At 71.8% G+C, this 113,212-nt stretch carries 104 protein-coding genes, 3 tRNA genes, 1 other RNA gene and 1 pseudogene (2 of these 109 running past the window's edge); 63 read left to right on the forward strand and 46 right to left on the reverse strand.

Annotation, left to right across the window (positions count from 1 at the left end):
- Together H7827_RS15665 and H7827_RS15670 are read right to left on the reverse strand one after the other, a co-directional pair.
- Positions 1-973, reverse strand: partial view of a hypothetical protein gene (locus H7827_RS15665; protein ID WP_432745904.1) — the 5' portion only. Its footprint begins 152 nt before the window's first position; 973 of the gene's 1,125 nt are visible here — the first part of the coding sequence; the start codon lies at positions 971-973; the stop codon falls past the left edge of the window.
- Positions 974-1,080: 107 nt separating this feature from the next.
- The gene (locus tag H7827_RS15670; RefSeq protein ID WP_432745906.1) at positions 1,081-2,271 is read right to left on the reverse strand and encodes a TDT family transporter; all 1,191 of its coding nucleotides are present in this window, start codon (positions 2,269-2,271) and stop codon (positions 1,081-1,083) included.
- 71 nt (positions 2,272-2,342) lie between these two features.
- Here H7827_RS15670 and H7827_RS15675 point away from each other — a divergent pair, with 71 nt between their 5' ends.
- Together H7827_RS15675 and H7827_RS15680 are read left to right on the forward strand one after the other, a co-directional pair.
- The gene (locus H7827_RS15675) at positions 2,343-3,281 is read left to right on the forward strand and encodes a LysR substrate-binding domain-containing protein (protein WP_432745908.1); all 939 of its coding nucleotides are present in this window, start codon (positions 2,343-2,345) and stop codon (positions 3,279-3,281) included.
- 153 nt (positions 3,282-3,434) lie between these two features.
- Complete coding sequence (locus H7827_RS15680; RefSeq protein ID WP_386537081.1) at positions 3,435-4,562, forward strand: endonuclease NucS domain-containing protein; 1,128 nt, start codon at positions 3,435-3,437, stop codon at positions 4,560-4,562.
- Between the two features lie 15 nt (positions 4,563-4,577).
- On the opposite strand, the gene H7827_RS15685 is transcribed toward H7827_RS15680, so the two are convergent.
- Both H7827_RS15685 and H7827_RS15690 read right to left on the reverse strand, forming a co-directional pair.
- The gene (locus H7827_RS15685; protein WP_432745910.1) at positions 4,578-6,272 is read right to left on the reverse strand and encodes an ABC-ATPase domain-containing protein; all 1,695 of its coding nucleotides are present in this window, start codon (positions 6,270-6,272) and stop codon (positions 4,578-4,580) included.
- Positions 6,273-6,432: 160 nt separating this feature from the next.
- Positions 6,433-7,392, reverse strand: coding sequence for an excalibur calcium-binding domain-containing protein (locus H7827_RS15690; protein WP_432745912.1), 960 nt, complete (start codon positions 7,390-7,392; stop codon positions 6,433-6,435).
- Between the two features lie 479 nt (positions 7,393-7,871).
- On the opposite strand from H7827_RS15690, the gene uppS reads away from it, so the two are divergent.
- The gene (gene uppS / locus H7827_RS15695) at positions 7,872-8,561 is read left to right on the forward strand and encodes a polyprenyl diphosphate synthase (protein WP_386537168.1); all 690 of its coding nucleotides are present in this window, start codon (positions 7,872-7,874) and stop codon (positions 8,559-8,561) included.
- The gene (locus H7827_RS15700) at positions 8,558-10,000 is read left to right on the forward strand and encodes an oxygenase MpaB family protein (RefSeq protein ID WP_432745914.1); all 1,443 of its coding nucleotides are present in this window, start codon (positions 8,558-8,560) and stop codon (positions 9,998-10,000) included. Before uppS ends, H7827_RS15700 begins: the two co-directional genes overlap by 4 nt.
- A 2-nt stretch (positions 10,001-10,002) precedes the next feature.
- Here H7827_RS15700 and H7827_RS15705 read toward each other — a convergent pair whose 3' ends face one another.
- The 3 genes from H7827_RS15705 to H7827_RS15715 all read right to left on the reverse strand — a co-directional run bounded on the left by H7827_RS15705 (position 10,003) and on the right by H7827_RS15715 (position 11,664).
- A complete protein-coding gene (locus H7827_RS15705; RefSeq protein WP_432745916.1) occupies positions 10,003-10,596 on the reverse strand; it encodes a hypothetical protein in 594 nt (197 codons plus the stop codon).
- A gap of 69 nt (positions 10,597-10,665) precedes the next feature.
- Positions 10,666-11,223, reverse strand: a complete 558-nt coding sequence (locus tag H7827_RS15710; RefSeq protein ID WP_432745918.1) for a GIY-YIG nuclease family protein — start codon at positions 11,221-11,223, stop codon at positions 10,666-10,668.
- 165 nt (positions 11,224-11,388) lie between these two features.
- Positions 11,389-11,664 carry a CPCC family cysteine-rich protein gene (locus H7827_RS15715; protein ID WP_432745920.1) on the reverse strand — a complete coding sequence of 92 codons (276 nt, stop codon included), beginning with the start codon at positions 11,662-11,664 and terminating at the stop codon, positions 11,389-11,391.
- A gap of 316 nt (positions 11,665-11,980) precedes the next feature.
- On the opposite strand from H7827_RS15715, the gene H7827_RS15720 reads away from it, so the two are divergent.
- Both H7827_RS15720 and H7827_RS15725 read left to right on the forward strand, forming a co-directional pair.
- Positions 11,981-12,256 (forward strand): type II toxin-antitoxin system Phd/YefM family antitoxin, encoded by a 276-nt coding sequence (locus H7827_RS15720; RefSeq protein ID WP_432745922.1) that lies wholly within the window; start codon positions 11,981-11,983, stop codon positions 12,254-12,256.
- Positions 12,253-12,510, forward strand: a complete 258-nt coding sequence (locus H7827_RS15725) for a Txe/YoeB family addiction module toxin (RefSeq protein ID WP_030732147.1) — start codon at positions 12,253-12,255, stop codon at positions 12,508-12,510. Before H7827_RS15720 ends, H7827_RS15725 begins: the two co-directional genes overlap by 4 nt.
- 249 nt (positions 12,511-12,759) lie before the next feature.
- Here H7827_RS15725 and H7827_RS15730 read toward each other — a convergent pair.
- A tRNA-Ser gene (locus H7827_RS15730) sits at positions 12,760-12,844 on the reverse strand.
- A gap of 85 nt (positions 12,845-12,929) precedes the next feature.
- On the opposite strand from H7827_RS15730, the gene ffs reads away from it, so the two are divergent.
- The 5 genes from ffs (at position 12,930) to H7827_RS15755 (ending at position 16,980) form a co-directional block, all read left to right on the forward strand.
- Positions 12,930-13,024: signal recognition particle sRNA small type (gene ffs, locus H7827_RS15735), an RNA gene on the forward strand.
- Between the two features lie 26 nt (positions 13,025-13,050).
- A complete protein-coding gene (locus H7827_RS15740) occupies positions 13,051-15,114 on the forward strand; it encodes a DNA polymerase III subunit gamma and tau (protein WP_432745924.1) in 2,064 nt (687 codons plus the stop codon).
- Positions 15,115-15,194: 80 nt separating this feature from the next.
- Positions 15,195-15,539, forward strand: a complete 345-nt coding sequence (locus H7827_RS15745) for a YbaB/EbfC family nucleoid-associated protein (protein WP_078635678.1) — start codon at positions 15,195-15,197, stop codon at positions 15,537-15,539.
- An 88-nt stretch (positions 15,540-15,627) separates the two neighbouring features.
- Positions 15,628-16,227: a recombination mediator RecR gene (gene recR, locus H7827_RS15750; RefSeq protein WP_030735527.1), complete on the forward strand. Its 600-nt coding sequence runs from the start codon at positions 15,628-15,630 to the stop codon at positions 16,225-16,227.
- 33 nt (positions 16,228-16,260) lie between these two features.
- Positions 16,261-16,980 carry a DUF5063 domain-containing protein gene (locus H7827_RS15755; protein ID WP_432745927.1) on the forward strand — a complete coding sequence of 240 codons (720 nt, stop codon included), beginning with the start codon at positions 16,261-16,263 and terminating at the stop codon, positions 16,978-16,980.
- A gap of 120 nt (positions 16,981-17,100) precedes the next feature.
- On the opposite strand, the gene H7827_RS15760 is transcribed toward H7827_RS15755, so the two are convergent.
- The 3 genes from H7827_RS15760 to H7827_RS15770 form a co-directional block, all read right to left on the reverse strand.
- Positions 17,101-17,565, reverse strand: a complete 465-nt coding sequence (locus H7827_RS15760) for a hypothetical protein (RefSeq protein WP_432745929.1) — start codon at positions 17,563-17,565, stop codon at positions 17,101-17,103.
- A 100-nt stretch (positions 17,566-17,665) separates the two neighbouring features.
- Complete coding sequence (locus H7827_RS15765; RefSeq protein WP_386541273.1) at positions 17,666-17,884, reverse strand: hypothetical protein; 219 nt, start codon at positions 17,882-17,884, stop codon at positions 17,666-17,668.
- 33 nt (positions 17,885-17,917) lie between these two features.
- On the reverse strand, positions 17,918-18,379 hold the full coding sequence (locus tag H7827_RS15770; protein ID WP_432745931.1) for a GNAT family N-acetyltransferase: 462 nt from the start codon (positions 18,377-18,379) through the stop codon (positions 17,918-17,920).
- Positions 18,380-18,459: 80 nt separating this feature from the next.
- Here H7827_RS15770 and H7827_RS15775 point away from each other — a divergent pair, with 80 nt between their 5' ends.
- The 6 genes from H7827_RS15775 (at position 18,460) to H7827_RS15800 (ending at position 25,101) form a co-directional block, all read left to right on the forward strand.
- A complete protein-coding gene (locus tag H7827_RS15775) occupies positions 18,460-19,044 on the forward strand; it encodes a TetR family transcriptional regulator C-terminal domain-containing protein (protein WP_432745933.1) in 585 nt (194 codons plus the stop codon).
- Positions 19,045-19,150: 106 nt separating this feature from the next.
- Positions 19,151-20,230, forward strand: a complete 1,080-nt coding sequence (locus H7827_RS15780; protein ID WP_158708056.1) for a carboxylate-amine ligase — start codon at positions 19,151-19,153, stop codon at positions 20,228-20,230.
- A 249-nt stretch (positions 20,231-20,479) separates the two neighbouring features.
- The gene (locus H7827_RS15785; protein ID WP_030735506.1) at positions 20,480-21,781 is read left to right on the forward strand and encodes an aspartate kinase; all 1,302 of its coding nucleotides are present in this window, start codon (positions 20,480-20,482) and stop codon (positions 21,779-21,781) included.
- 402 nt (positions 21,782-22,183) lie between these two features.
- Positions 22,184-22,795, forward strand: a complete 612-nt coding sequence (locus H7827_RS15790) for a SigE family RNA polymerase sigma factor (RefSeq protein WP_432745936.1) — start codon at positions 22,184-22,186, stop codon at positions 22,793-22,795.
- Positions 22,792-24,192: a hypothetical protein gene (locus tag H7827_RS15795; protein WP_432745938.1), complete on the forward strand. Its 1,401-nt coding sequence runs from the start codon at positions 22,792-22,794 to the stop codon at positions 24,190-24,192. Before H7827_RS15790 ends, H7827_RS15795 begins: the two co-directional genes overlap by 4 nt.
- A 30-nt stretch (positions 24,193-24,222) precedes the next feature.
- Positions 24,223-25,101 (forward strand): SURF1 family protein, encoded by an 879-nt coding sequence (locus tag H7827_RS15800; protein WP_432745940.1) that lies wholly within the window; start codon positions 24,223-24,225, stop codon positions 25,099-25,101.
- On the opposite strand, the gene H7827_RS15805 is transcribed toward H7827_RS15800, so the two are convergent.
- From H7827_RS15805 to H7827_RS15820, 4 genes are all read right to left on the reverse strand, one after another.
- A complete protein-coding gene (locus tag H7827_RS15805) occupies positions 25,049-26,896 on the reverse strand; it encodes a prolyl oligopeptidase family serine peptidase (RefSeq protein WP_432745942.1) in 1,848 nt (615 codons plus the stop codon). The genes H7827_RS15800 and H7827_RS15805 overlap by 53 nt on opposite strands.
- Positions 26,889-27,392, reverse strand: coding sequence for a RidA family protein (locus H7827_RS15810; protein ID WP_234306931.1), 504 nt, complete (start codon positions 27,390-27,392; stop codon positions 26,889-26,891). Before H7827_RS15810 ends, H7827_RS15805 begins: the two co-directional genes overlap by 8 nt.
- Positions 27,389-27,550, reverse strand: coding sequence for a DUF4177 domain-containing protein (locus H7827_RS15815; RefSeq protein ID WP_106438433.1), 162 nt, complete (start codon positions 27,548-27,550; stop codon positions 27,389-27,391). The genes H7827_RS15810 and H7827_RS15815 overlap by 4 nt, the downstream gene beginning before the upstream one ends.
- Before the next feature lie 159 nt (positions 27,551-27,709).
- Complete coding sequence (locus H7827_RS15820) at positions 27,710-28,024, reverse strand: WhiB family transcriptional regulator (protein ID WP_030735489.1); 315 nt, start codon at positions 28,022-28,024, stop codon at positions 27,710-27,712.
- 362 nt (positions 28,025-28,386) lie between these two features.
- Here H7827_RS15820 and H7827_RS15825 point away from each other — a divergent pair, with 362 nt between their 5' ends.
- Complete coding sequence (locus H7827_RS15825; protein WP_432745944.1) at positions 28,387-30,666, forward strand: transglycosylase domain-containing protein; 2,280 nt, start codon at positions 28,387-28,389, stop codon at positions 30,664-30,666.
- Between the two features lie 70 nt (positions 30,667-30,736).
- On the opposite strand, the gene H7827_RS15830 is transcribed toward H7827_RS15825, so the two are convergent.
- Entirely contained in the window at positions 30,737-31,201 is a 465-nt protein-coding gene (locus tag H7827_RS15830; protein ID WP_432745946.1) for a GatB/YqeY domain-containing protein, read from the reverse strand.
- Positions 31,202-31,258: 57 nt separating this feature from the next.
- On the opposite strand from H7827_RS15830, the gene H7827_RS15835 reads away from it, so the two are divergent.
- From H7827_RS15835 to H7827_RS15850, 4 genes are all read left to right on the forward strand, one after another.
- Positions 31,259-32,188: a metallophosphoesterase gene (locus H7827_RS15835; protein WP_386538457.1), complete on the forward strand. Its 930-nt coding sequence runs from the start codon at positions 31,259-31,261 to the stop codon at positions 32,186-32,188.
- Between the two features lie 57 nt (positions 32,189-32,245).
- Positions 32,246-32,319: transfer RNA gene (locus H7827_RS15840), tRNA-Pro, on the forward strand.
- A 52-nt stretch (positions 32,320-32,371) separates the two neighbouring features.
- Positions 32,372-32,809, forward strand: a complete 438-nt coding sequence (locus tag H7827_RS15845) for a DUF1883 domain-containing protein (protein ID WP_432745948.1) — start codon at positions 32,372-32,374, stop codon at positions 32,807-32,809.
- Positions 32,713-33,129: a toll/interleukin-1 receptor domain-containing protein gene (locus H7827_RS15850; protein ID WP_386538517.1), complete on the forward strand. Its 417-nt coding sequence runs from the start codon at positions 32,713-32,715 to the stop codon at positions 33,127-33,129. Before H7827_RS15845 ends, H7827_RS15850 begins: the two co-directional genes overlap by 97 nt.
- Positions 33,130-33,579: 450 nt before the next feature.
- On the opposite strand, the gene H7827_RS15855 is transcribed toward H7827_RS15850, so the two are convergent.
- From H7827_RS15855 to H7827_RS15875, 5 genes are read right to left on the reverse strand one after another with little or no spacing between them, the layout of a single operon-like run.
- Positions 33,580-33,984: an NUDIX hydrolase gene (locus H7827_RS15855; RefSeq protein WP_432745950.1), complete on the reverse strand. Its 405-nt coding sequence runs from the start codon at positions 33,982-33,984 to the stop codon at positions 33,580-33,582.
- A 53-nt stretch (positions 33,985-34,037) separates the two neighbouring features.
- Entirely contained in the window at positions 34,038-34,952 is a 915-nt protein-coding gene (locus H7827_RS15860; protein WP_432745952.1) for an FAD-dependent oxidoreductase, read from the reverse strand.
- Positions 34,953-34,956: 4 nt separating this feature from the next.
- A complete protein-coding gene (locus H7827_RS15865) occupies positions 34,957-35,526 on the reverse strand; it encodes an isochorismatase family cysteine hydrolase (protein ID WP_432745954.1) in 570 nt (189 codons plus the stop codon).
- Between the two features lie 22 nt (positions 35,527-35,548).
- Positions 35,549-36,682 carry a helix-turn-helix domain-containing protein gene (locus H7827_RS15870; RefSeq protein WP_432745956.1) on the reverse strand — a complete coding sequence of 378 codons (1,134 nt, stop codon included), beginning with the start codon at positions 36,680-36,682 and terminating at the stop codon, positions 35,549-35,551.
- An 18-nt stretch (positions 36,683-36,700) separates the two neighbouring features.
- On the reverse strand, positions 36,701-36,892 hold the full coding sequence (locus H7827_RS15875; protein WP_432745958.1) for a hypothetical protein: 192 nt from the start codon (positions 36,890-36,892) through the stop codon (positions 36,701-36,703).
- Between H7827_RS15875 and H7827_RS15880 the strand changes: the two genes are divergently transcribed.
- The 8 genes from H7827_RS15880 to H7827_RS15915 are packed head-to-tail and all read left to right on the forward strand — an operon-like array spanning position 36,891 to position 44,049.
- Positions 36,891-37,358 carry an NUDIX hydrolase gene (locus H7827_RS15880; RefSeq protein ID WP_432745960.1) on the forward strand — a complete coding sequence of 156 codons (468 nt, stop codon included), beginning with the start codon at positions 36,891-36,893 and terminating at the stop codon, positions 37,356-37,358. The genes H7827_RS15875 and H7827_RS15880 overlap by 2 nt on opposite strands.
- Positions 37,359-37,361: 3 nt before the next feature.
- Positions 37,362-38,009: a hypothetical protein gene (locus H7827_RS15885; protein WP_432745962.1), complete on the forward strand. Its 648-nt coding sequence runs from the start codon at positions 37,362-37,364 to the stop codon at positions 38,007-38,009.
- Complete coding sequence (locus H7827_RS15890) at positions 38,006-39,805, forward strand: DUF4254 domain-containing protein (RefSeq protein WP_432745964.1); 1,800 nt, start codon at positions 38,006-38,008, stop codon at positions 39,803-39,805. The genes H7827_RS15885 and H7827_RS15890 overlap by 4 nt, the downstream gene beginning before the upstream one ends.
- A 46-nt stretch (positions 39,806-39,851) precedes the next feature.
- Positions 39,852-40,427, forward strand: coding sequence for a phosphoribosyltransferase (locus H7827_RS15895; RefSeq protein WP_386538472.1), 576 nt, complete (start codon positions 39,852-39,854; stop codon positions 40,425-40,427).
- The gene (locus H7827_RS15900; RefSeq protein ID WP_386538474.1) at positions 40,424-41,584 is read left to right on the forward strand and encodes a glycosyltransferase family 9 protein; all 1,161 of its coding nucleotides are present in this window, start codon (positions 40,424-40,426) and stop codon (positions 41,582-41,584) included. Before H7827_RS15895 ends, H7827_RS15900 begins: the two co-directional genes overlap by 4 nt.
- A complete protein-coding gene (locus tag H7827_RS15905; protein WP_432745967.1) occupies positions 41,581-42,717 on the forward strand; it encodes a hypothetical protein in 1,137 nt (378 codons plus the stop codon). Before H7827_RS15900 ends, H7827_RS15905 begins: the two co-directional genes overlap by 4 nt.
- Entirely contained in the window at positions 42,702-43,463 is a 762-nt protein-coding gene (locus H7827_RS15910) for an SDR family NAD(P)-dependent oxidoreductase (protein ID WP_432745969.1), read from the forward strand. The genes H7827_RS15905 and H7827_RS15910 overlap by 16 nt, the downstream gene beginning before the upstream one ends.
- A complete protein-coding gene (locus H7827_RS15915) occupies positions 43,456-44,049 on the forward strand; it encodes a histidine phosphatase family protein (protein ID WP_432745971.1) in 594 nt (197 codons plus the stop codon). The genes H7827_RS15910 and H7827_RS15915 overlap by 8 nt, the downstream gene beginning before the upstream one ends.
- A gap of 41 nt (positions 44,050-44,090) precedes the next feature.
- Here H7827_RS15915 and H7827_RS15920 read toward each other — a convergent pair whose 3' ends face one another.
- A complete protein-coding gene (locus H7827_RS15920; protein ID WP_237523379.1) occupies positions 44,091-44,516 on the reverse strand; it encodes a restriction endonuclease in 426 nt (141 codons plus the stop codon).
- Between the two features lie 564 nt (positions 44,517-45,080).
- On the opposite strand from H7827_RS15920, the gene H7827_RS15925 reads away from it, so the two are divergent.
- From H7827_RS15925 to H7827_RS15935, 3 genes are all read left to right on the forward strand, one after another.
- Positions 45,081-46,487 carry a hypothetical protein gene (locus H7827_RS15925; RefSeq protein ID WP_386538481.1) on the forward strand — a complete coding sequence of 469 codons (1,407 nt, stop codon included), beginning with the start codon at positions 45,081-45,083 and terminating at the stop codon, positions 46,485-46,487.
- A 205-nt stretch (positions 46,488-46,692) separates the two neighbouring features.
- Positions 46,693-47,109, forward strand: a complete 417-nt coding sequence (locus tag H7827_RS15930; protein ID WP_073800187.1) for a hypothetical protein — start codon at positions 46,693-46,695, stop codon at positions 47,107-47,109.
- Entirely contained in the window at positions 47,106-50,873 is a 3,768-nt protein-coding gene (locus H7827_RS15935; protein ID WP_432745974.1) for a caspase, EACC1-associated type, read from the forward strand. The genes H7827_RS15930 and H7827_RS15935 overlap by 4 nt, the downstream gene beginning before the upstream one ends.
- Positions 50,874-51,287: 414 nt before the next feature.
- On the opposite strand, the gene H7827_RS15940 is transcribed toward H7827_RS15935, so the two are convergent.
- Positions 51,288-52,409 carry a hypothetical protein gene (locus tag H7827_RS15940; RefSeq protein ID WP_432745976.1) on the reverse strand — a complete coding sequence of 374 codons (1,122 nt, stop codon included), beginning with the start codon at positions 52,407-52,409 and terminating at the stop codon, positions 51,288-51,290.
- Between the two features lie 874 nt (positions 52,410-53,283).
- On the opposite strand from H7827_RS15940, the gene H7827_RS15945 reads away from it, so the two are divergent.
- The 3 genes from H7827_RS15945 to trpC all read left to right on the forward strand — a co-directional run bounded on the left by H7827_RS15945 (position 53,284) and on the right by trpC (position 56,246).
- Positions 53,284-54,009: a YecA family protein gene (locus tag H7827_RS15945; RefSeq protein WP_432745978.1), complete on the forward strand. Its 726-nt coding sequence runs from the start codon at positions 53,284-53,286 to the stop codon at positions 54,007-54,009.
- 559 nt (positions 54,010-54,568) lie between these two features.
- The gene (locus tag H7827_RS15950; protein ID WP_432745980.1) at positions 54,569-55,195 is read left to right on the forward strand and encodes a hypothetical protein; all 627 of its coding nucleotides are present in this window, start codon (positions 54,569-54,571) and stop codon (positions 55,193-55,195) included.
- A gap of 241 nt (positions 55,196-55,436) precedes the next feature.
- Positions 55,437-56,246 (forward strand): indole-3-glycerol phosphate synthase TrpC, encoded by an 810-nt coding sequence (gene trpC / locus H7827_RS15955; protein ID WP_432745982.1) that lies wholly within the window; start codon positions 55,437-55,439, stop codon positions 56,244-56,246.
- A gap of 221 nt (positions 56,247-56,467) precedes the next feature.
- Here the strand turns inward: trpC and trpD are convergent, their stop codons facing one another.
- The gene (gene trpD / locus H7827_RS15960) at positions 56,468-57,550 is read right to left on the reverse strand and encodes an anthranilate phosphoribosyltransferase (RefSeq protein WP_432745984.1); all 1,083 of its coding nucleotides are present in this window, start codon (positions 57,548-57,550) and stop codon (positions 56,468-56,470) included.
- A gap of 135 nt (positions 57,551-57,685) precedes the next feature.
- Here trpD and H7827_RS15965 point away from each other — a divergent pair, with 135 nt between their 5' ends.
- The gene (locus H7827_RS15965) at positions 57,686-59,077 is read left to right on the forward strand and encodes a PLP-dependent aminotransferase family protein (protein ID WP_053116173.1); all 1,392 of its coding nucleotides are present in this window, start codon (positions 57,686-57,688) and stop codon (positions 59,075-59,077) included.
- Positions 59,078-59,123: 46 nt separating this feature from the next.
- On the opposite strand, the gene H7827_RS15970 is transcribed toward H7827_RS15965, so the two are convergent.
- On the reverse strand, positions 59,124-59,732 hold the full coding sequence (locus H7827_RS15970) for an anthranilate synthase component II (protein ID WP_432745986.1): 609 nt from the start codon (positions 59,730-59,732) through the stop codon (positions 59,124-59,126).
- Positions 59,729-61,246 (reverse strand): anthranilate synthase component I family protein, encoded by a 1,518-nt coding sequence (locus H7827_RS15975; protein ID WP_432745988.1) that lies wholly within the window; start codon positions 61,244-61,246, stop codon positions 59,729-59,731. The genes H7827_RS15970 and H7827_RS15975 overlap by 4 nt, the downstream gene beginning before the upstream one ends.
- 162 nt (positions 61,247-61,408) lie before the next feature.
- Here H7827_RS15975 and H7827_RS15980 point away from each other — a divergent pair, with 162 nt between their 5' ends.
- Positions 61,409-62,755: a class II 3-deoxy-7-phosphoheptulonate synthase gene (locus tag H7827_RS15980; RefSeq protein ID WP_432745990.1), complete on the forward strand. Its 1,347-nt coding sequence runs from the start codon at positions 61,409-61,411 to the stop codon at positions 62,753-62,755.
- Here the strand turns inward: H7827_RS15980 and H7827_RS15985 are convergent.
- Positions 62,748-63,194 carry a hypothetical protein gene (locus H7827_RS15985; RefSeq protein ID WP_432745992.1) on the reverse strand — a complete coding sequence of 149 codons (447 nt, stop codon included), beginning with the start codon at positions 63,192-63,194 and terminating at the stop codon, positions 62,748-62,750. The two genes, H7827_RS15980 and H7827_RS15985, sit on opposite strands and share 8 nt — an antisense overlap.
- 157 nt (positions 63,195-63,351) lie before the next feature.
- Positions 63,352-63,519, reverse strand: coding sequence for a hypothetical protein (locus H7827_RS15990; RefSeq protein WP_386538504.1), 168 nt, complete (start codon positions 63,517-63,519; stop codon positions 63,352-63,354).
- Positions 63,520-63,613: 94 nt separating this feature from the next.
- On the opposite strand from H7827_RS15990, the gene H7827_RS15995 reads away from it, so the two are divergent.
- Both H7827_RS15995 and H7827_RS16000 read left to right on the forward strand, forming a co-directional pair.
- Positions 63,614-64,453: an NUDIX hydrolase gene (locus H7827_RS15995; RefSeq protein WP_432745994.1), complete on the forward strand. Its 840-nt coding sequence runs from the start codon at positions 63,614-63,616 to the stop codon at positions 64,451-64,453.
- Positions 64,450-65,313, forward strand: coding sequence for an MBL fold metallo-hydrolase (locus H7827_RS16000; protein ID WP_432745996.1), 864 nt, complete (start codon positions 64,450-64,452; stop codon positions 65,311-65,313). The genes H7827_RS15995 and H7827_RS16000 overlap by 4 nt, the downstream gene beginning before the upstream one ends.
- A gap of 127 nt (positions 65,314-65,440) precedes the next feature.
- Here the strand turns inward: H7827_RS16000 and H7827_RS16005 are convergent, their stop codons facing one another.
- Entirely contained in the window at positions 65,441-66,115 is a 675-nt protein-coding gene (locus H7827_RS16005) for a Crp/Fnr family transcriptional regulator (protein WP_030735429.1), read from the reverse strand.
- Between the two features lie 255 nt (positions 66,116-66,370).
- Here H7827_RS16005 and nth point away from each other — a divergent pair, with 255 nt between their 5' ends.
- The 3 genes from nth (at position 66,371) to H7827_RS16020 (ending at position 69,344) form a co-directional block, all read left to right on the forward strand.
- On the forward strand, positions 66,371-67,309 hold the full coding sequence (gene nth, locus H7827_RS16010; RefSeq protein WP_432745998.1) for an endonuclease III: 939 nt from the start codon (positions 66,371-66,373) through the stop codon (positions 67,307-67,309).
- Between the two features lie 108 nt (positions 67,310-67,417).
- Positions 67,418-68,116, forward strand: coding sequence for an NUDIX hydrolase (locus tag H7827_RS16015; RefSeq protein WP_386538510.1), 699 nt, complete (start codon positions 67,418-67,420; stop codon positions 68,114-68,116).
- A gap of 28 nt (positions 68,117-68,144) precedes the next feature.
- Positions 68,145-69,344: a MarP family serine protease gene (locus H7827_RS16020; protein ID WP_386538512.1), complete on the forward strand. Its 1,200-nt coding sequence runs from the start codon at positions 68,145-68,147 to the stop codon at positions 69,342-69,344.
- Between the two features lie 153 nt (positions 69,345-69,497).
- Here the strand turns inward: H7827_RS16020 and H7827_RS16025 are convergent, their stop codons facing one another.
- The 5 genes from H7827_RS16025 to H7827_RS16045 form a co-directional block, all read right to left on the reverse strand.
- A complete protein-coding gene (locus H7827_RS16025; protein ID WP_078635671.1) occupies positions 69,498-69,689 on the reverse strand; it encodes a hypothetical protein in 192 nt (63 codons plus the stop codon).
- Positions 69,690-69,785: 96 nt separating this feature from the next.
- A complete protein-coding gene (locus H7827_RS16030; protein WP_375878281.1) occupies positions 69,786-70,724 on the reverse strand; it encodes an alpha/beta fold hydrolase in 939 nt (312 codons plus the stop codon).
- Positions 70,721-71,161 carry a phage holin family protein gene (locus tag H7827_RS16035; protein WP_030735420.1) on the reverse strand — a complete coding sequence of 147 codons (441 nt, stop codon included), beginning with the start codon at positions 71,159-71,161 and terminating at the stop codon, positions 70,721-70,723. The genes H7827_RS16030 and H7827_RS16035 overlap by 4 nt, the downstream gene beginning before the upstream one ends.
- 247 nt (positions 71,162-71,408) lie before the next feature.
- Positions 71,409-73,382 carry an acetate--CoA ligase gene (gene acs / locus H7827_RS16040; RefSeq protein WP_432746001.1) on the reverse strand — a complete coding sequence of 658 codons (1,974 nt, stop codon included), beginning with the start codon at positions 73,380-73,382 and terminating at the stop codon, positions 71,409-71,411.
- Between the two features lie 195 nt (positions 73,383-73,577).
- Positions 73,578-75,911, reverse strand: a complete 2,334-nt coding sequence (locus H7827_RS16045) for a SulP family inorganic anion transporter (protein ID WP_386540809.1) — start codon at positions 75,909-75,911, stop codon at positions 73,578-73,580.
- A gap of 268 nt (positions 75,912-76,179) precedes the next feature.
- Between H7827_RS16045 and H7827_RS16050 the strand changes: the two genes are divergently transcribed.
- Positions 76,180-77,517 (forward strand): hypothetical protein, encoded by a 1,338-nt coding sequence (locus tag H7827_RS16050; RefSeq protein ID WP_432746004.1) that lies wholly within the window; start codon positions 76,180-76,182, stop codon positions 77,515-77,517.
- Here the strand turns inward: H7827_RS16050 and H7827_RS16055 are convergent.
- Entirely contained in the window at positions 77,502-78,494 is a 993-nt protein-coding gene (locus H7827_RS16055) for an ATP-binding protein (RefSeq protein WP_375878285.1), read from the reverse strand. The two genes, H7827_RS16050 and H7827_RS16055, sit on opposite strands and share 16 nt — an antisense overlap.
- Positions 78,495-78,552: 58 nt before the next feature.
- Between H7827_RS16055 and H7827_RS16060 the strand changes: the two genes are divergently transcribed.
- Positions 78,553-79,401 (forward strand): oxidoreductase, encoded by an 849-nt coding sequence (locus H7827_RS16060; protein ID WP_432746006.1) that lies wholly within the window; start codon positions 78,553-78,555, stop codon positions 79,399-79,401.
- Positions 79,402-79,716: 315 nt separating this feature from the next.
- Here H7827_RS16060 and H7827_RS16065 read toward each other — a convergent pair whose 3' ends face one another.
- Positions 79,717-80,589, reverse strand: a complete 873-nt coding sequence (locus tag H7827_RS16065) for an HAD family hydrolase (protein ID WP_432746008.1) — start codon at positions 80,587-80,589, stop codon at positions 79,717-79,719.
- 431 nt (positions 80,590-81,020) lie between these two features.
- On the opposite strand from H7827_RS16065, the gene ssd reads away from it, so the two are divergent.
- The 7 genes and pseudogenes from ssd to H7827_RS16100 all read left to right on the forward strand — a co-directional run bounded on the left by ssd (position 81,021) and on the right by H7827_RS16100 (position 86,931).
- Positions 81,021-82,097 (forward strand): septum site-determining protein Ssd, encoded by a 1,077-nt coding sequence (ssd, locus tag H7827_RS16070; protein ID WP_386540803.1) that lies wholly within the window; start codon positions 81,021-81,023, stop codon positions 82,095-82,097.
- 5 nt (positions 82,098-82,102) lie between these two features.
- Complete coding sequence (locus H7827_RS16075) at positions 82,103-83,266, forward strand: TadA family conjugal transfer-associated ATPase (RefSeq protein WP_386540812.1); 1,164 nt, start codon at positions 82,103-82,105, stop codon at positions 83,264-83,266.
- 48 nt (positions 83,267-83,314) lie between these two features.
- Positions 83,315-84,193, forward strand: a complete 879-nt coding sequence (locus tag H7827_RS16080) for a type II secretion system F family protein (protein WP_432746010.1) — start codon at positions 83,315-83,317, stop codon at positions 84,191-84,193.
- Positions 84,194-85,215: 1,022 nt separating this feature from the next.
- Complete coding sequence (locus H7827_RS16085; protein ID WP_432746012.1) at positions 85,216-85,635, forward strand: type II secretion system F family protein; 420 nt, start codon at positions 85,216-85,218, stop codon at positions 85,633-85,635.
- A 55-nt stretch (positions 85,636-85,690) separates the two neighbouring features.
- Positions 85,691-85,828, forward strand: a complete 138-nt coding sequence (locus H7827_RS16090; protein WP_386540798.1) for a DUF4244 domain-containing protein — start codon at positions 85,691-85,693, stop codon at positions 85,826-85,828.
- A gap of 79 nt (positions 85,829-85,907) precedes the next feature.
- A pseudogene (locus H7827_RS16095) lies at positions 85,908-86,102 on the forward strand (TadE family type IV pilus minor pilin); the annotation flags it as partial.
- Positions 86,103-86,541: 439 nt separating this feature from the next.
- Complete coding sequence (locus H7827_RS16100) at positions 86,542-86,931, forward strand: Rv3654c family TadE-like protein (RefSeq protein WP_432746014.1); 390 nt, start codon at positions 86,542-86,544, stop codon at positions 86,929-86,931.
- Here the strand turns inward: H7827_RS16100 and H7827_RS16105 are convergent.
- Positions 86,885-89,332 carry a DEAD/DEAH box helicase gene (locus H7827_RS16105; RefSeq protein WP_432746016.1) on the reverse strand — a complete coding sequence of 816 codons (2,448 nt, stop codon included), beginning with the start codon at positions 89,330-89,332 and terminating at the stop codon, positions 86,885-86,887. The two genes, H7827_RS16100 and H7827_RS16105, sit on opposite strands and share 47 nt — an antisense overlap.
- A gap of 56 nt (positions 89,333-89,388) precedes the next feature.
- Between H7827_RS16105 and H7827_RS16110 the strand changes: the two genes are divergently transcribed.
- From H7827_RS16110 to H7827_RS16120, 3 genes are all read left to right on the forward strand, one after another.
- Positions 89,389-89,730 (forward strand): STAS domain-containing protein, encoded by a 342-nt coding sequence (locus H7827_RS16110; protein WP_432746018.1) that lies wholly within the window; start codon positions 89,389-89,391, stop codon positions 89,728-89,730.
- 95 nt (positions 89,731-89,825) lie between these two features.
- Positions 89,826-90,245 carry an ATP-binding protein gene (locus tag H7827_RS16115; RefSeq protein ID WP_386540794.1) on the forward strand — a complete coding sequence of 140 codons (420 nt, stop codon included), beginning with the start codon at positions 89,826-89,828 and terminating at the stop codon, positions 90,243-90,245.
- Between the two features lie 195 nt (positions 90,246-90,440).
- Positions 90,441-92,789, forward strand: coding sequence for a sodium-translocating pyrophosphatase (locus H7827_RS16120; protein ID WP_432746021.1), 2,349 nt, complete (start codon positions 90,441-90,443; stop codon positions 92,787-92,789).
- Between the two features lie 193 nt (positions 92,790-92,982).
- Here the strand turns inward: H7827_RS16120 and H7827_RS16125 are convergent, their stop codons facing one another.
- Positions 92,983-93,471 (reverse strand): methylated-DNA--[protein]-cysteine S-methyltransferase, encoded by a 489-nt coding sequence (locus H7827_RS16125; protein ID WP_432746023.1) that lies wholly within the window; start codon positions 93,469-93,471, stop codon positions 92,983-92,985.
- Positions 93,472-93,763: 292 nt separating this feature from the next.
- On the opposite strand from H7827_RS16125, the gene H7827_RS16130 reads away from it, so the two are divergent.
- Genes H7827_RS16130 through H7827_RS16140 form a run of 3 tightly spaced genes read left to right on the forward strand, consistent with a single transcriptional unit; the run spans position 93,764 to position 96,638 of the window.
- Complete coding sequence (locus H7827_RS16130; protein WP_386539719.1) at positions 93,764-94,384, forward strand: HAD family hydrolase; 621 nt, start codon at positions 93,764-93,766, stop codon at positions 94,382-94,384.
- Between the two features lie 38 nt (positions 94,385-94,422).
- On the forward strand, positions 94,423-95,100 hold the full coding sequence (locus tag H7827_RS16135; protein ID WP_386539720.1) for a small secreted protein: 678 nt from the start codon (positions 94,423-94,425) through the stop codon (positions 95,098-95,100).
- A 20-nt stretch (positions 95,101-95,120) separates the two neighbouring features.
- On the forward strand, positions 95,121-96,638 hold the full coding sequence (locus H7827_RS16140) for a DUF7059 domain-containing protein (RefSeq protein ID WP_432746026.1): 1,518 nt from the start codon (positions 95,121-95,123) through the stop codon (positions 96,636-96,638).
- Between the two features lie 87 nt (positions 96,639-96,725).
- On the opposite strand, the gene H7827_RS16145 is transcribed toward H7827_RS16140, so the two are convergent.
- The 3 genes from H7827_RS16145 to H7827_RS16155 all read right to left on the reverse strand — a co-directional run bounded on the left by H7827_RS16145 (position 96,726) and on the right by H7827_RS16155 (position 98,046).
- Positions 96,726-96,983 (reverse strand): TM2 domain-containing protein, encoded by a 258-nt coding sequence (locus H7827_RS16145; protein WP_386539722.1) that lies wholly within the window; start codon positions 96,981-96,983, stop codon positions 96,726-96,728.
- Positions 96,984-97,105: 122 nt separating this feature from the next.
- A complete protein-coding gene (locus H7827_RS16150; protein ID WP_432746028.1) occupies positions 97,106-97,516 on the reverse strand; it encodes a DUF2752 domain-containing protein in 411 nt (136 codons plus the stop codon).
- Positions 97,517-97,554: 38 nt separating this feature from the next.
- Positions 97,555-98,046, reverse strand: coding sequence for a TM2 domain-containing protein (locus tag H7827_RS16155; protein WP_432746030.1), 492 nt, complete (start codon positions 98,044-98,046; stop codon positions 97,555-97,557).
- Between the two features lie 268 nt (positions 98,047-98,314).
- On the opposite strand from H7827_RS16155, the gene topA reads away from it, so the two are divergent.
- Both topA and tmk read left to right on the forward strand, forming a co-directional pair.
- Positions 98,315-101,224 carry a type I DNA topoisomerase gene (gene topA, locus H7827_RS16160; protein ID WP_432746032.1) on the forward strand — a complete coding sequence of 970 codons (2,910 nt, stop codon included), beginning with the start codon at positions 98,315-98,317 and terminating at the stop codon, positions 101,222-101,224.
- A gap of 158 nt (positions 101,225-101,382) precedes the next feature.
- Entirely contained in the window at positions 101,383-104,319 is a 2,937-nt protein-coding gene (gene tmk / locus H7827_RS16165; protein WP_432746034.1) for a dTMP kinase, read from the forward strand.
- Positions 104,320-104,395: 76 nt separating this feature from the next.
- On the opposite strand, the gene H7827_RS16170 is transcribed toward tmk, so the two are convergent.
- On the reverse strand, positions 104,396-105,436 hold the full coding sequence (locus tag H7827_RS16170) for a choice-of-anchor P family protein (RefSeq protein WP_432746036.1): 1,041 nt from the start codon (positions 105,434-105,436) through the stop codon (positions 104,396-104,398).
- A gap of 186 nt (positions 105,437-105,622) precedes the next feature.
- On the opposite strand from H7827_RS16170, the gene H7827_RS16175 reads away from it, so the two are divergent.
- The 3 genes from H7827_RS16175 to H7827_RS16185 all read left to right on the forward strand — a co-directional run bounded on the left by H7827_RS16175 (position 105,623) and on the right by H7827_RS16185 (position 108,795).
- Positions 105,623-106,825 (forward strand): DNA polymerase III subunit delta', encoded by a 1,203-nt coding sequence (locus H7827_RS16175; protein WP_030735343.1) that lies wholly within the window; start codon positions 105,623-105,625, stop codon positions 106,823-106,825.
- Positions 106,826-106,880: 55 nt separating this feature from the next.
- Positions 106,881-108,497: an alpha/beta hydrolase gene (locus H7827_RS16180; RefSeq protein WP_432746039.1), complete on the forward strand. Its 1,617-nt coding sequence runs from the start codon at positions 106,881-106,883 to the stop codon at positions 108,495-108,497.
- Positions 108,498-108,721: 224 nt separating this feature from the next.
- Positions 108,722-108,795, forward strand: a tRNA-Thr gene (locus H7827_RS16185).
- Between the two features lie 184 nt (positions 108,796-108,979).
- On the opposite strand, the gene H7827_RS16190 is transcribed toward H7827_RS16185, so the two are convergent.
- The 4 genes from H7827_RS16190 to H7827_RS16205 form a co-directional block, all read right to left on the reverse strand.
- A complete protein-coding gene (locus H7827_RS16190; protein ID WP_432746041.1) occupies positions 108,980-109,468 on the reverse strand; it encodes a hypothetical protein in 489 nt (162 codons plus the stop codon).
- A 120-nt stretch (positions 109,469-109,588) separates the two neighbouring features.
- On the reverse strand, positions 109,589-110,437 hold the full coding sequence (locus H7827_RS16195) for a hypothetical protein (protein ID WP_432746043.1): 849 nt from the start codon (positions 110,435-110,437) through the stop codon (positions 109,589-109,591).
- On the reverse strand, positions 110,434-112,380 hold the full coding sequence (locus H7827_RS16200; protein WP_432746045.1) for a hypothetical protein: 1,947 nt from the start codon (positions 112,378-112,380) through the stop codon (positions 110,434-110,436). Before H7827_RS16200 ends, H7827_RS16195 begins: the two co-directional genes overlap by 4 nt.
- Positions 112,377-113,212, reverse strand: the 3' portion of a protein-coding gene (locus tag H7827_RS16205; RefSeq protein WP_432746047.1) for a hypothetical protein. It continues 16 nt past the right edge of the window; the window shows 836 of its 852 coding nt (coding positions 17-852); the start codon falls outside the window, past its right edge; it ends in the stop codon at positions 112,377-112,379. Before H7827_RS16205 ends, H7827_RS16200 begins: the two co-directional genes overlap by 4 nt.

Genomic DNA, 113,212 nt, shown 5'->3' on the forward strand with positions numbered 1-113,212 from the left:
GGACGTCCGCGCCGGTGGCCAGGGCACCGGCTTCCTTGGTCCAGGCGGTCCCGTCGTAGTGCCAGAACACCGGTTCCGCGAAGGCGGGCTCGGTCTGGTCCATGCCGGTGACCCACAGGCCCCCGTGGCCATCGGCGGTGATCGCGTTCAGGTAGAGGCTCGACAGGGAGCCGGTGATGTCCCGCCATGACGACCCGTCCCAGTGCACGACGGCCGGAACGGCCGGGCCCGCGTCCTCGCCTTCGGCGTATCCCGCGACGTACACGTCGTCGGGCCCGGCGACCGTGACCTGGTCGAGCTCCGTACCGGCGGGGACGGGAGGTGTGGGCAGCTGGGTCCAGCCGGTCCCGTCCCAGTGATGGACGACCGGATGGCCGGTGGTCACCGGGTACCGCATGCCGGTCGCGTAGGCGTCGTCCGGGCCCAGGGCGTCGATGTCCCTGATGACGACCTGCTCGGGAAGGGCGGTGGCCGACCACACGCCGTCCGTGTAGGTGTGCAGCGCCTCCCCGCCCGCGAAGAGCCGCCCGGGCACGGCCTTGATCGGTGCGTTCGGCCAGGAGTCCCCGACGAACGGGGGCGCGGGGGCGGTGTTCCAGCGGGTGCCGTCGTAGTGCGCCAGCACCGGGTCCCGCACGAGCGTGCCGAAGGCCCACACGTCGTCCTCGGCGACCGCGCTGACCGACGACCACTGCCACACCCGGGGCAGCCCGGGGGCGGTGTCCTCGCTCCACCTCGCCCCGTCCCAGCGCAGGACGACACCGCGCGTGTCCTTGCTCCCCGCGGCCCACGCGGTGTTCTCGCCGGCGGAGGTGACCGAGTACACGGACGCGATCGGGGAGTTCCCGGAGAAGGAGACCTCCCAACGCGTCTGGGCCGTCGATTCGTTGGCCACGGCGCCTCCGGTGGCCAGCAGGGTGGCGGCCAGAGTCAGCGAGGTGGCCGCAGTACGCAGCAACTGCCGTCTGTGCATGGGTGATGGAGCCCTTTCACGCAGGTGAACGCGGGTAACCCCGTGAACATGCCACGGCTCACCCCGTCCCGCCAGAGCGCCTCGCGCCCTGCGTCCGCCCGTTGCGCTCAGGGCCGGGGTGTCCCCTCCGGCGCCGGTGCCGGGCCCGGCGGTGGGAGGAAGATGCCGCCGCGCAGGGCGGCCCGCACGGTGCGGGCGCTCACCGTCAGCCAGGCCAGGACCAGGAAGGCGTACAACGCCAGCGCCGTACCCGTGAACAGGTCCGAGCCGAGCCGCTGCGCCAGCCCGGCGGAGGCCGTCACGCAGGTGCCCACCGGGAAGGTGAAGCCCCACCAGGCCAGGGAGAACGGCAGCCCCAACCGGGCCTGGCGCACGGTGAGCGCGGCGGCCAGCGCCAGCCACATCAGCGCGAACCCCCACACCGGCACCCCGTACAGCGGCACCGCGGCCCGCGCGGCGGCGGCGTACGGCTGCGGCAGCACCCCGGGCGCGGCGTCCGCGAGCAGATGGACGGCCGTCACCGACTGGCCCAGCGGCCCCAGCACCATCCACAGCGTGGGCACCAGGGCGGCCGGTCCGGTGCCGTGGTGCACCAGCCGCGACCACAGCTGCGGCAGCAGGATCAGCGAGGAGAACAGGCTGACGCCGAACAGCGCGCCGCACACCAGCAGCAGTGTCAGCCGGGGCTGTCCGGCCGGCAGGTGCGGGACGAGGGCGGCGCCGGTGGCGGCCGACACCATGGGCGGGACCACCGGCATCAGCCAGCCGCCGAAGGCCGCGTCCGCCGGGGCCGGGCCCCCGGTCATCGTGCGGTAGGGGACGGCCACGCAGGTCAGCAGCCCCAGCGCGGTGCCCGCCGCCCACAGCACGGCGCCGGCCCGCACCGCGACCGCGGTGCCCAGGACATCGGCGCCCAGCGCCACCGTGCCCGCTCCCACGGTCAGCAGCGCCATCGCCGGTGCGCCCCAGAAGTGGCCCATGACCGGGTGCCCGGCCAGGGCCCTGGCCCGTTCCGGATGCCGGACCGCGTGCGCGGTCCAGGCGCCGAGCAGCGTCAGGAGGAGCAGGCAGGCCAGCCCCCACACCACGGTGGCCGCCGGGCGCAGCGCCTGGCCGCCGACGGGCAGGGCGATCGCCGCGTTGCCGACGATGCCGGTGCCCATCACGGCGGCGAACCAGTTCGGGCCCAGGTTCCGGAGGGCGTCGGCGGGCCGGTCGAGTTCGGGGAGCAGCCGGCGCGGGGGCCGGTCCGCGGGCGCGGTCGGGGGGAGTGGACGGGTGGGGGAGTCGACGGCCATGGTCTCCAGCCTGTCGTCCGGGGGCGGACGACGGTAGGGATCATTCCGGTATGAGCCCATAAACTGCTCTTATGCCCCTGCCCCGTCGCGTCAGCGACCTCGCCCCCTTCGAGCTGCTGCTCTCCGTCGCCCGGCTGGGCAGTCTGGGCGCGGCCGCGCGCGAGCACGGCATCAGCCAGCCCGCCGCCAGCTCCCGCATCCGGCAGCTGGAGCGGCGCCTGGGGCTCGGCCTGCTGGAACGCTCGCCGCGCGGCTCCCGGCTCACCCCCGAGGGCGCCCTGGTCGCGGACTGGGCCCGTACCGCCACCGACGCGGCGGCGGTCCTGGAGGCGGGCATCGGCTCACTGGCCCGCGCCGAACGGGCCCGGCTGCCGGTCGCCGCCAGCCTCACCGTCGCCGAGTATCTGCTGCCGCACTGGCTCGCGCGCTTCCGCGCGGTGGCCCGCGACACCGCCGTCTCCCTCACCACCGGGAACTCCGACGACGTGGCGCGGGCGGTCCGCTCCGGCACCGCCCGCCTCGGCTTCGTCGAAGGGCCCGAGGACCCGGCCGGGCTGGTCAGCCTCACCGTGGCCCGCGACACACTGACCGTGATCGTCCCACCCGGTCACCCCTGGGTCCGGTACGGCGCGGACGGCGTCCCGGCGCGGGAGCTCGCCGCCACCGCGCTGATCACCCGGGAATCCGGCTCCGGAACGCGGCAGCACCTGGACCGCGCGCTGCACCGCCACACCGGCGCCGGGCCGGTCCCGCCGCTGCTCGAACTCTCCAGCACCACCGCCATCAAGACGGCGGTCGGCGAGGGCGTCGGCCCGGCCGTACTCAGCTCGCTGGCCACCGCCCGGGACGCGGCGGCCGGGGCCGTGGTGCCGCTGCCGGTACGCGGCCTGGACCTCACCCGCCGGCTGCGGGCCGTCCACCGCCCCGACCGGCCCCCGGGCGACACCGCCCGGACCCTGCTCGCCTGCGCCCGCCCGGTGCCCCGGCAGCGGGCGGGCCCGGAGGGGTAGCCCGCCCCGGCCTCCTCGATGCCCCAACCAGAGTGCTGAGCAAAGGAGTTGAGCCGGAGGCGGGACCCGGTGGACGGGGATACCCTGACCTCCGCCGGAGCACCGGCCAGGCCGGTCCGGGACACCCGCACCCAACCCACAGGGGGACACGACATGCCACTGGAGTTCGGACTGTGGCGGATCGACGGAAAGCCGGAACGCGTCCCCCAGCGCGTCCCCGAGCAGGCCCTGGCGCGCGAGGCCGCGCTGGAGGACCTCATCGTCGCCGACCCGGACGTCCTCGGCCGCCCCATGCTGCTCATCGGACGCCAGGTGCACACCGGCCACAACGGGTTCATCGACCTGCTCGGCATGGACGAAGAGGGCTCCCTGCACGTCCTGGAACTCAAACGCGACCGCACCCCGCGCGACGTGGTGGCCCAGGTCCTCGACTACGGCTCCTGGGTACGGGACCTCGGCAACGACGAGATCCGCGCCCTCTACGCCCACCACGCGCGCGAACTCGGCCTGCCCACCGAACTCGACGAGGCCTTCGCCGCCCGCTTCGGCGGCTCCCCGCCGGACACCCTCAACAGCACGCACACCCTCACCGTCGTGGCCGGCGAACTCGACCCGGCCACCGAACGGATCATCACCTACCTCGCCACCGGCTTCGGCGTGCCGGTGAACGTCATGTTCTTCCGCGCCTTCGAGGACGACGGCCGCTCCTACCTGGCCCGTACCTGGCTCATCGACGAACCCGAGACGGCGACCGACCCCACCGGAGGCCGCAGGACCGGCACCCGCGAACCCTGGAACGGCACCGACTGGTACGTCTCCTTCGGCGACGAGAGCGGCGGCCGCGACTGGGACGACGCGCGGCGCCACGGCTTCGTCTCGGCGGGCGGCGGCGCGTGGTTCTCCCGCACCCTGCGCGCCCTGCCGCCCGGCGCGCGGGTGTTCACCCACATCCCCAAGTCCGGGTACGTGGGCGTGGGCACCGTCACCGGCCGGGCCCGGCCCTTCGAGGAGGCCGTCCTGGATGTCGACGGCCAGGAACAGCCGCTGTCCGCACTGCCGTTGAGCGGCACATACACCCGCCCCGACTCCGCCGGCCCCGCCGAGGACGGCACGGACGGCGAGGACCGCCGCGAATGGGTGGTGCCGGTCACCTGGGAGCGGACGGTCCCCCGCGAACTGGCGCTGTGGCGCACCGGGTTCTTCGCCAACCAGAACTCCGCCTGCAAGCTGCGGGCCCGCTTCACCGCCGAGGAGGTGAGCCGGCACTTCGGCCTCGGCTGACCGGCGCCGGGCGCGTCAGCGAGACACCCGCAGCGCCCGCAGCCGGTTGACGGCGGCGGCCACCTCGAACCGGCGCGGTACGGCGAGATCCTCGTCGTGCACCGACAGCAGCGCCGCGACACCCTCGGGGCCCGCCAGCTCCGCGTCCAGCAGATCCAGCGCCTCCGCCAGCGTCCGCCGTCCGTCCAGATGGCCCCGGCGCACCAGCAGTTCCATCGCCAGCCCGATCCCCGTCACCTGCGGACCGTCCACCACCTGCTCCACGGACCGCAGGTCCACCTCGTGCTCGCCGAACACCAACTGGTCCGTACCGCGCGAGCGGATACGGGTACGGCCGCGCGCGGTGGCGTCCAGCGACGCCGGGTCGGGACGGCGGTGCACCACGCCGGGGAAGGACTCCGCCTCGGCCCGCCGCCCGGTGGGCACCGCCGCGACCTCCCGGGCCCGCGCCGTGACATCCGCCGGCCGGTAGGCGTCCATCATGATCACCCGGTCCGCGACATCGAGATAGTCGCCGCTGCCGCCCATCACCAGCACCGTGGACACCCCGTGGTCGCGGTGCAGCGAGCGCACCGAGTCCACCAGCGGGGTCAGCGGCTCCCGTTCCTTCGCCACCAGGGCCTGCATCCGGGCGTCCCGGATCATCAGGTTGGTCGCGGCCGTGTCCTCGTCGATCAGCAGCACCCGGGCCCCGGCCTCCACCGCCTCGCACAGCGACGCCGCCTGCGAGGTGGACCCCGAGGCGTTGTCGGTGGAGAAATCGGAGGTGTCCGCCCCGCCCGGCAGGTGGTCGACGAACGCGTGCAGATCCACCCGCTCCACCCGCCGCCCGTCCTCGGCGCGCAGCTTCACGGTGTCCGCGCGGGCGGCCACCCGCTCCCGCCCGTCGCCCGGCACGTGGTCCCACACGCCCGACTCCAGCGCCCGCAGCAGCGTCGACTTGCCGTGGAAACCGCCGCCGACGATCAGCGTCACCCCCTCCGGCACGCCCATGCCGCTGACCTCCCCGGCGTTCGGCAGCCGCACGGTGACCCGCAACTCCTCCGGTGAACGGAACGGCACCACACCCGCGCCGCGCGCCGGACGGTCATCGGCCCCGCTGCGGCGCGGCAGCAGCGCGCCGTCCGCCACGAAACCGACCAGACCCCGCTGCGGCAACTCCGCCCGCAGCGCCACCGAGTCCTCCACCGTCTCCACGAACTCCCGCACCCCAGAAGCCTCGTGGGCCCGCGCGACCAGCGCCCGGTCGGCGACCCGGGCCGCCCCAGGCCCCAGCAGGCGCCACGCCTCCCGCCCGTCGATCCGGCGCCGCGGCCCCGGCAGCGACACCCCGAACCGCAACGTCACCGAGCCGTCCGCCCCAACCGTGCAGGAGCCGCGGTCCAGCACCTCCTGCCCCCCGGCGTCCAACTGGTACGCCCGCTCCCCGCGCACCTCCCGGGCTGCGGACCGCACCAGATACCCGGCCAGCGCCCGCCGCCGTACCGGGGTCGCCCACAACTCCGGGTCGAAACCGGCCGCTTCACCGTCCAGCCACAGCGCCACCCGGCCGGGCGGCGCGAACGGATCGGCCTGCGCCCGCACGATGCGCACCGTCCGTCCCGGGCCCAGCTCCCAGGTGCCGACCAGCCCCTTGTACCGCCCGTACGGCGCCCCGTCGAGCCGCTCCAGCTCCCGCTCCAGCCCGCTTTGCGGCCCCTGCCGTCCCATGTACGTTCCGATCCCTGTGGCTGCACCGTCCGCCGCATTGTAGGAACAGACAAACCCCCGCACGCCCTCCGCAACCCGCCGCCCGCACGCCACGCGTCGGCGCGATCGGAGCGCCGCGGCGTGCACGTGGACGGTGCCGTACGGGATCGGCGCCGGTGGCTCAGGTCTCGCAGGCGACCCCGTCGCCGTCCCGGTCCAGCCCACTGCGGTATCCCGGTTCGCCGCGGTACAGCGGTGCCCGGCCGGCCGCGCGGACGGCGTCGCAGTTCGGGTAGTGGGAGAGGCCACCGGAACCAGCGGAGCCAGCCGTCGGTTCGAGGGCCGCCTCCGGAACCGGCACCGGCACGGGCGCGGGCCCCAGCTCGGCCTCCGGCATGGGCACGGGCTCCGGGTCCGGCTCGGGGGTCAGCCGCGCGCGGTCGAACGCCGGGCACTCCACCCCGGGTTCGGCGACGGACAGGCGTACGGCGACCTCTTCCGGCTCCGTCACCTCCTCACCGGCACCGGGGCGCTGGAAACAGACCGTCCAGGCGCCGGGATGGCTCGGAAGTGCCACGTCCCGGTACGCGCTGCGCGCCTCGACGCCCGTCAACGCGTGGTCGGCGAGCAGCCCCTGAGCTTCGCCGAAGGGCATCTCGGTGACGGACGGCATCCTCGGGTACACCACGGCGAGGCCGTCGGCCGGCGGGCAAGGGCTCTTGCGGCGCACCACGGCGAAGTCGATCTCGCTCCCCGGCGGGATCGCGGTTCCCGGCCCGGGGTTCTGGAAGCAGACCGTCCAGTTGCCGTCCACCACCTGCCGTGCGTCCGCGTCGGTCGCGTCGTGCGACACGGCCGGGTAGCCGTGCGCGGCGGCGGACGCGATGGCTGTTCCGAGGTTCTGGCCGGTGTAGTCGGGGACTTCGAGGATGTCCGCCCCCTTGTCGTCGCCGATCTCCGCCACCGCCATCTCGGCGTCACCGGCCGCCTTCTCCTCGGGCGGATCGGAGACCACGAGCGCGACGCACCACAGGGCGGACAGCCCCATCGCCGCGGTCTTCCCCCGCCCCCGCCAACCGCCGCGCCAGGCCAGCCAGATGCCGACCGGAGGAAAGACCACCAGCAGCAGAACGATCACCACGGGGTGCCGCCATGTCGTACGGGGTGGAGAGGTGCGGGGGCCGGTCATGGCGTTCGGTGATCTCTTCGTCGCTCGGTGTGCCGGTGGGTCTGGGACGCTACCCGACTCCCGGGTCCGGATCGGGGGACGCGCGGATTCTGTTCCGCCGGGCCCGGGGCCGGAGCAGGCTGGCCGCGCACGTGAGGCAGTTAATAGGACAGGAGTCCGGCGGGTGAACGTACCGAGAGAACAGGGCGGCCGGGATCCTACGGCCCCACACTGCTGAGTGGCACGCGCGCGGGCGGCAGGACATCCCGGCGCTGCCCGTGCCGCCGGGCACCGCAGACCCGGCCGACGCCGGTGGCCCCGCGCGTCGTGGGGACGGTCGACCGGCAGTACGGGGGGCACTTGTGGTGATGGAACAGGTCGGTGGACGCCCATTGACGACCCCGGAACCGCCCGCCCGGCCCGGAGCGGTCCCCCGCCACGTCGCCTGCGTCATGGACGGGAACGGCCGGTGGGCCGCGCAGCGCTCGTTGCCCCGTACCTCCGGCCACCGGGCCGCCGAGAGCACCGTCATCGACGTCATCACGGCCGCGCGGTCGGCCGGCGTCCAGTGGCTGAGCCTGTACGCCTTCTCCACCGAGAACTGGCGGCGCCCCGCCGGCGAGGTCGACTTCCTCATGCGCCTGGTGCGCCGCGTCGTGCGCAAACACGCCCCGCTGCTGCACGCGCGCGGCATCCGCTGCCGGTTCCTCGGTGTGAGCGACCCGAGGATTCCCGCCCCACTGGCCCGGGACTTCACCGACCTGATGACGCTGACCCGCTCGAACCGGGGGATGACGCTGACCGTGGCGTTCGACCACGGCGGACGCGGCGACATCGTCGAGGCGGCGCGCTCCCTCATCCGCAGCGGCATAGCGGCCGACGCCGTCGACGAGCGGCACTTCGCGGCCCACCTGCCCTACCCGGACACCCCCGACGTGGACCTCGTCATCCGCACCTCCGGCGAACAGCGCATCTCCAACTTCATGCTCTGGCAGGTGGCGTACGCGGAGTGGATGTTCCCGCCGGTGCTGTGGCCCGACTTCCGCGCCCCGCACTTCGTGGAGTGTCTGCACGCCTACCGGCGACGCGCCCGCCGCTTCGGCGACATCGCCCCGCACGCGAACGGAGAACCCCCACCATGACGGACACCGGCACACCGCCCGGCACCCTGTTCGGCCCCGACACGCAGTTCCACCGGTTCTTCAACGACCCCCGGTGGGCGCTCGCCGTCGTCCGCGCCACGGTCCTGGAGGCCGCCCATCCCCAGGTCGGCGCGGCGCTGATCGACAACTCGACGTTCGTGATGCATCCGTGGCGAAGGCTGCGCAACACCCTGGTGAGCCTGCAGCGCATGTTCGGCGCCGACGAGGCCGTGCGGCAGAAGGAGGCCTCGCGCCTCAACCGGCTGCACTCCCGGCTGAGCGGCACCGACGCGCAGGAACGGCCGTACGACGCGATGGACCCCGAGGTGCGGGCCTGGGTGGTCGCGACGCTCTTCGAAAGCTCCGTCACCATGTGCCGGCTCAGCGGACAGGCGCTCGACCAGGCCGAGATGGAGCAGCTCTACGCCGAGTTCCGCGCCTTCATGGCGGCCCTCGGCGTGGAAGCGGACCAGCTGCCCTCCACCCTCCCGGAGTTCTGGCGGTACTACGACCGGGTGGTCGAGGAGGAGTTGGAGAACACCGAGGCGCTGCGGATCATCCTGTACCGGCTCTTCGACCACCTTCCGGCGCCGCCGCTGCTGGCCGGACTGCCCACCCTCTGGGCGGCCGGGCGCGCGGTCGCCGGGCCCGCGCTGGGCACCATCACGGTCGCCTCCCTCCCCGAAGCGTTCCGGCGCCGGGCCGGCCTGCCGGAGATCCCCGGCGCCCAGACCCTCATGCAGGGTGCCTACCTGGCCACCGGCCTGGCCCGCTTCCTGCCCGACGGCTGGGTCCGCACCGAGACCCTCATGGACCTGGCCTATCTCTCCCCGGGCAGCGACTCCCCGCACGCCGCGACGCTCACCGCACTGCGCGAACGGATGCAGCAGGCGGGCGCGTTGCTGCGGCTGGTCACCCCGTTCGCCGACCGGGACGAGCCGTCCGGGGGCGGCGGCGCCTCCCGGAGCGCGGAGGAGTTCTTCGCCCAGGTACTCGACCAGACCGGCGACGGCTTCCTGGAATGGCCCGACCTCGCCGCCATGGCGCGCGAGTTGTCGACCCGCCTCGACCTGGACGAACCGGAGGAGACCCGGCTCTACCAGGCGTTCGCCGACTGGTGGCGCGAACTCCAGACGGCGCTGGACACCGACGGCGACGGCCGCATCAGCAAAGCCGAATACACCACGGCGGCCCCCACCCACGCCGGGCCCGCGCTGATCCGGGTGGCCGAGGTCCTCTTCGACGTCACCGACACGGACGGCAACGGCGTCATCGACGAGGCCGAGTACCGCGCCCTGTTCCGCACCGGATTCCACCGCACCCCGGAGGCCGGGTCACACGAGGCGTACTCGCGCGGCGCGTTCGTCCGCGACTTCCTCGCCTTCATGACCGGCCGCCACCGCTCCACCCCGTACGACCCCCTGCTGGCGGACGCGTAGCCCTACCCGGCCGTGCAGGCGGCGACGGACTTCGCCAGCCCGGCGAAGTCCGTCTGAAGGGGGCCGAGGCGGAGCAGACCGGCCAGGCTGATCGTCTTCTGCCGCTCGCACCTCTCGTCCAGCACGCGGGTGGCGAGGACGTGAAAGGTCCACTGATCGAGGTCCAGCGGGTCGAGAGTGCGCTTGTCCAGGTGGTGCAGAACGCAGAACACGTACACGTTGGAGTTCCGCAGCGCCTCGGTCGAGGATGCCCCGGTCCGCCCGTCCCAACCGAGGGCGGGCGCGATGCTGAAGGTGATCTGCGACAACTTCCCCTGGGCCCAGGACTGCAGGTAGGCGGACGACTTGACCTCCACACGCGTGCCGTCCGGGGTTCGGATGTCGACCGAGTCCCACTCCGTACGCGTTCCTTCCGCCGCTCCGAGTGCTGTCGCGACGATGTACTCGGCCAGCACACCACGCATGGTGTTGCTCGCCAGATCCGAGCAGGCCCAGCTCCAGAAGCCGCCCAGGGTTCCCACCGGCCGACCCACGGCCGTCAGCGGCTCCTCCCCCTTGCGGCGATGAACGGTGAGGGGTCCGAGATCGTCATGCATCGCATCCTCCGGAACGAAATGGGGCCGACCGCGATGCGGGCACGGGGGTGCCGCAAGGCCGAACCCCGGTCAGCCGCTGATGGGAAGCTCACGCGCCCGTTGCCGGGCGGCGGCACGCAGGGCCTTCAGCGTGGGGTGGAACGCGTTGTGCTTGTTCTGGTCGAGGTTCAGCGGTAGATCGAGGCCGGAGATGAGCGCACTCTCCAGCAGCCACGGCTTCGGATGCGCCACCCAGCAGACGCGGGCATGTTCGGCCATCCAGGCCGACAACTCCGCCTCTCCCCGCACCCCGAAGGTCATCCGCCGGCCGCTGCCCACCCGGCGCAGCTCCAGACCGATGAGAGACCCAAGAGTGAGCCGCAGGGTGGACATCTCGGCGTTCCCCCGGAAGTGGTCCTTCAGTCGTGATCGGAGATTCTGTCGGCCGGTCCGATTGGCCATGCGCCGAGGAGCGATGCCCACATACAGCAACTCGCCCACCACAAGCCCGTCGTACGGTGCCGCCCCGAACCGCCACCCGTAGACCCCGGGCACGGCGGGTACCGGCCCCGGCTTCCCCAGCACCTCACCGGCCGACCACAACCGCCCCGGCTCCAGCAGCGCCTCACGCTCCGTCTCAAACGTCACGCCCCCACCTCACCACACCCCTCCGACATCGATCCACGGTCCCGGACATCACCTCAGGGGAAGGGCCGCCGGACCGGGGCACGACGTGACCCGGCCGTGGACCACGGGAGGAGATGCGCAGGGCACCAGAGCCGCAGGCGGGAGGAGACGAGGACGGCATACCGCTCACCGGAGGGGATGTTCCGTGGCCAGCGGATCGCGGACCAGGCTGATGTGTCGCTTTTCGCAGGCTCCTGTGAAGTGGAAGTTCTTCCGGGCCCGGGTGAGGCTCAACCGCCCGTTCGGGCCGCCGCGCACCGTTTCGGCGTCCTGATCGTCCTGCCCGTCGTCCTCCCAGAAGCACACGGGACAGATCTCGTACCCACCCCGCGCGGAGAGGGTGATGAACCCGCAGCAGGGACACGGATACGGCCCCCCGGCCGCGTCTCCGCGAACGTTCATGAAAGGCGTCACCGCGCCAGTATTCCGGCGATGCCACGGGCGAACGACGAAGACCCCGGCCCGTTCCCCGGCTGGGGCCCTCGTGACAGCGGATCTGCTGTTCCTGCGGGTTCCGATTGCTCATGCGGGTATTTCCGGGCGGATGGCCCTGCGCCGGACGGCTGAAGCGGGATGAGCGCCCGGCGGTGCCCTTCGTGCGAAGCGCGAGAGGGTTCCGATGATCCTGCCCCGGTGAGCCCGGGAGCTTCATACCGGTACCATAAAGTGGTACCGGTATGGTACCGATCTTTAGAATGGCCGAGGAGGAGTGCGGAGCATGAGTATCAGTGCCAGTGAAGCCAGAAAGAGCCTGTTTCCGCTCATCGAACGCGTCAACACCGACCACGACCCGGTGCGGATCACGTCCAAGGCCGGGGACGCCGTCCTGATGTCCGCCGATGATTATGACTCCTGGCAGGAAACCATCTACCTTCTGCGTTCCCCCGCCAATGCCCAGCGGCTCATGGAGGCGGTCGCCCGGGACAAAGCGGGCGAGGCCGGAGTCGCCAGGACGCTCGACGAGCTCCGGGACATGGCTGGGGGAGACGAGTGAGGAACGTCAACTTCGACCCGGCCGCCTGGGACGACTTTCTATTCTGGCTCGCGTCGGACAGGAAGACGGCCCGGCGGATCACTCGTCTCATCGCCGAGATCCAACGCACCCCCTTCGAGGGCATCGGCAAGCCGGAGCCACTGAAGGGTGACCTCACGGGTTACTGGTCGCGGCGGATCAATGACGAACACCGGCTCGTCTACCGCACCGATGACAAGGAAGTGAAGATCATCAAGGCCCGTTACCACTACTGACGGCCGGCCGGGCCCAGGTGTGGTGACAACAGCCGCCTTATTCGTTCACGTTGATCTCTCCGGGCACGGCCCGCGTCACGCACGGCGAACGGCCTCCCCGCGCATGGCTCCCGTCCCGGGCCGCCTTGCCCTGCTGGACTGAACGACCATGAACGGGGCGGAACGGGACGGAAACTGAGATGGAGAACGACGAAGGTCCCGGCCGGCGAACCGGTCGGGACCTTCGTGTACAGCCCGGTGAAGGCTGGGCGGAGGATACGAGATTCGAACTCGTGAGGGTGTGAACCCAACACGCTTTCCAAGCGTGCGCCCTAGGCCACTAGGCGAATCCTCCGCCGGAAACAATACAAGACGCGGAGGGGTGGTCGCGACCAGCTGGGGGTGGGGGCGGGGACGGGTTCCGATCGGGTAGGCTGGCGTCAGCCCCTCACGTGGCGCTATCTCGCTGAACTCCCCCAGGGCCGGAAGGCAGCAAGGGTAGGCGGGCTCTGGTGGGTGCGTGGGGGGCCCTTGTCAGTGGTGGCCGTTATCGTCGGGGTTGTGTCGTCTCTCGCGCTGTACCGCCGCTATCGTCCCGAGACCTTCGCCGAGGTCATCGGGCAGGAGCATGTGACCGACCCCCTGCAGCAGGCGCTGCGGAACAACCGGGTCAACCACGCCTACCTCTTCAGCGGCCCACGCGGCTGCGGCAAGACGACCAGTGCGCGCATCCTCGCCCGCTGCCTCAACTGTGAGCAGGGCCCCACGCCCACCCCGTGCGGTGAGTGCCAGTCCTGTCGTGACCTGGCGCGCAACGGCCCCGGGTCCATCGATGTGATCGAGATCGACGCCGCCTCGCACGGTGGTGTGGACGACGCGCGGGAGCTGCGGGAGAAGGCGTTCTTCGGGCCGGCGTCCAGCCGCTACAAGATCTACATCGTCGACGAGGCGCACATGGTCACCCCGGCGGGCTTCAACGCCCTGCTGAAGGTGGTCGAAGAGCCGCCCGAGCATCTGAAGTTCATCTTCGCGACCACCGAGCCCGAGAAGGTCATCGGCACCATCCGGTCGCGCACGCATCACTATCCGTTCCGGCTCGTGCCGCCCGGCACGCTGCGCGAGTACCTGGGCCAGGTCTGCGAGCAGGAGGCCATCCCCGTCGAGGGCACGGTGCTGCCGCTGGTGGTCCGGGCCGGGGCCGGATCCGTACGGGACTCCATGTCCGTCATGGACCAGCTGCTCGCCGGTGCGGGGGAGGGCGGTGTGACGTACGACATGGCCACCGCGCTGCTCGGCTACACGGACGGGGCGCTGCTGGACTCCGTGGTGGAGGCGTTCTCCCGGGGGGACGGGGCCGCCGCGTTCGACGTGGTGGACCGGGTCATCGAGGGCGGGCACGATCCGCGGCGGTTCGTCGCGGATCTGCTGGAGCGGTTGCGGGACCTGCTGATCCTGGCCGCGGTGCCCGACGCCGCCGACAAGGGGCTGATCGACGCCCCGGCGGATGTGCTGGAGCGGTTGCTGGGGCAGGCGCGTGAGCTGGGCGCCGCCGAACTGAGCCGCGCCGCCGATCTCGTCAACACCGGATTGACGGAGATGCGGGGTGCCACCTCGCCCCGGTTGCAGCTGGAGCTGATCTGCGCCCGGGTGCTGCTGCCCGCCGCGTACGGGAACGACGAGCGGGCGCTGCAGTCCCGGGTGGAGCGTTTGGAGAGGCTCGGGCCGCCCGCCGGGGCCGCCGCCGCGCAGGCTCCGCCGGCCGCGGTGCCCGCACCGCAGGCCGCTCCTGCCCCGCCCGCTCCCGCGCCGCAGGCCGCCGCCCCGCAGGCGCCGGCTGCTCCGGCGCCCCAGGCGCCGCCTCCCGCGTCTCCCGCCCCCTCGGGGCCCCGGCCCGGGGCCTGGCCCACCGCCGCTCCCGCCGCGCCCCCGACGCCCCCCGCCGCGCCCGCGCAGGGGGAGGGCCCGCGTCCCGGGGCCTGGCCCACCAGCGCTCCCGCCGCACCCGCCGCTCCGGCTCCCACGCCTGCCCCGGCACCCGCCCCCGCTCCCGCAGCCCCCGCCCCCGGCGCAGGCGCGGATCTGGGCCGGGTGCAGAGCATGTGGGGGGACATCCTCGACGCGGTGAAGGGGCGGCGGCGGTTCAGCTGGATTCTGCTGAGCCAGAACGCCCACGTCGCCGGGTTCGACGGCACCACCCTCCAGCTCGGCTTCGCCACCGTCGGCGCCCGGGACAGCTTCCTCGGCAGCGGCAGCGAGGAGGTGCTGCGGCAGACCCTCAGCGAGGTCTTCCACGTGCAGTGGAAGGTCGACACCGTCATCGACGGCGGCATCGGCGGTACGCCGGCCCCCGCCGTGACCCGCCCCCTCCCGCCGGGTCCGGCCCCGCAGGCCCCGCCGCCCCCGCCCGCCGCATCCGCTCCCGCCCCGGTCTCGGCGCCCCCGCCCGCACCCCTCACCCCCGAGCCGTCCCCGGCTGCCGCGCCGCCCCCGCCTCCGCCGCCCGCGCCCGAGGAGGACCTGCCGGAGCCCGGCGACCGTGATCCGGGCAGCTCCTCGCTCTCCGGCCACGAGCTGATCATGCGCGAGCTGGGCGCGACGGTCATCGAGGAGTTCCACCACGAATGAGACCCCGGCGGCGTGAGCCCGTAGGCTCGGACAGGACAGCGAAGAGAGAAACGTTGCCGACGAGCCAGGAGTGATCGCCCGTGTTTCCCGGTGGTGGTGGGGCCGACATGCAGCAGCTGCTGCAGCAGGCCCAGAAGATGCAGCAGGACCTCGCGGCGGCCCAGGAGGAGCTGGCCGGCACTCCGGTGCAGGGCAGCGCGGGCGGCGGCCTGGTGAAGGCGACGGTCACCGGTGCCGGTGAGCTGAAGAGCCTGGAGATCGACCCGAAGGCCGTGGACCCCGAGGACACCGAGACCCTCGCCGATCTCGTGGTCGCCGCCATCCGCGACGCCAACAACGCGGCGCAGGCGCTGGCCCAGGCCAAGCTCGGCCCGCTCGCCCAGAGCCTCGGCGGCGGCGGCGGAATCCCCGGACTGCCGTTCTAGGCCCCCCAGTACCTCGGTTTCTCTAGCCCTGCGGCCCACCGGCAACTAGCCTCATCCGCAGGAACCAGCGGAAGGCATAAGGCATCTCGTGTACGAAGGCGTGGTCCAGGACCTGATCGACGAGCTGGGCAGGCTGCCCGGTGTCGGTCCCAAGAGCGCCCAGCGGATCGCCTTTCACATCCTTCAGGCCGAGCCCACCGACGTACGGCGGCTCGCGCACGCGCTGACCGAGGTGAAGGAGAAGGTCCGCTTCTGCGCCCTGTGCGGCAATGTCGCGCAGCAGGAGCACTGCCGGGTCTGCCAGGATCCGCGCCGCGACCGCGCCGTCATCTGCGTGGTGGAGGAGGCCAAGGACGTGGTGGCCATCGAGCGCACCCGCGAGTTCCGGGGCCGCTACCACGTCCTGGGCGGCGCCATCAGCCCCATCGAGGGCGTGGGCCCCGACGATCTGCGGATCAGGGAACTGCTCGCCCGCCTCGCCGATGGCACGGTCACGGAGCTGATCCTGGCCACCGACCCCAATCTGGAGGGCGAGGCGACCGCCACCTACCTGGCCCGGATGGTCAGCACGCTGGGGCTCAGAGTCACCCGGCTGGCCAGTGGGCTGCCGGTGGGGGGAGACTTGGAGTACGCCGACGAGGTCACTTTGGGACGAGCCTTCGAGGGAAGGCGGTTGCTCGATGTGTAACGCCAGGGGAGCTGTCGCTGGGGAGGCGATCGCATGACGTCCACCGTCCACGCCCAAGCCAACACCCTCAGTAGCGGGGCCGGTGATAACGGTGGGGCCGGAGGCCCCGACGGGCCCGATGCCTTCGCCGTACAGATCGCCGACCAGATCGAGAGCTTCACGGTCGCGGTGGCGGAGGTCGCGAAGGGCGACGACCCGGACGCCGCAGTACCGTACCTGCTGCTCCAGATCTCGCAACTGCTGCTCGCCGGCGGCCGTCTCGGCGCGCACGAGGACATCGTTCCGGAGGAGCGGTACGAGCCGGACACCGGCCCCGAGCCCGACATGGACGAGCTGCGGGAACGCCTCGCCCTGCTCCTCGCGCCGGTCGACGTCTACTCGGAGGTCTTCGACCCGTACGTGCCCCGCAGTACGCCGGTGCCGAGCCGGATCTCCGACGATCTCGCCGACGTCATGACCGACCTGCGGCACGGCATGGCCCACTACCGGGCCGGCCGGGTCAGCGAGGCGCTGTGGTGGTGGCAGTTCTCCTACCTGTCCAACTGGGGCCCGACGGCGAGCGCCGCCCTGCGCGCGCTGCAGTCCCTGGTGGCGCACGTACGGCTGGACACGCCGCTGGCCGAGCTGGACGGTCTGGACACCGACAGCGAGGCGGCCGAGACGGCGGAGGGTGATCTGGAGCGTCAGGCGGGCCGGGTGATGGCCGCCGAGATCGCCGCCCCGCTGGGGCTGCGCCCGGAGCCGCGCACCTGACCGGGGCGCGGCTCCGGGCTGTCCACCCGACCGCCGGCCGCGTACGGCTCGGCCGCCTCGGTGCGCCTCGCACCGCGGTGGCGCGGGCGCCGTGCCGGCCCCGCGCCGTGACGCGGGCGCTCACAGCGGCCGGAGGGTGAACAGGTTGTCGGACGGGTCGACCACGGCATGGAAGCGCGCACCGGTCCGGAAGTGGGGTGCGTGGTCGGCACGGTAGGAGGCCACGAACTCCGGCACATCCGTACCGCTGATCCGCAGTTCCAGCACCGCGATGTTGGGCACGCCTTCGGAGTCCTCGTTCACCTCCACGCCGAGGACCTCCGCGACGGCCGGCCGCCCCGATCGCAGCAGCCGTTCGGTGTCCAGCTTCTGCTCGGCGGCCGAGGACCAGATCACCAGGCCCAACAGCAGCAGCAACAGGGACACCCCGATGGTGATGACCGCGTGCCACCACCCCAGGCCGAGTTGGCCGGTGATCTGCAGCCCGGTCAGGACCAGCGCGCTGAGCCAGCACTGCACGGCGGCGGCACGGTGCCCGAAGCGCGAGCCCGCGCCGCCGATGGATGCCTGCCTGGCGGTGGTCATCTCAGCATCGTATGGCCGGAGTTGTCGCCGGGCAGCCGTCTGTTCCGACGATTCTCCCCGCCCGCCGCCCGCCCGCCGCCCGCCCGCCGCCCGCCCGTCGTCAGGCCGTGCGGCTCTTCTCCTCGCGGTCCGCCACCGGACCCCCCGCTTTCAGCTCGTCGGGGTAGCTGAGGACCACCCCGGCGTGGATCAGCGCGTAGGCCCCGAGGCCGAGCGCGAACCTGACGTACCGCATGTCGCCCGACCAGCCGTTCGGCGCCCCGAAGAAGAGCCAGAACGCCAGCCCGACCCCCAGAAATACCCCTGCCAGACCGATCATTTTCCGCAACGCATCATGCATGCGGAAAGCTTTTCATGCGAGAACCCGTTCGTAACACACCGAGATCCGCGAGCCGATGTACGTGCCGAACTGCGGAATCTCCCGGTAGCCCTCGCGCCGGTAGAAGCGTTCGGCGTCCGGCTGCAGGGTCCCGGTCTCCAGCCGCAGGGTCGCCCAGCCGCGCTCCAGCGCCGCCGCCTCCAGCGCACGCAGGACGGCCGTGGCCACCCCCGTGCCCCGCGCCCCGGGAGCGACGTACATCCGCTTGACCTCCGCGCTGCCCGTGTCCAGCCGCCGCAGCGCCCCGCAGGCCAGCGCCGCCCCCGTCGCCCGGTCCCGGGCGACCAGGAAGACATCGATGTCGGCGGCGGAGGGCGCGGCCCCCGGTTCGTGGTCGTCGCACCCGTACCGGGCGTCGAGCTCCGCCCGTTGCCCGGCGCGCAGGGCGGCCCCCTCGGGGTCCTCCCAGGCCATGTCCTCGATCGTCCAGTTCATCGCCGTTCCCTCCGCCTCCGTAACAGCTGTTACGGTAACAAGCGTTACGCCAGCCTTCCCAGACCCCGGGGGCGAGACCCATGTCACGACCGGCCGACGGCGACGCCGACGCGCGCCTCTCCCGGGCCGTCCACGATGTCCTCGCCCACCAGGGCCTGGAACGCCTCACCATCCGCGCCGTCGCCACCGCCGCGGGCTGCACCACCGGGCTCGTCATGCACCGCTTCCCCCACCGCCGCGCCCTGCTCCTGCACGCCCGCCGCCTCATGCACGACCGCACCCGCGCCCGCGCCGAGGCCGCCGAGGCCGCCGCCCCCACGCCGCGCGCCGCGCTGCGCGACGTACTGCGGCACGGACTCTCCCTGGACGCCGCCGGCCGGCGGGAGAGCGTCGTGTGGACCGGCTTCCTGGCGGCGGCCGTCGGCGACGACGAACTGACCGCGCTGCACCGCGCCCACAACCGCGCCTGGCGGCAGCGCGTCACCCGCCTGGTCACCGCCGCCGCCCCCGGCTGGCCGCCGGAGCGGGTCAGCACCGTCATGCACGCGCTCATCTCGACGGTCGAGGGTGCCGCCGCCCTCGCCGCCGGCGACCCCGACACGTTCACCCCGGCCGTCCAGGGCGAGCTGCTGGACGCGACCCTCGCGGCCCACGGACTGCACTGAACCGGCCCTGCCCGTATACCGTCCGCGGGCTCCCCGTGGAGCCGCCGCCCCGCCGGGATTCACGGTCCCGGCGGTGGGGGAGCATCCAGCAATGGAACCGCTCACCGTGGGTGTTGAGGAAGAGTTCTTGTTGGCCGACCCGTCGACCGGGGAGGCGATGCCGGTGGCCGAGGAGGTCATCGCGGCCGATGCCGCCGCAGGGCCGGCCGAGCGGCTGAAGCCGGAGACCTCCCAGTCCGTCATCGAGACGGCCACCGAGCCGCACAGCGATCTGCGGCTGCTCGCCGAGGACCTCCGTTCCCTGCGCTCCGCCGCCGCGGCGGCGGCCGAGACCGTGGGGTGCGCCGTGGTGCCGGCCGCCACCGAACTGCTCCCGGCCGCGCCCTCGCCACCGACCGGGGGGACGCGGTACCGCCGGATCTACGAGAAGTACGGCGCACTGCGCTTCGGGCACATGACCTGCGGCATGCACATCCACATCGGCATGCCCGACCGGGAGCACGCGGTCCGCGTGAGCAACCATCTGCGGCCCTGGTTACCGGGCCTCCAGGCGCTCGCCGGGAACTCGCCCTTCTCCCTGGGGCAGGACACCGGCTACTCCAGCTTCCGCTCCGTGTGGTGGGGTTACATGCCGGTCGCCGGTCCGGCCCCGCTGTTCGCCGACGCGCCCGCGTACGACGCGCTGCTGGACGGGCTGGTCGCCTCCGGGGTGATTCTCGACCGGAAGATGGCGTACTGGTTCGCCCGCCCGTCCGAGTTCGTGCCCACCATCGAGATGCGGGTCGCCGACGTGTGCCCCACCGGCGACACCGCCGTGCTGCTCGCCGCCCTGACCCGGGGTCTGGTGGCCACCTGCCTGGAGGAGTCGGAGGCGGGCGCCGCGCCGCCCCCCGTATCGGATCAACTGCTGGCCGCCGCGCACTGGCAGGCGGCGCGGTACGGGATGGAGGGGGACGCCCTGGACGTGTTCACCGGGCATCCGGTACCGGCCTGGTCCTGGACGGAGAAGCTGCTCAAACACGTGACGCCCGCGCTCGCGGACGCGGGGGATCTCGCCCTGGTCACCGGGTTGCTGGCGGAACTGCGGGAGAACGGGTCCTGGGCGGCCCGGCAGCGCAGAATCGTTTCCTCTGGCGGCTCGCTGGCCGATGTGGCGGCCTACCTGCACTCCCACCTGCTGAAGTGACGGCGCGGCGGCCCGCCCGGCGCGCACCGCGCACACACCCCCACCGGACGGCGACCGTCCGTGTGAGCTGCGTTACGTTTCGGACGTATTTCGTGTGCGATTTCCCTTGGCGGGCAGGGCTTCCCGCTGGATGAGCCCGGTGTCTCAGGATGTGGCACCGGATGGGCGGAAATCGCCTGCTCGGTAGACTTCAGCAGACCGTGGTCCCCGCTCGGATCACGGCGTGAGAGATACGAGGAGCGAGCACACGTGGGCCTTGTCGTGCAGAAGTACGGCGGCTCCTCCGTTGCCGATGCCCAGGGCATCAAGCGCGTCGCCAAGCGAGTCGTCGAAGCCAAGAAGAACGGCCACCAGGTGGTCGTCGTGGTCTCGGCGATGGGTGACACGACGGATGAGCTGATCGATCTCGCGGGTGAGGTGTCCCCCGTCCCCTCCGGACGTGAGATGGACATGCTGCTGACCGCAGGCGAGCGCATCTCCATGGCGCTGCTGGCCATGGCGATCAAAGCGCTCGGGCACGAGGCGCAGTCCTTCACCGGCAGCCAGGCCGGTGTCATCACCGACTCCGTTCACAACAAGGCCCGCATCATCGATGTGACTCCGGGCCGCATCCGTTCCTCCGTCGACGACGGCAACATCGCCATCGTCGCCGGTTTCCAGGGCGTCTCCCAGGACAAGAAGGACATCACCACGCTCGGGCGTGGCGGTTCCGACACCACGGCGGTCGCGCTCGCCGCGGCGCTCGACGCCGAGGTGTGCGAGATCTACACGGACGTGGACGGCGTGTTCACCGCCGATCCGCGCGTCGTGTCCAAGGCCCGCAAGATCGAATGGATCTCCTTCGAGGACATGCTGGAGCTGGCCAGCTCCGGTTCGAAGGTGCTGCTGCACCGCTGTGTGGAGTACGCGCGCCGCTACAACATCCCGATTCACGTACGGTCGTCCTTCTCGGGTCTCAAGGGCACCTGGGTCAGCAGCGAGCCGCCGCAGGAGCATCCCGCGCACAGGGAAGGACAAGGGGAGCAGTCGATGGAACAGGCGATCATCTCTGGGGTCGCGCACGACACGTCCGAGGCCAAGGTCACGGTCGTCGGTGTGCCCGACAAGCCGGGCGAGGCGGCGAAGATCTTCCGCGCGCTCGCCGACGCGGAACTGAACCTCGACATGGTGGTGCAGAACGTGTCCGCGGCCTCCACCGGGCTGACCGACATCTCGTTCACCCTGCCCAAGGACGAGGGTCGTTCGGCCATCACGGCGCTGGAGAAGCGGCGTCCCGACATCGGGTTCGACGCGCTGCGCTACGACGACCAGATCGCGAAGATCTCGCTCGTCGGGGCCGGCATGAAGACCAACCCGGGTGTCACGGCGCACTTCTTCGAGGCGCTGTCGAACGCCGGCGTGAACATCGAGCTGATCTCGACGTCCGAGATCCGCATCTCGGTCGTCACCCGCGAGGATGATGTGAACCCGGCGGTCCGCGCCGTCCACACGGCGTTCGGGCTCGACAGTGAGTCGGACGAGGCCGTGGTGTACGGGGGCACCGGCCGCTGACGTACGACAACCCGGGTCATGCATGACTATTTGAACGAGATTGGCGGGATGTGAAGCTCCCGTGACCAATTCGTAGGTCCGGATCGCTTGATCCGGACCAATCCCCCGGGGGACGATTTCAACTCCCCGCACCCGCTGATGGAACCTGGCGCGGTGCGGGGAGCGTCTTTCGTACCCTCGCGCGAGGGCCGTCGTGGCGCTGCACGACACGGGCATTTCAGGGTAGGCGGTAGGTGTGAGCCGACGTGACTCATTCAGAAACCCACCCGCGCCGTACAACCTTCGCGGGGGAGAGAGTGTCCAACTGGCGTGGCAGAGGTCCTGGAATTCACCGCAATGGCACCTCCACGTCTCGCGCGCCCCAGGGATCCGGAGCAGGAACCCGGCGGGGCCACCGGAGGGATGCCCGTGATCGCGCCGCTGCCACCCGCCGCCTCCGGCCCGCCCCCGGCCGCCACGTCCGGCACCTCCGCACCGGCGCACCGGCGCACCGCCCAGGACGCGGACGCCGTCATGGCTGAGGGCACCACCACGGACCACCTCACCGAGACCTACCGGGCGCACTACCGCTCGCTGCTCGGCCTCGCCGCGCTCCTGCTCGACGACACCGCCTCCTGCGAGGACGTCGTCCAGGAGGCGTTCATCCGCGTCCACTCGGCGCGCGGCCGGGTGCGCGACCAGGAGAAGACGCTCGCGTATCTGCGGCAGACCGTCGTCAACCTCTCCCGCTCCACACTGCGCCGCCGCATCCTGGGGATGAAGCTGCTCTCCAAGCCGATGCCGAACATGGCCAGCGCCGAGGAGGGCGCGTACGAGCAACTGGAGCGCGCCGAGCTGATCCAGGCGATGCGCGGACTCCAGCGCCGCCAGCGCGAGGTGCTGGTGCTGCGCTACTTCGCGGACATGACGGAGGCCGAGGTCGCCAGCACGCTGGGGATCTCGGCCGGATCGGTGAAGGCGTACGGTTCGCGGGGCATCGCCGCCCTGCGGGTCGCCATGGAGGCGGCCCGATGACCGACCGCGATCCGGATCCGCCGGAGGAACGAGAACCCGGCGGCAGGGGTGGCGGCGACCGGGAAGGGGCGGACGGCGGGGCCGGCTCCGGCCCCGGTGCCGGGTCCCGCCCCGGGGGCCAGGGTCTGCCCGGCGACGACTGCGACCTCCCCGCCCTGCCGGAGGGCATCGACATCCCCGACAGCCCCGGCCAGCTCTCCGACGAGGAGACGCTGCGCCGCCTGCTGCGCGACGCGGTCGGCGTCATCCCGGTCCCCGATGTCTCGCTGGAGACGCTGCGGGAGGGCATCGCCGCCCGGCGCCGCCGCCGGCGCCAGCTGCTGCTGAGCACCGTGGCCGCCGTCGGCGTCCTGGCCATCGGGGCCCCCGCCGTCCTGGAGGCGACGGGAAACGGCGGGCGGCGCGGCAACGACCAGGCGACCGGGCTCGCCGGGGAGAGCACCGCCGAGGGCGAGACAGTGCCCTCGGGCGGCGCGGACGCCGGCGCCGAGGCGTACGACGGGATCGGTGAACCCCCGCTGGGCGGCGAATACCACGGGACCGACGACGGGCAGGCCCACCAGCCGGACGGGACGAGCGGCGCCGTCGCCGAGACCGGCGCGCCGTACGAGGGCGAGATCACCGGCATCGACTCCCCGCGCTGCTCGGCCGGTCAGCTCGGTGCCGCGAGCGCGGTGACCGAACAGCCCGACGCGCAGGGCAAGGTGTACGGCACCATCCGCGTCGCCAACGTGTCCGCCGAGCCCTGCCGGGTCAGCGGCTCGGCCGACGACCTCGCCGTTCTGCCGGCCCCCGGCGGTACGGCGGGCGACGTCCAGATCGCCGACCGCGCCGAGGGCGACCGGGCCACCGGGCTGCCCACCCCCGATCAGGCGGTCGCCGAGCTGGTGCTGCCGCCGGGCGAGGCGTACGAGGTGCGGTTCGCGTGGGTGCCCAGCGGCAGCAGCGCGCTGAGCACCGTGTGTGCCGTGCAGGCCGACCCCGCAGGGCTGAGCCCGAACGCCGGCGCCGACCCGGACCCGGTCTCCGAGCTGGAGGGCGGTGCCGCGGGCGCGGGCGGCTCGGACGGGTCGGGCAGCGGTGGCGGGGACGGCGGTTCGGGCGGCGAGTCCCCCGGCGTCGACCAGCCGAGCGCGGGGAACGGCATCGGGAACGGCGGCGGGGGCGACGGCGACTCCCCGGGCGGCGGCAACGGCGACGGCACCCCGGGCAGCGGCGGCTCCGACCCCTCCGGCGGCACCTCGGACCCCGACCCCGACCCGTCCGACAGCACCGTCGTGCTGCGCTACACCCCGCCCGCCGGTGGCCCGGCCGTCGACATCCACCTCGAGGGAACCTGCAACGGGACCGTCTACCGCACCGGCGTCCTGGAGTCGCCGAGCACCCCGGCCGGCTGACCGCCGGGCGGCACCCCGTACCGTGGGCACGTGTACCGGTTTCTGCTGACTCCCCGCTGGTGGGGGATCAACGTCTTCGTCGCGCTGTCCATCCCGTTCTGTCTGGTGATGGGCTTCTGGCAGCTGGACCGTTTCGAGGGCCGGGTGGACACCCACCGCGAACGCGAGGAACAGGCCGCGCGCGCCGAGACCTCCGAGCCGCGCCCGCTGCGTGAACTACTGCCCGTCACCACCGCGACGCTGGGGGAGCAGGCCACCGTCACCGGTACCTACGACGCCGAGCAGGAACTGCTCGTGCCGCGGCGCGACCTGAACGGGGAGCGCGGCTACTACGTGCTCACCCCGCTGCTGCCCGCCGACGGCGGCGAGGCGCTGCCGGTCGTGCGCGGCTGGCTGCCCGGTGAGGCCGACCCGGCCGCCGTGCCCGCCGCGCCGTCCGGCGAGGTGACGGTCGTGGGGGCGCTGCAGGGCGCCGAGTCGCCGCGTGATGTGAGCCCGCCGACGGGGCTGCCGCCGGGGCAGCTGGGCGTGATCGGGGCGGCCTCGCTGATCAATGTGCTGCCGTACCCGGTGGAGAACGCCTGGGTGACGGTGCGCGAGGCCCAGGCCCCGATGCTGCCGGTGCCGCCGGCGTCGGCGACCAACACCGGCCTGGACATGAAGGCGTTCCAGAACCTGGGGTACACGGCGGAGTGGTTCGCGTTCATCGCGTTCGCGCTCTTCATGTGGTACCGGTTCTTCCGCCGCGAGCTGGAGGCCCAGCACGATGCCGCGCTGGGCCTCGGGACACCCGTACCGGCCCCGGCTGGGGACCGGGCCCGGGAGGAGACCCCCGCGGACCCGGACCAGGGCCCGGTCAGCCCGGCAGATGCTTCAGCGCGAACTCGATCTCCATCCGCGTCTGCTTGATCCGCTCCTCCACCACCAGCGAGCCGTGCCCGGCGTCGTACCGGTACACCTCGTGGGTGGCGCCGCGCTCCTTCAGCCGGTCCACGTAGTTCTCGATCTGCCGGATCGGGCAGCGCGGGTCGTTGAGACCCGCCGAGATGTAGACCGGCGCCGTCACCTCGTCCACGTAGGTGATCGGGGACGAGGCCCGCCAGCGCTCCGGCTGCTCCTCGGGGGTGCCGCCGAGCAGCGTACGGTCCATCGCCTTCAGCGCCTCCATCTCGTCGTGGTAGGCGGTGACATAGTCGGCCACCGGCACGGCCGCGACACCGACCGTCCACAGCGCGGGCTGCACGCCGAGGCCCAGCAGCGTCAGATAGCCGCCCCACGAGCCGCCGCTGAGCACCAGCCGCTCCGGGTCGGCCAGACCGGTCTCCACACACCACTCACGGACCGCGGCGATGTCCTCCAGCTCGATGAGCCCGATGCGGTGCCGCAGCGCGTCCGTCCACTCCCGGCCGTAGCCGGTCGACCCCCGGTAGTTGACGCGGACCACCGCGAAGCCGTGGTCCAGCCAGGCGGCCGGGGCGGCGGCGAAGGAGTCGCTGTCGTGGTGCGTGGGGCCGCCGTGGATGTCGAAGACCGTCGGGAACGGGCCCTCTCCCTCCGGGCGCTGCACGAGCGCGTGCACCGCCCCGCCGGGGCCGTCCACCCACACGTCCTGCACCGGCACCGAGGACGGGGCGATCTCGCCCGGCGGGTCCAGCACGGTGGCGCCGCTGCTGGACTGCACCCGCGGCGGCTCGGCGGCCGAGGACCACAGGAACTCGACCGAGCCGTCCGGCCTGGCGGTCGCCCCCGAGACGGTGCCGGCCGGGGTGTGCACCTGGGTCAGCTCGCCGATGACGTTGCCGTCCAGGTCCGCGCGCCACAGTTCGCTGCGCGCCCGGTAGTCGTGCTCGATCAGCAGACCGGAACCGTCGGCGTACCACTCGGCGCCCACCTCGCCCGGCAGCTGACAGGCCAGCTCCCGCTGGTCCCCGGTGACCGGGTCCCAGATCAGCAGCTCCCAGCGGCCGTGCCGCTGATGCCCGAGCAGCAGCCGGCTGTCGCCGTCCACCGGGGCGAAGCCGAGCACGGCCAGGCCCAGTTCCTTCGTGGCGCCCTCGGTGTCGTCCAGCTCGGCGACGAGGGTGCCGTCCAGCCGTACGACGCGGACGGCCGAGTGCATGGCGTCGCCGTGTTCGGTGTGCTCGATGGCCAGCAGCGTGCTGTCGTGCGACAGATCGCCGACGCTCGCCGACTCGCGGTGCCGGTAGATCTCCGCCGGCGCCTCGCCGGGGCGCGCCACATGGATGGTGGAGCCGACGTCCTCGGTCATCCGGCCCACCGCGACGGTGCCGTCGCGGCCGAAGGCCAGACCGCCCGAGTACGCCGGCTCCAGGCCCTCGACCGCGATCTCGTCGGCGCCGCCCGCGAAGGGCTGCCGGCGCCAGATGCCGAACTCGTCACCGTCGCTGTCCGCGAACCACCAGATCCACTCGCCGTCCGGGCTGAGCGTGCCGTGCACGGTGCCGTTGGGCCGGTCGGTGGCCTGGCGCCGGGAGCCGGTGGTGCGGTCCCAGGCGTACAGCTCGAAGGTGCCGGTGGCGTTCGAGATGAACAGGGAGCGGTGCGGGGCCTCCAGCGCCCACTGGGGCAGGCTCAGGCGCGGGGCGCGGAAGCGCCGTTCCCAGTCGGGGACGGTGGTGATCTCCTCCGCCTCGTGCGCGCCGTCCGTGCCCTGCCCGTCCTGGGCCGGTGTGTGATCAGTCATGCGTGCCCGGAGCTCCCTCGCTGTCGCTGTCGTCGATCTCGACCTGGATCTCCACCTCCACCGGGGCGTCCAGCGGCAGCACCGCGACGCCGACCGCGCTGCGCGCGTGCCGGCCCGCCTCGCCCAGCACCTCGCCGAGCAGTTCGCTGGCGCCGTTGATGACGCCCGGCTGCCCGGTGAAGGACGGGTCGGAGGCCACGAAGCCCACGACCTTCACCACGCGCACCACGCGGTCCAGGTCGCCCGCCACGGAGGCGACGGCGGCCAGCGCGTTCAGCGCGCAGATCCGCGCCAGCTCCTTGGCGTCCTCCGGGCTGACCTCGGCGCCCACCTTGCCGGTGCGCGGCAGCGCCCCGTCCACCAGGGGCACCTGACCCGAGGTGTGGATGTAGCGGCCCGAGCGCAGTGCCGGTACGTACACCCCGGCCGGGGCGGGCACCGGCGGCAGGGTGATTCCCAGCTCGGCGAGCCGGGCCGCCACGCGCCCGGCGCTCACTGGGTCTTCTCGCGCTTGAAGTACGCCACCAGCTGCTCGGGGTTGGCGGGGTTCTGGAGCACCTGCACCAGTTCCCAGCCGTCCTCGCCCCAGGTGTCGAGGATCTGCTTGGTCGCGTGCACCAGCAACGGCGCGGTCGCGTATTCCCACTTGGTCACGGTCGTCATGGCGCCCACTCTAACGACCGGGAGCGGTACGGCCGGGGCGTCCGCCCAGGTGGGGATCGCCCGCCGGTGGGCGAGGCCGCGGATCCCGGTGATTCTCGGCCGGGAAGGGATTGTCGATCATCGCACCGGGCACACTGCCCTGCGGAGGCCCTAACCGGCCGCCGCGTAACCTCCGTCACTCTCGTCAGCGTTCTCGTACTCGCAGCGGGCTGTCTCCAGCAGCCGGCGCCAGGACGTGACCGTGGGGCGGCGGCGCAGCAATGCGCGTCGTTCCCGTTCGGTCATACCGCCCCAGACGCCGAATTCCACGCGGTTGTCGAGTGCGTCGGCGAGGCATTCGGTGCGCACCGGACAGCCGGTGCACACCGCTTTGGCGCGGTTTTGTGCCGCGCCCTGGACGAATAGTTCATCCGGATCTGTGGTGCGGCAGGCCGCCTGCCCACTCCAGTCGGTGACCCAGCTCATGACCGGTGCCGTCCTCTCCCGAATCGAGGCTCCCCCACGGCGGCAAGTGGCATATTCACCTTGCCGGTTGAGGACGTTACGGAAGGTGGCGGGAGCGCAACACCCCCAGCGGGCCCCATTTTGAATGGCCCGTTCGGACTAGACGGCGTCGCTGGTCACCCACGTGAGTGAACACCGAACAAGGTCCGCATGTCGGGCGAGGGTTGCTGATAGCAACAGTTCGGTGCATATGACAAGAGCGATTTCGATATCCCACTCTCATGAGTGAAGATCGTTTGACGGCTCTTGTTTTGTCCGATGTATGGGCAGCCTAACGAACGCCCGGCCGCCTGTCCGGCGTTTGACCGCTTACGCTGGTGTCCATGGGTAGGAAGCGCCCGGGAGGCGGGCTGAGCACGACTCAGCAGATGGCCAAGTTCCTCGGGGTCAGCGTGCTGTCCGGGGCCGTACTGGCGGGGCTGGCGCTGCCGGCCGTCGGCGCCCTGGGGCTGGCTGCCAAGGGAACGGTGCAGACCTTCGACGAGATCCCGAGCGAGCTCACGCGGCCACCGCTGAGCCAGAGCACGATGATCCTGGACGTCGAGGGCAACAAGATCGCGGAGGTGTACTCCCGTTACCGCACGGTGATCGAGGCGGACGAGATGGGTCCGTACGTTCGCCAGGCGCTGGTGGCGATCGAGGACGCGCGCTTCTACGAGCACGGCGCGATCGACCTCAAGGGCGTGCTGCGGGCGCTGAACCGCAACGTCACCGAGGGCGGCGTCCAGGAGGGCGCCTCGACCCTCACCCAGCAGTACGTGAAGAACGTCTTCGTCGAGGCGGCGGGCGACGACGCGGAGGCGGTGGCCGAGGCCACCGCGCAGAGCGGCGCCGAGGGCATGGGCCGCAAGATCCGCGAGATGAAGTTCGCCATCCAGCTGGAGCAGGAACTCACCAAGGACGAAATCCTTACCAACTACCTCAATATCACCTACTTCGGACAGCAGGCGTACGGAGTCGAGGCCGCCTCCCAGCGGTACTTCTCCAAGCCGGCCGCCGACCTGGAACTGCACGAGGCGGCGCTGCTGGCCGGCCTCGTCCAGTCCCCGAGCGCCTACGACCCGGTCAACTCCCCGGACAGGGCGCTCAACCGGCGCAACACCGTCCTGGAGAAGATGGTCGAGTCCAAGGACATCACCCGCGCCGAGGCGGACGAGGCCAAGGAGATGGACCTCGGTCTCAACGTCTCCCGGCCGCAGAACGGCTGCATCACCGCCGTCCACGACGCCGGCTTCTTCTGCGACTACGTGCGCAAGGAGATCCTCAACAACCCCGTCTTCGGGGAGACCGAGGAGGAGCGCAGCGAGCTGTGGCGCATCGGCGGCCTGCGGGTGCGGACCACCCTGGACCCCACCGCCCAGGCGGCCGCCGCCCAGGCGGCGAAGGACGGCGCGTACGCGGACGACGAGGTCACCGCGGCCGTCGTCCAGATCCAGCCGGGCACCGGGCACATCCTGTCGATGGCCCAGTCCCGCCCCTACGGCCTGGACATCTCCGCCAACGAGACGACGCTCAACCTCAACGTCTCCAGCTCCATGGGCGGCACCACCTTCGGCTTCCAGCCCGGCTCGACGTTCAAGCCGATCACGGCGGCCGTGGCCCTGGAGGCGGGGATCAGCCCCGCCGAGACGTACAGTTCGGACCGCAAGATCACGCTGCCCATGAACGAGTTCAAGGACTGCGAGAACAAGCCGCTGGGTTCCGCCACGGAGCCCGACTGGCCGGTGCAGAACGAGCGGGCGGACATGAAGGGCACCTGGGACATGAGCGATGCCCTGGCCCAGTCCGTCAACACCTACTTCGCCGACCTCGAACGCCGGGTGGGCGTGTGCGAGACCGTCACCCTGGCCGGTGAGATGGGCGTGCGCGGCGGCAACGACGCCGAGCTGCCCGCCAGCCCGTCCGCCACGCTGGGCGGTCTGGAGACCACCCCGCTGATGATGGCCAACGCGTACGCGACGTTCGCCAACCGCGGCACCTACTGCGAGCCGGTCGCCATCCTGTCCGTGACCGACAGCAACGGCAACGAGATGGACGTGCCGGGGGGCAACTGCGCCCAGGTCATGTCGGAGCACACCGCCGACACGGTCAACCAGATGCTGAAGGGCGTCGTCGAGGACGGCACCGGCCAGACCGCCGGTCTCACCGACCGGGAGAACGCCGGCAAGACCGGAACCTCCGACAACCGCAAGAACGTGTGGTTCGTCGGCTACACCCCCGAGCTGTCCACCGCGGTCCGGGTGGGCGGTGACGCCGAGATGATCCCGATGGAGAACATCTCGATCGCCGGCACCACCTGGGAGAAGGCGGGCGGTGGCTCCGTCGCCGGCCCGATCTGGCGGCAGGCCATGACCGGCGCGCTGGCGGGCGTGCCCGGCTCGACGTTCAACGAGGTCGACGTCCCGCGCGGCGACGACAAGAAGGATGACAAGAAGGACGACAAGAAGGACGACAAGAAGGACCGCGACCGCGACAACAACGGCAACGGCAACAACGGCGGCAACGGCGGAGGCTCGGACATCGACCTGGGCGACTGGGGCAACTGGGACGACTTCGACTGGGGCGACAATCGGCCGGGCAACGGCTGGGGCCGTGATCGCTGACCACTGAGCGGCACGGTGAAGGGGCGGTGGTCGGACACGACCACCGCCCCTTCACCGTTGTCCGCCGCCGCTAGCCGGCCAGGGTCCGCTTCACCAGCCCGGCCACCCGGCCGCCGTCCGCCCGCCCCGCGACCTTCGGGGACACGATCTTCATCACGGCGCCCATCGCCCGCGGACCCTCGGCGCCGCCGGCCTTCGCCTCGGCGACCGCGTCCGTCACGATCGCGGTGAGCTCCTCGTCGCTCAGCTGCTGCGGCAGGTACTCCGCGAGCACCTTGCCCTCGGCCCGCTCCCGCTCCGCCTGCTCCACCCGGCCGCCCTTGTCGAACGCCTCCGCCGCCTCACGCCGCTTCTTCGCCTCGCGGGCGATGACCTTCTGCACGTCGTCGTCGGAGAGCTCACGCGCCTCCTTGCCGGCCGTCTCCTCGTAGGAGACGGCGGTGAGGGTCATCCGGAGCGTGCTCGATCGCAGCTCGTCACGCGCCTTGATCGCCATGGTCAGATCGTCGGAGAGCCGGGACTTCAACGTGGTCATGCGGTCATTGTGACAGGCGGTACGGAACCCTGGCCCGGGCTGCCTACGATGGGACGCATGCGCGCCCGCTACGCCGCCCCGCTCGGCATCGCCGCCCTGGGGGCCGCCACCCTCGCCTACGCCGCCGGCTTCGAGGTCCGGTCCTTCCGACTGCGCCGGGTCACCGTGCCGGTCCTGCCACCGGGCATGCGCCCGCTGCGGATCCTCCAGGTCTCCGACATCCACATGGTCGGCGGCCAGCGCAAGAAGCAGCGCTGGCTCCAGTCCCTGGCCGCCCTCCGCCCCGACCTGGTGATCAACACCGGCGACAACCTCTCCGACCCCGAAGCCGTCCCGGAGACCCTCGACGCGCTCGGCCCGCTCCTGGAGTTCCCGGGGGCGTACGTCTTCGGCTCCAACGACTACTACGCGCCCAAGCTGCGCAACCCCGGCCGCTACCTCGTGGAACGCGTCCAGGGCCGGCACGGCCTCAACGGCAACGCACCGGCCGTCGGCGTCCCGCGCAATCCGTGGTGGGAACTGCGCGACGCCTTCGACGAGGCGGGCTGGGTCAACCTCACCAACACCCGCGGCCGGGTCAAGACGGCCGGCACCGAGATCGCGCTGACCGGCCTGGACGACCCGCACATCAAGCGCGACCGCTACGGCGAGGTGGCGGGCGGCCCCGAACCGGGCGCCGACCTGTCCCTGGCCGTGGTCCACGCCCCGTACCTGCGCGTGCTGGACGCCTTCACGGCCGACCGCTACCCGCTGATCCTGGCCGGGCACACCCACGGCGGCCAGCTGTGCGTGCCGTTCTACGGGGCGCTGGTCACCAACTGCGACATCGACCCGGACCGGGTGAAGGGCCTGTCCACCCACGAATCCGCGGGCGAACGCTCCTACCTCCACGTCTCCGCCGGCTGCGGCACCAACCGCTACACCCCGGTCCGCTTCGCCTGCCCGCCGGAGGCCTCGCTGCTCACGCTGACCCCCCGGGACAGCTGACGGCGAAACCTGATTTCGCGTACGCCCCCGGGCCGGGTAGAGTAAGCCTCGCTGCACCGGGGTGTGGCGCAGCTTGGCAGCGCGCTTCGTTCGGGACGAAGAGGCCGTGGGTTCAAATCCCGCCACCCCGACAGAGAAACACCAAGTCAGGGGCCTGATCCGCTTAGCGGGTTGGGCCCCTGAGTGGTTTCCGCGAGTGCTTTGGGGGCCGTTTGGGAACCAAGTGCGGAAGGTGGCTCCCCGGACAGCTCGCACGAGAACGCCAGCGGGTTGGGGAGGAGATACCAATACCTCGGTGGTCGTGTCACTCGCTCTCCTCACCGGATCACCATCCCGAGAAACGGACACTGGGGCGTGGCTATCGACCTCGGCGGCAATGCTGGCCGCATCGCAGCATCTGTTCAGGTGCAGCCACCTCCGTGCGGGCCCCTCCCCACGGCCCGGGAGTCGCAGGGCAACCCAGCCCGCTCTGTCGCAGTCCATGAGCCGGAGGAACCAGCCGGAGACGTGCTGGGCGGCCAGACCTGGGACGTCTTCATCTCGCACGTGTCCGAGGACAAGGCAGCTGTTGCCGGCCCCTCCGGGACGCGCTTACCAAGTTGGGCGTGGCTGTCTGGCTAGATGAAGCTCAGATGCGGATCGGTCACAGCCTCCGTCGCAAGATCGATGAAGGGATCAGAGCAAGCCGATACGGCGTCGTAGTGCTCTCCGAGCCCTTCATCTCCAAGGGCTGGACCAATCACGAACTTGACGGACTCGTCACCCGCAACGTGGCTGGAGAGCAGTCGCTCCTGCCAATCTGGCACAACCTGAGCGCAGACGATGTTCGCCGCTACAGCCCTTCCCTCGCGGACAAGGTGGCAATGAGCACCGGTGAATACTCCATCGAGGAGATCGCACAGCAGATCGCCGACGTGGTGCGAGAGGACGGCGTGGCCTGAGTCCGCAGCTCTTGTGGCCGACTCGGCGCGCATCCAAGGAGGCAGACGCACACGACTTGTGCCAGCGCAGCTTATGTCGGACCACGAGCTGCCGACACATGGCCACGACCGCCGGAGCAGTCCCGACGACTGGTTCCGGGGTATCCGTGATCCGGAGCGGCATCTGCGCCCTTCCAGCCGTACCACGCAACCCCGCCGCACCATGCCGCAGCAGGCTATGCCCAGACATGGCACTCAGGAATGACTCTCGCCGCCCGACCCGACACCCCCTGCGCCCGCGACGTTCTCGACGACCTCGCACCAGAAGCACGCCCCCGTGCCCTTGCCATGATCACCAGGCTTGACACGCCCGAGCCCCTTGGGTGCCGGCACGGAATGCCCTGGCCGCAGAGGGCCTTAACGTTCCAGGGCTGGATGACCCCCGAAGGGCGGTGTCCGGCTTGGCCCGGATCACGAGAGTAGAGCCTCATCGAGATAGTCCTGTACCAACTCGAACAGTCCGTAGGGCACGTAATGCGGGATCTCGCCGTGCGCGACCCAAGCCAGATCGGCTACCTCGTCCGGACTCGCGATGCCCGCTTTGCCGCCAGAGCGTCTACACGCGATGTAGTGGATCTCCCAGCCGGTCATGGGGTGAACCCGTTGCCCGAGCACGATCTGGGGAGTCACCAGCAGCCCGGTCTCCTCCCGGGCCTCGCGCGCCGCCGCCTCCCCCGTACTCTCGCCGGATACGATCTTCCCTGCCGGGAACTGCCACGAAAGCGCGCCCTCCGACACGCACCGTCGCACGAGCAGCACCCGCCTGTCCTGCACGACGACGGCGGCTGCGACCGCCGGATTGACCTCAGTGGTCATGGAGATCCCTTCCCGAGTGCGTAGGTCGTCGCGCGTATCCCACCGCTGTGGTCTCAGCCCTTGGTGGGCACGTCCCTGGCCGCGTAGTAGGCGTGCAGTGCGGCCTCGCTGCCCGACCCCAGAGCGGTCATGATCCGCTGGAAGCGGGCGGAGCGGAGGTCGCCGGCCACGATGACGCGGGGGTGCTGGTCCGTCGGCGGGCAGTATCCGTCCGGGCCCCGGGTCAGATCGCCGGGCGGGGCGGTCGGGGCGTTGCCGATGCTGAGGTAGGCCGAATCCGCTGTGATCGTCCGCCGCGTGCCGTCCTGGCCCGCTGTTTCCGCCGACACCGGGGCGCGCTCTGCGGCCTTCAACGTCAGGTGCTCGACGGGAACGAGGGTGACCCGGGGATCGTCCCGGATTTCCTCGATCTTGTACGCGTCGTCTGCCGGGTACGCCACGAGCAGGCGGGTGTCTGTGGTTGGGTGGGCGCGCAGGAACGTGCCGATCGGGCGGTCACCGCCCAGAACGAGGAGGGTGCGCCCCTGGGCGTCGTCGGCTTCTGCCTCCCAGAGCGGGGGCAGGACACGGTCGTCCGGGGCGGTGATCCAGGTGACGTCGTGGGGCTGGAGGGGGCCGACGCCGGTGGCGACGACGGCGTACGGAGCCGTGAGACGCGCACGGGTGTCGACCGTGACGGTCACCCGGTCGTCATCGGCGCGGAGTTCGGTGACACGCCTGCCGAGTTCGAGGCGGCACAGCTCGGTGCCCTTCAGCTCCGCCACGATGGCGTCGGCCAGGTCGGGACCGTTGGTGTGGCCGCCGAGGACGTTGTTCAGAGCCGGGATCCGATAGAGATTTCGGCACAGCCGGTCCGGCTCGACCAGGATCGAGCGCATGCCGACGCCCGCGGCCATGCGGGCGGCGGCGCAGCCGGCCGGTCCTCCGCCGATGATGATCAGGTCGGTGTCGAGCGGTGTGTCGGCCATGAGGCTATTCCAGCACCGGGTCGGCCGTACGCGTATCGAGATGGCCCATCACCTGCTCGACGTCCACGAGTTGGCCTGTTCCGATCAGGCGCCGGGCGACGAGCAGACCGGCGTCGTGGACCTCCGGGCCGGCGTCGCTGGCACAGGCGTCCGTCACGATCCAGGGTGCGTATCCGTGCTCGAAGGCATCTGCGGCGGACTTCAGAACGCAGCTCTCGGTGGCGATTCCGCAGAAGACGAGGTCGGTCCAGCCGGCCCGTCGCATCAGTTCTGCGGCCTCGGGTGTGAAGAGCGTGTATCCGGTCTTGTCGACGCCAGCGTGCGCGTGGCCCGCCGCCTCGGCGAGCTCGGGGACGATGTCAGTCTCGGGTGGTTCCTGGAGCCGGCGCCATTGGAAGAAGCGCTCGTAGGGGCTGTCGGGATAATTGAAGTACCGGGTGAAGACGACAGGGCGCCCGGCGGCGGACCATCTGGCGACGAGGTCGGCGACTGCGGGCACGACGTGGCGACTGTGGTGGTTCACAAAGCCGTTCTGCATGTCGATCACGACCAGTGCGGCGCTACTGATGTCCATCGGCCCTCACTCCTGCCCGTTCTCAGCCGGCGCTCTCGCGCAGAGCCTCCTGCGCGGTGCGCAGCCGTTCGGCCAATCCGCTGGTCTTCATGATGGCCTCCCGCATCAGGACGTGTTGCGCGGTCTCCTGAGCACGGGCGGTGGTGAGCCGGGAAGCGGCGGCACGCAGGAATCGCCAGCCGTACCGCTCCGGCATGGAGGGGTCCTGGCCGTCCTCGACCATCTGCTGGATGTGGCGGGTGAAACACCACAGGGCCTGGACGGTCAGCTCGCAGGCGACCAACTCATCGGTGGTGAGGCTGCGCTCGCTGGAGTGGGAGGCGTAGGCGACGCCGGACCAGCCGGCGTAGGCGGTGGACACTCCCCGTACGCCGAAGGAAACGATGTCCGGGTGGTCGAAGCCGGTGGCAAGAAGCGACTCCTCGACCGTGCAGGCCAAGGGCGCGGGACCACCCGGTGCCCCGCGGTCGACCAGAACCGAGGGAGTGGAGAGCAGGCGCAGCGCGGTGTCGTAGGCGTCCCCGGCCCACGGACCGGAGGTGAGGCAGTAGAGGGAAAGGACGTATTCAGGGTTGGGGGCCCCGGCGTGGTCCCCTTCGAGGAGTTCGCGGATCTTGTCCCGGGCCCACGGAAGGTCGGACGCGTAGGAGCGGTAGCGCCAGACGGCCAGGTCGGTCAACGCGGCGGGTTCGTGCGGCTGGACAAGGTGGAAGACGGCCACCCCGCATGCGAAGACGTGCAGGACACAGCTCTGCGCCTCGGGGTGGTCCAGTCGGGTCGAGGAGGACTCCAGCCACTGAGCGCCCTCACTCGGTGTCAGATACTCCCGAAGCTGGCCGGCGCGCTCGACACCGATGAAGACCGGCAGGAACTTGTGGGAGTCGACTTCTATCCGTCCCGTGACAGGTGCAGCCGCGTCACTCATTCCCAGCGCTTCCGCGAACCGGGTTCTCGCGTCGTCGGGTGCGCGACCGAGAGCGGTGTCGAGAATTCCCTGAGACTCGGTGCGAGGCTGGTAGCCGGCGCCGCCTGCCTCCCAGTTCGACACCGTGCGGTCGCTGACCCCCAGGTACGCGGCGAAGTCCCGCAGGCTCATGCGCAGGGCGTCGCGTAGCAGCCGGGCTTCCCGACCGGACCATCTCTGCACCGTGACCACCGTGACACCCCCTGTCCATCACCCGGTGGAACGACCGAACGACCAGCGTAGCCAGCCTTGTTCAGCAGTGCTGCGGCATTGCTGCAGCATCCGTACATCACACTCCGCAACCGTCTTGCTCCATGCTGAATCCACCGCGCCGGGGCCGGCCACCGCCAGGCGGCCCCTCCGCGTTCTTTCCTGCACCACCACCAGAAGGAGCACCGGCATGACCGACATCGTCAAGCGCAACGCCCGCGCCATCCTCCTCGACGGCGACGAACTGGTCCTGATCAAGCGCACCAAGCCGGGCAGGGAGCCGTACTGGGTGACGGTCGGCGGAGGGGTCGAGACGGACGACGCGACCATCGAATCGGCTCTGCACCGCGAGGTGTTCGAGGAGCTCGGCGGCAAGCTGGCGCGCGCCGAACTGGTCCACCTGATCACCGACCAGTTGGAGGGCGGCGTCGGCGTCCAGCACATCTTCGCCGCGCGCCTGGAGTCGATGGACCTGGCCGCGCGTACGGGAACGGAGTTCGCGAAGCCGGAACGGGGCGAGTACGAAGTCGTACGCGTCCCGTTCACCAGCGAGGCGGTCCGCGAACTGAACCTGATGCCCCCGGAGCTCGCCGAGTTCATCGCCGCCAACACGTACGCGATCACCTCCGTCCTCAACACCCCGATCCGCGAGGCGTGAGCGATGACGCGAGCCCCGGACTTCGTCAGCCTCAACGGCCCTGACAACGTCGGCAAGACGACCCACTTGGTGCGGCTGGCCGAACGGTGGAACGCCTTCCAGCCGCTGGGCGCGGTCCACGAGCACGATCCCGAGCCCTGGGCACGGGTGGCCACCGGCGACTACGCCCGGTGGTGGTTCGAGACGTCCACGACCGTCGAGCTGACCGAGATGCTGCTCGCCGGTCATGCCAAGCGGGCCGCCGCACGCGAGACCGGGCGAACGGGTCTGCTGGACCGGGGCCTGCCCATGCTTCTCGCCGTGGCCGCTGCGACCTGCGTGGTCAAGGACAGGCTGACCGTCGGCGAAGCGTTCAAGACCGTGACAGGAATCGCCGGTGCGCGGGCCGCCACACCCGAGACCTCCATCCTCCTGCTCCCGTCATTCGACGCCGAACGCAGTTACGCCATCACCAGCGCCCGCGAGGGCCGCCCCTGGACCGGGATCTACCCGGAGTACCAGAAGACGCTGCACGCGGTCCTGCTCCACCAGGTCGACCACGGTGCGTTCGCCGCGGTCGTCGACTGCGAGGACCGTTCCTTGGACGTCGTGCACAGCGACGTGCTCGATCGCCTCGGCCTCAGCCGACTCACCGACGGGAGTCCCCGATGACGCAGAACTCCCCGCCCCTGGTGTTACCACCCAGTCTGTCCCGCACCGTGGCAGCGCTCCCGGACAAGGACAGGAACCGCCTGGACGACACCATCACCCGGCTCCACACCGTCAACGGGCGCCTGTGGGACAACGAGGACCGGGTGCGCGGCGCCTTACTCTCCGCCGCCCAGGTCGCCGACTGCAAGCGGGAGATCGACCAGCTCAACGCCGAACGGAACCTGCTCGCCGAACGGGCTGACGAGGTCCTCGGCTCGCTGGCCGACGCGGGCCGCGCCGACGCACCACTGCACACCGAGACGCTCGCCTCCGTCGTCGACCGCCTCTCGGTGCTGACACTGAGGATCTGGCACAGCGAACGGGCAACTGCACGGGACGAGCTGGCACGCCGACGTATCCCCGCCCTTCACGGGCAACGGGAGGAACTGTGCGCCGCCCTCGACGCGCTGGTCTCCGATGTCGTCGCAGGCCGCCGCCGGCTCCCCGTACCGGCTCGCTTCAAGCTGTACGGCCGGGACGGCGCCGCCCCCGCAGAGATCAAGCCGAGTCGGCGTCTGCGCCGGGTCCTCGCCTTCGGTGGACTGAGCGAGTGCGGCAAGAGCACCAGCGCCGAGTTCGTCCAGCGCACCTGCGGTGCGCAACGCTTCAAGATCGGCTTCCTGTTGCGGCAGGCGGCCCACCGGGAGGGCCTCGCGGACGCGTACGCCCTGTCGGCCCGTCGGCAGGCCGAGTTGCTGCTCGGTGAGCTGAACCGTTTCGCGGACGCGCATGTCGACACGGAGTTGTTCACCATCGAGTCCGTCCACGACGACGCCTCGATCGCCGAGCTCAAGCGACTCATGGGCGACGCACTCCAGATCGTCTATCTTGACGCCTCGTTCGCTGTTCGCGTCGAGCGGTCGGGCACTCCGGCCCAGGCCGTCGCCGCGAAGGACGAGATCAAGATGAGCCGTGGCGCCCATCAGGTCGCCGCGCTCGCCGACCACGTCATCGACAACACCGGTAGCATCGCCGCCCTCCGCGCCCGGCTCCGGCGCATCGCCGCCCCGCCCGCATCCACGGCGCTGCGCGCGGCCACTCCGTACGGGCTGGGACTGCCTGCCGCCATAGCCTCGGCGACGGCCGACTTCACCGACGCGGTACGGGCCTACGGCCCCGGCGTACGGCTCGCCGCTCTGACCGGCAGCCCCGGCGAGGGCAGCTGGATCGCCGGCTGGTCCGATCTGGACCTCCTCGTGATCGCCGAGCACGAGGCCATCGGCCGGGTCCTCGATGCCCTGGAGCAGTACCGGAGAGCCCTCGGTGGTGCGGCCTCCCTCGGCCCCACCCTCGTCACCCCCGGCGAACTGACTGCCCGGCGCCTCACCCCGCGCCTGGCGTTCGTCCTCCACCAGCTCCAGCAGGGCAGCTCTGTCCTGCATGCCGCACCCGGCCTCGAACTGCCGACGATCAGCCGAGGCGAGCTGGCGTTCGCCGCTGTCCGGGAACTCCCCCAGGTCATCCTGACCATGCGCCGTCTGCGCGCCGACGCGGGGCCGACCACACTGCGGCAGCTCTACAAGCACCTCGTGCTCGCCTGCCGCCTCCTCCTGCGCGAGCACAACCGGTGGGAGTCCGGCCCCGATCGGATTCTCGCCGCGGCCTCCCGCATGCCGGGCCTGACGGCCCTCTCGACGCCCTCCCTGGCCGAGATCGCCGGCGCTTGGCGCGACGGCGAGGCCGAGCTCGTCCTCAAGCCCGTCACCGTGGCCGCCGACCAGCTCCTCACCTGGTACGCCGCCCAGCTCGCCGCCTGACAGTCTCCCTCTCCTCCCTCGTTCTCCGTCCGACAGGAGCTTCGCCATGCCCGAAACCATCGCCGTGCCGTCCTTCACCGCCCGGATCGTCGAACGGCTCAGCGTCGGAGCCACGAGCCGCCGCGAGCGCGTCATCCATTCCCTGGACGGCCTGGAGCACCCGGTCCACCCCGACACCCTCGCCACCACCGGAGCCGACCTGTGGCGTCTGCTTCAGGAGCAGGTGCCGGACGGGCTCGGCTCCGTGGACTTCCTCCTCGGCCTGGACGCCGGCGGCATCCTGCCGACCGTCTCCCTCGCCGGCGCCGCTCAACTCCCGTACAAGATCGCTTGGAAGCTGCACCTCCCGCTCGACGGGGCGGTCCGCTTCAGCGAGCCCCACGCGATGCGCACCGACGTCTTCGCGTACGGCATCACTCCCGGCCAGCGCATCGTCATCGTGGACGACGAGATCACCACCGGCCGGACCCTGGCCGACCTCACCCGCCGCCTCCGCGAGGCCGACGCCGCCCCACTGGCGGCGGCCTGCCTGGTGGAGGACACGACCCGCGGAGCCCGCGACCTGCTCACCGACCTCGGTCTGCCGCTCGTCTCGCTCACCACGATCGAGGGCACGGCATGACAGCGGTCGCTCCAGCGAAAATCCAGTTTCACCACGGCTCCCTGGTCATCCCCGCCGGGGCCGTCCACACCACCCCGCTCGGGTACGACCGGGGCAGCGTCCCCATCGGCGCACCGCTCCAGCTGGCCGCCTCCGCCGAGCTTGTCCACCGCCTGAGTGGGTGCGGCGAGATCGTCGTGGCCTTCGAGGGGAAGCTCGGTGACTCGCTCCTCGCACTGTCGGGGGTCCGCGCGGTCCTCGACTGGCTGCGGCTGCGGTCTGTACGCGTGGCCGTCCGGGCGGTGGGTCCGTACGCGGGGCTGATCGCCCGCACTGGGCTGATCACGCAGCCCCAGGCCACCCCGCCCAACGGCTGGCGGGCCGTGATCGGCGACCGCACGGGTGTTGAGGCACACGGCTCGGAGGCGGCGGTAAGCCTGGTGCTCGACCCAGCCGCCCCGCCGTGCTGGTCGAGCGACGGCCGCGCCCACCTGGACCTGCCCGCCCGCCACTACCTGGCTCTGGAGCGCCGCTTAGGCATCCGCCTGCCCGGCACGGCTCCGTTCGCTCCCACCCTCGCGACCGGGCCGAACAACCTCGTGGAGGAGCTGCGCTCGGTGGGCTGGCTGGGCGGTCTGACCATCGCCGCCATCACCGCCACCAGTTGGCCGGAGCGCAAGGACTACACCGCCCAGCGCTTCATCGCCCTCGCCGAGCACATCGCCGAGGCACAGCAGGCCCAGGCCCGGCTGCTGCTCATCGGCGGTAACCCAGGCCACGGCCTCCGCGTCACGGCGGAGGCTCCCCGGCGTCACGTGCAAGCACTCCACATCGACGGGATGCCAGCCGACGGCCTCGTCGACCTCTTCCCGCACTGCCACCTGATCGTCGGCAACGACACCGGCCTCACCCACCTCGCCGCGATGGCGCGCGGCGGCCAGAATCGCGGCGGACCGCCGGTCATCGGCCTGTACGCGCGCCACAGCCACAGCAAGTGGCGGACCGGCCTGTCGCACCACAATGCCGTCGCCACCAACCTGTCCGACCGCATGCACCAGGGCGACCTCTGCCCCGTCCGCGACGCCATCGCCCCGAACTCGGACGTGCACATGGACGCCTTCCCGCCCGCCGCACTGGCCCAGGTCGGCCTCGAACTACTCAACGAGGTGGGGCGATGATCTCCCAGCCCCTCCTTCGGGTCGGACCGGTGCGGCGCTTCACCCGCAACCTGCTCTGCCCGGTCGACCTCTTCGGCCACTCGCTGCTCCTGAAGTACACCCGCAACCCGGCCGAGGCCGGAGAGGAGATCCACGGCCACGCCCGCCTGGCCCGGCACTACCGTGTCCCCGCCCTCCACACCCACCTACGCGTACCGGGCGGACACCTCCTCGCGTACGAACGCCTGCCCGGCGGCACCGACCAGGGACTTCTCCTCGACCTTCTCAACACAGACGGGCCGACCAGCCACCTCCACACCTACATGGAGGAGCTCACGGCCGCGTACCAGGAGGTCATCCTCACAACGGCATGGCCAGCCGATCCGGCGCACGTCGTCCGCAAGCTTTACTGGGACCGCGCGGCACCCGGCGGCCGACTCGACACGTACTACGCCGGCAAGGACTTCCTGATCGCCGACGGCCTCGTCGACATCCTGGTATCCCGCCTCAACACTTACGCCCTGAAGATCAACGGCCTTCGACAACACCTGGATTGGGCCGCCACCCTCCGCTGGCTGCGCGCGCACTTCGCCACGGCAGAGCCGGTCTGGGCGGCCCTCACCCAAGGCGACCCCACCGATGTCAACCTCGCCCACCCGCTCGCCTGGTTCGACTACGACACCGCGGGAATGAACAGCATCCCCGGCGAGTTCGCCAACTTCCTCTGGTACGCCTCCGCTCTCGGCGGCTGGCTCGTACCCACGTACAACCCGACCGCCTTCGCCGACCACCCCGCCACCTTCACCCACGTCCCGGCCAACACCCCCGAGGTCCGACGAGCGGCGATCGATCACGCCACCAGCACCATCCACATCGACTACACGCCGCGCCTCTCTGCACCTCGGCGAGCCGCCGTGACCGCGTACTGGAACAAGCTCGTACGACCAGTCGCGGACCGTCTCTGGCCCGGCGAGGACCTGGCGAACCTGCTCCGCCCCTACCTCGCCATGCGCATCCTCGGCGTCTACAACCTGGCCGATCTGGCATCCGAGGACCGGCTCGTCCTGCTCGCCCGTCTTGCGGAGGCCATGAGCCCCGCCTTCGACCCCACCACCTACTTCTGCCCGCTGGAGTCGCCATGCCCAGCCCCCTGAACGGTCGCACCGCCCTGGTCAGCGGAGCCACCGGCGGCCTCGGCTCGGCCATCGCCCGCCGTCTCGCCGCCGACGGCGCCACCGTCGCCCTCGCGCACTTCGACGACGACCTGGCCGCAGCCGAGCTCACCGCCCACATCACCGGCAGCGGCGGCGCCGCAATCAGCCTGGCAGCCGACCTCCGCGACGCCGAGGCCGCACGCGCCCTCTGTCACCAGGCCCACGACCAGCTCGGCCCGATCGACATCCTGGTCAGCAACGCCGGCGCCTACCCGCGCCACCCGTGGGCGGAGACAACGCCGACTCACTGGGACGGGGCTCTGGCCTCCAACCTGACCAGTCACTACCTCCTCGCCCACGAGCTGACCGCTGCCATGACGGCCGCCGGCTGGGGCCGGATCATCACCATCGGCTCGGTCCTCGCCACGGCGGGCCGTCACGACCTCGCCGGCTACATCAGTGCCAAGGCCGGCCTCGAAGGACTCACCCGTGCCCTCGCACGCGAACTCGGCCCAGCCGGCATCACCGTGAACTGTGTCGCCCCCGGTTCCATCCGCGTCCCCGCTGAGGACACCGTCGTCAACGATCCGGAAGCCATGACCACCCGGCAGCTCGCCCGCCAGTGCGTCCAGCGCCGAGGCCGCCCCGAGGACATCGCCGCAGCCGTCGCCTTCCTCGCCACTGACGACGCCGGCTTCATCACCGGCCAGACCCTGCGCGTCGACGGAGGCTGGATCCTTGGCTGACATCTGGCTCATGCGCCACGGCGCCTACGAAGGTCACCGCCCCGGCTACCACGCCCCGCACGAAGCCGCCCTCACGCAGGAGGGCCGCGAGCAGGTACGCCGCTCCTTGCCCCTCCCTCAGGGCGTCACCGCGATCGTCACCAGCCCGATCCCCCGCGCCCGTCAGACCGCCACCCTCGTTTCGCACCTCACGGGCCTGCCGATCGTGGCCACCTCCGGTCTCCTCGCCGAATGGCGCGCCCCGAGCATCGTTCTCGGCCGCACGGCCGAGACCTACCCACCGGCCTACCGCGCCTGGCGAGCCCACCGCCTCGCCAACCCCTTCCTACGCTGCGAAGACGGCGAAAGCCTCACCGACCTCCACACCCGCGCCCGCCACTGCGCCGCCTTCCTCCACCGCGCCTCTGGGCGCCGCGGCCCCCTCCTGGCCGTCTCCCACGCCCTCCTCCTCGGCGTACTCTCCCACCTCCAAGAAGGCCCCGCCGCCTTCACCACTGCGGCAAAGGCGCCCCTGCAGTTCGCCGAGACCCGTCTCTTACCCGCCCACCAACGCGTAGGACCTGATGTTCGACGACCTGCCCGGTAAACGACTGGCGATCCGACTACTACGCCCGGTGGAAGACGCTCCTACCCGTACGTCTCCTTCCAGCGCTCCCGGTGCCGACGGTCTCCCTGCCCCGTACCGTTGACCGCACTGAGCGACAGCAGCGAGGCACCGTTGTTCCACAGACCGAAGTGATCACGGTGGACCGCCAGGATGTCGTTCTCCGCGGCGAACATCTCCGCCGGGCCGCTGAAGTAAGTGGTGGCCACGAAGATCGCCACATCGGCCTTGAAGTGCACCTTCGCACCAAGCAGATCCCGGACCTCCCGGCTGGGGATCTTGCGCTTGGGCGCGTATCGCTTGCACTGGATCACCATGCTCCGCCCATCGGGAAGGTGCCCCAGCACGTCAGCCCCGTTGTCGTGTGAGCCACCGACCCTCCGGACATCAGTGCACCCGTCACGACGGCACAGTTTTACGACGAAGTCTTCAAACTCCGTCCCCGTCATCACGTCAATCTCGGCAAGCGTCCGCTGCCCTGCCCGCACGGCCTCGTCATGCCGCCACTGCCGATCACCGCCCCTGATGAACCGATCGGTGCGCCACAGCCACCACCCGCCACCGCCGAGGCTACTGAGAGCAAGTACACCGACGAGATAGGGCCAGATTACGCCCCAAAACGCCACTACCGCGACAAGGCCGAGGCCCCCGGCGGTGGCCCCGATCTTGAGATGCTGCTGCCGACGTCTACGCGCAGCCGAGGTCCGCAACTTCCGTGCCACTGCTGTGCTCCTCCCATGTGCTCTGGCACAGCAGGATCAAGGAAGCAGCGCCGAAGCATCAGGTTGCCAATCAGCCATTGGCTGATTGGCAACTTTTCGCCCACCTGGCTATCGGGCCACAAGAGCGGAGCCTCGCCATGGACGCACGGGATACGCGCCGGGGATACCACGGCATTGCTGCGTACAACCAGAAGAACCTCGTCCAGCTACTCACGGAGTCGGGCGACTGCGCCACCATGGCCTGAATCGCATTCTTGTCGTCGACATCGGGGGTTCCTACCGTCCCTTTGCATGGACTCCACGGCCTTCGACGTGATCAAGCGTCTCGGTGACCTTCTGACCGTGCAGGTGAACTCATCGACCGAACTCAGCGTCGGAGTGGAGAAAGCAGCCAACGCCGTCGACCGCGAGCGGGCGAAAAAGAAGACCTCGAACGAAGGTCATGGTCCGCGCAAGCCGGGTCTGCGCCAACTACCCCGGGCCGAGCGTGGTCCCCTATGGGTGACTCCATGGGATGTGCTCGCGACATTCGCGCGCGGTACGGCGTTGGCGCGGCAAGGACGAGGCAGGGGACTGGCTGAGCACTGGCAGGGGCTGAAATACTGCCGCGCCTTCGCCGCCGACCGGCACGGGAGTCTGCGCCTTACCGATGAGGGGAAAGCGCCCGAACTGTCCTATCGGGCCATGCAGGCAAGGGAGCTGGGCCGAGCGTTCGGGCTCGCCGTCGCTGAGTGGGCGCTTCGCGAAAGGTATCCGGACCACCTGATCAGCATTGTCGACGCGGAAACCGTCCTGCTTCCCGGCTTCGCGCGAACAAAGCCGGCCGGGACTCTGGGCGCGAGGCCGCGGCCGGACTTCCTGTTGGAGGCATGGCGTCCCGGTGAAGGCTCCCGAGTCTTCGTGGTGACCGTGAACGGCAACCACCAGGCCGTGACGCCGAAGACCTCCGCAAGCTCTCGCACGACATACAGGCAGCTGGCCCGGGGCAGTGAGCGCGTGGAGCGATTCCATCTGGGGCAGCGGAACGCGACTCCCGCGCTCACGACCTCGACCGAGTTCCTGGCCGCCGCCGGTGTGACGGTGCATGTCCTGCACACGGATGGAGGTGTCGAGCTTCCCTTACGACCGGCGGCCGGTGCGGATTCAGCCGATACGGCCATCGGCCGCCGGACCCTGCCGTACGTGGACTCCGTGGCCCTCCCCAAGGAGCTGGGGGCGGAACGGCACAACGCATTCTTGATCCCCGAGAAGGAGTTCTCGTGGTTCAGCCGCGTCGTCGCCCGGGCGCACGCCGCCGGGCAGCTCTCCCTGGCCGGCGGGGGCGGGGCTGTCGGCCAGTATTTGATCGACGAGCAGGGCCGCAAGCACTTCAGCGAAACCGCCTACGCCGGGACTGCCAGTGTCCACGATGCGAAAGCCTGCTTCGCCGGCGAGCAGTACGTCGGCACTGACCAGGTCTTCCGTGTCAACGGCACGCGGGTCGAGGCGTTTTCAGGCATGGCCGCAGATCTCTACGCCCTGCTCGCGAAGGGCAAGGTGGAGGAGTATCGCCGACGGACTTACGAGCGGCGGAATGACTGGCCTGAGCCGGACGACATCGACGACTGGGGTGCGAGTTCCATCCGGCCGGACGGCACCGCACTCGCGATAAGGGTGGTGCCGGAGCCGGCATCGTCCGACGACCGTTCCCGAGGCTGATCCGTACGAAGGAGAGTCCCGGAGGAGAAGCCGGCTCTTGCCGGTCCGTGCCGACTCGAGCTGGTCCGGCGCCTCCCCTCCGGCGCTGGGCGGAGTGGCCAGATGCCGTCCCTCCAGCTCATCCCCGGCTGTCCCACTCGACGGCCTACGTGCCAAAGTCGCTGGACAGGCCAGCAAGCGCATACGCGAAGGCAAGGAGCGGCACATGCACAACGGGGGATCGCCGTGGACACTCACTGTGCCCACAGGGGGTGACACACTCCGGCAGGAGCGTCTCACCCGGGATCTGCACGACAGTCTTCGGAGGGCAGACGATCTCGTCGTCGGCTTCCATGACGCCGAAGAGCCCGCCGAACCGGGCAGTAAGGGCACAGGTGTCGGCGAGGTGGCTCTCTGGGCCGCCACCACCGCGGCAGTCGCCCGTCCGGCGTCCCAGGTCCTGATCACCCTGATCAAAGAGTGGTGCGCTAAGGAGCGGCACCGCAAGGTCGTGGTCACCATCGGGGACGACTCCATCAAGATCACCGGCCGTCCGGACGCCGCACAGGAGCGCATGGTCCGGGAGTTCCAGGATCGGGTCGCCGGCGACGACGGCACCGCATCGGACGACGACGCGACGTGACCCGCTTCCACAAGCGCCGAGCTCTCCTGATCGGCAACGAGCACTACGACGATGGCCGTTTCTCTTCGCTGGCTTCCGTAAGGGCGGACGTATGGGGACTCACCCAGGTCCTGAAGCACCACAAGATCGGCAACTTCGTCTCCGTACAGACAGAATCCGATCTCGCCGCCGATGACATGCGAGCAGTCATCGGTGAGTTCCTCCAGGAGCGCGACGAGGACGAACTCGCGTTCGTGTACGTCTCCGGGCACGGCGTGCGCACCGTACGTGACGGCGGCGAGTTCCACTTCGTCGCCAAGGACACCGACTACGACCGGGTGGCCGCGACCGGAGTCAGCGCCGGGTTTCTCAACGACGCGTTGGAGGAGTGCGTCGCACCGCAGAAGATCGTGATGATCGACTGCTGCCGCAGCGGCGGGTTCGCTGTGGGTCTGCGTACGTCGGACCGGCAACGTGACGGCTCCGTGGCCAAGTCCGGCGAGCGGCCCCCGCTGACGAGCAGGGGCGTGTACGTCCTGTCGTCCTCGCGGGCCGGGGAGGACTCGTACGCGGACGCGGGCGGCGGCGACGATGTGAAGCCGTCAGCATTCACCGGCGAGGTCATCGAGGCGCTGCGCACAGGGAAGGTCAGCAAGGACAGCGGCAGCGCGGTGACGGTCAGCGACCTGTTCCACTATGTCAACCGGCGTATGCGTGCCCAGGACAGCGAGCGTCAGGTGCCGGTGCAGTCCGCGCTCGGCGTCGACGACCGCATCGTCATCGCGGACAGCCCTTTCGGCCGGGCCCCCATCCTGAATCCTCTGAGTCCTCGGCCCCGGGCAGCCGCGGGAGAAGCTGCACCGCCACACGCCGTGAAGTCCGCTCACGCACAACCCACCTGGTCCAACCTGCTGGACTACTACCGCGAGTGCGTCCTGGCCGAGAGTGCCGAGACACCTCTCATGGACGTGAGTCGGCAGGGCACGTCGTACGTGTGTCTGGACGGCGCGGAGAGGTTCATCTCCGGCGACGTCGACGACGACGGCTGCGTCGCGCTCCCCAAGGAAGCAAACCCGCTGGTGGATTCAGCGGCAGAGGAGGATGCCGAGCTGTGGGCGGGCTATCCGGCCGTGCTACTCACCGGGCCTCGTACCGGGAGCCCCTGGCGGCAGCCGAAGTTCGCGCCCCTGCTGGTGCGCCGGGTCGAGATCGTCCAGGACGAGGGCGAAGTGCGGCTGAAGCCGTACGGGCCGGTCCAGCCACACCCTCAGTTGGCCCACGACTGGCTGGGCGAGGACGAGGCCAACCAGCTCATCGACACGTTTCAGCCGTCCTGGCATCGAGGACAGCACGACCGTATGGCGGTGGAGGTACGCAACCTCCTCACCCAGGAGTTCGAGCTGCCGTGCGTACAGGAGCTCCGCCCCGACCAGCTCGCCGACCACATCGACGTGCGCACACCCGGCCACGGGGCCCGCAACACCGCGGTCCTGTTCTCGGCACGCCCTCAGACGAACTTCACGAAGGGGCTTCTCAACGACTTCGCCCGCATCGCCGAACAGACTGACCAGATCGGAAATACCGCCCTCGGGGTGATCGCGCCCGACCCATCGCAGCGCATCCGATGCCTCGCCCACACAGATCCCGAGCCGACGGGCCTCGTGACTCCGCTGCCCTGCAACGAGGCGCAGAGCTTGGTTCTCCGGTCCGCCATGACCCGTCGCCTCACCGTGGCCACGGGCCCGCCCGGCACCGGCAAGAGCCAGCTGGTCGCCAATCTCGTAGCCACGGCGATCGCGGCAGGCCAGACCGTGCTCGTCGCGTCCACCAACAACGATGCCGTGGACGAGGTATGGCGCCGCTGCGACGAGCTGGTGCCCGGCAGCGTCGTGCGCACCGGCTCGGCACGGAAGACCGGCAAGAGCAACGCGGAGCACGAGACCGCCGCGCTCCACGCGCTGCGTACCGGCCCAGAGCCGTCCACCACCGTGGCCACGGCAGCCATGGAGACCATGCTGGCCGCCGACCGCCTGGCAGAGGTACGGCGGCAGCTGGCCCACATCGCCGAGACCGAGCTGAAGCTACGCCAGGCAGGCGAGGCGCGAGCCCACTATGCGGGACAGCTCGGGATCACCGTCACCGAACTCCAGGAGCTGCTCGGCGGCCCGCAACTGCCGAGGGAGCTGGAGGACAGCGCACGCCGCCGCTCCCGCGCGCGCTTCCTCGGATCGTGGCGCCGATCCCGTTTTCTGCGCAAGGTCGGCCTGGAGGGGTACGCCGGTGATCCCGTCACGGGCTGCCTCGCGCTCGCCGGGTTCGCCGCGGCCGAGGCGGAATGGCGTGACGGGCGCGAGCGCGCGGCCGTCGTTGACGACACAGCGCTCACGCGTGACCTCCGCGATGCGGAGGGCGCCGTCCAGGACGCTTCACATACGTTCCTCGCCACCAAGGTCCAAGCTGCCGCCTGGGCCGGACGCCGCCGCATCATGGAGCTGTTGACGGCCCGGGAGGGCAAACGCGGCGACTGGCCGCAGTTGGGAAAGGTCCTCGGGCGCTCGGGAACCTCGATGACCGCGCCCGCGGTGGCCGGATGGGCGGTCACCAGCCTGTCCGCCCGGCGTTTCCCACCGGACCCGGCCCTGTTCGACCTCGTCGTCATCGACGAGGCCAGCCAATGCGCCATCCCCCAAGTCCTGCCCCTGCTGTTCCGCGCACGGCGCGCCCTGGTCATCGGCGACCCCATGCAGCTCACGCACATCACGAAGACCAGCCCGCACCGCGAGGCTCTCATCAGACGCGGGAACGGGATGCGGTCCGACTGGCTGGAGAAGCACCACCTCGCCTACCGGCGCCACTCCGCCTTCCACGCGGCCGAGCAGTCCGCAGGCGGCACGCTGCTTCTCGACGAGCACTTCCGCTGTCATCCTCACATCGCGGGGATCTCCAACGAGTTCTTCTACGACGGTGGGCTGACCGTTCTCACCGACACCCGTGGCCGTCCAGCACTGGCAAACCGTTCCGCCGTGATCTGGACGGATGTGGCCGGGCGGGCCGCCCGGCCTCCGTTCGGTGGCTCCTGGCACAACGAGGACGAGATCCGCAAGGTGCACGAGAGCGTCCGCTATCTGCTGGACCAGCTCCCGCCCGAGGCCACCGTCGGTGTCGTCACTCCCTTCACTGCACAGGCCGAAGCCCTACGCAAGCGACTGAGCCCGTACGACGAGGAGCGTCTGCGCATCGGTACGGTGCACACCTTCCAAGGCGGTGAACGCGACGTCATGGTGTTCTCCCTCGTCGTCGGCGAAGGTATGCACCCGGGCTCCGTCGCATGGGTCGGTGAACAACTGAACCTGTGGAACGTCGCCATCACCCGGGCCCGCAGTCACCTCATCGTGGTGGGAGACAAGAGACTCTGGCGAAAGCGGGGAGGCGTGGGCGGCGCGCTGCTTGAGGCTGTGGAGCGGGACGGCCTACCCCTGGGAGGCGAAGGCGAGGACGTACTGCTCAAACGCTTGTACCAGACCCTCTCCCTCGCGGAAGGAGCCACTGTCACGCTCGGCGAGACCATTCACGGGTATCCCACGGATGCCGTCGTGCGCGACATCGGCGGAGCTGCCCCCCAACCCGTGCTTCTCGATCGAGGAGTGGAAGAGGACGGCGACGCGGCACGCCACCTCCGGCTCATGCTGCACCGCCGGAATCTGCTGGGCGATGGTGACGGTGAAGCCGAAGCGGCGCGGTGGCCGGCCTGGCGGCTGTACGACACCGACGAGCAGCGGGGGTGACCTTCGGGCGTTCCAACCAGTCGACGAAGTGCCGCGTCTGACGTCATGCCTCGCCAGCGGCTACGGGACAGCGCTTGACCAGGAAGCTCTCTGCTTCAACCTCGACCGGGAGCCACTGACCGGCTTCCGGAAGCCGTTGAGAGCCGCCGCCTTCCTGGTCTGCGCACAACGACGCGAGCGCCGCATACGGCTGTGCAGCCATCGCGGACGTGCTGGAATGCGAGTGCAGAATCGAGAGTTTCGGTGCGTTTGCCTCGCGGCTGCAAAGACGAGGGGCACGCTGCGGTCACTTCACCCGGGTGGATACGCTGCAGCAGACCCGAGGCACCATGGATTCCTCCCGGCCTGCGGCGCGGCAAGAGCCTGACTGGCTGCAGTATCCCGCTCAGGATCCACTAGGACGCTGCCTGACAATCAGCGGCGGAATCCACGGCGGGGATCTCGCGCCTGGACGTTCAGGAACGGTTCGAACCAGGCAGCGACACGGAGATCGCCGATGCCCATGTGCTGGTTCGTCTCGCCGTCCGGGTCCTCGATTCCGTCGAAGCGAGAGTTGTAGAGCATCAGCACGTCGGTGTCTTGGAAAAACACTTCGGAGCACATGTCGAAGTCGTAGTCGTCACGGTGGGTGGGCAGCCTCCCGTGGTCACCAGCGTCATCGCCTTCGTCCCCGCGGTCTCCCGCATCGCGGATGGCGAGGTGAAGGGCAAGTTCCTCGGCCGTGCAGGTGGGCTCCGGCCACTGCCCGCATTCGAGGTCACCGGCAAGGTCGTCGGCTGCCCGGGCGAACCGGCGGCGCCACTGGAGGTCGGCCGCGAAGGTCAGCTTCGGGAGATAGGCGAAAACGCCCCATTGGCCGTCGTGCTGGTCTGGCACCACCGGCCTGTCACCAAGTTCCTCGCTGTCCTCGTACGCCTGATCGGCGAGCACGCACAGTTCCGTGTAGAGGATGTCGGCGGTTCGGGGGGTGAGTTGCCACTGGCACCGCTCGTCTTCGCACTCCGGGTCGTCGCAGTGCAGCGTCTCCGTCGCGAACAGCGCCGCGAAGTCCGGGGCCTTCTTCCTCGTCGACGGCGTCGCCAGCTCACCTCGGCGGACAGCCGCTGTGTACCGCCAGCCCGCGCCGAAGTCGGCGACCACTGCTTCCTCGCTCCAGTCGGCGACCTCGTGCCCGTTCTCGGTGCGCAGCCGCAGGCCCTGAGAGGTATCGGTGACCGTGTCCGCACCCTCGATCTCGCTGTCGGACTCCCCCAGCCACATGATGGCCCCGACGACATCCTCAGGGTCATCGCCCTCGAGGTCGTCGTGTGGCTGGGGCTCCCAGCCCGCGCTCCTAGCTGCCTTCAACACGGCCTGCTGGTCATGCACGTGAAACTCTCGGAGTACCTCTACCCGAATGACCGGACCAGCCAGGTCAGCGAGCCGTGCGTCGTTCGGGGTGCGCACGGCGCGCGTGACCGCGTCGACGTCATTGCCCTCATCCACGTCGTCGTCATCGGCGATCTGCTCCCACTTCAGGAAGCTGCCGCCGGGCATGGGCCAGACGCCCGCGAGGGCGTGCCGTGCGGCACTGCGGAGGGAGGAAGCCGGAGCATCCGGCAGCTGGGCGCACAGCCTCTCGAGCGGCTCGGGATTCCAAGCATCAGCGGAAGAACCGGTGGCCTGTTGGAGGATGCCCACCGCTTGCTGCGCGAGTTCGGGGTGCCGACAAGTGAGAACGGCCTGCAGTGAGGCAGGGCCCTCTCGATGGTGGACGAGAGCGAGGATGCGGCTCTTGCTAGGGGTGTGCTCGCAGTGGAAGCCGCGGAGCGCGGCCATGGTCGGCTGAGCAGGCATGCGGAGGACTCCGAACAGTGGACGCACGAAACCGTGCGCGGAAGCGAGTGGAGTTCCGCTGGTGGGCACGCTGCTGACGCGCCTCCGGACGGCGAAGATTAGTGCGCTCGGCTGGTTCTCCCGGTGCTACCGGGAGTCCGGACCTGGCTTCCCCAGCTTACTCACACTAAGCAGCCGAGAGCGGTCGAACACCGGCCATCCGGCGCGACCGGTTTTCGGTAGGTGACCTACTCCTCACCGCTAACCTGGTTCGACCGTGCGACGCTTGGAGGTGGCCTTGAGGCCGCAAGAGGTGATACCACCGCAACGTCTAAGCCACCTCGAACGCGAGTCCAGGGGTTACCCCGTGATCGCAACGGTTGGGCGTGACGCAGAGGGGGCAAACTTCGGAGCGATCGATGAGCGGCGAAAGCTCGTACTGGCCACGTTCGACTGGTGTGCTGTCTGCGGACTTCCCTTCGGAGACGACGCACGATGGCAAGTCCTCCCACACTTCGGCGACATACCGCTTCCCGATGAAGTTGGGCTCGCAGAGGCACCCGTACACGAGATCTGCGCTGTCTACTCTGCGCAGGTGTGCCCATTCCTGTCGTCGCAAGGCGCACGTCTCGGGGATGACAAGCGCCGCGGTACGCGTCGCGAGGAAACCGTTCAGGTTGTCGGATACAGCCGCACCAAGTCGGTCGAGGCGTTCCGTTCCTCGCTCCAGGACGATCTCTTCGTCCTGCACTTTCTCCACGACAAGGTGATCGACTCCTTCTCCTACAGTGGCCCCGAGGAGGTCAAGGAGCGGTACGAGGATCTCCTGGCAGCAGAACTGCGCATCGAAATTCCGGCCGCGGAGAAGGTGCTCATCGACCGGTTCAACGCGATGAGCACCCCTGACGAGCCGACCGGTGACCCAGGCGCGGTGGTGGCTGGCGCCGCCGTCATGATCGGCGCCGGCTTCGCGCCCGACATCTTTCGGGTCCAGGGGATGCGACGCTTCGACGAACGCGACTCGTACGGGCTTATCGCTCGGCAGTTCCTGGAGCGCAGCGGGCTTACTGAAGCCGCAGCGACCTTCCCTGACGCATCCGGCAAAGCAGCAGCACAATGGCTCCTAGACAAGGGCGATGACGTCCCTGCTGCGCTGTTGCTGTGGCGAGACCTCGGGAAGCAGCGGGTGTCCGGGCGCACGATTCCCAAGCAGAGGCCCGTCGGACCGGGCCGCAGCGTTGGCAAGAACACGCCCTGCCCATGCGGGTCAGGACGCAAAGCCCGACGATGCCACCCTGCAGGAGTACCCGAGTCCCTCTAAGGAGCGTGCAAACTCGCCTCTGCGAAGCGGCCGACGGGAGCGGCGCCGCTTCGCGATGCGGTCACAGCATCAGGGCTTGGGAGAATTCTGGGAGATGATCACCCTCCGCAGGCCGACCGAGCCCTTGCCACACCAACCCGAAACTTGGCCCTGACCTGCACCGTTAGCAAGGCGACCAGGTGCCGATCCTGCCCGACCTTCTGGACGAAGAGGCCGTGGGTTCACATCCCGCCACCCCGACAGATGAAACAGCAGGTCGGCCAGACTACTCGCGCGAGTAGTCTGGCTGACCTGTTTGTGCTGCCGGGGCCCTTCGGTGTGGTCGTGAGCCGAGCCGGCGACGAGACACGGTCGGGACCCTTGAGGTATCCGGCCGGGCCCGGGCCGGACGCTCGCACCGCGTGCCCGGTGAGCCCGCCTCCCCACCGGTCCGCCGTCGCGGGACCGCGCGGCGGCCCGAGGAAGAAGGCCCCGCCCCGGTGGCCGAATTGCTCCCTTGTGTGCCCTTCATGCTGATGTCACACAGGGGAGAGGTGTTTTCGACCGGGGGAGGGGCCGCATGTCGGGGGCAGCGAACGGGGAGACAGCACCTTCCGCCTGGGCGGTCGAGCGTTTTGGAGAACTGGCCGGCGCGCTGGTCAGCGCCCTGCCCCTTCAGTTGGTGCGGGCACACACGCGAGCGCGCGCCGCGCATCTGAGGGCCCAGGTGAAGAAGCGGGGGCCCTACGGCGCGACCCTGTCGGAGGCCGTGCGGGAGAACCTGGCGGACCTGGCACGCGATCTGGGCGGGGCGGCGCGGGACGTGCGCGGGTACGAGTACGCGGTGATCAATGAGCACGCGCTCTTTCCCTTCAAGTATGCGAACCGGCCCCGGGCGCTCCACCGCGCCCGGCTGGCGTCCAGCGCCTCCCCCACCCGGCGCCGGCTGCTGTGGGGGCACGGCCCCGAGGCACAGGAAGGGCTCTTCGACCTCGGGGATGACCTGACCACCGATGAATACCTGGAGTTGCACGAGGCGTTCGAGGAGCTGGGGGTGTCCACGAAGCTCGTGTGCGTGTTCTTCACTGCCGCTCTGGAGGAGGGGATCCACGCCATCCACTGGGGAGATGCCCACCTCGAACCGGATCGCACGTTCACCTGGATCCACAGCGAGCAACTCCAGGTTCCGCCCGCACCGCAGGAGTGACCGGCCACCCGCTGGTGCGGCCCGGGGGCCGGCGGAGCCGCCGTCCGAAAGGCGGCGTTCCGCCGAGGTGTGTGCCGTCGGGCGGGGGCCGAAGGGGTACGGCCTGCGGTCCGTTCGGCCCGTGGGCAGGGGAGTGGAGCCGTGGCGGGGTAGCTCTTCGGCGGACGGGGTCGGTCCGGGGTGCCCGGCGCGGCCCGTGGGCCTTCCGAGCGGCGCAGGCCGGGAGCGAGGAGAGCACCGCATGAGCGTGCTGGCGGACATCATCACCGGGGTGCGGGCGGACTTGGAGGGGCGCAAGGCCGCCGTGCCCGAGAGCGGACTGCGTGAGCGGGCGGCGGCGTACGGGGGCGGTCCTGCGGCCGGTGCCGCGACCGCCGCGCGGCTGCGGCGCCTGGGCCCCGGCGGCCTGCGGGTGATCGCCGAGGTGAAGCGGGCGAGCCCGTCCAAAGGGCCGCTGGCGGAGATCGCCGACCCGGCCGCGCTCGCCGCCTCCTACGCGGCGGGCGGCGCCGCGGCGATCAGCGTTCTGACGGAGGGCCGCCGCTTCGGGGGCTCGCTGGCGGACCTGACGGCGGTACGGGAGCGGGTGACCGTGCCCGTCCTGCGCAAGGACTTCATCGTCGACCCGTATCAGGTGTGGGAGGCGCGGGCGCACGGCGCGGACCTGCTGCTGCTGATCGTGGCGGCGCTCGACCAGCGGCAGCTGACCGGGCTGAGCGCGCTGGCCACGGAGTTGGGGATGTGCCCGCTGGTGGAGGTGCACGACGAGGAGGAGGCCGGGCGCGCGCTGGAGGCGGGCGCGGAGGTGATCGGCGTCAACGCCCGTGATCTGCGCACCCTGCGCGTGGACCCGGACACGTTCGGGCGGGTCGCGCCGCTGATCCCGGAGACGGTCGTACGGATCGCCGAGTCCGGCGTCCGGGGCCCGGCGGACGCCGCCCGGTACGCGGCGCAGGGCGCGGACGCGGTCCTGGTCGGCGAGTCCCTGGTCACCGGCGGGGATCCGGCCACGGCGGTCGCGGCCCTGACGGCACCCACCGCCCTGCGATGACGCCCGCCCGGTTACCCCGGCGGGGCCCTGCGTGCGGGGCCCCGCACGCGGCGGGTGCGGCACGCACGCCACCGGGCCGGGATCGCCCCTATCGGGTGGTGGGTGCGCCGTTCCGGGGAGGTCGGCAAGCCCTCAAGGCACGCGGCCTGCCGTGGTTCACGCGCACCGGTGGTCACGGCCGGGACCGGCGCCGCGCGCTCCGGCCCCCCGCCCCGGGCGGATCAGGCGACCCGCGCGCGCTCCGCGTGCTTCGCGCAGGCGTCCGTCCAGCGGGACAGGACGGCCGCCGCAGCGCCCGAGTCCAGGGCGGCGGTGGCCCGTTCCAGCGCCGTGGCCAGCCGCTCGGCGACCGTGCCGTCGGGCGGCTCCAGGGCGGCCAGTCCGGCCGCCGCGTTCAGCAGTACCGCGTCCCGTACCGCCCGCGCCACCGGCTCCCCGCCCAGCAGCGCCCGCGCCACCGCGGCGTTGTACGCCCGGTCCCCGCCGCGCAGCGCGTCCGGGTGCGCGCGCGGAATGCCCAGCGCGGCCGGGTCGAACGTCTCGCGGCGCACCGCGCCGTTCCGTACCGACCAGATCGTGGAGGTGGTGGTCACTGTGATCTCGTCCATGCCGTCGTCGCCCCGGAAGACGAGCGCCGACACGCCCTGCCGGGCCAGTACCCCGGCCAGTGTCCCGGCCGCCGCCGGATCCGCGACGCCCAGCGCCAGCGCGGCCGGCGCGGCCGGATTGGCCAGCGGGCCCAGCAGGTTGAAGACGGTACGCACCCCCAGCTCACGCCGGGTGGCCGCCGCGTGCCGCATCGCGGGATGGAACAGCGGCGCGAACGCGAAGGTGATGCCCGCCTCGTCGGCGATCTCCGCGATCGCCTCCGGGTCCAGCCGTGGCTCCAGGCCCAGTTCCACCCCCAGCTCCTCCAGGACGTCGGCCGAACCGCACCGCGAGGACGCCGACCGGTTGCCGTGCTTGACCACCCGCGCCCCGGCCCCGGCCGCCACGATCGCCGCCATGGTGGAGACGTTGACGCTGTCGGAGCCGTCGCCGCCCGTCCCCACGATGTCCACCACAGGACCCGGCACCGGCAGCGGCAGCGCGTGCGCGCGCATCGCCCGGGCCAGCCCTTCGATCTCGGCGGGCGTCTCGCCCTTGGCACGCAGCGCCACCAGCAGGGCGGCCAGTCGGGCGGAACTCACCTCGCCCGACATCACCCGGCCCATGGCCCATTCGGTGTCGCTGACGTCCAGATCCCGGCCGGCCAGCAGGGAATTCAGCAGCGACGGCCAGCGGTCCTGCTCCGGTTCGGTCACGGAATTCTCCTCCGCTGTGGCGGCGCGGCAAAAGGCCGGGGACAAATGAACGCGCCGCCATCGTGACCGGGAATCCGGCCGCACACCAGACCAGTTCCGCACCGCCGGCACATACCAGTGAGGGAGAGCATTCCCGTGCCCCTGCACATGGCCATCTCCATATCCCGGAATTCCGGGGCATCACTCACCGCGCAGATCCAGGAGTTCATCCGGGAGGAGATCGAGGAGGGCACGCTCCAGCCCGCGACCCGCCTGCCTTCCAGCCGCCGGCTCGCCGAGGATCTCGGCGTTTCGCGCAGCGTGGTGGTCGAGGCGTACGCCCAACTGGTGGCCGAGGGCTACCTGGACACCGCGCGCGGCGCCAGCACCCGCGTCGTGCGGCATCTGCCGCGCGAGACGGTGCTCTCCCCGCTGCTGGACGCGGGCCATGTGCCGTCCGCCCGCTGGGATCTGCGTACCGGCGGCCACAGCAGCGCCGTCTTCCCGCGCGCCGAGTGGCTGGCCGCGTACCAGCGGGCGCTGGCCGCCCCCGGGGCGGGTGACCGGGACGACGGCTATCCGCCGCTGGCGGGCGAGACCGCGCTGCGCGTCGAACTCGCCCGCTACCTGGGCCGCGCGCACGGCGTCCGGACCGCGCCCGAACGCATCGTGATCACCGGCGGGTTCGCGCAGGCGCTCAGCCTGCTCGGCGCCGACCTGCTGGAGCGCGGCGTCAGTACGCTCGCCGTGGAGGACCCGGGCCACCCGGGGCTGCGGCACTTCATCCACGCGTCGGGGCTGCGCCCGTGCCCGGTACCGGTGGACGAGGAGGGCATCGACGTGGAGCGGCTGGCCGACTCCGGGGCCCGCGCCGTTCTGGTGACCCCCGCCCACCAGTTCCCCACCGGTATCACGCTCACCCCGGCCCGGCGCGAGGCGCTGGCCCGCTGGGCGCGGGAGCGGGACGGCTGGATCATCGAGGACGACTACGACGGCGGCCTGTGGTACGACCCGGCCCGCACCCGCCCGCTGGCGCTGCAACGGCTCGTCCCGGAACGGGTGATCTACGCGGGCACGGCCAGCAAGACGCTCAGCCCCGGGCTGCGGCTGGGCTGGCTCGCCGCCCCCGAGCCGGTGCTGAGCCGGCTGCTGCGGCTGCGCGCCCGGCTGGATCTGGGCAGCGAGTCGCTGAGCCAGCGGGCGTTCGCCGAACTGCTGCGCGGAGGCCTGTTCGACCGGCATCTGCGCCGGCTGAACAAGCTGAACGCGGTCCGCCGCGCCGCCCTGGACGAGGCCGTGCGCCGTCATCTGCCCGGCGCCCGCGTCCTGGGCCCGGCGGCCGGGCTGCACGCCTACGTCCGGCTGCCGCGGCACACGGACGAGGCGGCACTGGTGGCCGGGGCGCTGCGCCGCTCCGTCCTGGTGCGCGGCGGCGCGGCGTTCCACACCCGGCCGCGCCGGGACGCCCCCGCGCTGGTGCTGGGGCACGCCCGGCTGCCCAGGACGGGGGTGGCGGACGCGGTACGGGAGCTGGCGGCCCGGGCGTGAGGCGACGGGCGCCGCCCGGCCCACCACGCACCGCGCCACGCCGCCGTCAGCCGCCGGGGGTCAGCGCCGGGCCGGGCGCGGCGCGGGCCAGGAAGTTCTCCATGATCTGGAGCCCGCCGGTGGTCATCACGCTCTCGGGATGGAACTGCACGCCCTCCACCGGCAGCGTGTGGTGCCGCAGCCCCATCACATAGCCGTGGTCGACGGAGACGGCGGTGGTCAGCAGCGGCTCCGGCAGCGGTTCGGCCACGATCAGGGAGTGGTAGCGGGTGGCCTCCAGGGTGTTGCCGAGGCCGGCGAACACCCCCTCGCCGTCGTGCCGTACCGAGCTGGTGCGCCCGTGCATCACCTGGTCGGCGACCTCCACCCGGCCGCCGTACGCCAGGGCGATCGCCTGATGCCCCAGGCACACCCCCAGCAGCGGCACCCGGCCGGCGAAGTGGCGTACCAGCTCCACGTGTCCGGACACGGCCGGATGGCCGGGCCCCGGACCCAGGACGACGGCGTCCGCGCCGAGCGCGGCCAGTTCGTCCGGCGTCGCGGACCGGGAGCGCACCACCTGGGTCTCGGCGCCGAGGGTGCGCAGATACTGGTCGATGATGTGCACGAAGCTGTCGTAGGCGTCGACGAGCAGCACCTTGGGCGCGGCGGTCACAGCAACTCCTCACCGGTGAGCGCCCAGTGGGCCGCCCCCATCTTCGCCAGGGTCTCCCGCCATTCGGCCGCCGGATCGGACTGCGCGACCAGGCCGGCCGAGGTCTGGGTGGAGTACGTGGTGCCGTCGTACGCCACGGTGCGGATGCACAGCGCGAGTTCGCTCCAGGTGCCGCGTGCGTCCAGCAGCCCCACCGCCCCCGCGTAGGCGCCGCGCGCCTCCTTCTCCAGGCCGTCGATGATCTCCATGGCGCGGATCTTGGGCGCCCCGGTCATGGTCCCGGCCGGGAAGGTGGCCCGGATCGCGTCCCACACCCCGGTGCCCGGCGCGAGCCGCCCGGTGACGGTGGACACGAGGTGGAAGACGTGCGAGAACGTCTCCACCTCCATCAGGTTCTCCACCGGGCGGGTGCTGGGGACGGCGACCCGGCCCAGGTCGTTGCGGCACAGGTCGACCAGCATCACGTGCTCGGCCCGCTCCTTGGTGCTGGCCCGCAGTTCCTTCACGCGCCGCTGGTTCTCGGCGTCGTCGGGGCCGCGCGGGGTGGTGCCCGCGATGGGCCGCATGGTGATCTCCCCGGCCTCGATCCGCAGATGCAGCTCGGGGCTGGCGCCGATCAGCAGCCCGCCGGCGCGCGGCGCCAGATACATGTACGGGGACGGGTTGCGGGCGCGCAGCCGCCGGTAGACGTCACGGGGCGTCAGATCGCTCCGTACGTCGACGCGGTGGCCGATCTGGATCTGGTAGATGTCGCCGACCCGGATGTGTTCCAGGCAGCGTTCGGCCCAGCCGAGGAACGTGTCGCGGCTGACGCTGTCCCGCACGGAGCGCGGGCGCGGCGCGTCGGGCACGCCGCGCTCGTCCGCGAGCGGCGGCGGAGGGAGGGGTGGGATTCCTTCCCCGGCCGGTGCGGTGGGGAACGCCTCGCTCTCGGCGTGCAGATGGAGCGCACCTGCCGGGTCGCCGTCGTACCGGACGGTGTCCCGGAAGAGCGCGAGCGTGATGTCGGGGCCGTGCGGCGGCTTGGTGCGGGGCGGGAGTTCCTCCATCAGCCAGGCCGACTCGTAGGCGAGGGTGGTCAGGAACCCGAAGGCGTACCGGTCGGGCGGCTGCTCCGTGTCCACGGCGAACAGCCCCTGGACGGCGGCCAGGACGTCCCACATCTGCCGCGGGTCGCGGAACCGCGCCCCGTCCGGGGCCGCGTCCATGCCGTGCTGCCGGGCGAGCGCGGCCAGCGCGCCGCGCAGCGCCGGCACCCCGGTGATCTCCAGCCGGCCGCCGCCGCCCTCGGCGGCCCCGTACACGCGCAGTTCCGCCAGCCGCCCGTATCCGACGACGGCGGACCGGCGCCCGCCGTCGTTCTCCAACTGCTCCAGCAGGAATACGTCGTCGGCCAGCCGCGTCTCGCGCAGCCGCGTCCACAGGTCGAGAGGATCGTGCGGAGGAAGTCCGGCCGACGTCACCCTTACCCGAATCGGTTCACTGTCCGGCATCGACATGGCTGAACTCCTCATGAATTCCCGCTCCTTTCGCCACGGGAAAGCGAAACACCGCCTGCCGTGCGGGGACCAGACCAGTCCGCCGCTTTCGATGCGGTCCATTCCCGGAATTCTTGACCGGCCCGCCGCCCGTCCCGTGAGCTGGTGGCACACGAGGGAAAGGAAAGGGGAATCGCCGTGAACGCACAGCAGCCCGACTGGCCGGACCCGGACCTCCTGCGGGCGGTCACCGGCCGCCTCGGAGCGGCCCCGCCGCTGGTCTTCGCCGAGGAGTGCGACCGCCTGCGGGAGCGGCTGGCGGGCGTCGCCCGCGGCGAGGCGCTGCTGCTCCAGGGCGGGGACTGCGCGGAGACCTTCGCCGGGGTGACGGCGGACGCGGTGCGCGGCAAGCTGCGCACGCTGCTGCAGATGGCGGTGGTGCTCAGCCACGCCAGCGGCCTCCCGGTGGTCAAGGTGGGCCGGATGGCGGGGCAGTTCGCCAAGCCCCGGTCGAGCCCCGTGGAGCGGCGCGGCGCGCTGACGCTGCCCTCGTACCGGGGTGACGCCGTCAACGGCCAGGAGTTCACCGAGGCGGCCAGGCGGCCCGATCCGCGCCGTCTGGAGCGGATGTACGAGGCGTCGGTGGCGACGCTCAATCTGCTGCGGGCCCATGTGGGGGGCGGGTTCGCGGACCTGCGGCAGGTGGCGGAGTGGAACGAGGAGTTCGTGGCCGGCTCGCCCTCGGCGGGGCGTTACGCGCGCAGGGCGCGGGAGGTGAGCCGCGCGCTGGCGTTCGTGCGGGCGAGCGGCGCCGATCAGCGCACGCTGCGCACGGCGGAGTTCTTCGTCAGCCACGAGGGGCTGCTGCTGGATTACGAGCGGGCGCTGACCCGTACCGATGAGCGCACCGGCCGTCTCTACGCGACCAGCGGGCATCTGCTGTGGGTGGGGGAGCGCACCCGGCAGCCGGACGGCGCGCACATCGACTTCCTGAGCGGGGTGCACAACCCTGTCGCGGTCAAGCTCGGCCCGGGCACCGAGCCCGACACGGTGCTGCGCTATCTCGACCGGCTCGACCCCGCGCGTACCCCGGGGCGGCTGACCTTCGTGGTGCGGGCGGGCGCGGAACGGGTGCGGGACGTCCTGCCGGTGCTGGTGGAGAAGGCGCTGGCGGAGGGCGCGCGGGTGGGCTGGGTGTGCGACCCGATGCACGGCAACACGGTGACCGCGCCCAGCGGGCACAAGACCCGTGCCTTCGAGGCGATCCTGGAGGAGGTGCGCGGCTTCGTGGAGGTGCACCGGGCGCTGGGCAGCCACCCGGGTGGCGTCCATGTGGAGTTGACGGGCGAGGACGTCACGGAGTGCACGGGCGGCGGCTCACCGGTCCGCGCCGAGGACCTCCCGCTGCGCTACACGACGGCGTGCGATCCCCGGCTGAACCACGGTCAGTCGCTGGATCTGGCTTTCCAGGTGGCGGAGTTGTACGCGCGGGCGGGGGACGGGGCGCTCGAGCGCCCCGTCCCGGAGCGGCCCGCGCTCATCTGACCAGGGCGAGGGCGACGTAGCAGGCGAGCGAGAGCGCCAGGCGCACCGTGAGGTCCAGCCAGTCGGCCCACGTCCCGCCGATCACCCAGACCAGGAGGGCCACCAGTACGCCGGCCGTCGCCAGCGCGGTGCCGTAGGCGCGGGCCGGGGCACGGCGGTGCTTGAGGGTGCCCAGCAGGGCGGACGGCAACTGCACGGCCACGTGGCAGATGGTCAGGCCGAACAGTACGGCCAGGATGACCACCGCCGGCGTCACGTCCGGGCCGGCGTACGCCTGCACCGCCCAGGACGGTGGGAACAGGAACGTGGCCAGCAGCACGAAACCGCTGACATGCATGGCGAGTAGATGGACGCCGACCCGCAGGGACAGCCGGGGCAGCTTGGTGTGGATGGCCCGGGTGAGGGCTTCCTCGATCCGTACTTCTCTCGGTACGTCCATGACACGTCAGATTACGCCCCGGCAGGAACCCGCTCCGCGCGGGTGCCCGGGCGGAATCCGGCCGACCCCCGCTTTGGGACGGCGCTGCATCGCCGCCCCGCTCCTCGGCGGCCGCGTGTCTGTCTCCCCTCGCGGCCCCGGCCACGCCCTTCCTGGTTCAGCCCAGGCGCGAGCGGTGCTTCACCGTCGCCTTCTCCGTCTTGCCATGGGTCTTCGCCGCCACCGCCCGGGCCTGGTGCTCGGCCTCCTTGACCCGCTCCGGGGTCAGCGCGTGCTTTCCGTGACCGGCTGTATCCCGTTCGTGCTGGGCCCGGTGCTTCGACATCGTCACCGTCTCCTCGATCGCGTGCGTCGTCGCGTTCGCATCCCCTGTCCCCTTTGTCCATCCTCTCTCCACCCGTCCCGGATAGCATCCCGGCATGGGAAACGGCCAGTGGTTTCCGGCGGAGTGGGCGGGCCGGGTGCGTGAGTTCGTGCGCGGGGAGATCACGCCCGCCGTGCCCCGGCGGGCCGCCACCGTGCTGCTCACGCGGGAGGGGCCGGGCGGGCCGCAGGTCTTCCTGCTGCGGCGCCGGCTGTCCATGGGGTTCGCGGCCGGCGCGTACGCCTACCCGGGCGGTGGTGTCGATCCCCGGGACGCCGCCGCCGACGCGGTGGCCTGGGCCGGACCGGGGCGTGAGGAGTGGGCCGAGCGGCTCGGAGTGGACGCGGACGGCGCGCAGGCCATCGTGTGCGCCGCCGTCCGCGAGACCTTCGAGGAGTCGGGCGTCCTGCTCGCCGGACCCGACCCCCACACCGTCGCCGACGACACCACCGGCCCGGGTTGGGAGGCCGACCGCGCCGCCCTGGCCGCCCGCGAGCTCTCGCTCGCCGCGCTCCTCGCCCGCCGCTCCCTCGTGCTGCGCAGCGATCTGCTCACCGCCCGCGCCCGCTGGATCACCCCCGAGTTCGAGCCGCGCCGCTACGACACCTGGTTCTTCAGCGCCGCGCTCCCGGCGGGACAGCGCACCCGCAACGCCTCGACGGAGGCGGACCGCACCGTCTGGCTGTCGCCCGCCGAAGCCCTGGCCGGCTACGCGCGCGGCGAGATGGTGATGATGCCGCCGACCGTCGCCACCCTCCGGCAGCTCGCCGCCGGCCCGCACCCCACGCCCGTGGGGCCCGTCGAGCCCGTTCTCGTACGGCTGCGGACCGAAGGCCACCAGATTGTGCTCAGCTGGCCTGGGCATGACGAGTTCGAAAGGCGGATGGAGAGATGAGCGACGCGACCGCGCTGCCCGGCGCGCCCCGGATCGGATCACCGGCCGGCCCGGCCACCGAGCGCGCCACCTGCGTGCTCGCGCCGAACCCCTCGGCGATGACCCTGGACGGCACCAACACCTGGATCCTCGCCGAACCCGGCTCCGACCGCGCCGTCGTCCTGGACCCGGGCCCCGAGGACGAGACGCATCTGCGCCGGGTCGCCGAAACCGTCGAGCGGGCCGGACGCCGGGTGGCGTACACCCTGCTCAGCCACGGCCACCAGGACCACAGCGGCGGCGCCGCCCGGTTCGCCGAGCTGACCGGCGCCCCCGTACGCGCCCTCGATCCCCGGCTGCGCCTCGGTGACGAGGGACTGGCCGCCGGGGACGTCCTCACCGCGGGCGGCCTGGAGCTGCGCGTCATCGGCACCCCGGGGCACACCACCGACTCGCTGTGCTTCCTGCTGCCCGCCGACAACGCGCTGCTCACCGGCGACACCGTGCTCGGCCGCGGCACCACGATCATCGCCCACCCCGACGGCCGTCTCGGCGACTACCTCGACTCGCTGCGCGCCATGCGCCGGCTGACCGAGGACGAGGGGGTCCGTACCGTACTGCCCGGCCACGGCCCGGTGCTGCGCGACGCCCTGGGCGTCATCGACTACTACCTCGTGCACCGCGCCAAGCGCCTGGCCGAGGTGGAGAACGCGGTCGAGGACGGCTACCGCACCGCGCCCGAGATCGTCGCCCACGTGTACGCGGACGTGGACCGCGCCGTGTGGCCGGCCGCCGAACTCTCCGTCCTCGCGCAGCTGCAATATCTGCGCGAGCACGGGCTGATCCCGCCGGACGCCCCGGACGACGCCCCGCCCGAGTAGGGAGGCCCGCCGGCACCCGCGCCGCGCTCGGCCGGGGGCATGAAAAAGCACACCGGCCACCCGCGAGGGGTGTGCCGATGTGCTCAGCAGGTCCGGATCTGGATTTGTATCCGGGTCCGGGTCCGGGTCAGCGGGAGCGGCGCGCCAGCCGCTCGATGTCCAGCAGGATCACGGCCCGGGCCTCCAGCCGCAGCCAGCCACGGGCGGCGAAGTCGGCCAGCGCCTTGTTGACGGTCTCCCGGGAGGCACCCACCAGCTGGGCCAGCTCCTCCTGGGTGAGGTCGTGCACCACGTGGATGCCCTCGTCCGACTGCACCCCGAAGCGCCGCGACAGATCCAGCAGCGCCTTGGCGACCCGGCCGGGAACGTCCGAGAAGACCAGGTCGGACATGTTGTCGTTGGTACGGCGCAGCCGGCGGGCCACCGCACGCAGCAGCGCCGCCGCGACCTCGGGCCGTACGTTCAGCCAGGGCTGGAGGTCGCCGTGGCCCAGACCGAGCAGCCGCACCTCGGTCAGCGCCGTGGCGGTGGCGGTGCGCGGGCCCGGGTCGAACAGGGACAGCTCGCCGATCAGCTCACCGGCGCCCAGCACGGCCAGCATGTTCTCGCGGCCGTCGGGCGAGGTGCGGTGCAGCTTGACCTTGCCCTCGGTGACGACATACAGACGGTCGCCCGGATCGCCCTCATGGAAGAGGGTCTCACCCCGGGCCAGGGTGATCTCGGTCATGGAGCCGCGCAGCTCAGCGGCCTGCTCGTCATCGAGCGCCGCGAAGAGCGGGGCGCGCCGCAGAACGTCGTCCACGAGTTCTCTCTCCTTGTCGGCCAGGCCGTGAAGGGTCATGCACCCCTCATCATGCCGGACACCACAGCAGTGCTATCAGTCACAAGTTTGACTTACCGGGAAAGCCCGGACAGCGCCAGGGGCTGATTCGGGTGACGTATGGGGCGAGCGCCCCACGATTGTCGGCGTGGCCGTTTACGCTGGCCGGGTGGCCAACGGCCCTGTGCACGTACGGGGCTGGGCCACCCGGAGAGACCAGGAAGAGAGGCCGGGAGGGTGAACGCGACGGCGAATTCCGCTGATGGCGAACGCGGGGCGGCCGGGTCGGCGAAACCGGTACGAAAGCCCGCGCGCAGCCGTGCGGGCGGGCCGGCGGCGTCGGGAGGATCCGCCGGGGCGGGCGCAGCCGCCACCCCCGCGAAGCGGACGAAGCAGGCGAAGCCGGAGAGCCGTACGGCCATGGTGCGCCGGGCCCGCAGGATCAACCGCGAGCTGGCCGAGGTGTACTACTACGCACACCCCGAGCTCGACTTCGAGAACCCGTTCGAGCTGCTGGTCGCCACCGTGCTGTCCGCACAGACCACCGACCTGCGGGTGAACCAGACCACCCCCCGGCTGTTCGCCGCCTACCCCACCCCGGCGGCGATGGCGGACGCCGACCCGGCCGACGTGGAGGAGCTGATCCGCCCCACCGGCTTCTTCCGCAACAAGACCAAGTCGCTGATAGGACTGTCCACGGCCCTGCGCGACCGCTTCGACGGCGAGGTGCCCGGCCGCCTGGAGGACCTCGTCTCGCTGCCCGGCGTCGGCCGCAAGACCGCCCACGTGGTGCTCGGCAACGCCTTCGGCAAGCCGGGGATAACGGTCGACACCCACTTCCAGCGGCTGGTGCGGCGCTGGAAGTGGACCGAGCAGACCGACCCGGACAAGATCGAGGCCGAGGTCGGGGCGATCTTCCCGAAGAAGGACTGGACGATGCTCTCGCACCGGGTCATCTTCCACGGCCGCCGGATCTGCCACAGCCGCAAGCCCGCCTGCGGCGCCTGCCCGATCGCGCACCTGTGCCCCTCCTTCGGGGAGGGCGAGACCGACCCGGAGAAGGCGAAGAAGCTGCTCAAGTACGAGATGGGCGGCTATCCGGGGCAGCGGCTGAAGCCGCCGGCCGACTACCCGGGCAAGCCCGCCCCGGCGGCCGGCGGCGAGCCGGCCGGCTGAGCGGCCCTCCCCGTACCGCTGCCCCCCGCTCCACCGCGGCCCGCCACACCGCCGCTCCCCACCGACCGAGGCATCAGCGCCACCCGCCGCCAGCGAAGGGATTCCTCCATGACCCCGCGCGACGCCCGCCGCGCCGAGCCACCGCCGGTGCGGGTGAGCGCCGAGGGGCTGCCGTCCTGGCTGGAGCCGCTGGCGGAGGTGGCCGTGACCCTGCGGGCCGGGCAGCTCAGCCGCTGGCTGCCGCCGCCGCACGGCGGGCGGCCCTCCGCCGTCCTCGTGCTGTTCGGCTCCGGGCCGCACGGCCCCGAGCTGCTGCTGCTCGAACGCGCCTCCAGCCTGCGCACCCACGCCGGCCAGGCGTCCTTCCCCGGCGGGGCCCTCGACCCGGAGGACGGCGACCCGGCCGGCCAGGGCCCGCTGCGCGCCGCCCTGCGCGAGGCCGAGGAGGAGACCGGCCTCGACCCGGCCGGGGTACGGATCTTCGCCGTGCTGCCCCGGCTGTACATCCCGGTCTCCGACTTCACCGTCACCCCCGTCCTGGGCTGGTGGCGCGAGCCGACGCCGGTGACACCGGTCGACCCGGCCGAGACGGCCCGGGTGTTCACCGTGCCGGTCTCCGAACTGGCCGACCCGGCACGGCGCCGCAGCGCGGTGCACCCCTCCGGCTACCGCGGTCCGTGCTTCCTGGTCGGCGACACCCTGGTGTGGGGGTTCACCGCCGGGGTGATCGACCGGGTCCTGCATTTCGCCGGCTGGGAGCTTCCCTGGGACGCCGATCGGGAGATACCTCTGGCTCCCGGGGCATGAACTGCCCATACGTGAGAGCGTGTCGGGCATGAATATGCTCGACGTGCTGCTGCTGCTGGCCGCCGTGTGGTTCGCGGTCGTGGGCTACCGGCAGGGCTTCGTCGTGGGGATACTGTCCGTCGCCGGGTTCCTGGGGGGCGGACTCATCGCCCTCTACATCCTCCCCGTGATCTGGAACCGGATCAGCTCCGGCGCCGAACCCGGGCCGATAGGCGTCATCGTGGCGGTCGTCATCGTCATCGTGTGTGCCTGCTCGGGCCAGGCACTCACCACCCACCTCGGCAACAAGCTGCGCCGCCACATCACCTGGTCACCGGCCAGGGCGCTGGACGCCACCGGCGGCGCGCTCGTCAACGTGATGGCCATGCTGCTGGTCGCCTGGCTGATCGGCTCCGCGCTGGCCACCACCACCCTGCCCACCCTGGGGCGCGAAGTACGCACCTCCCGGGTGCTGCTGGGCGTCTCGCAGGTGATGCCGGTCGAGGCCGGAACCTGGATGAATGACTTTTCGGCCATTCTCGCCCAGCACGGCTTCCCGCAGGTCTTCGCCCCGTTCACCAACGAGCCGATCACCCGCGTCGATCCGCCCGACCCGGCACTGGCCGGCAGCCCCGTCATCGAGCAGGCGGCCGGCTCCATCGTCCGTGTCTCGGGCACCGCGTCCGGCTGCGGCAAGGTCCTGGAGGGCAGCGGCTTCGTCTTCGCCGAGGACAAGGTGATGACCAACGCCCACGTGGTGGGCGGGGTCACCGAGCCCACCGTGCAGATCAGGGGCGAGGGCAAGCTGTACGACGGCCGGGTCGTGCTCTACGACTGGGAGTCCGACGTGGCCATCCTGGACGTGCCGGGGCTCGACGCGCCGCCGCTGGAGTTCAGCGACCGCGACGCGCTCTCGGGCGACGACGCCGTCATCGCCGGCTTCCCGGAGAGCGGCCCCTTCGACGTACGGCCGGCCCGGGTGCGCGAGCGCTTCACCGCCAACGGCCCCGACATCTACCGCCGGGGCACCGTGAGCCGCGACGTCTACTCGCTGTACTCGATGGTCAGGCAGGGCAACTCGGGCGGCCCGCTGCTCACCCCGGAGGGCGAGGTGTACGGCCTGGTGTTCGCCAAGTCCCTGGACGACGACAACACCGGGTACGCGCTCACCCTGGAGGAGATCGAGGACACCATCGAGCGCGGCATGACCGCCACGGCGCCCGTGGACAGCCAGAACTGCGCGATGTGATACCGGGCGCACCCGCCCGCTCCCGTCCCCGCCCCGGGCCCACGGGCCCCGGCGGGTGGCGCTGTTCTTCCGCCGTGCTGTTCCCGGGTCCGGGCGGGCGGGCCGCGCACCCGCGCGCCGCCGTCCGTCACTCCGGAGTCAGGCCGCCTGTTGCTAGCTTCGCGGATGCCGCAGGCGCGCGCCGACCCAGCGGGCCCGACGGCGCAGGATATGCGGAAAGCCGATCGGCGGATCCGGGAAACCACCCCCCGGAAACCGCCGCACGGCGCTGCCCGGCGCCCGAGCGGCGGCTCCTTTGCCGCTGCGATTACGTGCCACGTCACGGTAGTCGTGCGTCCAGCCCATACTGGGCTCCCTGCCCGGGCCCCAAGGTCAGTAACCTCCCGGTGGCCGGGGAATCGGACTATGCGCCAGGCATGTGTGCGCGGAGGGCACGGGCCGTCAGCGGCGGTCGGGCTCGGGGTCCTTCAGCCAGTCGATGAGTTCGGTGCTGAACGCCACCGGATCCTCCTCGTGCGGGAAATGCCCCAGACCGTCGAACAGCCGCCACCGGTACGGGGCCTCCACGTACTCCCCGGACCCCGCCGAACTGCGCGTGCGCAGCACCGGGTCGAGCGAGCCGTGCAGATGCAGCGTGGGCACCAGCACCGGCCGCTTCATCCGCCGGTTGAACTGGATGCCGTCCGGGCGGGCGATGGAACGCACCATCCACCGGTACGGCTCTATGGCGCAGTGCGCCGTCGACGGGATCGTCATCGCCTGCCGGTACACGCGGACCGTCTCCGGCTCCGGCTGCCGCGGCCCGGACCACTCGGTGAGCATCGTGCCGACCGCCGCCGCGTCGTCCGCGATCAGCTGCCGCTCCGGCAGCCAGGGGCGCTGGAAGCCCCACACCGAACCGCTGGCCAGCGTCTGCTTCGGGTCGCGCAGCAGCGCCGAGCGCCAGCTGCGCGGATGCGGCATCGACGCGACGACCAGCCGCCGGACCAGCTTGGGCCGCATCACGGCCGCCGTCCACGCCAGATAGCCGCCCAGATCGTGGCCCACCAGCGCGGCGTCCGGCTCCCCGAGGGAGCGGATCACGCCGGTGACGTCCAGGGCGAGATTGGCCGGGTCGTAGCCGCGCGGAGTGCGGTCGGAGCCGCCGACGCCGCGCAGATCCATCGCGACCGCCCGGTAGCCGGCCTCCGCCAGTGCGCTGATCTGATGCCGCCAGGTCCACCAGAACTGCGGGAAGCCGTGCACCAGCAGGACGAGCGGGCCATCACCCTGCTCGGCGATGTGGAATCTGGCGCCGTTGGCCGCCACATGGCGGTGCGTCCACGGCCCGTCGCGCAACACGACCGCGGAACGGGCCTCGGAGTGTCCCTCGGAGCTCATACGGGCGTGCCGGCCTTGCCGTTCGCGGCGGCCCGCGGGTGCGGCCGTACCCCGGACAGCACGGACGCGGACTCCTTGGCCGAACGGATGGACCGTTCCGGCGGGGAGATCCGCTTGAACTTGGCCGCCGCCAGCGCGGCGAAGATCCCCGCGATCAGCAGGAAGACACCCGCCGTGACGAGGAAGGCGATGGCCGGCGGGGCACCCCACCAGGCGCGGATCCAGAACGCCAGGGCGATCGCCAGCAGCGGCAGCGCCACCAGCGCCAGGACGCCGGCGATGACACCCACGACACCGCCCAGTTTCACGCGCTGGACGTCCTGCCTGATCTCGGCCTTGGCCAGCGCGATCTCGTCATGCACCAGTCCGGTGAGATCGTCGGTGGCCGAGGCGACCAGCTCTCGCAGGCTGCGGCCCTCGTCGGCTGCGTCGCTCATCGCGTTCCCCTCTTCCCTCTCCAGGAGGCTCGTGCCGTTGCTGTGTGTGACAGTAGTGCGCGTGGTGCGCCGACGCCGCCCGAGCGGCCGTTTGACGCCCTGTCGTAGCCCTGGGGAGTGATCACAGCCGCCCCGCCCCCACTCGTTCGGCCCCCCTGCATGGTATGCGGGACAGGGCGCCCCACACGCGCGAGGGCGCCCGGCGGGTCGCCGGACGCCCTCGCGCGTCGCTCGGATACGGGGTGGGTCACTCGTCGCGGGCGGCCCCGGGGAGCTTGGCCTGGATCAGATCCATCACCGCGGAGTCGGTCAGGGTGGTCATGTCGCCCAGCTCACGGTTCTCCGCGACATCGCGCAGCAGCCGGCGCATGATCTTCCCGGAGCGGGTCTTGGGCAGTTCGTCCACCGGCAGGATGCGCTGCGGCTTCGCGATCGGCCCCAGCACCCGGGCCACGTGCTGTCGCAGCTCCTCGACCAGGGCGCCGTCCTCGTCGGAGGAGTCCACCGCGCCGCGCAGGATGACGAACGCGCAGATCGCCTGCGTGGTCGTCGGATCCGTGGCGCCCACCACGGCCGCCTCCGCGATCCGGGGGTGGGAGACGAGCGCGGACTCGACCTCGGTGGTGGAGATGTTGTGGCCGGACACCAGCATCACGTCGTCGACCCGGCCCAGCAGCCAGATGTCGCCGTCGTCGTCCTTCTTGGCACCGTCACCGGCGAAGTAGCGGCCGGGGAAACGCGACCAGTAGGTGTCCAGATAGCGCTGGTCATCGCCCCAGATGGTGCGCAGCATGGACGGCCACGGCTCGGTGAGCGCCAGGTAGCCGCCGGATCCGTTGGGCACCTCGTTGCCCTCGTCGTCCAGCACGGTGGCCGAGATGCCGGGCAGCGGGACTTGTGCCGAGCCGGGCTTGGCGACCGTCACCCCGGGCAGCGGGCTGATCATGATGCCGCCGGTCTCGGTCTGCCACCAGGTGTCGACCACGGGGGTGCGGTCGGCACCGATGTGCTTGCGGTACCAGATCCACGCCTCGGGGTTGATCGGCTCACCGACCGAGCCCAGGATCCGCAGGCTGCTCAGGTCGAACTGCGCGGGGATGTCGTCGCCCCACTTCATGCAGGTGCGGATCGCGGTGGGCGCGGTGTAGAGGAGGGTGACGCCGTACTTCTGCACGATCTCCCACCACCGGCCGTTGTGCGGGGTGTTGGGGGTGCCCTCGTACAGCACCTCGGTCGCGCCGTTGGACAGCGGTCCGTACACGATGTACGAGTGCCCGGTCACCCAGCCGACGTCGGCCGTGCACCAGTACACGTCGGTCTCCGGCTTGAGGTCGAAGACCGCGTGATGGGTGTAGGTGATCTGGGTGAGGTAGCCGCCGGTGGTGTGCAGGATGCCCTTGGGCTTCCCGGTGGTGCCGGAGGTGTAGAGGATGAACAGCGGGTGCTCGGCGTCGAACGCCTGCGGGGTGTGCTCGGCGGGCTGGCGCTCCGTCACCTCGTGCCACCACAGGTCGCGGCCCTCCTGCCAGGGGATGTCCTGGCCGGTGCGGCGCACCACCAGGACGTTGCGCACCCGGCCGGCCACACCGGGACGGGTGAGGGCCTCGTCCACGGCGGGCTTGAGCGCGGAGGGCGCGCCCCGGCGGTAGCCGCCGTCGGAGGTGATGACCACCTTGGCGTCGGCGTCCTCGATGCGGGCGGCGAGCGCGTCGGCGGAGAACGCCCCGAAGACCACGGAGTGCGGGGCGCCGATCCGCGCGCAGGCCAGCATGGCGACGACGGTCTCGGGGATCATCGGCAGGTAGATGGCGACCCGGTCGCCCGCTTGGACGCCCAGCTCGGTGAGCGCGTGCGCCGCCTGTGAGACCTCGCGCAGCAGCTCGGCGTAGGTGAGGGACCGTGAGTCGCCCGGCTCACCCTCGAAGTGGATGGCGACCCGGTCGCCGTTCCCGGCCTCGACGTGCCGGTCCACGCAGTTGTAGGCGACGTTCAGCTTGCCGTCCGCGAACCACTTGGCGAACGGCGGATTGGACCAGTCGAGCACCTCGGTCGGCTCGTTCTGCCAGCTCAGCCGGCGCGCCTGCTCGGCCCAGAACCCCAGCCGGTCCTCGGCGGCCTCGGCGTACGCCCCGGCGGTGACATTGGCGTCGGCGGCCACCTCGGCGGGGGGAGCGAACCTCCGCTCCTCCGTCATGAGATTGACCAGGCTCTCGTTACCCACAGTCCAGCTCCCTTGCGGCGTGGTCCCACTGCTGTGTCCCAGGGCACACCCCATCAGCACCACGTCCCTTTGACAAGGGAATGCCCCCCGAGTGCGGCGAACGGTCCCCACCCGGCGCCGAACGGTTCCGGAGACCGGTGGGGACCGCCCGCCGCGTGCCGCCCGCCGCCGGTCCCGCGGCGGGCGACCTGGCCGTCAGGCCGTCAGGACATCGGGCCGTACCGGGGTGAACACCGGCGGGCCCGCCATCGGGGCGCTCCCTTCGTGCTCCAGCACATAGGCCTGTGCCTCACCGACATGGAAGTACATCCCGCGCAGCGCCAGGGAACCCTCGGCGAGCCGCTGTGCCACGCACGGGTGCTGGGCCAGATGGTCCAGCTGCTGCACCACATTGGCCAGGCACAGCGTCTCCAACTCGTCGGCCGCCGGCCGCCCGGCCAGCATCGGCCGCGCGTCGTCCGGCGCGGTCAGCCGCGCCACGCTGGGCCGGCCGTGCCGCAGCCACCGGCCGAGCGAGTGGGCCCCCGGCACGGCGAGCCCGCCGTCCACGGTGGCCTGCAGCGCCTGCATCGCGCCGCACCCCGAGTGCCCGCACACGGTGATGGTCGGGACGCGCAGCACCGTCACCGCGTACTCGATGGCCGCGGCCACGGAGTCGTCGGAGGTCTCCGCGCCGGGCAACGGCACCAGATTGCCCACGTTGCGCACGGTGAACAGGTCGCCGGGACCGCTGGAGGTGATCATCGAGGTGACCAGCCGCGAGTCGGCACAGGTCACGAAGAGCTGCCCGGGCTGCTGCCCCTCGGTGGCGAGCCTGGCCAGCTCCTTGCGCACCAGGGGAGCGGTGTGCCGCTGGAAGTTGCGCACCCCGCCCATCAGCCGGTCGTCGTCGCGCCGCCCGCCCGGCACCTGGCCCTTGGGGGCCGGGCTGGCCGTGCACTGGTGGTTGTGCCACGGCGTCCAGGGCCGGCAGCGGTGGGAGGCCTCCGGCTCGGCCACCACCTGGCCGGAGCGCCCGGTGATCTCCACCGCCGCCCCGTGCGCGATGTGCGCGGTGCGCCAGTCGTGCAGCGTCTCGTACGCGGCGTGGTCCATGAAGGACCCGTCCAGCTCCACCGAGGCCGGGGCGTTCTCGGGGACCTGGGCCAGCGCCCGGCTGAGCCGGGGAACCGCGAGGAACGTCAACTGACCGCGTACCCGCACCAGGTGGCTGCCGTCGGGCCGCCGCTCCTGGCTGATCCGGGTCTGGGTGAGCCGGTGCAGCGCGATGGCCACCGCCATCGCGATGCCGATCGCCACCCCTTCCAGCACGCCCAGCAGCGCCACCCCGAGGGCGGTGGCCGCGTACACCACCACCTCCCGGTGCCGGGTGACGGTGCGGATGTGGGTGATGTTGACCATCTGGATGCCGACCACCATCACCAGCGCGGCGAGGGTGGTGAGCGGGATCTCCTCCAACAGGGCGACGAGCAGCCCGGCGGACAGCAGCACCCAGCAGCCGTGCAGTATCGAGGACCAGCGGGTCATGGCCCCGGCCGCCACATTGGCCGCGCTGCGCACCGCGACCCCGGTGACCGGCAGCCCGCCCAGCGATCCGGAGAGCAGGTTGGCCGCGCCCTGTCCGCGCAGCTCCCGGTCCAGGTTCGCCTTGGGCACCCGCGGCCCGCCCTGTCGCTGCCGCGCCGCGGCCAGCTTGTCCACCGCGACGGCCGACAGGAGCGACTCGACGCTCGCCACCAGGGTGATGGTGAGCACGGCGGCGATCAGGCCCAGCACCGGGCCCTCGGGCATCTGCGGCAGCGCGTGGCTGCTCCAGGAGGGCAGGTCGACCCGTTCGACCCCGGCCGAGGTGGCCCAGGTCAGCACGGTGGCCAGGGTGACGGCGGCCAGCGCGGCGGGGAACGCCTTGCGTACGGTGCCGCCGGCCCGGCCGGGCAGCCGGGGCCACAGCAGCAGCACGGCCACCGTGAGCGCGCCGATCAGCAGCGAGGTGGTGTGCGGCTGCGCCAACTGGCCGGGGAGCTGGGTGAGGTTGGCCAGCGCTTCGCTCTCCGGGCTGCCGCCCAGGACGATGTGGAGCTGGGCGAGCGCGATGGTGATGCCGATGCCGGCGAGCATCCCGTGCACGATGGCGGGGCTCACCACCAGGGCGGCTCTGGCCACCCGCAGTGCGGACAGGCCGAGTTGGGCGAGCCCGGCCAGTGCCGTGATGGCGCAGGTGACGCGCCAGCCGTACTGGATGATCAGCTCGGCGGTGACCACCGTGAGGCCGGCGGCGGGGCCGCTCACCTGGAGTGGGGCACCGCCCAGCCAGCCGACGACGATCCCGCCGACGGCGGCGGCCACCAGCCCGGCCTGGAGCGGGGCTCCGGTGGCCAGGGCGATGCCCAGGGAGAGGGGCAGCGCGATCAGGAAGACCGAGATCGAGGCCGGCAGATCGGCGCGCAGCACGGGGCGGCGTCCGCTCGCGGGCGGTGGAGGGGAAGGGGGTGAGGTGGATGAGGTGGGCGCGGGGGCGCAGGCGGACATTTCCGTCTCCGTCCAGGTCCAGTGTTCAGAACCGAGAGCAGCCACGCTTGGTGACGGTATGACTACTCTCAAGCATTGGTAAACGAAGAGTAATGCCGCGTAAAGCGAGTTTCTAGAGCAGATCCCCGATCAGCGGACAAGTTCCGCCTATTGAGTGAAGTAATCATAAAAGCCGCTTGTCGTACAAACATCTCACCGGATTTACGGAGAGGTTGAGTCCAGGTCGGACCACCCCGGCCACCAGGCACTCAGTACGGCGGGAGGACCGATGGCGGTCACACGCGGCACAGGCGGCACGCGCGATCCACGGGGCGCGCGGCGCACACGGCACACACGGCGCGGAAGGTCGGGGGCGGTGACGGGCACCGCGGTGCTCACCGCCCTGGTGCTCGGCCTGAGCGGCTGCGGAAGCGGCGACGGCGGCAGTTCCGGCACAGCCGCCGACCGCACGGGCGAGGAAGAGGGCGCCGCCGCCCGCGACGCCCCCGCCAAGATCGCCCCGCAGCTGATCGGCGACGGTTCCACCGCGTTCACCGGAACCCAGCCCCACCAGCCCGACGTGACCCGGCTCGAACCGGGCGAGACACCCCCGCAGTTCGTCGTCTTTTCGTGGGACGGCGCCGGCGAGGACAGCAACAGACTCTTCTCCCGGTTCCGCGAGATCGGCCGCGAGTACGACGCGCACATGACGTACTTCCTCTCCGGCGTCTACCTGCTGCCCGAGGCCGAACGCATGGCGTACCAGCCGCCCGGCCACTCCGCCGGCGCCTCCGACATCGGCTACCTCAAGGACGAGAACATCGCCGCCACCCTCGAACAGGTGCGGGGCGCCTGGCTGGACGGCAGCGAGATCGGCACCCACTTCAACGGCCACTTCTGCGGCCCCTCCGGCGTCGACAGCTGGTCCGCCCAGGACTGGATCAGTGAGACCGAGCAGGCCAAGTGGATGGTGCAGAACTGGAAGACCACCACCGGCTGGACCGACCTCGAACCCCTGCCCTTCGACTACGACAAGGAACTCGTCGGCGGACGCACCCCCTGCCTGGAGGGCCGCGACGCCCTCCTGGAGGCCGCCGGCGCACTCGGCTTCCGCTACGACTCCAGCGGCAACGGCAAGCAGGTGTGGCCCGAGCAGACCGACGGCATCTGGGACGTCCCCCTCCAGGCCGTCCCCATGCCGGGCCGCTCCTTCGAAACCCTGTCCATGGACTACAACTTCATGGTCAACCAGTCAGGGCCCAGCAGCGGCGACCCCGCCATGCACACCACCTGGGGCAACCAGATGCGCGACGGCCTGCTCGCCGCCTTCGACCGCGCCCACAACGGCAACCGCGCCCCGCTGATCATCGGCAACCACTTCAACAGCTGGAACGGCGGCGTGTACATGGACGCCGTCGAGGAAGTGATCAAGGAAGTGTGTCCGAAGGAGGACGTGCACTGCGTCTCCTTCCGGCAGCTCGTCGACTGGCTCGACGCCCAGGACCCGGAGGTCCTGGAGAAGCTGCGCACCCTGGACGTCGGTGAGCAGCCGGCCGAGGGCTGGCAGACCTTTCTGACCACACCCGCCGAGCCGGCCACCGAACCGGACACTCAGCCGACGGCCTGAGCCGCCCGTTCCTCCCGCAGCACGAAACCGGGGTCGACCTGCGCCGCCAGGTCGGCCCCGGTGCGCTCGTTGCCCCAGCTCGCGGCGTTCTTCAGATGGAAGTGCACCATCTGCTGCGTGTAGCGCTCCCAGTCCCGCCCCTCGTATGCCGCGTCCGCCTCGCGGTGCAGGACGGACAGCGCCGCCCGGTTGCCCTCCTCCAGCTCGGGGAACGGCCGCCGCACCCCGCGCTCCAGGGCCCGCACCCAGTCGGACTGCCCCAGCGTCACCAGCAGATCGTCGCCGACGTGCGCGCGCAGGAACTCCTCGTCCTCCGCGCCCAGCACCTTGTTCCCGACGACGCGCAGCGCCACCCCGAAGTCCCGCGCGTACTCCCGGTACTGGCGGTACACCGACACCCCCTTGCGGGTCGGCTCCACCACCAGGAACGTCAGGTCGAAGCGGGTGAACATCCCCGAGGCGAACGAGTCGCTGCCGGCCGTCATGTCGACCACGACGTACTCCTCGCGCCCGTCCACCAGGTGGTTCAGGCACAGCTCCACCGCCCCGGTCTTGGAGTGGTAGCAGGCCACGCCGAGGTCCTCCTCGGTGAACGGCCCCGTCGCCAGCAGCCGGACGGGCCGCCCGCCCGCGACGGGCTCCACCGTGCGCGCGCAGGCGGCGAAGACCGGGTTGTCCTCGTCGAGCCGCAACAGCCGTGAACCGGCGCCGGGCGGCGTCGTCTTGATCATCGTCTCGGCGGACAGGATCCGCGGGTTGTCGCCGCGCAGGTACTCCTTGATCAGCGGCAGCCGCCCGCCCAGCGGCGGCACCGCGGCCGCCTCCTCGTCCGACAGGCCGAGCGCCGGGCCCAGATGCTGATTGATGTCGGCGTCCACCGCCGTGACCGGCACCCCCCGGTGCGCCAGATGCCGGATGAACAGCGAGGACAGCGTGGTCTTGCCGCTGCCGCCCTTGCCTACGAAAGCGATCTTCATGTTCATTAGCGTAGTGGCCCGGCGACCCTTCGCGAGCCAAGCCCTAAGCTTCGGCACCATGCACGCCAACACCCCCGCCGACCCCCTCACCCCCCTGGCCGAACTGCCCGGGGTCCCCGACACGGTGGCCTCCGTCCGTACCGCCGTCGACCGGCTGTACGGCCACCGGGTGATGCGCCGCCGCGCCACCGAGGTCGCCGGCGAGGCAGCCCTGCGCGGCGCCCGCGGCTCCGCCGCCCTGTCCGGTGCCGACTGGGCCCTGGAAGAGGTACGCCGGCGCACGGACTTCGGCGACGGCGACCAGGCCCGGACGGTCGGCGCCGCGCTGCGGGTCACCGCCGAGGCGGGCGGCTGGCTTGAGGTGTGGCGCGCGACGCCGCTGCGCGTACTGGCCCGGCTGCACCTGCTGGCCGCCTCCGGGGGAGCACCGGACGGGGCGCCGGGGGAGACGATCGGCCGCCCCCGGCTGGCGGGCGAGACGGTCACCGAGCCCGCGCTGGCGGAGGATCAGATCCCGCTGCCCGGCGCCGAAGAGCTGGCGGCCCGGCTGGACGGCCTCAACCAGTTGCTGGTGACCGGCTCCGCCGCACCGGCCCTGGTCACGGCGGCCGTCGTGCACGGCGAACTCCTCACTCTGCGCCCCTTCACCACGCACAACGGCCTCGTCGCGCGCGCCGCCCAGCGCATCGTGCTGCTCGGCTCGGGCTTGGACCCCAAGGGCGTGGCCCCGGCGGAGGCCGGGCACGCCGAGACCGGAACCGAGGCGTACGCCCAGGCCCTTGCCGGCTACGCCTCCGGCACGGCGCAGGGCATGGCGGAGTGGATCGCGCACTGCGGGCGCGCCGTGGAACTGGGAGTACGGGAGTCGGTGGCCGTCTGCGAGGCTCTGCAGCGCGGAGCGGCCTGAGCCCGGGTTCCGGCTCCGGGACATGAAGCGGCGGCGCCGCTGTGACGCCGCGCCGCCGACCGACATCGAACGCCGAGTGAACAGTGCGTGCGCGACAGTTTGAGCCGATCAGGTGCGGGACTCGCGCCCCGTTCCCTGTGCGGCTGGCCCGGTTGGCGGGTCGGCTTCGCGTGGGTGCCCGGTGTTCATGTCACACGGTCCGTGGGCCGTTGTGAACGGGATCCTCTCGGATGCCGCTGGTTCACGGGCCGTCAATTCCTTTGTACTCCGTTCGGGGGCGAAGGGAAACCCGAATCGGCCCCGGACGGCCATTTTTTACTTTTCGCCCGGAACTTCACGAAACGCCTGAACGGCCCGGGCCGCTCGGCCGGCGCGGCGCCGGCCCACGTACCAGACCAGGCCCGCGGTGGCGGCTGCGGCGACCACCGCGGCACCGGCCGCCAGCGCGGGCCGGGTGGGCATCGACAGCGACGGGAGCCGCTGGCGCAACGGCACCGGGCGCTCGAACGCCAGCACCGGCCAGGAGCGCGCCGCCGCCTCCTTGCGCAGCGCCCGGTCCGGGTTCACGGCGTGCGGGTGACCGACCGACTCCAGCATCGGCACATCGGTGATCGAGTCGCTGTAGGCGTAACAGCGCTCCAGGTCGTATCCCTCGGAGGCGGCCAGCTCCCGGACCGCCTCCGCCTTGGTCGGGCCGTAGGCGTAGTAGTCGACCTCACCCGTGTAGCGGCCGTCCTCGATCACCATCCGGGTGGCCACCACCCGGTCGGCGCCCAGCAGCTGCCCGATGGGCTCGACCACTTCGGAACCCGAGGTGCTGACGATCACCACGTCCCGGCCCGCGGCGTGGTGCTGCTCGATGAGAGAGGCGGCCTCGTCGTAGATGATCGGATCGATCACCTGGTGCAGGGTCTCGGCGACGATCTCCTTCACCTGGGCTACGTTCCACCCGCGGCACAGCGCCGACAGATACTCCCGCATCCGCTCGGTCTGCTCGTGGTCCGCGCCGCCCACCAGATAGAGGAACTGGGCGTAGGCGGTGCGCAGCACGGCACGGCGATTGATCAGCCCGCCCTGGTAGAAGGAGCGACTGAAGGTGACCGTGCTCGACTTCGCGATGACCGTCTTGTCCAGGTCGAAGAAGGCGGCGGTGCGCGGCTGGGACAGGTTTTCCACCTGCCCGAGCATAAGGGGCCGCCATTCGGCGTACGCTGGGGCGCGTGGGTTTGCCTGAGAAGGCTCTCGGGTACACCATGGAAGTCACGGATCGTTCGCGACCGTGCTAACCCGGTCCGGCTCCTCCCCCCCGAGTCGGCCGTGGAAGACGACCCCCGCTCTCCCCCCCCGGCGGGGGTCGTCGCATGTCCGGGCCCGGTTACGGCGCCCACCTCGACCGATGCGCCCGCGTGAGCGCCGGGGCGATGGTGAATCCCCACTCCCTTAACCGTAGGTAATCGTCGTGCTGCGGTAAGCCTTTGGCGTGAGGTTCACCGAATGGGGTGACGAAGTTATCCACAGGGCTGTGGTTATCCACAGAATCCCAGCGAGATCCCCGTCATCCCGTGACATCGGTCACCGTGATTCCCGTCGCTGCCGCACCGCCGAAGGGGACGGGACTCATGACCACCACGCGCCCGATTCTGATCGTCACCGAAAACGAGAACACGCTGGATGACCTGTTGCGCCTGTGCGCCGCCGCGGGCGCCCCCGCCGAGGTCGCCCCCGGGGTGCCCACCGCCGAACAGTGGGCGGACGCGCCGCTCGTCCTGGTCGGCGACGACCGGGCGCTCGCCCGGCAGGGGCGCGGCTGGCCGGGGCGGCGTCCCGGGGTGCTGCTCATCGCCCGGGACCTGGATGACCACACGGTGTGGGCGCGGGGCATGGCCCTGGGAGCCGAGGAGGTCGCCCATCTGCCGGACGCCGAACCGTGGTTGGCGGACCGCATCGCCGACGCCTTCGAGGCCACCGGCCGCCCCGCGCTGACCATCGGCGTGCTCGGCGGGCGCGGCGGAGTCGGAGCCTCCGCCCTGGCCGGCGCCCTCGCTGTCACCGCCGCCCGCCAGGGCCATCGCACCGTGCTGGTCGACGGCGACCCCTTGGGCGGCGGCCTGGACGTCCTGCTCGGCGGCGAACGCGCCACCGGTTCACGCTGGCCGGCCTTCGTCACCGCACAGGGCCGGCTCTCCCGGGCCGCCCTGGAGGAATCACTGCCCAGGGTGCACGGAGTGAGCCTGCTCAGCTGGGACCGGGGTTCCGTCCTGCGGCTGACCGGGCAGGCCATGCGGTCCGTGCTCACCGCCGCGCAGCGCGGCGGCGGCCTGGTCGTCCTGGACCTGCCGCGCACCGTGGACGAGGCCGGCGCCGAGGCACTGGCCCAACTGGACCTGGGCCTGCTGGTGGTCCCCGGCGAACTGCGCGCCGTCGCCGCCGCCCGCCGGGTCGCGGGCACCGCCGGGGCACTCGTGCGGGATCTGCGGGTGGTCGCGCGGGGACCACGGCTGCCCGGCGGGCTGGCCGGAGCCGAACTCGGGCAGGTGCTCGGCCTGCCGCTCGCGGGCGAACTGCCGGAGGAACCCGGCCTCTCCCAGAAGATCGAGGAGGGCCGTCCACCCGGCGACAACCCCTCGGGGCCACTCGCCCACTTCTGCGCCGAACTGCTCACCCACGCCCTGCCCGCCGCGCGAGCCGCCGCGTGAACGCCATGGCGGAACTGCTCGAAACGGTCCGCGTACGACTGGCCGAGCGGGGCGCCGAACCGACACCGGGGAACGTGACCGCCGCACTCGGCGACCGGGGCCGGTTGCTGGGCGACACGACCGTGCGCGAGGTGGTCCGCACCCTGCGATCCGAACTGGACGGTGCCGGGCCGCTGCAGCCCCTGCTCGCCGCACCGGACGTCACTGATGTGCTCGTCAACGCCCCCGACGAGGTCTGGATCGAACGCGGCAGCGGACTGGAACGGGCCCCGGTGCGCTTCCCCGACGCCGCCGCCGTGCGCCGCCTCGCCCAGCGGCTCGCGGCAACCGCCGGGCGCCGCCTGGACGACGCCAGCCCCTGGACGGACGCCCGGCTGCCGGACGGCACCCGCATGCACGCCGTGCTGCCGCCCGTCGCGGCCGGCGGCTGCACCGTGCTGTCGCTGCGGGTCATCAGGACCCGCGCTTTTCACCTGGCCGACCTGGTCGCCGCCGGAACGGTGCCGCCCGGCGGCGAACCACTGCTGCGGGCCGTCCTCGCGGCCCGGCTCTCCTTCCTGGTCACCGGCGGCACCGGCTCCGGCAAGAGCACCCTGCTGGCCACCCTGCTCGGTCTCGCCGATCCGGCGGAGCGGATCGTCCTGGTCGAGGACTCCGCCGAACTGCGGCCCAGCCACCCCCATGTGGTGCGGCTGGAATCCCGCCCGGCCAACCAGGAGGGAGCCGGCCGCGTCACCCTGCGCGACCTGGTGCCGCAGGCCCTGCGGATGCGCCCCGACAGGCTGGTCATCGGCGAGGTCAGAGGACCTGAAGTCCTCGAACTGCTCTACGCCCTGAACACCGGCCACGAGGGCGGCTGCGGAACGCTCCACGCGAACGCCGCCGCCGATGTCCCGGCCCGTCTGGAAGCCCTCGCCGGCGGCGCGGGCCTGTCCAGACCCGCCCTGCACAGCCAGGCGGCCGCCGGCCTCTCCCTGATCGTGCACGTCATGCGCGACCGCGCCACCGGGCGCCGCCGGATCGACGAGATCCACACCCTGGGCCGCGACCCCGCCACCGGCCTGGTCACCACCACACCGGCGGCCCACTGGAGCGCGGACGGCTTCGTCCCCGACCGGGGCCACGCGGAACTGCTGGCCCTGTGCGCGAGGGGCGGTGCGCAGCTGTGAACAGGACCGGGAGGACGGCCGGAGCACACCCGAGGAGGAGGCGCGGAGATGGATGAGTACCTGATGCCGCTCGCGCCGTTCGTGGTCGCGCTGTGCGCGGGAGCGGCGGCGTGGCTGCTGGTCACGGCCGCACCGTCACGCGGTCGCCGGGTCCGGGCGGTGCTGGAGAGCGGTCGCCCGGACCGGGCGAAACGGCGCCGCCGCCGATGGCGCGTACGGCCGGGGCCACCGGCGGAGGGCACGGCACGGGTGCTCCTGTGGTGCCTGACGGCGGGCGGACTGCTCTCCCTGTGGGGCCGTTCCGTGCTGCCGCTGATCGCGGCCGGTCTGGCGGCCCCCGTGGTACTGCGCTGGTGGCGCCGTCGTCAGGAGCGGCGGGAGGCCGACCGGCGCCGCGAGGCGGTGATCGACTTCTGCCGTTCGGTGGCGGCCGAGGTACGGGCCGGACGGCAGCCCTCCCAGGCGCTGGCGGCCACTGGCGTGAGCGGGTTCGGCGGGGCGGGCGCGGCGATCCTGGCCGCCGCCCGGTACGGCGGCGATGTCCCCCGGGCACTGGGCGCCGCCGCCGACCGACCCGGAGCGGAGGGGCTGCGCGGCGTGGCCGCCTGCTGGCGGGTCGCGGTGGACAGCGGCGCGTCCCTGGCCCTGGGCCTGGAGAAGGTCGCGCGGGCGCTGCGCGCCGAACACGATCAACAGGAGGAACTGCGCGCCCACCTCGCGGGCCCGCGCGCCACCTCCGTGCTGCTGGCCGCCCTGCCCCTGTTCGGGCTGCTGCTGGGCGCGGTGATGGGCGTGGAACCCCTGCGTGTGCTGCTGCACTCCACCGCCGGCCTCGGCTGCCTGCTGATCGGCGTCCTGCTGGAACTCGCGGGCCTGGCCTGGGTCACGGCCATCACCCGCTCGGCGGAGAAGGCGGCGACCCGATGACCGGAACCCTGCGCACCGCGCTGCCCCTGCTGGCCGCGGTGGCCGCCCCACTGATGCTGCTGCGTGTGCTGGCCGCACGCCGGACGAGGGCCGCCCGGCTGGCAGCCCTGTGGAAGGAGCCCGGCACCACGAAGGCCGCCCGGTCACGCCGCCGCACCGCACGGCACCGGGCCCGGCCGGGCCGGGGTCCGGCGCACGATCTGTGGCCCCGGGCCTCAGCCGAGACCGGTCGGGGCACCGCCGTGCACCGTACGGGGGAGCGGCCCTCGGACGTTGCCGGGGCGACGCGCCCCGAACGGCGGCTCATCAGCGGCGGCGGGGGCGAACGGGAACCGCACGAACTCTTCCTGGACGGCATCGCACGGCCGGGGGAGGGAGCCGGACGGCTCCGACCGGCCGAACGGCCGCCCGGGCCGCGAACCGCCGCCCCGGAGCGCGCCGACGACACCGGAACGCCGTGGGCGCCCGGCGGGCGCCACGGTTCCGGCGGGGCGGAGGCCCCGGGGCCGGCCACCCGGGGTGGGCACAAGGAGGTTCCACCGCTGTGGTCGGTGGCCGAGGCCGGCGAAGGTCCGCGTGCCGACACCCTCCCTGCCCGCTTGCCCGATCCCCCCGGGAGTCCATGTGGTGCGGCCGTCGAGGGCACCGGGCGGCCGCCGGGAGGAACCGACGGACGGCCGCGGGGAGCCGGCGTACCCGATACGCCGTTCACGGCCTGCGTGGCGCAGGTGGACGGGGATGTCGCCCGGCTGAGCGTGGAGCCCGGGGCGACCGCTGCTGACCCCCCGGGGCCAGCCCTGGCCGGTCATGACCGAGGGCGCCGTTCCGATGCCGGACGAAGGCCGTCCTCCAGGACCGCGCGGACCGGATCGACCGGGACCGGCGCCGGTGCGCGGTGGGCGTCGAGCAGGCCGGGGCTCCGGTTGCCGGTCCGGGAACCGGAGCCCGGCACCGAGCCGTGGCGGGACAGGCTCCGGTGGCCCGGGGTGGGCACGCGGCGGCCTCGTCGTGAGGATCCGCAGTTGCCCTTGCTGGCCGAGCTGCTGGCCGCCTGCCTGGCAGCGGGCGCCGCCCCGGGAGCGGCGGCGGGCGCGGTGGGGGGCTCGCTGAGCGGACCGCTCGCGGCGGGGCTGCGGCGGGCGGCCACCGAGCTGCGGCTCGGTGGGGAGCCGACCGCCGTATGGAAGAGATTCGGCCAGTTGCCCGGGGCTTCCGGGCTGGCCAGGCGGCTGGAGCTGGCCGATGTCAGCGGTGCCCCCGCCGTGGCCATGGTGGCGGCGGAAGCCGCCGAGTGCCGGGCGCGGCGTGGCCGCGCCGCCCAGACGACCGCCCGGCGGGCGGCGGTCCTGGTGACGGGGCCCCTGGGCCTCTGCTTTCTGCCCGCGTTCTTGCTGATCGGGGTCGCCCCTGTGGTGATCGGACTCGCGAAGGAGCTGATGTGAGATGACCAGGTGGATGAAGCGGAGTGCGCTGCGGGGTGCGCGAGGTGACGCCGGGATGAGCACGGCTGAGTACGCGGTGGGCACCATCGCGGCGGCGGCGCTGGCCGCCGTGCTGTACCAGGTGCTCACCTCGGACACCGTCGTCGGCCTGCTGCGTGGCACGATCGAGCAGGCGTTCAGTGGGCCGCTGTGAGCGTCGCCGTGGGCGCGATCGGGGCTATGTCACCGCCGAGACGGCCATCGTCGCGCCCGCGCTGGTGGCTCTGCTCGCCATGCTGCTGTGGGCACTGGGCGCGGTGGCGACCCAGTTGCGCTGCGGTGACGCCGCGCGGGCCGCGGCCCGCGCGGCCGCCCGGGGCGAACCGGCCGCCGTCGTGCTGGCGGTGGCGCGGGCCGCGGCGCCCCGGGGCGCGGATGTCCGGTTGCGCACCGAGGAACAGCTGCACCGGGTGGAGGTCCGGGCCCGAACCCCCGGCCCGGCCGCCCTGGGACTCGACGTCTCCGCCGCCGCCACCGCCCACGCCGAGGCTCGGGAGAGCCCTGCTCTTGCCATCGCTCAGGCCGCCGCCCGGGAGGAGTCTGCCCCCGCCGTCGCCCCCGCCGAGGCCCGGGAGGGTCCCGTCCCCGTCGACGCTCAGGGCGGAGTCCGGGAGGACCCTGGACGTTCCACCGGTCCGAGCGGGGCACCGAGGGGCCGGGCGCCGGTCACCGGCGGGTCGGCAGCCCGCTTGGCGAGGGGACGGCGGGGCCGGCAGGCCGGCGGCCGTCCGTCGTCACGGTCCGACTCCGGGCCATGCACCGGGCACGGTCAGGGCGCGGGCCGGCGGGCTGTCGACCCGCCGCCGCCCATCTCCCCGGTGGAGCACCCCTCGGCTTCTCCGGTCCTGCCCCGCCGCCCTGCGGAGGGTGTCCGTCCCGCCGCCTTCGCTGCGGGCCTGGTCCGCCACCCCGCTCGGCCGGGACGACCGGGGCATCGCCTCCGTGTGGGGGGCGACGGTCGGGGCGCTGCTGTGCGGGGCGTTCGGCGCCGTCCTCGTCCTGGGACAAGTGGTCGAGGTACGGCAAAGGGTCGCCACCGGTGCCGACCTGGCGGCGCTCGCCGCCGCCGACCACGCACTCGGCGGGGCCGGTACGGCCTGTGCGGCGGCCGAACGGGTGGCGCTCGCGCATCGGGTGCGACTGGTCCGCTGCGACATGGCCGGGGAGATCTCCGACCTCTCGGTCGAAGGCGGCGTGGGCCCCTACACCGTCACGGCGCGGGCTCGGGCGGGGCCTCATGACGCAGCAGTTCCGTGAGCAGCCGGATGGCGCCGCGCTTGTGCAGGGGCTCGTTGCCGTTGCCGCACTTGGGCGACTGGACGCACGACGGGCAGCCGGCCTCGCAGCCGCAGGCGGCGATCGCGTCCCGGGTGGCGGTCAGCCAGGCGCGGGCGGTGTGGAACCCGCGCTCGGCGAAGCCCGCCCCGCCCGGGTGGCCGTCGTGGACGAAGACCGTGGGCAGGAGTGTGTCGGGGTGCAGGGCGGTGGAGACGCCGCCGATGTCCCAGCGGTCGCAGGTGGCGAACAGCGGCAGCATGCCGATGGAGGCGTGTTCGGCGGCGTGCAGGGCGCCCGGGAGGATCTCCGGGGTGATCCGGGCCGCGTCCAGCTGGTCCTCGGTGACCGTCCACCACACCGCCCGGGTGCGCAGCGAGCGCGGCGGCAGGTCCAGGCTGGTCTCGCCCAGGATCTCGCCCGTCAGCAGTTTGCGGCGCAGATAGGAGACGACCTGGTTGGTCACCTCCACCGAGCCGAAGCACAGCTTCGCCGGGCCCCACGGGATCTCGGTCTCCGTCTCCAGGATCGAGATGTCGGCGACATCACGTGCCGAGGTGGACCAGGGCGGGCTCGACTCCTCGACCAGGGCGACGGAGTCCGTCAGGTCCAGATCCCGCACGACGTAGCTGGAGCCCCGGTGGAGGTGGACGGCGCCCTCATGAACGGTGGAGTGGGCGGCGGACGCGTCCACCGTGCCCAGCAGCCGCCCGGTGGCCTGCTCCACCACCTGCACCGGCCGCCCGCCCTGTCCGCGGATGTCGACGAGGTCGGCGGGCCGTTCGCGGCGCGTCCAGTACCAGCCGGTGCCGCGGCGGCGCAGCAGGCCGCGGTCGGCCAGTTTGGGCAGCAGCGCGCCCCCTGCCGCGCCGAACAGGTCCTCGCCGCCGTCCGCCTCGGTCAGCGGGACCTCGGCCGCCGCCGCGCACAGGTGCGGGGCGAGCACGTACGGGTTGGCCGGGTCCAGCACCGTCGATTCGACCGGCTGCCGGAAGAGCGCTTCGGGGTGGTGCACCAGGTAGGTGTCCAGCGGGTCGTCGCGGGCCACCATCACGGCCAGCGCGCCCTGCCGTCTGCGTCCCGCCCGCCCGGCTTGCTGCCACAGCGAGGCCCGGGTCCCCGGGTAGCCGGCCAGGATCACCGCGTCCAGGCCCGCGATGTCCACGCCCAGCTCCAGGGCGTTGGTGGCGGCGAGGCCCAGCAGCTCACCGCTGTGCAGGGCGCGTTCCAGGGCGCGGCGTTCCTCGGGGAGGTAGCCGCCCCGGTATGCCTGGACCCGGCCCGCCAGGGAGCGGTCCACCTCGGCGAGGCGTTCCTGGGCGATGAGTGAGATCAGTTCGGCGCCGCGCCGCGAGCGCACGAAGGCGACGGTGCGGGCGCCGGCGACCGTGAGGTCGGTGAGCAGGTCGGCGCTCTCGGCGGTGGCGGTGCGGCGCAGCGGTGCGCCGCGTTCCCCGTGGGCCTCGGTGAGGGGCGGCTCCCACAGGGCGAAGACGACCTCGCCGCGCGGGGCGGAGTCCTCGGTGACCTCGGTCACGGGCAGCCCGGTGAGGCGGGTGGCGGCGGCGCCCGGTTCCGCGGTGGTGGCGGAGGCGAGCACGAAGACGGGTTCGGCGCCGTGGTGGGCGGCGACCCGCCGCAGCCGGCGCAGCACCTGGGCGACGTGCGAGCCGAAGACGCCCCGGTAGACGTGGCACTCGTCGACGACGACATAGCGCAGCCGGCGCAGGAAGCCGGACCAGCGGCGGTGTCCCGGTAGCAGGGACCGGTGCAGCATGTCGGGGTTGGTGAGCAGCGCGTTGGCGTGCTCGCGCGCCCAGGTGCGTTCCTCGGGCGGGGTGTCGCCGTCGTACACGGCGGGTCGTACGGCGCTCCCCAGGGGGGCGGCCAGGGCGCGCAGGGCGCGGCGCTGGTCGGCGGCCAGGGCCTTGGTGGGGGCGAGGTAGAGCGCGGTGCCGCCGTCGAGCAGCCCGGTCAGCAGGGGCACCTGATAGGCGAGGGACTTGCCGGAGGCGGTGCCGGTGGACAGCACGACGGAGGTGCCCGCCAGCGCGAGCTCGGCGGTACGTGCCTGGTGGGCCCAGGGCAGGTCGATGCCGGCGGCCCGTACGGCGTCGGTGATCGCGCCCGGTATCCCTTGCGGCCAGGGGGCATGACGGCCCGTTCTGGCGGGCAGGTGCTCCGTATGGGTGATCCGCTCGGAGCGGTCACTTGGCCTGCCCAGGCGCGCCAGCACCTCCCCCGGGGAGGGCCGGCGGGCAGCGGGGACGCCTGCGATTGGCGGTGGCTGGTCGTGGGACATCAGCACCGAGTCTGTCACTGGTTGGACGGACAATGGCTGTAAGACGTCGTCGTGGGCAGGCGGTAGGTGATTGAATGCCATGGCGGCTGCCGATCCATGGGGGGCGACCGCTCGTTAGCAAGGTGCTGGAGGAGTCCGTGGACCTGTCCCTTTCGACCAGGACCGTAGGTGACCGTACGGTCGTCGAGGTCGGTGGCGAGATTGACGTATACACCGCGCCCAAGCTGCGCGAACAGCTGGTAGAGCTGGTGAATGAGGGCAATCACCACCTGGTGGTGGACATGGAGCGCGTGGACTTCCTGGACTCCACCGGTCTGGGTGTGCTGGTTGGTGGTCTGAAGCGGGTCAGGGCCCAGGAGGGTTCGCTGCGGCTGGTGTGCAACCAGGAGCGGATCCTGAAGATCTTCCGGATCACCGGTCTGACGAAGGTGTTCCCGAACCACGAGTCGGTCGAAGAGGCGATCGCGGCGACCGACTGAGTCGGCGCGGGATCCGTACGACATCATCACTGTGAGCCGCCCCGGACCGGCATCGGTCCCCGGGGCGGTGTCCGTGTACGACCGAGGGGGATGGCATGGCCACCGTCGAACTTCGCTTCAGCGCGTCGCCCGAGCATGTGCGGACCGCCCGGCTGGTGGCCGCCGCGGTGGCGCGGCGGGCCGGCGTCGACGAGTCGGCGTTGGACGAGCTGCGGCTCGCGGTGGGTGAGGCGTGCAGCCGTGCCGTGGGGTTGCACACGGCGCACGGGCTGACGTCCCCGGTGCGCGTGAACCTCACCGAGGCGGAGAAGTCGTTCACGATCGAGGTCGGGGACGACGCGCCGAGCGTGGTGCAGGTGCCGCACGGCAAGCCGGCGGCGGAGGCCGCCGAGGAGACGGATGAGCTGGGGCTCGCGGTGATCAGCGGTCTGGTGGACGACGTGGAGGTCATCGCCGATGAGCACGGCGGTGCGATCCGGATGAGCTGGCCCACCATGGACGCCGCTTTCTCCTGATCCGGTCTTCGCTCCGTGATCCTTTTCCCGGGCGGATTTCTTGATCCACCCATTTCTTGATCCCTTTCCCTCTTCGATCTTTCCCCGTTATTGATCGCACGTTTTCCCTTCGCATCCCCTTTTTGGATCGCGTAGTTCTCCCTACACTCCGGCCACGTCCGTTTCGGATCAACGCCTGAGCGTCAAGGAGGACGAATGGCGGGAATTCCGTACATCCATGCCGCCGAGTTGACCGGTGGTGATCGTGGCCTGGTGGTGATCATCGCGGTGGTCGCCGCCGCCGCGCTGGGCCTGGCCGTGGTGCTGGCCCGGCAGGTGCTCGCCGCCGGTGAGGGCACGGCCGGCATGCAGAAGATCGCCGCCGCCGTGCAGGAGGGGGCGAACGCCTATCTCGCCCGCCAGTTGCGCACGGTCTCGGTTTTCGCGGTCGTCGTGTTCTTTCTGCTCTTTCTGCTTCCGGCCGACGACTGGAATCAGCGCATCGGCCGTTCGCTGTTCTTCCTGATCGGCGCGCTATTCTCCGCCGCCACCGGTTACATCGGAATGTGGCTGGCGGTGCGCAGTAATGTGCGGGTGGCGGCAGCGGCGCGTGCGGCCGATGAGCGCGACGCGGTACCGGCACGGCATCGGGCGATGCGGATCGCGTTCCGTACCGGCGGCGTGGTCGGCATGTGCACGGTCGGCCTCGGGCTGCTCGGCGCCGCCTGCGTGGTGCTCGTGTACGCGGCCGACGCGCCCAAGGTGCTGGAGGGCTTCGGCCTGGGCGCCGCGCTGATCGCGATGTTCATGCGGGTGGGCGGCGGCATCTTCACCAAGGCCGCCGATGTCGGCGCCGACCTGGTCGGCAAGGTCGAGCAGGGCATCCCCGAGGACGACCCGCGCAACGCCGCCACCATCGCCGACAACGTGGGTGACAACGTCGGCGACTGCGCGGGCATGGCGGCCGACCTGTTCGAGTCGTACGCGGTGACGCTGGTCGCCGCCCTGATCCTGGGCACGGTGGCCTTCGGCGACGCCGGGCTGGCCTTCCCGCTGCTGGTCCCGGCGATCGGTGTCGTCACCGCCATGGCGGGGATTTTCCTCGTCGCACCGCGGCGCGGGGACCGCAGCAGCATGACCGCCATCAACCGTGGCTTCTTCCTCTCGGCGGGCATCTCGCTGGTGCTGGTAGCGGTCGCCGCCTACGCGTACCTCCCGGCCTCCTTCGCCGAGCTGTCCGGGATCGGCGATCCGGAGATCGCCGGGCACGACGCCGACCCCCGGCTGTTCGCGCTCGCCGCCGTGGCCATCGGCATCGTGCTGGCCGCCCTCATCCAGCAGCTCACCGGCTACTTCACCGAGCCGTCCCGGCGTCCCGTGCGGGACATCGGCAAGACCTCGCGGACCGGGCCCGCCACCGTGGTGCTCGCCGGGTTCTCACTCGGCCTGGAGTCGGCCGTCTACACGGCGCTGCTGGTGGGTCTGAGCGTGTACGCGGCGTTCCTGCTGGCCGGCTCGACGATCATGCTGGCGCTGTTCGCGGTGGCCCTGGCGGGTACCGGGCTGCTGACGACGGTCGGCGTCATCGTCGCCATGGACACCTTCGGCCCGGTCGCCGACAACGCGCAGGGCATCGCCGAGATGTCCGGCGACGTGGAGGGCGAGGGCGCCCGGGTGCTCACCGATCTCGACGCGGTCGGCAACACCACCAAGGCCGTCACCAAGGGCATCGCCATCGCCACCGCGGTGCTGGCCGCGGCGGCGCTGTTCGGCTCGTACCGGGACGCCATCGCCACCGCCGTCGGCGACGTGGGGGTGGAGAAGATCACCGATGTGACGCTGCTGTCCCTGGACATATCGCAGCCCAACAACCTGGTCGGTCTGATCATCGGGGCCGCGGTGGTCTTCCTGTTCTCCGGGCTCGCCGTCAACGCCGTCTCGCGCTCGGCGGGCTCCGTGGTGTACGAGGTGCGCCGGCAGTTCCGCGAGCGCCCCGGGATCATGGACCACAGCGAGCAGCCCGAGTACGGCAAGGTCGTGGACATCTGCACCCGCGACTCACTGCGCGAGCTGGCCACCCCCGGCCTGCTGGCGGTGCTGGCCCCGATCGCGGTCGGCTTCAGCCTCGGGGTCGGCGCGCTGGGCTCCTACCTCGCCGGGTCGATCGCGGCCGGCATCCTGATGGCCGTGTTCCTGGCGAACTCCGGCGGCGCCTGGGACAACGCCAAGAAGCTCGTCGAGGACGGCCACCACGGCGGCAAGGGCAGTGAGGCGCACGCGGCCACCGTCATCGGGGACACGGTCGGTGACCCGTTCAAGGACACCGCGGGCCCCGCCATCAACCCGCTGCTGAAGGTCATGAACCTGGTGGCCCTGCTGATCGCCCCCGCAGTCGTCACGCTCAGCTACGGGGACGACGCGAGCGGGCCGCTGCGGGCCCTGATCACCGCCGTCGCCCTCGCCATCATCGTCGGCGCCGTGTACGTCTCCAAACGGCGCGGCATCGCGGTCGAGGACGACGAGGAGCACGAGGAGGTGAGCGCCGCGCCCGTTCCCGGACGCTGACCCGGTCGCTGCCCCTCGGCCCCGGTCCTGGCCGCCACGCCTCGGCCCCCCGGCTCTGAGCCGTCGGCCCCGTGCGGCCGGTCCCGGGGCACGACGCGCCCCGCCACCGCGTGCGCCCCGGCCGGGACGGCGGCCGCCGACAGCCCCGGGGCGGCCCCCGCGCCCGCACCCGCCCCCGTACCGGCCGCTTCGCTCACAGCGCCCCTTCCCGCTCCAGCAGCAGCCGCTTGCGCTCGATGCCGCCCGCGTAGCCGGTCAGCGAGCCGTCCGCGCCGATCACCCGGTGACAGGGGCGCACCAGCATGAGCGGATTCGCCCCGATCGCGCCGCCCACGGCACGTACCGCCGCCCGCGACGCCCCGATCGCCTCGGCGACAGCACCGTACGTCGTCGTCGTGCCGTACGGAATGTCCTCCAGCGCCGCCCACACCCGGCGCCGGAACTCCGAACCGAGGGGGCGGTACGTCAGCTCGAAGCGGGTACGGCGCCCCGCGAAGTACTCGGCCAGCTGCCGCACGGCGTCCGCGAACACCGCGTCGTCGCGCCGCCAGCCCGGGTCGACGGCGAAGCCCTTCGGCGACTCCGGGAGCCCGATGGCCGACAGGGCACCGCCGGGGTCGCCCACCAGCACCAGCTCACCCACCGGGCTGTCCGTACGTGTCCATACCGTGGTCGTCGTCATCGGTTTCTCTCTCCCTCTCCTCTTTCACCTGCCAGCCTGCGCCCTCACCGGCCCCGGGTCCGGCGGATTTCGGACATGACAGTGGGCCCGGCCCGCCCGCACACCGGGTGGGGCCACCCATTCGGGAATCGAGCGCCGTCAGCGGGGAAGGCGTGCCCCATCCGGTGCCTCGGGCGCAGCTCCTCCACACGGTGGACGCTCCCCGGGTGAAGGATGAGATCGACTTCGCTGCGACGCGATCTCGCTCGTGTACGGGTCCCATTCCTGGGCCGACTTGTTGAGGTGACGAAACGTGCTGGGTGCGGTGCTGTGCGACATCGACGGGGTGCTGCGGCTGTGGGACGACACGGACCGGGAGCGGATGCGCCCGGTGTACGAGCTGGCGTTCCAGCCCGACCGGCTGCTGGCCGCCGTCACCGGAGCGGTCACGGACGAGCAGTGGCGGGCCGCCGTGCGTGAGCTGCTGCCCGCCGGTCAGCGGGCGCTGGCCGACGAATGGTCGGCGGGGGCCGGGCGGCTGGATCCGGAGGTGGTGGGGATGCTGCGGGAGGTGCGCCGCAAGGTGCCGGTGGTGCTGGTGTCCAACGGCACCACCCGGCTGGAGGCGGACCTCGCGCGTCTGGGCGCGGCCGATGTGGCCGACGAGGTGGTCAACTCGGCGCGGATCGGCATCGCCAAGCCGCAGCCCGGAATCTACGAGATCGCGGCCCGGCGGGCGGGGGTGGCGCCGGGCCGGTGTCTGTTCGTCGACGATGCCCTGGAGAATGTGCAGGCGGCACGGAGAACCGGAATGACCGGGGTGCACTATCAAGACGCCGGTCAGTTGCGGGAGATGCTGGTGCCGCTGATGCAAATGGCTGCAATCCGGGGCGACCGCACCGCCCGTCACTCGGAAGAGGGATCGACGGCGTAGTAGGTTCCGCCCCAGCGGCTCGAAGGGATGAGGGAACGGTGTACTACGGACGCGCGGTCACATGGTCAAGCGGCGCGGTGCTGGCGCTCACGCTCACGCTGACGGGGTGCGGGAGCGACGACAGCGGCAAGGCCGACGAATGGGCCAAGTCCGTCTGCGACAAGATGCAGCCGGAGGTCGAGAAGATCCGTTCCGCCAGCGCCTCCATCACCGAGGCCAGCCAGGGCGGCAAGCCCGCCGCCGAGGTGCAGCAGGCGGACTCCGCGGCGTTCCAGGAGATCTCCGACGCCTACTCCTCGCTCGCCACCATCGTCAACGACGCCGGCGACCCGCCCGTCGACAACGGCGCGCAGCTGCGGCAGGACGCGGTCGGTGAGCTGAACAGCATCTCCGAGTCGTACGCCGGTCTCAAGACCTCGGTCGACGAGCTGAACCCGGATGACGTGTCCGCGTTCTCCGACGGTCTGAAGGACATCGCGGGCCAGCTGAGCACGCTGGGGCAGAGCGGTGACCAGGCGCTGAGCGAGTTGCAGTCGGGGGATCTGCGCACGGCGATGCTGAAGCAGGAGGGCTGCCAGAGCTCGCCCGCCCCGTCCGGTTCCGGCAGCGAGAACCAGGACGACGCCGATGCCGGGGAGGACGCGGACGCCGACGCCGAGGGCGATGAGTCGGACGGTGCCGACGACGCGGCGGACGCGGACGCCGACGACGCCTGAGCGCGCCCCACAATGGCAGGGTGAGCACTGCTGATCTCCCCCTCCCCTCCGCCGCCGGTACCGCCCGCCTCCGGGCGGCGCTGGCGGCGGACGCCTTTACCGCCGACGGCCTGCTGGACTTGCTGGGCGCCCCCGCGTACGCCGCCCTGGCCCGTGGCGAGACCGTCCCGGCGGCCCGCGCGATCCACGGCGACGACGGCGCCGCGGCCGTACTCGTCCGGCTGTTCCTGCTGCAGCGTCCCGTGCCCTACGAGTCGGCGCGCGCCGTGCTCCCGGCCGATGAACTCCTGGGCGACGGCTGGCTGGTGCGCGAGGGCCCGTCCGTACGGGCCACCGTCGACGTCCGCCCGTACCCCGGCCCGGACGGCGAGGACTGGTGGGTCGTCTCCGACCCGGGGTTCGGCGTCGGCGGTGCCGGCGGTGCGGGCGGCAAGGAACGCGATGTGGTGCTGGGGGTCGGCGGGGCCTCCATGACGCTGGCCCAGCTGACCGTCCGGCAGCCGGTGGGGCGGGTGCTCGACCTGGGGACCGGTTCCGGAATCCAGGCGCTGCACGCCGCCCGGCACGCCGAGCGCGTGGTGGCCACCGATGTGAACCCGCGCGCGCTGCGGATGGCGGCGCTCACCCTCGCGCTGTCGGGCGCCGCGGAGCCGGAGCTGCGGCAGGGCTCCCTGTTCGAGCCGGTGGCGCGCGAGGCGGGCTTCGATCTGATCGTCGCCAACCCGCCGTTCGTCATCTCGCCGCGCCGGGACGACACGGACGCGCTCACCTACCGGGACGGCGGGATGGGCGGCGACGAGCTGTGCCGCACCCTGGTGGAGCAGTCGGCCGCGCGGTTGAACGACGGCGGCTGGTGCCAGCTGCTCGCCAACTGGCAGCACGTGGAGGGCGAGGACTGGCGGGAGCGGCTGGCCTCCTGGGTGCCGGCCGGCTGCGACGCGTGGATCGTGCAGCGCGAGCGGCAGGACGTGACGGAGTACACCGAGCTGTGGCTGCGGGACGCGGGGGCGCACCGGGGCGACCCGGACGCGTACGAGCGGCTGTACGGGGAGTGGCTGGCCGAATTCGAGCGCCGGCGCACCCGGGGCGTGGGCTTCGGCTGGATCACGCTGCGCAAGACCGGAACCGACCGGCCCGCCATCACGGTGGAGGAGTGGCCGCACGCGGTGGAGCAGCCGCTGGGGGAGACCGTACGGCGGCACTTCGCGCTCGCCGACTTCCTGCGGGAGCACGACGACCGGGCGCTGCTGGCGGCGCGGTACACGCTGGCTGACGGGGTGGTGCAGGAGCAGGTGGGCGCGCCGGGCGCGGAGGACCCGGAGCACGTGGTGCTGCGGCAGCGGCACGGGATGATGCGGGCGCACTCGGTGGACACGGTGGGTGCGGCGCTGGCGGGCAGTTGCGACGGGACGCTGCCGGCCGGGGTGATCGTCGACGCCATCGCGCAGTTGCTGGAGGCGGATCCGGGGCGGGTACGGGCCGGGGTGCCCGGGGTGCTGCGGACCCTGGTGGGCGACGGGTTCCTGCTGCCGGCGTGACCGGTGTGACCGGAGGGGAGAGCGACGGCACGGCAAAAGGGCCGGCCCCGGGCGTCCCGGGGCGGCCCTCCGCCTGGTGCCGTCGGATTACTTCTTCAGGACCAGGCCGTCGGAGTCCGTGCGGTCTTCCTTGACCAGGAAGAGGATGCCGTCGATCAGGGCCCAGATGCCCAGGCCACCGCAGGTCAGCAGCTGGGCCACGGCCATGCCGTAGTGGCCGGTGTACCAGCGGCCGGCGCCGACGGAACCCAGCAGGATCTGCAGGATGCCGGCGACGACCTTGGACTTGGGGGACTCGGGAGCACCGGCGGGGACACCGGGAGCAGGGGCCGGGGGATAGGTCATGAGCGGGATTCCGTTCCGAATGGTGCGATCAACTGACAAGCCGGTTGGCTTGTTGGTGCTCAGACACCCCGGAACCCCACCTGGTTGCACTGGATCTTCCACCGATACACAAGTGAGATCCGTTACCCCATCACATTGCGCACAACGGCCCACACCACCGCGATCCCGACGATCGCCGCCATCCCGGCACGGCCACCGAGCCGGGGCACGTACCGGCGCCCGCGCAGCCCCTCGTACAGCCAGCGGCCCCCCACCCACGCCGCGAGCGGCACCCCGAGGAGCAGCAGCACGGCGTTGTCGTGCAGCGCCGCGGCCACGTCCCCGTGCAGCAGGTCGTACGCCATCCGGGTACCGCCGCACGCCGGGCACTGCAGCCGGGTCGCCCAGTTGACGGGGCAGCGCGGCAGCAGCCCGCCGCCCTCGTGCGGATTGGTGTGCCACAGATAGACGGAGCCGGCCAGGCCGGCGGCGAGGGTGGCCAGCGGCACCACCGCGGGGTGGAACCGCCGCTGTCCCCGCGTGATGCTGCTCACCCGTCTCCCCTCGCCACCCGGTCCGGCCCCGGTCCCCGTCAGCTCTTGAGGACGCGGCCGTCGGAGTCGGTGCGGTCGTCCTTCACCAGGAAGAGGATGCCGTCGATCAGCGACCAGATGCCCATGCCGCCACAGGTGAGCAGCTGGGCCACCGCCAGGCCGTAGTGGCCGGTGTACCAGCGGCCCGCGCCGACGCCGCCGAGCACCAGCTGGAGCACGCCCGCGATGATCTTCGACTTGGAGGAGTACGGCCGGCCGTACTGGTCGTAGCCGAACGGCGCGTTGGGGTCGACCGCGCCGTAGGCCGCGCCGGGCGGCTGGCCGTACCCGGGCGGCGGGTACTGGCCGTAACCGCCACCGGGCGCGCCCGGCATCGGGCCGGTCGGCTGCTGCGGGTAGCCGTAACCCGGCTGGCCGGGCTGACCCCCGGGCGGCGGAGTCCCCGGCTGGCCCGGCTGCTGACCCGGCTGCTGATACGGGTTCTGGTTCGGGTCCGGCGGCGGCTGCTGATACGGATTCTGGTCGGTCATGAGTCCCCCTTGCGGATGGATGAGCGGATGGGAGGCCGGTCAGGGACGGACCGGGTCCACGGCCGACATCCTGCCAGGGGCATGGGGCGGCGGGAACGCGGGCTGTCGGGTTACGGTTCGAGTGGCGTCGCGGGGTATTCCCGTTTGACACGGAGCCGGGAGGTAGCGTCACACTCCGCACGGGGCGCGGCGAGCGTACCCACCCCGTACGTATCGCACGCACCACGCCGAGAGCTACCGGAGAAACCGGAGAGAAGAGAGCGAGAAGTTGTCCCCGACCAGCGAGACCACGAACGGCGGACGCCGGCTTGTCATTGTCGAGTCGCCCGCCAAGGCCAAGACGATCAAGGGCTACCTCGGCCCGGGCTATGTGGTAGAGGCGAGCGTCGGACACATCCGCGATCTGCCGAACGGTGCCGCCGAGGTTCCGGCCAAGTACAAGGGGGAGCCCTGGGCCCGGCTCGGCGTGAACGTGGACGCCGGTTTCCAGCCCCTGTACGTCGTCAACAGTGACAAGAAGGACCAGGTCAGAAAGCTCAAGGAGCTGCTGGCCGAATCCGACGAGCTCTACCTGGCCACCGATGAGGACCGCGAGGGCGAGGCGATCGCCTGGCATCTGCGCGAGGTCCTCAAGCCCAAGGTGCCGGTGCGCCGGATGGTCTTCCACGAGATCACCCGGGACGCCATCCGGGCGGCCGTCAACAACCCGCGCGAGCTGAACCAGCTGCTGGTCGACGCGCAGGAGACCCGCCGCATCCTCGACCGGCTGTACGGGTACGAGGTCTCGCCGGTGCTGTGGAAGAAGGTCATGCCCCGGCTGTCGGCGGGACGCGTGCAGTCCGTGGCCACCCGGCTGGTCGTGGAGCGCGAGCGCGAGCGGATCGCGTTCCACCCGGCCGCGTACTGGGACCTGACGGGGACGTTCGCCACGGACGGCGGCGGCGCCGACGGCGGCCCTGACACCTTCGGCGCCCGCCTGGTGTCGGTCGACGGACGGCGCATCGCGCAGGGCCGCGACTTCGGCCCGGACGGGCAGCTCAAGAACCCCGGGCAGGTGCGCCAGCTCGACGAGGCGGCGGCGCGGGAGCTGGCGCAGAGCCTGGCCGGCGCGGCGTTCTCCGTCCGCTCGGTGGAGTCCAAGCCGTACCGGCGCTCCCCGTACGCGCCCTTCCGCACCACCACCCTCCAGCAGGAGGCGTCGCGCAAGCTGGGGATGGGCGCGAAGTCCACCATGCAGGTGGCGCAGCGGCTGTACGAGAACGGCTTCATCACCTACATGCGGACCGACTCGACCACGCTGTCGGAGACGGCCGTGGCGGCGGCGCGGGCGCAGGTGACGCAGCTGTACGGGCGGGAGTACCTGCCGGACAAGCCGCGTACGTACGCCAGCAAGGTGAAGAACGCGCAGGAGGCGCACGAGGCGATCCGCCCCTCGGGCGACCGCTTCCGCACCCCGGCCGAGACGGGCCTGACCGGCGAGCAGTTCCGGCTGTACGAGCTGATCTGGAAGCGGACCGTCGCCTCGCAGATGAAGGACGCGGTCGGCCAGTCGGTGGCGGTGCGCGTCGCCGGGACCGGCGCGGGCGGGCAGGACTGCGAGTTCGGCGCCACCGGAAAGATCATCACCTTTCACGGCTTCATGAAGGCGTACGTGGAGGGCGCGGACGACCCCAACGCCGAACTGGACGACCGCGAGCGGCGGCTGCCGCAGGTCGCCGAGGGCGACCCGCTGGCCGCGCGCGAGCTGGCGGCGGACGGGCACTCCACCAAGCCGCCGGCCCGGTACACCGAGGCCAGCCTGGTCAAGGAGCTGGAGGAGCGGGAGATCGGGCGGCCGTCCACGTACGCCTCGATCATCGGCACCATCCTGGACCGGCGCTACGTCTTCAAGAAGGGGACGGCGCTGGTGCCGTCCTTCCTGTCCTTCGCCGTGGTCAATCTGCTGGAGCAGCACTTCGGGCGGCTGGTGGACTACGACTTCACCGCCAAGATGGAGGACGACCTCGACCGGATCGCCACCGGCGACGCGGAGGCGGTGCCGTGGCTGCGCCGCTTCTACTTCGGTGAGGGCGGCGAGGGCGTCGGGGTCGCGGCGGAGGCCGGCAACGGCGACGGCGACCACCTGGGCGGGCTGAAGGAGCTGGTCACCGACCTGGGCGCGATCGACGCCCGGGAGATCTCCTCCTTCCCGGTCGGCGAGGGCATCGTGCTGCGGGTGGGCCGGTACGGCCCGTACGTGGAGGCGCCACCCGAGGAGGGCGCGGCGGAGGGCGAGCCGGGCAAGCGCGCGGACGTGCCGGACGAACTGCCGCCGGACGAGCTGACGGTGGAGCTGGCGAAGGAGCTGCTGGCGAAGCCCAGCGGCGACTTCGAGCTGGGCACCGACCCGGTCAGCGGGCACCCGATCGTGGGACGGGACGGGCGGTACGGCCCGTACGTCACGGAGGTGCTGCCGGAGGGCACGCCGAAGACCGGCAAGAACGCCGTGAAGCCGCGTACCGCCTCGCTGTTCAAGACGATGCGGCTGGACACGATCACGCTGGACGACGCGCTGAAGCTGCTGTCGTTGCCGCGTGTGGTGGGTACCGACCCGGAGTCCGGTGACGACATCACCGCGCAGAACGGCCGGTACGGCCCGTACCTGAAGAAGGGGACGGACTCGCGCTCGCTGGAGAGCGAGGAGCAGCTGTTCACGGTCACCCTGGAGCAGGCGCAGGCGATCTACGCCCAGCCGAAGAAGCGCGGGCGGGCCGCGGCCAAGCCGCCACTGAAGGAGCTGGGGACCGACCCGGTGACGCAGGCGCCGGTGGTGGTGAAGGACGGGCGGTTCGGTCCCTACGTGACGGACGGCGAGACGAACGCGACGCTGCGGCGGGACGACGATCCCGAAACCATCACCCCTGAACGTGGGTTCGAGCTGCTGGCGGAGAAGCGGGCCAAGGGGCCGGCGAAGAAGACCGCGAAGAAGACCGCGGCCAAGAAGACCACCAAGAAGGCCGCGGCGAAGAAGACGACCACGAAGAAGGCCGCCGCCAAGACCACCACGGCGAAGAAGACCGCCGCGAAGAAAACCTCGACGGCGACGAAGACGGCGGCCAAGAAGACGACTGCGGCGAAGAAAACCTCAGCGGCGAAAAAGGCCACGTCAAAGGCCGAAAACGGCCCCTCGGAGGAGTAGCCGCGGCAGGGCGGCGCGCGGGAGGTCGAGCCCTGCCGGTGTGTGCGGAAGGAAAGCCGTAGCGCCGGGTGGCTCATGGCGGCGCCGCCACGGTCGTTCCCCGGGCAAATGTTCGGGTAGCTGACGCCTGTGTCGGTGGTGGCGGTTACGCTGGCCGAATGACGCGAGCAGAGCAACACCCGGTTGTTGACCCCACCTGCGGCGCCACCGACGAGGCACTCGCCGCGGACTCCCGGGAGCGCGCCCGGCGGGCGTTGCTGCGGGTGCCGGAGCTGCGGCGCCTGTGGGAGGCGCAGTTCACCGGCGGTATCGGCGACATCCTCGCCGTCCTGGTGATCACCCTGCTGTCCGTGCAGGCGGCGTTCCACGTCACCGCGGGCGGCGAGATGCTGTTCGGCGGCGGCTACCGGGGTGTGGCGCTGGCCATCACGCTCGCGCTGACCGTACGGGTCGCGGCCGGGGTGCTGGGCGGCGTCCTGCTGCTGGGGCCCGTCAGCAAGCTGCTCGCGCCGGCCGGAAAGCTGGACCGGCGCTGGACGATGATCGGCGTGGACGGGCTGCGCGCCTCCCTGCTGATCGTCGCCCCGCTGTGGATCGTGTGGGTGCCGGACAGCGCCTACATCTACCTGCTGGTGACGCTCGGTGTGGCCGGGCTCGCCGAGCGGGTGTGGACCACCGCCAAGGACGGCGTGGCCCCCGCCCTGCTGCCGCCCCCGCCGCCGGAGGGCGCCGCCGTACGGCCGCTGCCCGACCACGGCGAGGCGCTGCGCCGGCTGTGGCTGCGCAGCGCGTTCCTGTCGGTGCCGGCCGCGGCCGCCGTGCTGGTGGCCGTCACTCTGGTGAGCAATCTGCTGGCCACCGGGATCGACTGGTTCGGCCAGCACCAGGCGGCGCTGGCCTCGTACGTTGCCGCCGGGTTCTTCGCCGCCTCGATCTCGGTGCTGTACTTCCTGAAGCTGCCGGTGGGCGACGGGCGCCGCCCGGTGTCGCCGCTGGAGGGGCTGCGCCGGCCGGCCGCCGGCACCACCCCGGACCGCGGGCGTACGGGCGCGATCCCGGTGCTGGTGCTGGGGTGCGCCGCGCTGGCGGCGGCGGTGGCCGCGGCGGTCGCGCTGGGCGTGCTGCGGGTTCTGGAGTTCGGCGGCGGCCCGGTCGCCTACGGCCTGTTCGTCGCCGGGCTGACCGGCGGGGTCGCGGCCGGGGTGCGCTCGGCGTCCGCGGTGCTGCCCGCCCTGTCGCGGCGGCGGGTCTTCGCGCTGGCGCTGGCGGTCACGGGTCTGGGCCTGTTCGGGGTCGGCATGATCGCCGACCCGGCGACGGTGCTGTTCACGGCGGTGGCCACGGGTGTGGCGGCCGGGGTCGCGGCGGCCACCGGGCACGTCCTGCTGGACCAGGAGACCGAGGAGTTCCGCCGGCCGCGGCTGACGCAGCACCTGCACGCCGTGGTCCGGATCGCGGTCGGGCTCGGGGTCCTGGTGGCCCCGCTGGTGGCGGCGCTGATCGGCCCGCACCGGGTCGAGCGCGGCGACTTCGTCATCGACCACGGGGGCGCGGCGTACACGCTCATGATCATCGGCGCGCTGCTGCTGCCGGTCGGAGCGCTGGTGCTGGGCCGTACGGATGACCGGCGCGGAGTACCGCTGCGCCGTGACCTCGTGACGGCCGTGCGCGGCGGCGGCGTGGAGCCGGTGCAGGCGACGGCCGCGAACGGGTTCTTCATCGTCGTCGAGGGTGGCGACGGAGCCGGCAAGACCACGCAGGTGGAGAAGCTGGCCGAGTGGATCCGCAGCAAGGGCCACGAGGTGGTGGTGACCCGCGAACCCGGAGCCACGCCGGTGGGTCAGCGGCTGCGGACGATCCTGCTGGACGTCTCCACCGGCGGGCTCTCGCACCGGGCCGAGGCGCTGCTGTACGCGGCGGACAAGGCCGAGCACGTGGAGACGGTGGTGCGGCCCGCGCTGGAGCGGGGCGCGGTGGTGATCTCCGACCGGTACATCGACTCGGCGGTGGCCTACCAGGGCGCCGGGCGCGACCTGTCGGCCACCGAGGTGGCGCGGATCTCGCGGTGGGCGACGGACGGGCTGCTGCCGCACCTGACCGTGCTGCTGGACGTGTCGCCGGAGACGGCGCGCGAGCGGTTCACGGAGGCGCCGGACCGCCTGGAGTCGGAGCCGAGCGAGTTCCACCAGCGGGTGCGGTCCGGGTTCCTGGCGCTGGCCGCCGCCGACCCGGCGCGCTATCTGGTGGTCGACGCCGGGCAGGACCCGGAGTCCGTCACCACGGCGGCACGGCACCGGCTGGACCAGATGCTGCCGCTGAGCGAGCAGGAGCTGCGGGAGCAGGAGGAGGCCCGGCGCAAGGCCGAGGAGGAGGCGCGGCGGCGCGCCGAGGAGGAGCGCCTGCGCAAGGAGGAGGAAGAGCGCCTGGAGCGGGAGCGCCAGGAGGAGCTGGCGCGGCTGCGGGCGGAGGAAGAGGAGCGCAAGGCGCGCGAGGCCGAGGAAGCGCGGCTCGCCGAGGAGCGGCGCAAGGCCGAGGAAGCCCGGCGGGTCGCCGAGGAGGCGCGCCGGCTGGCCGAGGAGGAGCGGCGCCGCCGGGAGGCCGAGGAGCGGCTGCGGCGTGCCGAGGAGGAGCGTCTTCGCCGGGAGGCCGAGGAGGAGGCGCGGCTGCGGGCGCAGGCCGAGGAGCGGCGCCGGGAGGTGCAGCGCAAGGCCGAGGAGGCGCTGCTCGCGGCCGAGCGGGCGCGGCTTGCGAAGGCCGACAACAGCGAGACGGTGCAGATCCCGCAGGTCGAGGACACCGACCGGCCTTCGGGCACGGACGGGGCCGACAGCAACAGCGAGACGATGCAGATCCCGAACTCGTACCCGGGCCCGGGGAACGACGAGACGCGTGTACTGCCCAAGCCGGGCGAGGCGGGGGAGACCCGGCCGATCCCGAAGGTGGACGAGGAAGGGCGCGGGAACCCCCCGGAGGATCCGCAGCAGCGGTCGCGTCCGGCGTGGGCCGAGGAGACCCCGCTCGATGATCTGCCGACGCTCGCCGATGAGCTGCTGGGGCGCCGCCGTGACGAGGACGAGGACGGCAAGGGCCGCTGAATCCGGCCGGTCGACGCGTGGAGCGGCGCTTCCCCCTGCGGGGGAAGCGCCGTTCCGGCTTGTCGGGGGCCGCGGGTTACCGCTCGGCGGGGGCCGGGAGCGTCTCGGCCTCGTCCCCGGCCTCCGTCCCTGTCTCGGCCCGGAGCAGCGGGAAGGGCTCGTGGATGGTCACCTCCGCGCCGGGGGCGACCCGGTAGGGGCCGTCGCAGACCTCGTCGGGGGCGGGCATGCCGTAGCCGGCGGGGGTCTGCGAGACACAGGCGTAGTACGTGCGGTCCCCGGGCACGAAGGCCACGCCGCACCGGCCGCTGGCGTCGGTGGTGCAGGTGTCGATGAGGGCGCCGCGTTCGTCCACGACGTCGAAGACCACGTCCTTGACCCCGTGCCCGGCGTCGGCGTCCTCGGCGACGGAGATGAGCACGCCTTCCTCGACGACGGCCTCTTCCTCGGCGGGCTCCTCGATCTCCTCCTGCTCTTCCTCCTCCGGCGGCGGGACGAGGGAGGGGCAGGTGACGGACCCGATGACGACATCCCCGGCGAGGAGGCCGGCGCCCTCGCCCAGGGTGAGGCGCAGGGCGTTGACGGTGAGGGAGCCGTCGGCCCCGGTGACCTGCTCGTTCAGGACGATCCGGCCGAGACCGCCGGGCAGCTGGAGGGTCGTGTTGGGCTGCGGGTTGCCGGTGACGTTGACCCGGGCGGACTCGGGGACGGCGACGACGGCGTCGTTGACGCGCACCCGGGCGGTGGGTGCGGAGTCCGGCTCGGTGACGCAGCGGGCGCTGACCGAGCCGGTGCTGAGGGTGGTGGCGGTGAGGTCGAGTTCGGTGCTGGCGACCCCGGCCTCGGCCGCGGTCCCGCCGGTACGGTGCTCGCCGGTGACGGCGTAGATGCCGGCGACGGTGCCCAGGGAGCTGAAGCGGGCGGAGGACACGTCGGCGCGTACCGGCCCGGTGGGGTAGGCGGCGCGGGCCTCGGTGATCTGGACGGTGCTGCCGAGGGTGGCGGTGAACCCGGTGGCGGCGAAGCCGGTGGGGTCGGCGGCCTGGGCGGAGCCGGGGAGTGCGACGGCCAGGACGGCGGCCAGGGTGACGGCGGGGAGGGCTTTGTGGGGGGACATGAGCCGGGGACTCCAATCATCGTGACACGATGACCACATAGTGTGATGAATGGGATCAAAGGTCTACGCGCCCCACCCGCCGTGCTCCGAACGGCGCAGCGAACCGCGGGTCCCGGACTGTCAGTGGAAGACGGCACAATGAGGGACGGCATTCAGCGGTGTGGAGCGGCTTGGAGCAGTGACGGAATGACGGTCTGGGACGAGCTGGTGGGCCAGGACCGGGTGGCGGCGCAGCTGACCGCGGCGGCCCGGGACGCCGACGCCTACGTCACGGCGATCGACGCCGGGCAGGAGCCGCGGCTGGCGGGGTCCTCGATGACGCACGCCTGGCTGTTCACCGGCCCGCCCGGATCCGGCCGGGCCACCGCGGCGCGGGCGTTCGCCGCCGCCCTCCAGTGCCTGAGCCCGGACCGCGCCCTGGGCGGCGCACCCGGCTGCGGCTTCTGCGACGGCTGCCACACCTCCCTCATCGGCACCCACGCGGACGTCGAGGTCATCCGCACCGACCTGCTCACCATCGGCGTCAAGGAGACCAGGGAGCTGGTCCGCCGCGCCCAGCTGTCACCGGCCGGAGGCCGCTGGCAGGTGATCGTCATGGAGGACGCCGACCGCCTGACCGAGGGCGCGGGGAACGTCCTGCTGAAGGCCGTCGAGGAGCCCGCGCCCCGCACCGTGTGGCTGCTGTGCGCACCGTCCACCGAGGACGTCCTGCCCACCATCCGCTCCCGCTGCCGCACGCTGTCGCTGCGCACCCCGCCGGTGGCCGCCGTCGCCGACGTACTCATGCGGCGCGACGGTGTCGATCCCGAGGTGGCGCAGGCCGCCGCGCGGGCCACCCAGGGGCACATCGACCGGGCACGGCGGCTGGCCACCGACGAACGGGCCAGGGCCCGCCGGGCGGCGGTGCTGCGCATCCCGGAGCGGGTGACGGACATCGGCGGCGCGCTGCGCGCCGCACAGGAACTGGTGGACGCCGCCGCCGAGGACGCCAAGCAGCTCGCGGAGGAGCGGGACGACAAGGAGACCGAGGAGCTGCGGGCGGCGCTGGGCGCGGCGGAGGGCAAACGCCTGCCGCGCGGCACCGCGGGCGTGATGAAGGACCTCGAGGACCGCCAGAAACGGCGCGCCACCCGGACCCAGCGGGACGCCCTGGACCTGGCGCTCACCGAGCTGACCGGGTTCTACCGCGACGTGCTGGCCCGGCAGTTGGGCTCCGCCGTCGCGCTGGCCGGCGGGGAGAGCGCGGCGGCCGTGGAACGGGTGGCGGCGGCGAGCGCGCCGGAGCGCACCCTGCGCCGCATGGAGGCGATCCTGGAGTGCCGCACGGCCCTGGACCGCAATGTTTCTCCGTTGCTCGCGGTGGAGGCGATGGCGGTGGCCTTGCGGTGAGCGGATACGCTCCAGGGATCCGCGATCAAGGTCACGCACGCCACGGGGGCCCGAAATGACTCGAAAGACCCGGTATCTACCGCTGCTGACGGTCGGCGCACTGCTGCTGGCCTCGGCCTGCAGTTCGGAAGAGCGCGCGGAGGAACGCCCCAGCCCGACGCAGTCGTCCGGCGAGGAGACCGCGACCGGCGGCTCGGAGGGCTCCGAGGGCGGCTCGGCGATCGACGCCCCGGCGCTCGATCCGCTGCCCGAGGAGATCTCGGCCGACCTCCAGCCGTACTACGAGCAGGAGCTGACCTGGCGCGGCTGCACCGGCGTACCGGGCTTCCAGTGCGCGATGCTGACGGTGCCGCTCGACTACACCAGCGTCGACCCGGCCGACGACATCCAGCTGACCGTCACCCGTGCCCGGGCCGGCGGCGCCGACCGGATCGGCGCCCTGCTGATGAACCCGGGCGGCCCCGGAGCCTCGGCGGTGGACTTCGCCCAGAGCTCGGCGAGCTACATCTTCCCGGCCGAGGTGCGCGAGCGGTACGACATGGTCGGCCTGGACGCGCGCGGCACCGGCGGCAGCGAGCCGATCGAGTGCCTGACCGGCCCCGAGATGGACGCCTCGACCCAGGTGGACCGCACCCCCGACGACGCGGAGGAGCAGCAGGCGCTGCTGACCGCGCACGAGGAGTTCGCGGCCGGCTGCCAGGCCAACTCCGGGCGCCTGCTGGAGCACATCTCCACCATCGAGTCGGCCCGCGACATGGACGTCCTGCGTGCGGTGCTGGGCGACGAGCGGCTGCACTACGTCGGCTTCTCCTACGGCACGAAGCTCGGCGCGGTGTACGCCGGGCTGTTCCCGCAGCGCGTCGGGCACCTGGTGCTGGACGCCGCCGTGGACCCGCGCCTGTCCACCCTGGACCTGGACCGCGAACAGGCCGGCGGCTTCGAGACGGCCTTCCGCTCCTTCGCCGACCACTGCGCGGCCCGCAACTCCTGCCCGCTGGGCTTCGAAGGCGGCGACGACGCCTCGCAGCGGCTGTCGGCCTTCTTCGCGGAGCTGGACGAGAAGCCCCTGGCGACCGGCCAGGACCGCCCGCTGACCGAGTCACTGGCGACGACGGGCGTGGCGATGGCGCTCTACAGCGAGTCCCTGTGGTCGCAGCTGCGGCAGGCCCTGTCGGCCGCCATGAACGAGGGCGACGGCTCACCGCTGCTGGAGCTGGCCGACGCGTACAACGAGCGCGAGCCGGACGGCTCGTACGGCACCACGATGTTCGCCTTCCCGGCGATCAGCTGCCTGGACAGCCCGGCCGGGACGAGCACCCCCGAGGAGGTCCTGGCCCAGCTGCCCGCCTACGAGGAGGCCTCCCCCACCTTCGGCCGTGACTTCGCGTGGGCCACCCTGCTGTGCGGCGTGTGGCCGGTGGAGCCCAGCGGCTCCCCGGTGACCATCGCGGCGGCCGGCGCCGACCCCATCCTGGTCATCGGCACCACCCGCGACCCGGCCACCCCGTACGCCTGGTCCGAGGGCCTGGCCGAGCAGCTGGAATCCGGCATCCTGCTGACCAACGACGGTGACGGCCACACCGCCTACGGCGACAACGCCTGCATCGACGCCATGGTGAACGACTACCTGCTGGAGAACGTCAGTCCCGAGGAAGGTGCTTCTTGCCCATAGCCTGCGCGGGCTACCGCCCCGCGATCTCGGCCCGCACGGAGGGCAACCCCCTCCCCGCGGGCATGACGGACGCCCAACTGGACGCCCACTTAACCGAGTGCCCGGACTGCAACCGCTGGGCCAAACGCCTGCGGGCCCTGCGCGCGGCAACGGACGACCTCCACCGCCGCCGCCTCCGTGTCACCCCACCCCCGACCCCCATGTAGAATCATCGAGCACCACCCGCCGCCTTAGCTCAGTCGGCCAGAGCGACGCACTCGTAATGCGTAGGTCAAGGGTTCGATTCCCTTAGGCGGCTCACCCAAAGGCCAGGTCAGACCTACTCTGACCTGGCCTTTTAGTTGATGCGCGGTAATAGTCGGGGCCCCGCCACGGTGAACGTCGGCCGGTGTGCGTACGCGCCGAGCCTTCAGGGCGGGGCTCACCTCCTGTGCCGACCAGCTGGTAGCTCATCGGAGAAGACGCGAGGTGCCGGTGTTTTCCTACTCGCCCGGTGCCGGCGCCCGGCTGACGATGTCCGAAAGCGGGCCGCGATAGGTAGTGCCGAGCTTGCTCGCCACACCCTGGGTGGGACCGGGCCCGTACTTCAGGCGGCTCACATAGTTTTCCGGCAGCAATACCCGGTCGCCGACCTCCAGTGGTGTGCTCCCACGCCAGCGGTAGGCGTATCCGCCGACGTCCACCACCTGATGGCCGCCGATCTCGTACACCCGCTTCGAACTGTCCAGTTCTTCCTCAAGTTCTTTGACGCGCTGTTCCAGCCGTTCCACCCGGGATCTGGAGAGGCGCGCGCTGCTCTCTTTGCCGGATGCGAACCCTTCGTTCCACCCGCGTCGATGGGCCTCGGCCACGGCTTTGTCCTGCTCCGTGGCATGCGTGCCGCACGCCACGTCCGAGCCTGATATCCGGATCTTGCAGGGGCGCCCAGAGCGGGTCGGGCGCCCGCAGGCGCGGTGGTGCTGGTCAGTCATACGAGAACCCCCGGTGAGTAGATGACGGTGATCTTCTCTCAGGTTTCGACCACGGGCACAGCACAAATCCAGACATAGCCCGCCCCTGTCTGCTGTTGAGGAGAGCACACGAGGCGCCTGCTAGCGGCCTTCGACCTTGGCCAGGGTTTCCTGGGCTTCCGGGATGCCGAGATCGTTCAGGAGCCTCGCCATGTTGACCCCGACGAAGGCGCGGTCGGCCGCCGTCAGATCACGCAACGCGACCGCAAGCGACCTTTCCCAGCTGTCGGGTGCGGGCTCGGGTTCGGCCGGTTTCTCCGGGGGCTGGAGGAGAGAGCGGTTCTCAACCGTCCACTCCAGCACCTGCTTAGCGTTTTGCGGGTGGTACAGCAGCCACATCGCCGCCAGGCCGCGCGGGTCGTCGCTGACCAGCTCGCGGAAGAACTGGAAGGCGTTGAGCATGCCGCTGTCCCACGAGCCCGGTAGCGGCGGCGCCGCGCGTACGCCGGTCGGGTCGGTCCCCGGCTGTTGGAGGACGCGGTACATGATCCCGGCGTCGGGTACGACATGCAGCCCGCCCGAGCCCATGCCGTTCTCGGCGATATGGCGGGCGATCCGGATGGGCACATCGGCCGCGGTGATCTGGTGGTACAGCACCATGACCGGATCGCTGACCTGCCAGCTCACCGAGTACCGGAACGCCGGTTGTGGCCCTGTGCCACCGTCCGGTACCACCACGTCCACCCAGTCCGGCCGTTCGGCGAGCGAGACCCAGCCGGACCGCGCGAAGACACTTCCCAGCATGCGCAGCGCCTTCGGCTGCGGATAGTCGAACCCGCCCCACTCCCCGGCCGGAACGCCGACCAGGGCCGTGCCGTCGTGGGCCATCAGCACCAGAGCCCGGTCGGGTCTGGCGTTGGCGGGGGAGCGGAGCTGCAGTACGGAACGGAACGCCGACGTCGTCAGCGGCTCCACCAGTGGTGCGCTCATGTGACGGCTCCTTCTGCGATGTTCTCGGCCCGGGCGCGCCGGTGGAGGCGGGCAACGAGCAAGGTACGTATGCCGCGCTGCTCGCCGGCGCCGGAGGCGAGCGCGGTGATGAGGGCCGTGGCACGAGCCCGGATGCGGGGGTTGGGGGATTCCTCGGCCCTCAGGAGCGCGTCCACGACGGCCTTCCTTGCCTGGGCGTCGTTGAGAGCCCTGCGCACCAGAGGTAGCAGCGGTTCTGGATCGTCGACGTCCAACTGAAGGAAGTCCGTGATCAATCGCGGGATGGCCCCCAGCGCGTACGAGCGCTGGCCGGAACCCTCCGGCCGGGCGATCCAATCGGTGAATGTATCGAACACAGGTTTGGCGTTCGCCGATTCCATCAGCAAGACGGCCAGGGAAAGGGAGACGCCGGTCTGTACGCTGGCCCGGGCTGGGCCCGCCAGCACCCGGTCCAGCAGGCCCAGTGTCCGGTCCGGCCGGATCAGACCGAAGCCGCCGCCGCAGGTCTCTGCCACGGTCGCGCGCAGGTGCTCGTTCTGATATCCGCTCCACCGCCACATCTGGTCCCGGACCGCCCCGGCCACCAGCCCGTCCTGCGCGGCCTCATTGAGCGCGTACGCCACCAGCCGTCGTCGCCAGCGGTCGGGTGATTCGGCCAGCAGCCGCAGCTGCCGTAACACATCAGGCCCGGTCGCCTGGCGCAGTACCCGGCCGATGGCCCGCCCCGCGGTGTAGTCGATACCGGGGAAGTAACGCGTTGAATCTCTCCGAAGCCAGGTGAGCACCGCGTCGGCGATGCCGTCATAGTCCAGCCAGAGCCGACTGAGGACGGCGTCGGCCTGGTGTCGGCGCTGGAAAGTGATCGGCTCGATCCAGTAGCGGAACCAGTAGCGGCTGTCGCTGTCGACGACGCGCGGCAGCGGATGGGCTTTTACCTTCCGCAGACGGGCGGCGAAGTCGTCACCCAGCACATCCACTTCGGTTGTTGGTGTCCCCGCTGATTCCCGGCTGGTGGTGGAAGGGTCGAGCAGGGGCCGCAGGCCGGCCGCGCAGCGGGCGATGACGGTTCGGTCCTGGTGCTCCAGCAGCGCGACCGAAGTGGCCAGGGCAAGTGCGTCACTGTCCTCGCGCACAGCGCGCAGTGTCTGGGTGGCGTGGTCGCCGGCGGAACGGGTGAGGTCGCCCAGCGCCTCGTGCAATTCCTTGGTGCCCAGGGCGATGTGGCGCAGTTCCTCGGCCACCTCGGTGCCCACAGCAGGCTCCTGGCTCGCCTCCAGGTACGCCTTGACCCGTACATCGCCCAGGTTGACCAGAGCGAGGGACAGTTGTTCTTCGGTCAGGCCCATCGACCCGAGGCGGGCGCGGGCGACCTCCGCGGGGTGCGGCGGTTTGTGGAGGACCTGCCAGCGGGCGGTTGTGGAGGACAGGCGCTGTGCCGGGCTGATGATGACGATCAGGTGGGCGCCGGTCGCCTGGAGCCGCTCGCGCAGCGCGGTCAGCGCCACATCCGTCAGTGCGCCGGCGGATTCCGCGTTCAGGCCCCGCAGCAGATACCCACTGCTCTCCGCGGGCTTCAGGTCGGCCAGCTCGCGGCTCGGATCGAGACCGATGACACGGCCACCCGCCCCGAGCCGCTCGCGCAGCAGGGCGAACGCGGCGGTGCCGGCGCCCGAACCGGTGGCCCCGATGAGCAACAGCACCCGGCGCCGGTCCAGTACGTCACGGCAAGCGGTGAACGAAGGGGGCTCGACGAAGGCGCGCAGTCGCTCGGAGACGTCCTCGGTCGGGTACGGGCCTTCGCGGAAGCGGGGTTTGACCACCCTTGTGGCGGTGGCGAAGGTGAGGTTCACATCGCCTTGCACACTGCCGTGCACGGCGGCGCCCTGTTCGACCCGCTGGTGGTCGCCTGTTTGGCTGGGTTCGTCCTCCGGTTTCTCCGTCACTGACCGGCCCCCGGCACGCCAAAGGTTCCCGAGAGGCCGCCCGTGACATCGCCGATCACCGCATGGCCCTGTCCGACATGCTGGTTGTGACCCGCCCCGGTGGGTTGCGGCTGAACGGCATCGGGAGCGCTCGGTCGTGATTCGGTCCCTGCCTTGGACGGTGTGGTGGCGGAATCCTCGATGGCGCTGATGATGCCGTTGCGCAGCAGGTGACCGGACGGGGAGGGGATGTACAGCCAGGCCTGTTGGGTGAAGGCCTTACCCGGCACCGTGGCCGGCACTTCGATGAAGTGGTCGGGCCGGAGACCTGTATAGCCACCGAGGACGACATCCTGGTAGACCCGGTCGGAGAGGATCGCAGCCAAGTGGGTGGTCTGCTCACTGCCCGGGGTGGCGAGGATCGCCTTGACCGGACGGGAGTCGAGGAGCCGGTGGGTGTCGTTACGAGCGGTTCCGTTGCCGTCGGCCTCGGGCAGCGGTCCCACATGGACGCTGGCGCGCATCCGCAGGCGTGGTGAGACGTACTGGCCGTTGTGCCGACCGAGGAGACCGTCGAGCACCCTGAGGAACGGGAAGACGACGAAGGGAAGATGGGCCGGGTCGAATCCGAAGACGACTCCGTCCCCGGTGTTGGCGGGGAAGCTCTTGGTGTCCCTCAAGTCTGTCAGACCGGCCTCCGTGAGGGCCCGGTCTACGAGCTCCGAGATCACCATGCTGACCGCCGAATGCTGGATGGCGGCCAGGCCGGTGAAGTCCTTGGCATCGACAGCGAGGAGAGCCCGATATCCGGGCAGCGGACGGCTCTCGGCGTTGGGGCGGGGGATGGGGGTGG

The organism is Streptomyces sp. JH002 (genome assembly GCF_050916115.1).
Taxonomy (GTDB): domain Bacteria; phylum Actinomycetota; class Actinomycetes; order Streptomycetales; family Streptomycetaceae; genus Streptomyces; species Streptomyces xiamenensis.

What these genes read in the sequence shown, in the direction of transcription:
- H7827_RS15700 (WP_432745914.1), top strand. Translation starts at nt 8,558, where the DNA reads ATGACGGACACCGGCACACCGCCCGGCACCCTGTTCGGCCCCGACACG.
- H7827_RS16050 (WP_432746004.1), top strand. Translation starts at nt 76,180, where the DNA reads ATGGCGGTCACACGCGGCACAGGCGGCACGCGCGATCCACGGGGCGCG.
- ssd (WP_386540803.1), top strand. Translation starts at nt 81,021, where the DNA reads ATGACCACCACGCGCCCGATTCTGATCGTCACCGAAAACGAGAACACG.
- H7827_RS16170 (WP_432746036.1), bottom strand. Translation starts at nt 105,436, where the DNA reads ATGTCCCCCCACAAAGCCCTCCCCGCCGTCACCCTGGCCGCCGTCCTG.
- H7827_RS15865 (WP_432745954.1), bottom strand. Translation starts at nt 35,526, where the DNA reads ATGGACATCAGTAGCGCCGCACTGGTCGTGATCGACATGCAGAACGGC.
- H7827_RS15720 (WP_432745922.1), top strand. Translation starts at nt 11,981, where the DNA reads ATGAGTATCAGTGCCAGTGAAGCCAGAAAGAGCCTGTTTCCGCTCATC.
- H7827_RS16015 (WP_386538510.1), top strand. Translation starts at nt 67,418, where the DNA reads ATGACCCCGCGCGACGCCCGCCGCGCCGAGCCACCGCCGGTGCGGGTG.
- H7827_RS15825 (WP_432745944.1), top strand. Translation starts at nt 28,387, where the DNA reads ATGGGTAGGAAGCGCCCGGGAGGCGGGCTGAGCACGACTCAGCAGATG.
- H7827_RS15820 (WP_030735489.1), bottom strand. Translation starts at nt 28,024, where the DNA reads ATGAGCTGGGTCACCGACTGGAGTGGGCAGGCGGCCTGCCGCACCACA.
- H7827_RS16105 (WP_432746016.1), bottom strand. Translation starts at nt 89,332, where the DNA reads ATGGCATTCAATCACCTACCGCCTGCCCACGACGACGTCTTACAGCCA.
- H7827_RS16035 (WP_030735420.1), bottom strand. Translation starts at nt 71,161, where the DNA reads ATGAGCGACGCAGCCGACGAGGGCCGCAGCCTGCGAGAGCTGGTCGCC.
- H7827_RS15920 (WP_237523379.1), bottom strand. Translation starts at nt 44,516, where the DNA reads ATGACGGGGACGGAGTTTGAAGACTTCGTCGTAAAACTGTGCCGTCGT.
- H7827_RS15755 (WP_432745927.1), top strand. Translation starts at nt 16,261, where the DNA reads ATGACGTCCACCGTCCACGCCCAAGCCAACACCCTCAGTAGCGGGGCC.
- H7827_RS16175 (WP_030735343.1), top strand. Translation starts at nt 105,623, where the DNA reads ATGACGGTCTGGGACGAGCTGGTGGGCCAGGACCGGGTGGCGGCGCAG.
- H7827_RS15905 (WP_432745967.1), top strand. Translation starts at nt 41,581, where the DNA reads ATGATCTCCCAGCCCCTCCTTCGGGTCGGACCGGTGCGGCGCTTCACC.
- H7827_RS15995 (WP_432745994.1), top strand. Translation starts at nt 63,614, where the DNA reads ATGGGAAACGGCCAGTGGTTTCCGGCGGAGTGGGCGGGCCGGGTGCGT.
- H7827_RS15900 (WP_386538474.1), top strand. Translation starts at nt 40,424, where the DNA reads ATGACAGCGGTCGCTCCAGCGAAAATCCAGTTTCACCACGGCTCCCTG.
- H7827_RS15830 (WP_432745946.1), bottom strand. Translation starts at nt 31,201, where the DNA reads ATGACCACGTTGAAGTCCCGGCTCTCCGACGATCTGACCATGGCGATC.
- H7827_RS15895 (WP_386538472.1), top strand. Translation starts at nt 39,852, where the DNA reads ATGCCCGAAACCATCGCCGTGCCGTCCTTCACCGCCCGGATCGTCGAA.
- H7827_RS16145 (WP_386539722.1), bottom strand. Translation starts at nt 96,983, where the DNA reads ATGACCTATCCCCCGGCCCCTGCTCCCGGTGTCCCCGCCGGTGCTCCC.
- H7827_RS16045 (WP_386540809.1), bottom strand. Translation starts at nt 75,911, where the DNA reads ATGTCCGCCTGCGCCCCCGCGCCCACCTCATCCACCTCACCCCCTTCC.
- H7827_RS16120 (WP_432746021.1), top strand. Translation starts at nt 90,441, where the DNA reads ATGGCGGGAATTCCGTACATCCATGCCGCCGAGTTGACCGGTGGTGAT.
- H7827_RS15705 (WP_432745916.1), bottom strand. Translation starts at nt 10,596, where the DNA reads ATGCATGACGATCTCGGACCCCTCACCGTTCATCGCCGCAAGGGGGAG.
- H7827_RS15790 (WP_432745936.1), top strand. Translation starts at nt 22,184, where the DNA reads ATGCCCGTGATCGCGCCGCTGCCACCCGCCGCCTCCGGCCCGCCCCCG.
- H7827_RS16000 (WP_432745996.1), top strand. Translation starts at nt 64,450, where the DNA reads ATGAGCGACGCGACCGCGCTGCCCGGCGCGCCCCGGATCGGATCACCG.
- H7827_RS15805 (WP_432745942.1), bottom strand. Translation starts at nt 26,896, where the DNA reads ATGACTGATCACACACCGGCCCAGGACGGGCAGGGCACGGACGGCGCG.
- H7827_RS15770 (WP_432745931.1), bottom strand. Translation starts at nt 18,379, where the DNA reads ATGAACTGGACGATCGAGGACATGGCCTGGGAGGACCCCGAGGGGGCC.
- H7827_RS16065 (WP_432746008.1), bottom strand. Translation starts at nt 80,589, where the DNA reads ATGCTCGGGCAGGTGGAAAACCTGTCCCAGCCGCGCACCGCCGCCTTC.
- H7827_RS16155 (WP_432746030.1), bottom strand. Translation starts at nt 98,046, where the DNA reads ATGACCGACCAGAATCCGTATCAGCAGCCGCCGCCGGACCCGAACCAG.
- H7827_RS16030 (WP_375878281.1), bottom strand. Translation starts at nt 70,724, where the DNA reads ATGAGCTCCGAGGGACACTCCGAGGCCCGTTCCGCGGTCGTGTTGCGC.
- H7827_RS15760 (WP_432745929.1), bottom strand. Translation starts at nt 17,565, where the DNA reads ATGACCACCGCCAGGCAGGCATCCATCGGCGGCGCGGGCTCGCGCTTC.
- H7827_RS16190 (WP_432746041.1), bottom strand. Translation starts at nt 109,468, where the DNA reads ATGACTGACCAGCACCACCGCGCCTGCGGGCGCCCGACCCGCTCTGGG.
- H7827_RS15775 (WP_432745933.1), top strand. Translation starts at nt 18,460, where the DNA reads ATGTCACGACCGGCCGACGGCGACGCCGACGCGCGCCTCTCCCGGGCC.
- H7827_RS15855 (WP_432745950.1), bottom strand. Translation starts at nt 33,984, where the DNA reads ATGACCACTGAGGTCAATCCGGCGGTCGCAGCCGCCGTCGTCGTGCAG.
- H7827_RS15875 (WP_432745958.1), bottom strand. Translation starts at nt 36,892, where the DNA reads ATGCCGGTGCTCCTTCTGGTGGTGGTGCAGGAAAGAACGCGGAGGGGC.
- H7827_RS15860 (WP_432745952.1), bottom strand. Translation starts at nt 34,952, where the DNA reads ATGGCCGACACACCGCTCGACACCGACCTGATCATCATCGGCGGAGGA.
- uppS (WP_386537168.1), top strand. Translation starts at nt 7,872, where the DNA reads ATGGACGGGAACGGCCGGTGGGCCGCGCAGCGCTCGTTGCCCCGTACC.
- H7827_RS15880 (WP_432745960.1), top strand. Translation starts at nt 36,891, where the DNA reads ATGACCGACATCGTCAAGCGCAACGCCCGCGCCATCCTCCTCGACGGC.
- H7827_RS16090 (WP_386540798.1), top strand. Translation starts at nt 85,691, where the DNA reads ATGAGCACGGCTGAGTACGCGGTGGGCACCATCGCGGCGGCGGCGCTG.
- H7827_RS15685 (WP_432745910.1), bottom strand. Translation starts at nt 6,272, where the DNA reads ATGGGACGGCAGGGGCCGCAAAGCGGGCTGGAGCGGGAGCTGGAGCGG.
- H7827_RS15990 (WP_386538504.1), bottom strand. Translation starts at nt 63,519, where the DNA reads ATGTCGAAGCACCGGGCCCAGCACGAACGGGATACAGCCGGTCACGGA.
- H7827_RS15795 (WP_432745938.1), top strand. Translation starts at nt 22,792, where the DNA reads ATGACCGACCGCGATCCGGATCCGCCGGAGGAACGAGAACCCGGCGGC.
- H7827_RS15670 (WP_432745906.1), bottom strand. Translation starts at nt 2,271, where the DNA reads ATGGCCGTCGACTCCCCCACCCGTCCACTCCCCCCGACCGCGCCCGCG.
- H7827_RS15715 (WP_432745920.1), bottom strand. Translation starts at nt 11,664, where the DNA reads ATGAACGTTCGCGGAGACGCGGCCGGGGGGCCGTATCCGTGTCCCTGC.
- tmk (WP_432746034.1), top strand. Translation starts at nt 101,383, where the DNA reads ATGACGCGAGCAGAGCAACACCCGGTTGTTGACCCCACCTGCGGCGCC.
- H7827_RS15835 (WP_386538457.1), top strand. Translation starts at nt 31,259, where the DNA reads ATGCGCGCCCGCTACGCCGCCCCGCTCGGCATCGCCGCCCTGGGGGCC.
- H7827_RS15930 (WP_073800187.1), top strand. Translation starts at nt 46,693, where the DNA reads ATGCACAACGGGGGATCGCCGTGGACACTCACTGTGCCCACAGGGGGT.
- H7827_RS15940 (WP_432745976.1), bottom strand. Translation starts at nt 52,409, where the DNA reads ATGCCCGGCGGCAGCTTCCTGAAGTGGGAGCAGATCGCCGATGACGAC.
- H7827_RS15765 (WP_386541273.1), bottom strand. Translation starts at nt 17,884, where the DNA reads ATGATCGGTCTGGCAGGGGTATTTCTGGGGGTCGGGCTGGCGTTCTGG.
- trpC (WP_432745982.1), top strand. Translation starts at nt 55,437, where the DNA reads ATGAGCGTGCTGGCGGACATCATCACCGGGGTGCGGGCGGACTTGGAG.
- H7827_RS15910 (WP_432745969.1), top strand. Translation starts at nt 42,702, where the DNA reads ATGCCCAGCCCCCTGAACGGTCGCACCGCCCTGGTCAGCGGAGCCACC.
- H7827_RS15975 (WP_432745988.1), bottom strand. Translation starts at nt 61,246, where the DNA reads ATGAGGAGTTCAGCCATGTCGATGCCGGACAGTGAACCGATTCGGGTA.
- H7827_RS16020 (WP_386538512.1), top strand. Translation starts at nt 68,145, where the DNA reads ATGAATATGCTCGACGTGCTGCTGCTGCTGGCCGCCGTGTGGTTCGCG.
- H7827_RS15925 (WP_386538481.1), top strand. Translation starts at nt 45,081, where the DNA reads ATGGACTCCACGGCCTTCGACGTGATCAAGCGTCTCGGTGACCTTCTG.
- H7827_RS15890 (WP_432745964.1), top strand. Translation starts at nt 38,006, where the DNA reads ATGACGCAGAACTCCCCGCCCCTGGTGTTACCACCCAGTCTGTCCCGC.
- H7827_RS16125 (WP_432746023.1), bottom strand. Translation starts at nt 93,471, where the DNA reads ATGACGACGACCACGGTATGGACACGTACGGACAGCCCGGTGGGTGAG.
- H7827_RS16180 (WP_432746039.1), top strand. Translation starts at nt 106,881, where the DNA reads ATGACTCGAAAGACCCGGTATCTACCGCTGCTGACGGTCGGCGCACTG.
- H7827_RS15675 (WP_432745908.1), top strand. Translation starts at nt 2,343, where the DNA reads ATGCCCCTGCCCCGTCGCGTCAGCGACCTCGCCCCCTTCGAGCTGCTG.
- H7827_RS16075 (WP_386540812.1), top strand. Translation starts at nt 82,103, where the DNA reads ATGGCGGAACTGCTCGAAACGGTCCGCGTACGACTGGCCGAGCGGGGC.
- H7827_RS15680 (WP_386537081.1), top strand. Translation starts at nt 3,435, where the DNA reads ATGCCACTGGAGTTCGGACTGTGGCGGATCGACGGAAAGCCGGAACGC.
- H7827_RS15950 (WP_432745980.1), top strand. Translation starts at nt 54,569, where the DNA reads ATGTCGGGGGCAGCGAACGGGGAGACAGCACCTTCCGCCTGGGCGGTC.
- H7827_RS16025 (WP_078635671.1), bottom strand. Translation starts at nt 69,689, where the DNA reads ATGGGCTGGACGCACGACTACCGTGACGTGGCACGTAATCGCAGCGGC.
- H7827_RS16080 (WP_432746010.1), top strand. Translation starts at nt 83,315, where the DNA reads ATGGATGAGTACCTGATGCCGCTCGCGCCGTTCGTGGTCGCGCTGTGC.
- H7827_RS15985 (WP_432745992.1), bottom strand. Translation starts at nt 63,194, where the DNA reads ATGGACGTACCGAGAGAAGTACGGATCGAGGAAGCCCTCACCCGGGCC.
- H7827_RS16195 (WP_432746043.1), bottom strand. Translation starts at nt 110,437, where the DNA reads ATGAGCGCACCACTGGTGGAGCCGCTGACGACGTCGGCGTTCCGTTCC.
- H7827_RS16060 (WP_432746006.1), top strand. Translation starts at nt 78,553, where the DNA reads ATGCACGCCAACACCCCCGCCGACCCCCTCACCCCCCTGGCCGAACTG.
- H7827_RS16115 (WP_386540794.1), top strand. Translation starts at nt 89,826, where the DNA reads ATGGCCACCGTCGAACTTCGCTTCAGCGCGTCGCCCGAGCATGTGCGG.
- H7827_RS15885 (WP_432745962.1), top strand. Translation starts at nt 37,362, where the DNA reads ATGACGCGAGCCCCGGACTTCGTCAGCCTCAACGGCCCTGACAACGTC.
- H7827_RS16055 (WP_375878285.1), bottom strand. Translation starts at nt 78,494, where the DNA reads ATGAAGATCGCTTTCGTAGGCAAGGGCGGCAGCGGCAAGACCACGCTG.